The 109,516-nt window shown below is 51.7% G+C and carries 126 protein-coding genes, 1 tRNA gene and 4 pseudogenes (1 of these 131 cut by a window edge); 45 read left to right on the top strand and 86 right to left on the bottom strand.

Features of this window, described 5'->3' with window-relative positions; genetic code table 11:
* From bfr to RDY34_RS05355, 4 genes are all read right to left on the bottom strand, one after another.
* Positions 1–322, bottom strand: the 5' portion of a protein-coding gene (bfr, locus tag RDY34_RS05370; protein WP_002219259.1) for a bacterioferritin. Its footprint begins 143 nt before the window's first position; only the first 322 of its 465 coding nucleotides appear in the window; its start codon is at positions 320–322; the stop codon falls past the left edge of the window.
* 467 nt (positions 323–789) lie between these two features.
* Complete coding sequence (gene lipA / locus RDY34_RS05365; protein ID WP_003752416.1) at positions 790–1,773, bottom strand: lipoyl synthase; 984 nt, start codon at positions 1,771–1,773, stop codon at positions 790–792.
* On the bottom strand, positions 1,766–2,389 hold the full coding sequence (gene lipB / locus RDY34_RS05360; RefSeq protein WP_308074658.1) for a lipoyl(octanoyl) transferase LipB: 624 nt from the start codon (positions 2,387–2,389) through the stop codon (positions 1,766–1,768). The genes lipA and lipB overlap by 8 nt, the downstream gene beginning before the upstream one ends.
* 1 nt (position 2,390) lies before the next feature.
* A complete protein-coding gene (locus RDY34_RS05355; RefSeq protein ID WP_196428065.1) occupies positions 2,391–2,666 on the bottom strand; it encodes an HP0495 family protein in 276 nt (91 codons plus the stop codon).
* A 184-nt stretch (positions 2,667–2,850) separates the two neighbouring features.
* Between RDY34_RS05355 and RDY34_RS05350 the strand changes: the two genes are divergently transcribed.
* Positions 2,851–3,921 carry an AI-2E family transporter gene (locus tag RDY34_RS05350; protein WP_308074657.1) on the top strand — a complete coding sequence of 357 codons (1,071 nt, stop codon included), beginning with the start codon at positions 2,851–2,853 and terminating at the stop codon, positions 3,919–3,921.
* A 200-nt stretch (positions 3,922–4,121) separates the two neighbouring features.
* Here the strand turns inward: RDY34_RS05350 and RDY34_RS05345 are convergent, their stop codons facing one another.
* Together RDY34_RS05345 and RDY34_RS05340 are read right to left on the bottom strand one after the other, a co-directional pair.
* Positions 4,122–5,069, bottom strand: coding sequence for an SPFH domain-containing protein (locus tag RDY34_RS05345; RefSeq protein ID WP_115177828.1), 948 nt, complete (start codon positions 5,067–5,069; stop codon positions 4,122–4,124).
* A 14-nt stretch (positions 5,070–5,083) separates the two neighbouring features.
* Complete coding sequence (locus tag RDY34_RS05340) at positions 5,084–5,491, bottom strand: NfeD family protein (RefSeq protein ID WP_308073557.1); 408 nt, start codon at positions 5,489–5,491, stop codon at positions 5,084–5,086.
* An 81-nt stretch (positions 5,492–5,572) separates the two neighbouring features.
* Between RDY34_RS05340 and ung the strand changes: the two genes are divergently transcribed.
* Positions 5,573–6,232 (top strand): uracil-DNA glycosylase, encoded by a 660-nt coding sequence (ung, locus tag RDY34_RS05335; protein WP_308073558.1) that lies wholly within the window; start codon positions 5,573–5,575, stop codon positions 6,230–6,232.
* Between the two features lie 150 nt (positions 6,233–6,382).
* Here the strand turns inward: ung and RDY34_RS05330 are convergent, their stop codons facing one another.
* Positions 6,383–7,369 (bottom strand): GlxA family transcriptional regulator, encoded by a 987-nt coding sequence (locus tag RDY34_RS05330; RefSeq protein ID WP_308073559.1) that lies wholly within the window; start codon positions 7,367–7,369, stop codon positions 6,383–6,385.
* A gap of 97 nt (positions 7,370–7,466) precedes the next feature.
* Here RDY34_RS05330 and RDY34_RS05325 point away from each other — a divergent pair, with 97 nt between their 5' ends.
* Positions 7,467–8,318: an MBL fold metallo-hydrolase gene (locus RDY34_RS05325; RefSeq protein WP_308073561.1), complete on the top strand. Its 852-nt coding sequence runs from the start codon at positions 7,467–7,469 to the stop codon at positions 8,316–8,318.
* Positions 8,319–8,431: 113 nt separating this feature from the next.
* On the opposite strand, the gene RDY34_RS05320 is transcribed toward RDY34_RS05325, so the two are convergent.
* Positions 8,432–8,896, bottom strand: coding sequence for a MarR family winged helix-turn-helix transcriptional regulator (locus tag RDY34_RS05320; RefSeq protein ID WP_003752402.1), 465 nt, complete (start codon positions 8,894–8,896; stop codon positions 8,432–8,434).
* Between the two features lie 216 nt (positions 8,897–9,112).
* Between RDY34_RS05320 and RDY34_RS05315 the strand changes: the two genes are divergently transcribed.
* Complete coding sequence (locus RDY34_RS05315) at positions 9,113–9,550, top strand: cytochrome b (RefSeq protein ID WP_042742399.1); 438 nt, start codon at positions 9,113–9,115, stop codon at positions 9,548–9,550.
* Between the two features lie 28 nt (positions 9,551–9,578).
* Positions 9,579–10,019: an antibiotic biosynthesis monooxygenase family protein gene (locus RDY34_RS05310; protein ID WP_003752398.1), complete on the top strand. Its 441-nt coding sequence runs from the start codon at positions 9,579–9,581 to the stop codon at positions 10,017–10,019.
* A 457-nt stretch (positions 10,020–10,476) separates the two neighbouring features.
* Here RDY34_RS05310 and RDY34_RS05305 read toward each other — a convergent pair whose 3' ends face one another.
* From RDY34_RS05305 to RDY34_RS05290, 4 genes are all read right to left on the bottom strand, one after another.
* On the bottom strand, positions 10,477–10,992 hold the full coding sequence (locus RDY34_RS05305) for a hypothetical protein (RefSeq protein WP_003752396.1): 516 nt from the start codon (positions 10,990–10,992) through the stop codon (positions 10,477–10,479).
* A 66-nt stretch (positions 10,993–11,058) separates the two neighbouring features.
* Positions 11,059–11,502, bottom strand: a complete 444-nt coding sequence (locus RDY34_RS05300; protein WP_304677794.1) for a DUF4124 domain-containing protein — start codon at positions 11,500–11,502, stop codon at positions 11,059–11,061.
* Positions 11,465–13,387 carry an ATP-binding cassette domain-containing protein gene (locus RDY34_RS05295; protein ID WP_308073562.1) on the bottom strand — a complete coding sequence of 641 codons (1,923 nt, stop codon included), beginning with the start codon at positions 13,385–13,387 and terminating at the stop codon, positions 11,465–11,467. Before RDY34_RS05295 ends, RDY34_RS05300 begins: the two co-directional genes overlap by 38 nt.
* A gap of 76 nt (positions 13,388–13,463) precedes the next feature.
* Positions 13,464–13,835, bottom strand: coding sequence for an Mth938-like domain-containing protein (locus tag RDY34_RS05290; protein WP_025456652.1), 372 nt, complete (start codon positions 13,833–13,835; stop codon positions 13,464–13,466).
* Positions 13,836–14,032: 197 nt separating this feature from the next.
* Between RDY34_RS05290 and RDY34_RS05285 the strand changes: the two genes are divergently transcribed.
* Together RDY34_RS05285 and RDY34_RS05280 are read left to right on the top strand one after the other, a co-directional pair.
* Positions 14,033–15,340 (top strand): homoserine dehydrogenase, encoded by a 1,308-nt coding sequence (locus tag RDY34_RS05285; protein ID WP_003750405.1) that lies wholly within the window; start codon positions 14,033–14,035, stop codon positions 15,338–15,340.
* The gene (locus tag RDY34_RS05280) at positions 15,333–15,767 is read left to right on the top strand and encodes a hypothetical protein (protein ID WP_003750403.1); all 435 of its coding nucleotides are present in this window, start codon (positions 15,333–15,335) and stop codon (positions 15,765–15,767) included. Before RDY34_RS05285 ends, RDY34_RS05280 begins: the two co-directional genes overlap by 8 nt.
* A 150-nt stretch (positions 15,768–15,917) precedes the next feature.
* Here RDY34_RS05280 and RDY34_RS05275 read toward each other — a convergent pair whose 3' ends face one another.
* Both RDY34_RS05275 and lon read right to left on the bottom strand, forming a co-directional pair.
* The gene (locus RDY34_RS05275) at positions 15,918–16,187 is read right to left on the bottom strand and encodes an HU family DNA-binding protein (protein ID WP_003750397.1); all 270 of its coding nucleotides are present in this window, start codon (positions 16,185–16,187) and stop codon (positions 15,918–15,920) included.
* Between the two features lie 181 nt (positions 16,188–16,368).
* Positions 16,369–18,831 carry an endopeptidase La gene (lon, locus tag RDY34_RS05270; protein ID WP_308073564.1) on the bottom strand — a complete coding sequence of 821 codons (2,463 nt, stop codon included), beginning with the start codon at positions 18,829–18,831 and terminating at the stop codon, positions 16,369–16,371.
* Positions 18,832–18,930: 99 nt separating this feature from the next.
* On the opposite strand from lon, the gene RDY34_RS05265 reads away from it, so the two are divergent.
* Positions 18,931–19,107, top strand: a complete 177-nt coding sequence (locus RDY34_RS05265; RefSeq protein ID WP_239991675.1) for a nitric oxide synthase — start codon at positions 18,931–18,933, stop codon at positions 19,105–19,107.
* Complete coding sequence (locus tag RDY34_RS05260) at positions 19,082–20,185, top strand: methyltransferase (protein ID WP_308074655.1); 1,104 nt, start codon at positions 19,082–19,084, stop codon at positions 20,183–20,185. Before RDY34_RS05265 ends, RDY34_RS05260 begins: the two co-directional genes overlap by 26 nt.
* Before the next feature lie 79 nt (positions 20,186–20,264).
* Here RDY34_RS05260 and recD read toward each other — a convergent pair whose 3' ends face one another.
* From recD to RDY34_RS05245, 3 genes are all read right to left on the bottom strand, one after another.
* Complete coding sequence (gene recD / locus RDY34_RS05255) at positions 20,265–22,010, bottom strand: exodeoxyribonuclease V subunit alpha (protein ID WP_308074654.1); 1,746 nt, start codon at positions 22,008–22,010, stop codon at positions 20,265–20,267.
* Positions 22,011–22,076: 66 nt separating this feature from the next.
* Positions 22,077–22,772 (bottom strand): lipoprotein-releasing ABC transporter ATP-binding protein LolD, encoded by a 696-nt coding sequence (gene lolD / locus RDY34_RS05250; RefSeq protein ID WP_308074653.1) that lies wholly within the window; start codon positions 22,770–22,772, stop codon positions 22,077–22,079.
* Positions 22,765–24,012 (bottom strand): lipoprotein-releasing ABC transporter permease subunit, encoded by a 1,248-nt coding sequence (locus tag RDY34_RS05245; RefSeq protein WP_308073568.1) that lies wholly within the window; start codon positions 24,010–24,012, stop codon positions 22,765–22,767. The genes lolD and RDY34_RS05245 overlap by 8 nt, the downstream gene beginning before the upstream one ends.
* 204 nt (positions 24,013–24,216) lie before the next feature.
* Here RDY34_RS05245 and RDY34_RS05240 point away from each other — a divergent pair, with 204 nt between their 5' ends.
* On the top strand, positions 24,217–24,495 hold the full coding sequence (locus RDY34_RS05240; RefSeq protein WP_002213502.1) for a hypothetical protein: 279 nt from the start codon (positions 24,217–24,219) through the stop codon (positions 24,493–24,495).
* Positions 24,496–24,550: 55 nt separating this feature from the next.
* On the opposite strand, the gene recR is transcribed toward RDY34_RS05240, so the two are convergent.
* From recR to RDY34_RS05225, 3 genes are all read right to left on the bottom strand, one after another.
* Positions 24,551–25,168, bottom strand: a complete 618-nt coding sequence (gene recR, locus RDY34_RS05235) for a recombination mediator RecR (RefSeq protein WP_002237005.1) — start codon at positions 25,166–25,168, stop codon at positions 24,551–24,553.
* Positions 25,169–25,234: 66 nt separating this feature from the next.
* Complete coding sequence (locus RDY34_RS05230) at positions 25,235–26,773, bottom strand: SurA N-terminal domain-containing protein (protein WP_308074652.1); 1,539 nt, start codon at positions 26,771–26,773, stop codon at positions 25,235–25,237.
* 86 nt (positions 26,774–26,859) lie between these two features.
* The gene (locus RDY34_RS05225; protein ID WP_003750380.1) at positions 26,860–27,213 is read right to left on the bottom strand and encodes an arsenate reductase; all 354 of its coding nucleotides are present in this window, start codon (positions 27,211–27,213) and stop codon (positions 26,860–26,862) included.
* 148 nt (positions 27,214–27,361) lie between these two features.
* Between RDY34_RS05225 and RDY34_RS05220 the strand changes: the two genes are divergently transcribed.
* From RDY34_RS05220 to RDY34_RS05200, 5 genes are all read left to right on the top strand, one after another.
* Complete coding sequence (locus RDY34_RS05220) at positions 27,362–28,990, top strand: ABC-F family ATPase (protein ID WP_002242611.1); 1,629 nt, start codon at positions 27,362–27,364, stop codon at positions 28,988–28,990.
* Between the two features lie 84 nt (positions 28,991–29,074).
* Complete coding sequence (locus RDY34_RS05215; protein ID WP_003750374.1) at positions 29,075–30,328, top strand: multifunctional CCA addition/repair protein; 1,254 nt, start codon at positions 29,075–29,077, stop codon at positions 30,326–30,328.
* Positions 30,329–30,447: 119 nt separating this feature from the next.
* On the top strand, positions 30,448–30,756 hold the full coding sequence (locus tag RDY34_RS05210; RefSeq protein ID WP_003750373.1) for a hypothetical protein: 309 nt from the start codon (positions 30,448–30,450) through the stop codon (positions 30,754–30,756).
* Between the two features lie 71 nt (positions 30,757–30,827).
* A complete protein-coding gene (gene ruvB / locus RDY34_RS05205) occupies positions 30,828–31,859 on the top strand; it encodes a Holliday junction branch migration DNA helicase RuvB (RefSeq protein WP_003750371.1) in 1,032 nt (343 codons plus the stop codon).
* Positions 31,860–31,862: 3 nt separating this feature from the next.
* Positions 31,863–32,036, top strand: coding sequence for a hypothetical protein (locus RDY34_RS05200; RefSeq protein WP_003750369.1), 174 nt, complete (start codon positions 31,863–31,865; stop codon positions 32,034–32,036).
* Positions 32,037–32,485: 449 nt separating this feature from the next.
* On the opposite strand, the gene RDY34_RS05195 is transcribed toward RDY34_RS05200, so the two are convergent.
* Together RDY34_RS05195 and RDY34_RS05190 are read right to left on the bottom strand one after the other, a co-directional pair.
* A complete protein-coding gene (locus RDY34_RS05195) occupies positions 32,486–32,683 on the bottom strand; it encodes a hypothetical protein (RefSeq protein ID WP_003750366.1) in 198 nt (65 codons plus the stop codon).
* A gap of 620 nt (positions 32,684–33,303) precedes the next feature.
* Positions 33,304–33,388 (bottom strand) — tRNA-Leu (locus RDY34_RS05190).
* A 150-nt stretch (positions 33,389–33,538) separates the two neighbouring features.
* On the opposite strand from RDY34_RS05190, the gene RDY34_RS05185 reads away from it, so the two are divergent.
* Positions 33,539–34,216: a hypothetical protein gene (locus RDY34_RS05185; protein ID WP_003750363.1), complete on the top strand. Its 678-nt coding sequence runs from the start codon at positions 33,539–33,541 to the stop codon at positions 34,214–34,216.
* Positions 34,209–34,802 carry a GTP cyclohydrolase II gene (gene ribA / locus RDY34_RS05180; RefSeq protein WP_025456648.1) on the top strand — a complete coding sequence of 198 codons (594 nt, stop codon included), beginning with the start codon at positions 34,209–34,211 and terminating at the stop codon, positions 34,800–34,802. Before RDY34_RS05185 ends, ribA begins: the two co-directional genes overlap by 8 nt.
* 215 nt (positions 34,803–35,017) lie before the next feature.
* Here ribA and RDY34_RS05175 read toward each other — a convergent pair whose 3' ends face one another.
* The 28 genes and pseudogenes from RDY34_RS05175 to terL form a co-directional block, all read right to left on the bottom strand.
* Complete coding sequence (locus RDY34_RS05175; RefSeq protein WP_003750358.1) at positions 35,018–35,845, bottom strand: DNA adenine methylase; 828 nt, start codon at positions 35,843–35,845, stop codon at positions 35,018–35,020.
* Positions 35,846–36,163: 318 nt separating this feature from the next.
* The gene (locus RDY34_RS05165; protein ID WP_003750356.1) at positions 36,164–36,658 is read right to left on the bottom strand and encodes a hypothetical protein; all 495 of its coding nucleotides are present in this window, start codon (positions 36,656–36,658) and stop codon (positions 36,164–36,166) included.
* Complete coding sequence (locus tag RDY34_RS05160) at positions 36,655–37,431, bottom strand: DUF4376 domain-containing protein (RefSeq protein WP_003750354.1); 777 nt, start codon at positions 37,429–37,431, stop codon at positions 36,655–36,657. Before RDY34_RS05160 ends, RDY34_RS05165 begins: the two co-directional genes overlap by 4 nt.
* Before the next feature lie 21 nt (positions 37,432–37,452).
* Entirely contained in the window at positions 37,453–37,923 is a 471-nt protein-coding gene (locus RDY34_RS05155) for a phage tail protein (RefSeq protein WP_211206608.1), read from the bottom strand.
* Between the two features lie 221 nt (positions 37,924–38,144).
* A pseudogene (locus tag RDY34_RS05150) lies at positions 38,145–38,382 on the bottom strand (phage tail protein); the annotation flags it as partial.
* 10 nt (positions 38,383–38,392) lie between these two features.
* Positions 38,393–38,953, bottom strand: a complete 561-nt coding sequence (locus RDY34_RS05145) for a YmfQ family protein (RefSeq protein WP_003750352.1) — start codon at positions 38,951–38,953, stop codon at positions 38,393–38,395.
* Positions 38,950–40,005, bottom strand: a complete 1,056-nt coding sequence (locus RDY34_RS05140; RefSeq protein ID WP_042742362.1) for a baseplate J/gp47 family protein — start codon at positions 40,003–40,005, stop codon at positions 38,950–38,952. Before RDY34_RS05140 ends, RDY34_RS05145 begins: the two co-directional genes overlap by 4 nt.
* Positions 40,006–40,018: 13 nt before the next feature.
* Positions 40,019–40,366: a phage GP46 family protein gene (locus RDY34_RS05135; protein WP_003750349.1), complete on the bottom strand. Its 348-nt coding sequence runs from the start codon at positions 40,364–40,366 to the stop codon at positions 40,019–40,021.
* A gap of 111 nt (positions 40,367–40,477) precedes the next feature.
* A complete protein-coding gene (locus RDY34_RS05130; protein ID WP_003750348.1) occupies positions 40,478–41,140 on the bottom strand; it encodes a phage baseplate assembly protein V in 663 nt (220 codons plus the stop codon).
* Positions 41,137–42,282, bottom strand: a complete 1,146-nt coding sequence (locus RDY34_RS05125; RefSeq protein WP_003750347.1) for a phage baseplate assembly protein — start codon at positions 42,280–42,282, stop codon at positions 41,137–41,139. The genes RDY34_RS05130 and RDY34_RS05125 overlap by 4 nt, the downstream gene beginning before the upstream one ends.
* On the bottom strand, positions 42,272–43,603 hold the full coding sequence (locus tag RDY34_RS05120; RefSeq protein WP_304716872.1) for a DNA circularization protein: 1,332 nt from the start codon (positions 43,601–43,603) through the stop codon (positions 42,272–42,274). Before RDY34_RS05120 ends, RDY34_RS05125 begins: the two co-directional genes overlap by 11 nt.
* On the bottom strand, positions 43,603–45,801 hold the full coding sequence (locus RDY34_RS05115; RefSeq protein ID WP_308073579.1) for a phage tail tape measure protein: 2,199 nt from the start codon (positions 45,799–45,801) through the stop codon (positions 43,603–43,605). Before RDY34_RS05115 ends, RDY34_RS05120 begins: the two co-directional genes overlap by 1 nt.
* 77 nt (positions 45,802–45,878) lie before the next feature.
* The gene (locus RDY34_RS05110) at positions 45,879–46,094 is read right to left on the bottom strand and encodes a hypothetical protein (protein ID WP_003750344.1); all 216 of its coding nucleotides are present in this window, start codon (positions 46,092–46,094) and stop codon (positions 45,879–45,881) included.
* A gap of 3 nt (positions 46,095–46,097) precedes the next feature.
* A complete protein-coding gene (locus RDY34_RS05105) occupies positions 46,098–46,727 on the bottom strand; it encodes a helix-turn-helix domain-containing protein (RefSeq protein ID WP_301005481.1) in 630 nt (209 codons plus the stop codon).
* Between the two features lie 152 nt (positions 46,728–46,879).
* On the bottom strand, positions 46,880–47,134 hold the full coding sequence (locus RDY34_RS05100; RefSeq protein WP_155811398.1) for a hypothetical protein: 255 nt from the start codon (positions 47,132–47,134) through the stop codon (positions 46,880–46,882).
* 453 nt (positions 47,135–47,587) lie between these two features.
* Positions 47,588–48,013, bottom strand: a complete 426-nt coding sequence (locus tag RDY34_RS05095) for a hypothetical protein (RefSeq protein WP_003750338.1) — start codon at positions 48,011–48,013, stop codon at positions 47,588–47,590.
* Positions 48,014–48,019: 6 nt separating this feature from the next.
* The gene (locus RDY34_RS05090) at positions 48,020–48,397 is read right to left on the bottom strand and encodes a hypothetical protein (RefSeq protein ID WP_003750337.1); all 378 of its coding nucleotides are present in this window, start codon (positions 48,395–48,397) and stop codon (positions 48,020–48,022) included.
* A gap of 64 nt (positions 48,398–48,461) precedes the next feature.
* Positions 48,462–49,870: pseudogene (locus RDY34_RS05085) on the bottom strand (phage tail sheath subtilisin-like domain-containing protein).
* A 2-nt stretch (positions 49,871–49,872) separates the two neighbouring features.
* Positions 49,873–50,070, bottom strand: a complete 198-nt coding sequence (locus RDY34_RS05080; protein ID WP_002225238.1) for a DUF2635 domain-containing protein — start codon at positions 50,068–50,070, stop codon at positions 49,873–49,875.
* Complete coding sequence (locus RDY34_RS05075; RefSeq protein WP_002229450.1) at positions 50,067–50,717, bottom strand: DUF1834 family protein; 651 nt, start codon at positions 50,715–50,717, stop codon at positions 50,067–50,069. The genes RDY34_RS05080 and RDY34_RS05075 overlap by 4 nt, the downstream gene beginning before the upstream one ends.
* On the bottom strand, positions 50,707–51,129 hold the full coding sequence (locus RDY34_RS05070; protein WP_308073580.1) for a gp436 family protein: 423 nt from the start codon (positions 51,127–51,129) through the stop codon (positions 50,707–50,709). The genes RDY34_RS05075 and RDY34_RS05070 overlap by 11 nt, the downstream gene beginning before the upstream one ends.
* Positions 51,129–51,527: a hypothetical protein gene (locus RDY34_RS05065; protein WP_308073581.1), complete on the bottom strand. Its 399-nt coding sequence runs from the start codon at positions 51,525–51,527 to the stop codon at positions 51,129–51,131. Before RDY34_RS05065 ends, RDY34_RS05070 begins: the two co-directional genes overlap by 1 nt.
* A gap of 64 nt (positions 51,528–51,591) precedes the next feature.
* Positions 51,592–52,500 (bottom strand): Mu-like prophage major head subunit gpT family protein, encoded by a 909-nt coding sequence (locus RDY34_RS05060; protein WP_203026545.1) that lies wholly within the window; start codon positions 52,498–52,500, stop codon positions 51,592–51,594.
* Positions 52,500–53,561 carry a phage protease gene (locus RDY34_RS05055; RefSeq protein WP_308073582.1) on the bottom strand — a complete coding sequence of 354 codons (1,062 nt, stop codon included), beginning with the start codon at positions 53,559–53,561 and terminating at the stop codon, positions 52,500–52,502. The genes RDY34_RS05060 and RDY34_RS05055 overlap by 1 nt, the downstream gene beginning before the upstream one ends.
* A gap of 230 nt (positions 53,562–53,791) precedes the next feature.
* A complete protein-coding gene (locus RDY34_RS05050) occupies positions 53,792–54,208 on the bottom strand; it encodes a phage virion morphogenesis protein (protein WP_308073583.1) in 417 nt (138 codons plus the stop codon).
* A gap of 109 nt (positions 54,209–54,317) precedes the next feature.
* Positions 54,318–55,613, bottom strand: a complete 1,296-nt coding sequence (locus RDY34_RS05045; RefSeq protein WP_308073584.1) for a phage minor head protein — start codon at positions 55,611–55,613, stop codon at positions 54,318–54,320.
* Positions 55,600–57,168, bottom strand: a complete 1,569-nt coding sequence (locus tag RDY34_RS05040; RefSeq protein ID WP_308074646.1) for a DUF935 domain-containing protein — start codon at positions 57,166–57,168, stop codon at positions 55,600–55,602. The genes RDY34_RS05045 and RDY34_RS05040 overlap by 14 nt, the downstream gene beginning before the upstream one ends.
* On the bottom strand, positions 57,168–58,790 hold the full coding sequence (terL, locus tag RDY34_RS05035; protein ID WP_308074645.1) for a phage terminase large subunit: 1,623 nt from the start codon (positions 58,788–58,790) through the stop codon (positions 57,168–57,170). Before terL ends, RDY34_RS05040 begins: the two co-directional genes overlap by 1 nt.
* A 13-nt stretch (positions 58,791–58,803) precedes the next feature.
* Here terL and RDY34_RS05030 point away from each other — a divergent pair, with 13 nt between their 5' ends.
* Positions 58,804–59,052 (top strand): hypothetical protein, encoded by a 249-nt coding sequence (locus tag RDY34_RS05030; RefSeq protein ID WP_107818627.1) that lies wholly within the window; start codon positions 58,804–58,806, stop codon positions 59,050–59,052.
* A 10-nt stretch (positions 59,053–59,062) separates the two neighbouring features.
* On the opposite strand, the gene RDY34_RS05025 is transcribed toward RDY34_RS05030, so the two are convergent.
* The 12 genes from RDY34_RS05025 to RDY34_RS04970 all read right to left on the bottom strand — a co-directional run bounded on the left by RDY34_RS05025 (position 59,063) and on the right by RDY34_RS04970 (position 63,048).
* Positions 59,063–59,569, bottom strand: coding sequence for a DUF1804 family protein (locus RDY34_RS05025; protein ID WP_002241531.1), 507 nt, complete (start codon positions 59,567–59,569; stop codon positions 59,063–59,065).
* Positions 59,570–59,571: 2 nt separating this feature from the next.
* Positions 59,572–59,769 (bottom strand): hypothetical protein, encoded by a 198-nt coding sequence (locus RDY34_RS05020; RefSeq protein ID WP_049343850.1) that lies wholly within the window; start codon positions 59,767–59,769, stop codon positions 59,572–59,574.
* Positions 59,766–60,032, bottom strand: a complete 267-nt coding sequence (locus RDY34_RS05015) for a hypothetical protein (RefSeq protein ID WP_308028528.1) — start codon at positions 60,030–60,032, stop codon at positions 59,766–59,768. The genes RDY34_RS05020 and RDY34_RS05015 overlap by 4 nt, the downstream gene beginning before the upstream one ends.
* Before the next feature lie 11 nt (positions 60,033–60,043).
* Positions 60,044–60,385: a hypothetical protein gene (locus RDY34_RS05010; protein WP_107818626.1), complete on the bottom strand. Its 342-nt coding sequence runs from the start codon at positions 60,383–60,385 to the stop codon at positions 60,044–60,046.
* The gene (locus RDY34_RS05005; protein WP_308075254.1) at positions 60,382–60,699 is read right to left on the bottom strand and encodes a hypothetical protein; all 318 of its coding nucleotides are present in this window, start codon (positions 60,697–60,699) and stop codon (positions 60,382–60,384) included. Before RDY34_RS05005 ends, RDY34_RS05010 begins: the two co-directional genes overlap by 4 nt.
* Positions 60,596–61,015: a hypothetical protein gene (locus RDY34_RS05000; protein WP_308074643.1), complete on the bottom strand. Its 420-nt coding sequence runs from the start codon at positions 61,013–61,015 to the stop codon at positions 60,596–60,598. Before RDY34_RS05000 ends, RDY34_RS05005 begins: the two co-directional genes overlap by 104 nt.
* Entirely contained in the window at positions 60,987–61,223 is a 237-nt protein-coding gene (locus tag RDY34_RS04995; protein WP_304672756.1) for a hypothetical protein, read from the bottom strand. The genes RDY34_RS05000 and RDY34_RS04995 overlap by 29 nt, the downstream gene beginning before the upstream one ends.
* A gap of 2 nt (positions 61,224–61,225) precedes the next feature.
* Entirely contained in the window at positions 61,226–61,390 is a 165-nt protein-coding gene (locus RDY34_RS04990; protein ID WP_308074642.1) for a hypothetical protein, read from the bottom strand.
* A 2-nt stretch (positions 61,391–61,392) separates the two neighbouring features.
* Complete coding sequence (locus RDY34_RS04985; RefSeq protein WP_308074641.1) at positions 61,393–61,566, bottom strand: hypothetical protein; 174 nt, start codon at positions 61,564–61,566, stop codon at positions 61,393–61,395.
* Positions 61,563–62,108: an N-acetylmuramoyl-L-alanine amidase gene (locus tag RDY34_RS04980; RefSeq protein ID WP_308074640.1), complete on the bottom strand. Its 546-nt coding sequence runs from the start codon at positions 62,106–62,108 to the stop codon at positions 61,563–61,565. The genes RDY34_RS04985 and RDY34_RS04980 overlap by 4 nt, the downstream gene beginning before the upstream one ends.
* Before the next feature lie 154 nt (positions 62,109–62,262).
* Positions 62,263–62,691, bottom strand: coding sequence for a Mor transcription activator family protein (locus RDY34_RS04975; RefSeq protein WP_304716874.1), 429 nt, complete (start codon positions 62,689–62,691; stop codon positions 62,263–62,265).
* Positions 62,692–62,694: 3 nt separating this feature from the next.
* A complete protein-coding gene (locus RDY34_RS04970; protein ID WP_304716875.1) occupies positions 62,695–63,048 on the bottom strand; it encodes a gp16 family protein in 354 nt (117 codons plus the stop codon).
* A gap of 428 nt (positions 63,049–63,476) precedes the next feature.
* Here RDY34_RS04970 and RDY34_RS04965 point away from each other — a divergent pair, with 428 nt between their 5' ends.
* From RDY34_RS04965 to RDY34_RS04945, 5 genes are all read left to right on the top strand, one after another.
* Positions 63,477–63,971 carry a DUF4760 domain-containing protein gene (locus tag RDY34_RS04965; RefSeq protein WP_304716876.1) on the top strand — a complete coding sequence of 165 codons (495 nt, stop codon included), beginning with the start codon at positions 63,477–63,479 and terminating at the stop codon, positions 63,969–63,971.
* 312 nt (positions 63,972–64,283) lie between these two features.
* Positions 64,284–64,469, top strand: a complete 186-nt coding sequence (locus RDY34_RS04960) for a hypothetical protein (RefSeq protein WP_101174511.1) — start codon at positions 64,284–64,286, stop codon at positions 64,467–64,469.
* Between the two features lie 251 nt (positions 64,470–64,720).
* On the top strand, positions 64,721–64,921 hold the full coding sequence (locus RDY34_RS04955; protein WP_002213622.1) for a hypothetical protein: 201 nt from the start codon (positions 64,721–64,723) through the stop codon (positions 64,919–64,921).
* Between the two features lie 149 nt (positions 64,922–65,070).
* Positions 65,071–65,661 (top strand): antA/AntB antirepressor family protein, encoded by a 591-nt coding sequence (locus RDY34_RS04950; protein ID WP_304716877.1) that lies wholly within the window; start codon positions 65,071–65,073, stop codon positions 65,659–65,661.
* Positions 65,662–65,664: 3 nt separating this feature from the next.
* Positions 65,665–65,880, top strand: coding sequence for a hypothetical protein (locus tag RDY34_RS04945; protein ID WP_002213624.1), 216 nt, complete (start codon positions 65,665–65,667; stop codon positions 65,878–65,880).
* Positions 65,881–66,040: 160 nt separating this feature from the next.
* On the opposite strand, the gene RDY34_RS04940 is transcribed toward RDY34_RS04945, so the two are convergent.
* From RDY34_RS04940 to RDY34_RS04905, 8 genes are all read right to left on the bottom strand, one after another.
* Positions 66,041–66,559 (bottom strand): host-nuclease inhibitor Gam family protein, encoded by a 519-nt coding sequence (locus RDY34_RS04940; protein WP_304716878.1) that lies wholly within the window; start codon positions 66,557–66,559, stop codon positions 66,041–66,043.
* A gap of 109 nt (positions 66,560–66,668) precedes the next feature.
* A complete protein-coding gene (locus tag RDY34_RS04935; protein WP_308074639.1) occupies positions 66,669–66,836 on the bottom strand; it encodes a hypothetical protein in 168 nt (55 codons plus the stop codon).
* Positions 66,837–66,915: 79 nt separating this feature from the next.
* Entirely contained in the window at positions 66,916–67,038 is a 123-nt protein-coding gene (locus RDY34_RS04930; protein ID WP_308074637.1) for a hypothetical protein, read from the bottom strand.
* Positions 67,035–67,190 (bottom strand): hypothetical protein, encoded by a 156-nt coding sequence (locus RDY34_RS04925; protein ID WP_308074636.1) that lies wholly within the window; start codon positions 67,188–67,190, stop codon positions 67,035–67,037. The genes RDY34_RS04930 and RDY34_RS04925 overlap by 4 nt, the downstream gene beginning before the upstream one ends.
* A gap of 108 nt (positions 67,191–67,298) precedes the next feature.
* Positions 67,299–67,565 carry a hypothetical protein gene (locus RDY34_RS04920; RefSeq protein ID WP_308074635.1) on the bottom strand — a complete coding sequence of 89 codons (267 nt, stop codon included), beginning with the start codon at positions 67,563–67,565 and terminating at the stop codon, positions 67,299–67,301.
* A 90-nt stretch (positions 67,566–67,655) separates the two neighbouring features.
* Entirely contained in the window at positions 67,656–68,570 is a 915-nt protein-coding gene (locus RDY34_RS04915) for an AAA family ATPase (protein WP_308184478.1), read from the bottom strand.
* A gap of 35 nt (positions 68,571–68,605) precedes the next feature.
* On the bottom strand, positions 68,606–70,582 hold the full coding sequence (locus RDY34_RS04910) for a Mu transposase C-terminal domain-containing protein (protein WP_308075251.1): 1,977 nt from the start codon (positions 70,580–70,582) through the stop codon (positions 68,606–68,608).
* A 1-nt stretch (position 70,583) separates the two neighbouring features.
* Positions 70,584–70,835: a helix-turn-helix domain-containing protein gene (locus RDY34_RS04905; RefSeq protein ID WP_308074632.1), complete on the bottom strand. Its 252-nt coding sequence runs from the start codon at positions 70,833–70,835 to the stop codon at positions 70,584–70,586.
* A 130-nt stretch (positions 70,836–70,965) separates the two neighbouring features.
* On the opposite strand from RDY34_RS04905, the gene RDY34_RS04900 reads away from it, so the two are divergent.
* The 3 genes and pseudogenes from RDY34_RS04900 to RDY34_RS04890 form a co-directional block, all read left to right on the top strand.
* Complete coding sequence (locus tag RDY34_RS04900) at positions 70,966–71,781, top strand: transcriptional regulator (RefSeq protein WP_257618664.1); 816 nt, start codon at positions 70,966–70,968, stop codon at positions 71,779–71,781.
* Positions 71,782–71,939: 158 nt separating this feature from the next.
* Positions 71,940–72,161 (top strand): annotated as a pseudogene (locus RDY34_RS04895) (S24 family peptidase); the annotation flags it as partial.
* 210 nt (positions 72,162–72,371) lie between these two features.
* A pseudogene (locus tag RDY34_RS04890) lies at positions 72,372–72,860 on the top strand (glycosyltransferase); the annotation flags it as partial.
* Here RDY34_RS04890 and RDY34_RS04885 read toward each other — a convergent pair.
* Positions 72,839–72,967: a hypothetical protein gene (locus RDY34_RS04885; protein ID WP_017628988.1), complete on the bottom strand. Its 129-nt coding sequence runs from the start codon at positions 72,965–72,967 to the stop codon at positions 72,839–72,841. The pseudogene RDY34_RS04890 and the gene RDY34_RS04885 overlap by 22 nt on opposite strands.
* 108 nt (positions 72,968–73,075) lie before the next feature.
* On the opposite strand from RDY34_RS04885, the gene ribBA reads away from it, so the two are divergent.
* Positions 73,076–74,416 (top strand): bifunctional 3,4-dihydroxy-2-butanone-4-phosphate synthase/GTP cyclohydrolase II, encoded by a 1,341-nt coding sequence (gene ribBA, locus RDY34_RS04880; protein WP_308074631.1) that lies wholly within the window; start codon positions 73,076–73,078, stop codon positions 74,414–74,416.
* Positions 74,417–74,685: 269 nt separating this feature from the next.
* Positions 74,686–75,309, top strand: a complete 624-nt coding sequence (locus RDY34_RS04875) for a hypothetical protein (RefSeq protein WP_025458424.1) — start codon at positions 74,686–74,688, stop codon at positions 75,307–75,309.
* A 165-nt stretch (positions 75,310–75,474) separates the two neighbouring features.
* On the opposite strand, the gene RDY34_RS04870 is transcribed toward RDY34_RS04875, so the two are convergent.
* Entirely contained in the window at positions 75,475–77,949 is a 2,475-nt protein-coding gene (locus RDY34_RS04870; protein ID WP_308074630.1) for a glycogen/starch/alpha-glucan phosphorylase, read from the bottom strand.
* Between the two features lie 113 nt (positions 77,950–78,062).
* Positions 78,063–80,054, bottom strand: coding sequence for a glycogen debranching protein GlgX (gene glgX, locus RDY34_RS04865; RefSeq protein ID WP_308074629.1), 1,992 nt, complete (start codon positions 80,052–80,054; stop codon positions 78,063–78,065).
* Positions 80,055–80,092: 38 nt separating this feature from the next.
* Here glgX and RDY34_RS04860 point away from each other — a divergent pair, with 38 nt between their 5' ends.
* A complete protein-coding gene (locus tag RDY34_RS04860; protein ID WP_308074628.1) occupies positions 80,093–80,437 on the top strand; it encodes a hypothetical protein in 345 nt (114 codons plus the stop codon).
* On the opposite strand, the gene RDY34_RS04855 is transcribed toward RDY34_RS04860, so the two are convergent.
* Positions 80,344–81,654 carry a replication-associated recombination protein A gene (locus tag RDY34_RS04855; RefSeq protein ID WP_308075250.1) on the bottom strand — a complete coding sequence of 437 codons (1,311 nt, stop codon included), beginning with the start codon at positions 81,652–81,654 and terminating at the stop codon, positions 80,344–80,346. The genes RDY34_RS04860 and RDY34_RS04855 overlap by 94 nt on opposite strands.
* Before the next feature lie 115 nt (positions 81,655–81,769).
* Here RDY34_RS04855 and RDY34_RS04850 point away from each other — a divergent pair, with 115 nt between their 5' ends.
* From RDY34_RS04850 to RDY34_RS04835, 4 genes are all read left to right on the top strand, one after another.
* A complete protein-coding gene (locus tag RDY34_RS04850; RefSeq protein ID WP_114935380.1) occupies positions 81,770–82,141 on the top strand; it encodes a hypothetical protein in 372 nt (123 codons plus the stop codon).
* 72 nt (positions 82,142–82,213) lie between these two features.
* The gene (gene thrC, locus RDY34_RS04845; protein WP_308075256.1) at positions 82,214–83,623 is read left to right on the top strand and encodes a threonine synthase; all 1,410 of its coding nucleotides are present in this window, start codon (positions 82,214–82,216) and stop codon (positions 83,621–83,623) included.
* Positions 83,624–83,669: 46 nt separating this feature from the next.
* Positions 83,670–84,464, top strand: coding sequence for a BUD32 family EKC/KEOPS complex subunit (locus RDY34_RS04840; RefSeq protein WP_308075249.1), 795 nt, complete (start codon positions 83,670–83,672; stop codon positions 84,462–84,464).
* Positions 84,465–84,651: 187 nt separating this feature from the next.
* Positions 84,652–85,428, top strand: coding sequence for a ferredoxin--NADP reductase (locus RDY34_RS04835; protein ID WP_002239100.1), 777 nt, complete (start codon positions 84,652–84,654; stop codon positions 85,426–85,428).
* 629 nt (positions 85,429–86,057) lie between these two features.
* Here the strand turns inward: RDY34_RS04835 and RDY34_RS04825 are convergent.
* The 7 genes from RDY34_RS04825 to gshA all read right to left on the bottom strand — a co-directional run bounded on the left by RDY34_RS04825 (position 86,058) and on the right by gshA (position 95,075).
* Positions 86,058–86,348, bottom strand: a complete 291-nt coding sequence (locus RDY34_RS04825) for a hypothetical protein (RefSeq protein ID WP_308074623.1) — start codon at positions 86,346–86,348, stop codon at positions 86,058–86,060.
* A 676-nt stretch (positions 86,349–87,024) separates the two neighbouring features.
* The gene (locus RDY34_RS04820) at positions 87,025–89,505 is read right to left on the bottom strand and encodes a heavy metal translocating P-type ATPase (protein WP_308075248.1); all 2,481 of its coding nucleotides are present in this window, start codon (positions 89,503–89,505) and stop codon (positions 87,025–87,027) included.
* Complete coding sequence (gene hflX / locus RDY34_RS04815) at positions 89,502–90,689, bottom strand: GTPase HflX (RefSeq protein WP_308075247.1); 1,188 nt, start codon at positions 90,687–90,689, stop codon at positions 89,502–89,504. Before hflX ends, RDY34_RS04820 begins: the two co-directional genes overlap by 4 nt.
* Positions 90,690–90,693: 4 nt before the next feature.
* Positions 90,694–91,974 (bottom strand): CAP domain-containing protein, encoded by a 1,281-nt coding sequence (locus RDY34_RS04810; protein WP_003750442.1) that lies wholly within the window; start codon positions 91,972–91,974, stop codon positions 90,694–90,696.
* Positions 91,975–92,126: 152 nt separating this feature from the next.
* Positions 92,127–92,852 carry an epoxyqueuosine reductase QueH gene (locus tag RDY34_RS04805; RefSeq protein ID WP_002233924.1) on the bottom strand — a complete coding sequence of 242 codons (726 nt, stop codon included), beginning with the start codon at positions 92,850–92,852 and terminating at the stop codon, positions 92,127–92,129.
* 72 nt (positions 92,853–92,924) lie between these two features.
* Positions 92,925–93,602: a RadC family protein gene (radC, locus tag RDY34_RS04800; protein WP_308073610.1), complete on the bottom strand. Its 678-nt coding sequence runs from the start codon at positions 93,600–93,602 to the stop codon at positions 92,925–92,927.
* Between the two features lie 123 nt (positions 93,603–93,725).
* The gene (gene gshA, locus RDY34_RS04795) at positions 93,726–95,075 is read right to left on the bottom strand and encodes a glutamate--cysteine ligase (RefSeq protein ID WP_308073611.1); all 1,350 of its coding nucleotides are present in this window, start codon (positions 95,073–95,075) and stop codon (positions 93,726–93,728) included.
* A gap of 252 nt (positions 95,076–95,327) precedes the next feature.
* Between gshA and leuC the strand changes: the two genes are divergently transcribed.
* The 8 genes from leuC to RDY34_RS04755 all read left to right on the top strand — a co-directional run bounded on the left by leuC (position 95,328) and on the right by RDY34_RS04755 (position 102,091).
* A complete protein-coding gene (gene leuC / locus RDY34_RS04790; RefSeq protein ID WP_308073612.1) occupies positions 95,328–96,737 on the top strand; it encodes a 3-isopropylmalate dehydratase large subunit in 1,410 nt (469 codons plus the stop codon).
* A 96-nt stretch (positions 96,738–96,833) separates the two neighbouring features.
* Positions 96,834–97,088, top strand: a complete 255-nt coding sequence (locus RDY34_RS04785; protein WP_219242087.1) for a hypothetical protein — start codon at positions 96,834–96,836, stop codon at positions 97,086–97,088.
* Between the two features lie 61 nt (positions 97,089–97,149).
* Positions 97,150–97,791 (top strand): 3-isopropylmalate dehydratase small subunit, encoded by a 642-nt coding sequence (gene leuD, locus RDY34_RS04780; protein ID WP_003677355.1) that lies wholly within the window; start codon positions 97,150–97,152, stop codon positions 97,789–97,791.
* A 168-nt stretch (positions 97,792–97,959) separates the two neighbouring features.
* Positions 97,960–99,231 (top strand): DNA cytosine methyltransferase, encoded by a 1,272-nt coding sequence (locus RDY34_RS04775; protein WP_003750427.1) that lies wholly within the window; start codon positions 97,960–97,962, stop codon positions 99,229–99,231.
* A 15-nt stretch (positions 99,232–99,246) separates the two neighbouring features.
* The gene (locus RDY34_RS04770) at positions 99,247–99,978 is read left to right on the top strand and encodes an NgoBV family restriction endonuclease (protein WP_003750425.1); all 732 of its coding nucleotides are present in this window, start codon (positions 99,247–99,249) and stop codon (positions 99,976–99,978) included.
* A gap of 32 nt (positions 99,979–100,010) precedes the next feature.
* Positions 100,011–101,081, top strand: coding sequence for a 3-isopropylmalate dehydrogenase (gene leuB / locus RDY34_RS04765; RefSeq protein WP_014582037.1), 1,071 nt, complete (start codon positions 100,011–100,013; stop codon positions 101,079–101,081).
* A gap of 146 nt (positions 101,082–101,227) precedes the next feature.
* Positions 101,228–101,791, top strand: a complete 564-nt coding sequence (locus RDY34_RS04760) for a YceI family protein (RefSeq protein WP_301911299.1) — start codon at positions 101,228–101,230, stop codon at positions 101,789–101,791.
* A 72-nt stretch (positions 101,792–101,863) separates the two neighbouring features.
* On the top strand, positions 101,864–102,091 hold the full coding sequence (locus tag RDY34_RS04755) for a TonB-dependent receptor (protein ID WP_304670515.1): 228 nt from the start codon (positions 101,864–101,866) through the stop codon (positions 102,089–102,091).
* A gap of 82 nt (positions 102,092–102,173) precedes the next feature.
* Here RDY34_RS04755 and rpe read toward each other — a convergent pair whose 3' ends face one another.
* The gene (gene rpe / locus RDY34_RS04750) at positions 102,174–102,857 is read right to left on the bottom strand and encodes a ribulose-phosphate 3-epimerase (RefSeq protein WP_003751863.1); all 684 of its coding nucleotides are present in this window, start codon (positions 102,855–102,857) and stop codon (positions 102,174–102,176) included.
* A 310-nt stretch (positions 102,858–103,167) separates the two neighbouring features.
* Between rpe and RDY34_RS04745 the strand changes: the two genes are divergently transcribed.
* Positions 103,168–103,602, top strand: a complete 435-nt coding sequence (locus RDY34_RS04745) for a Spy/CpxP family protein refolding chaperone (RefSeq protein ID WP_003751867.1) — start codon at positions 103,168–103,170, stop codon at positions 103,600–103,602.
* Positions 103,603–103,614: 12 nt separating this feature from the next.
* On the opposite strand, the gene RDY34_RS04740 is transcribed toward RDY34_RS04745, so the two are convergent.
* The 3 genes from RDY34_RS04740 to RDY34_RS04730 all read right to left on the bottom strand — a co-directional run bounded on the left by RDY34_RS04740 (position 103,615) and on the right by RDY34_RS04730 (position 105,879).
* Positions 103,615–104,478, bottom strand: a complete 864-nt coding sequence (locus RDY34_RS04740; RefSeq protein WP_308073623.1) for an ATP-binding protein — start codon at positions 104,476–104,478, stop codon at positions 103,615–103,617.
* Between the two features lie 7 nt (positions 104,479–104,485).
* Positions 104,486–105,103, bottom strand: a complete 618-nt coding sequence (locus tag RDY34_RS04735; RefSeq protein ID WP_308073616.1) for a riboflavin synthase subunit alpha — start codon at positions 105,101–105,103, stop codon at positions 104,486–104,488.
* 161 nt (positions 105,104–105,264) lie between these two features.
* On the bottom strand, positions 105,265–105,879 hold the full coding sequence (locus RDY34_RS04730; RefSeq protein ID WP_003751871.1) for a molybdenum cofactor guanylyltransferase: 615 nt from the start codon (positions 105,877–105,879) through the stop codon (positions 105,265–105,267).
* Between the two features lie 206 nt (positions 105,880–106,085).
* Between RDY34_RS04730 and RDY34_RS04725 the strand changes: the two genes are divergently transcribed.
* The 3 genes from RDY34_RS04725 to RDY34_RS10640 all read left to right on the top strand — a co-directional run bounded on the left by RDY34_RS04725 (position 106,086) and on the right by RDY34_RS10640 (position 108,958).
* The gene (locus RDY34_RS04725) at positions 106,086–107,858 is read left to right on the top strand and encodes a histidine kinase (RefSeq protein ID WP_003751875.1); all 1,773 of its coding nucleotides are present in this window, start codon (positions 106,086–106,088) and stop codon (positions 107,856–107,858) included.
* The gene (locus RDY34_RS04720) at positions 107,855–108,511 is read left to right on the top strand and encodes a response regulator (protein ID WP_308074615.1); all 657 of its coding nucleotides are present in this window, start codon (positions 107,855–107,857) and stop codon (positions 108,509–108,511) included. The genes RDY34_RS04725 and RDY34_RS04720 overlap by 4 nt, the downstream gene beginning before the upstream one ends.
* 81 nt (positions 108,512–108,592) lie before the next feature.
* The gene (locus RDY34_RS10640; RefSeq protein ID WP_372338037.1) at positions 108,593–108,958 is read left to right on the top strand and encodes a glutamate ligase domain-containing protein; all 366 of its coding nucleotides are present in this window, start codon (positions 108,593–108,595) and stop codon (positions 108,956–108,958) included.
* Positions 108,959–109,022: 64 nt separating this feature from the next.
* On the opposite strand, the gene RDY34_RS04715 is transcribed toward RDY34_RS10640, so the two are convergent.
* Positions 109,023–109,516: YadA C-terminal domain-containing protein (locus RDY34_RS04715; protein ID WP_308184477.1), on the bottom strand; the 494-nt coding region annotated here is incomplete at its 5' end.

The raw sequence follows: 109,516 nt of genomic DNA, 5'->3' as shown, positions 1-109,516 counted from the left end.
CGCACAGTTTGATGCCTTTTTTCAACGCATCACGTACTTCATATTCGGTTTGCAGGTCGGCTTTGAGGCAGGAAACCACGTCCGTGCCGATATTCAGTTCGGCGCGCGCCATTTTCGGCGTACCGCCCAGCATCAGGATGCGGCGGATAAAGTCTTCGGCGTGTGTGGTTTCTTCTTCCATCTCGTGATTGAGACGTTCAAAAAGTTTGGTGTAGCCCCATTCGGAGTAGAGGCGGGAGTGGATGAAGTATTGGTCGCGCGCCGCCAGCTCGCCGGACAGCAATTCGTTCATATAATCTAAAACTGCTTGATTGCCTTGCATAATATTTCTCTTTTCTTAATTTGGGTTTCGTGTGGTTAAACAGTGGATGTAGCACTGTTCGGGATGCGTGCATTGTATGCAAAAGCTGTTGGCATGACAAATTTTCTATTTAAAATACAAACAATTATCAAAAGAGATAGGGTGGATTTGCTGATGCTTTCCAAATCAATGCTCTGTTTCTTATCGGTTTTTTTTGCTGCTAAAACTAAGAATCCATCTCATCCATAAAGAACATTTACACTTATTAACCATAGCAAAAAACAAATAGAGCACGGTTTTTTATCAAAATTTATAATGAATCGTTCTCATTAACTGACAGATTCTTTTGAGATTATCGGATTCGGAGAATAAATCATGCCGTCTGAAGGGCTTTCAGACGGCATAGGCGGCTAACGCGGGTGCGGCTTGCGCCAAACGGCGCGGCAGGCGTAGGGAATCGTTTTTTACTTTGGCGCGGTGTTCCGAGTTTAATGATGCCCGCAACCGCCGTGGCTTTCGCGTAAGGCTTCGGCAGCCTGTTCGTCGGCATGGTAACTTGAACGTACCATCGCACCGATGGCGGCATTGGTAAAGCCCAGTTCGTATGCTTCTTTTTCAAAGATTTTGAACTGCTCGGGCGTAACGTAGCGCAAGACAGGCAAGTGGCCGTCTGAAGGCTGGAGGTACTGTCCGATGGTAATCATCTCGATATTGTGCGCCCGCATATCGCGCATAATTTCGCGCACGTCTTCGTCTGTTTCGCCCAAGCCGACCATGATGCCGGATTTTGTGGGAATATGCGGCATCATTTCTTTATAACGTTTTAATAAGTCTAAAGAATGTTGATAATTGGCACCAGGACGGGCTTTTTTGTACAGGCTGGGATGGGTTTCCAAGTTGTGGTTCATCACGTCGGGCGGGGTTTCGGCAAGGATTTTCAGTGCGATGTCCAGACGGCCGCGGAAGTCGGGGACGAGGATTTCGATTTTGGTGTTCGGGCTGGTTTCGCGGATGGCTTTGATGCAGTCGGCGAAGTGTTGGGCGCCGCCGTCGCGCAAGTCGTCACGGTCAACCGAGGTGATGACGACGTAACGCAGGTTCATGGCTTTAACGGATTCTGCGAGGTTTTTCGGTTCGTCAGGGTCGAGCATATTGGGGCGGCCGTGTCCCACGTCGCAGAACGGGCAGCGGCGGGTGCAGATGTCGCCCATAATCATGAAGGTCGCTGTGCCTTTGCTGAAGCATTCGCCGATGTTGGGGCAGGAGGCTTCCTCGCAAACGGTGTGCATTTTTTGTTCGCGCAAAATGTCTTTGATTTCAAAGAATTTGCGCGATGGGAGTTTGGCGCGTATCCATTCGGGCTTTTTCAGTTTTTCCTGAAGGGGGACGACTTTGATGGGGATGCGGGCGGTTTTGTCCGCGCCTTTGAGTTTGATGCCGCGTTTGGGGTCGTCGGTTTTGATTTCACTCATTGTTATCTGCTTTCGGTGTGAGTTGTGTTTTAAGATGTGTGGTCAGCTTGGCGGCGACTTCGTCCAGCGTGGGGCAGGGGTGGACGAGGTCGGCAATTTGCGTCATTTCCATACCGGCATAACCGCAGGGGTTGATATGGGTAAACGGCGAGAGGTCCATATTGACGTTGAGCGCAAGGCCGTGATAAACGGAGCCGTTTTTGATACGCAGCCCCAGCGAGGCGATTTTGCGTTCTCCGACATAAACGCCGGGGCGTTTCGGATCAGCCGCCGCTTCAATGCCGTATTCCGCCAATGTGGCGATAATGCTGTTTTCAAGCTCGGAAACGATGTTTCTAACACTGGTTTTGCGCCGTTTGAAATCAATCATCGTATAAACGACCAATTGCCCGGGCCCGTGATAGGTAATCTGCCCGCCCCGGTCAATCTGGATAACGGGGATGTCGTCCCTAATCAGCAGGTGCTCGGGTTTTCCCGCCAGCCCTTGTGTGAACACGGGGGGATGCTCGACAACCCAGAGTTCGTCTTCGGTGTCGGCATTACGTCCGGCATTAAAGGTTTTCATTGCCTCAAAAATCGGCAGATATTCAACCAAACCTTTATGTATGATTTTCATCTCAAAGTACCACTTTGACCAGTTCGTGCGAAGTCAGCGCGCGGTAGATATTGTCAAGTTGTTCTTGGTTTTCAACCTTTACTTGTACGGTGGCGCCGGTATAGTTGCCTTTGCTGCTCGGACGCGTGGTGATGTGGTGCGCCTGCGTGTCGGGGGCGTGGAGGCGGACGGTTTCTAAAACCGCTTGCTCGAACTCGGGATGAACCGCCCCCATTACTTTTAATGGGAAGGTGCAGGGAAATTCAATGAGGGATTTTTTGTTTTCTTGTTCGGTCATGATGTGCTGCCTTGTTGTGTACGGTATGCCGTCTGAACAGGGGTTTTGTTTATCAGACTGCATCAGATAATGCAGTATTTTAGCCCAAACCGTGATAACAGGCTATCGAAACGGCACGGGCTTTATCTGCGATATAACCCATTCTGCTATAATAATGATGAAAATGGTTTCCGGACGGGTCGTTATGTATCAGAAAAAAAAGCAGAGTATCAAACCCTGGGTTGGTGCGGTGGTGTTCCTTGCGGTCTTGATATGGCTGGCTTTCGCACTTGGCGATACACTGGCTCCCTTTGCGGTTGCGGCAGTGTTGGCGTATGTGTTGGATCCTTTGGTTGAATGGTTGCAGAAAAAAGGTTTCAACCGTGCCGTTGCTTCAATGACTGTAATGGTTTTTGCCTTGCTGCTGCTTGCGGCGCTGCTTTTGATTATTGTCCCTATGCTGGTCGGACAGTTCAACAGCATGGTATCCCGTTTGCCCCAACTTGCAGGTTTTATGCAAAATACGCTGTTGCCGCTGTTGAAAGACACTGTGGGCAATTATGTGGAAATCGATCAGGCATCCGTTATCGCATGGCTTCAGGCGCATACGGGTGAGCTGAGCAACACGCTTAAGGCGTGGTTTCCCGTTTTGATGAGGCAGAGCAGCAATATCGTCAGCAGTATCGGCAATTTGATGCTGCTGCCGTTGCTGCTTTACTATTTTCTGCTGGATTGGCAGCGGTGGTCGTGCGGCATAAGTAAACTGGTTCCGAGGCGTTTTGCCGATACTTATACCCGTATCACAGGTAATTTGAACGAGGTATTGGGCGAATTTTTACGCGGTCAGCTCCTAGTAATGCTGATTATGGGCTTGGTTTACGGTTTGGGATTGATGCTAGTCGGGCTGGATTCGGGATTTGCCATCGGTATGGTTGCCGGTATTTTGGTGTTTGTCCCTTATCTCGGTGCGTTTACGGGATTACTGCTTGCCACCGTTGCCGCCTTGCTCCAATTTGCTTCGTGGAACGGCATCTTGGCTGTCTGGGCGGTTTTTGCCGTCGGTCAGTTTCTCGAAAGTTTTTTCATTACGCCGAAAATCGTGGGAGACCGTATCGGCCTGTCGCCGTTTTGGGTTATCTTTTCCCTGATGGCATTTGGACAACTGATGGGCTTTGTCGGAATGTTGGCAGGATTGCCTTTGGCTGCCGTAACATTGGTATTGCTGCGTGAGGGTGTGCAGAAATATTTTGCCAGCAATTTTTATCTGAACAGGTAAGGCATTGACGAAGTATAAAGTTTCCGAAGGGGATGTTTTGTTTTATCCGAAAATGCAGTATGGATACCTGCAGTCCACGTCCGTTATCAAATAAGGGTACGGGGATAAATATATTTTTGAGTTTGGATTTGATAAAAATGCCGTCTGAACCTTTCCGACAAAGTTCAGACGGCATTTTTCATACCTATTGATTGGGATATTTATTGGGAAGTTTTACCCTTGTCGAGGATTTTCATACCGGCAGAAATCAGGCTGCCGATGTCGGCAACATTGGCGGGCATAATCAGCGTATTACTTTCTTTGGCAAGATTGTTGAACGCGGCGACGTATTGTTCCGCAATCTTCAGATTGACCGCATCCGCGCCGCCTTGGGTTTGAAGGGCGGCGGCAATTTGACGGATGGCTTCGGCATTGGCTTCGGCAACAAGGCGCAAGGATTCCGCTTCACCTTTGGCACGGTTGATGCGGGCGATTTTCTCGGCATTTGACGCATTGACCGCAGCCTGAGCCTCGCCTTCGGATTGTTGGATTTCGGCTTCGCGCTGACCACTGGCAAGGTTGATTTGTTCGATTTTACGGCCTTCGGATTCGGCGATACGGGCGCGTTTTTCGCGTTCGGCAGTAATTTGCGCCTGCATTGCGCGGAGGATTTCTTGCGGCGGGACCAAGTCTTTAATTTCATAACGCAAAACCTTCACACCCCAAGCCCCGGCCGCCTCGTCCAAAGCCGCAACAACAGTGCTGTTGATTTCGTCGCGTTCTTCAAACGTTTTGTCCAACTCCATACGCCCGATAACGGAACGCAGCGTCGTTTGGGCAAGCTGGGTAATCGCCATAATGTAGTTGCTCGAACCGTATGAGGCGAGTTTGGGATCGGTTACTTGGAAATAGATGATGCCGTCAACCGTAAGCTGGGTGTTGTCGCGCGTGATGCAGACCTGGCTGGGGACATCCAAGGGAATTTCTTTCAGCGAATGACGGTAGGCGACGCGGTCGATAAAGGGAATCAAAATATTCAAACCGGCCGTCAGGGCGCGATGGAAACGCCCGAGCCTTTCGACAACGTGGACTTCCTGCTGTGGGATGACGACAAAGGATTTGAAGCCGAAAACGGCAACGGCTGCCAACAAGATAATGAAAAATTCCATAATTCCTCCGAGTGTTAAGGGTTTGCGATGATAAGAAGGTTGCCTTCCTTGCGGACGATGAGGGCGCGCGTTCCCGGTTCAAACACATCCTGCCCCGTATTTTGCGCCTGCCAGTGCGTACCGCGATAAAAAACTTCGTAACGGTTGCCGCCTGCGTGCCGGAGAATTTCGGCATATTGCCCGGCATCCAAATCCTGATATGAATCCGTTTCAACTTTTCCCACGGCGGTTTTGGCGTGTACGAACCAAATGCCCAGCGCGGAAAGCAAGGCAGCGGCCAAGGTGGCTGCAGGCGTGCTGCCGGTCAGTCCGTAGATAATGCCCGAACCCGCCAAAGCCGCGCTGACAACCAGAAGATAAACCGTTCCCGTCAATAATTCGATGATTAAGACGGCAACAGCAGCAACAAACCATACAGTCATACATTTTCCCCACAAAGCGCGTCGTTTGACAAAATAACGCAATATCAGCAGTATAGCCGAATTTGAAAGGATAGGGCAGATATGGACACTTGGCACGATGCACTGGGCAACGAAAAACGGCAACCGTATTTTCAGAAAATTTTAAATGCAGTCAGGCAGGAACGTTTGTCGGGACAAATCATCTATCCGCCGTCGGCAGATGTGTTCAACGCATTCCGGCTGACAGCGTTCGACCGGGTCAAAGTCGTCATTCTCGGACAAGATCCGTATCACGGGGCAGGGCAGGCGCACGGTTTGGCATTTTCCGTCCGGCAGGGTGTCCGCATACCGCCGTCTTTACTCAATATCTACAAAGAATTGGAAACCGACATCAACGGTTTTTCCATTCCCGATCACGGCTGCCTGACGGCTTGGGCGGAGCAGGGCGTATTGCTTCTGAACACGGTTTTGACGGTGCGTGCAGGACAGGCGCATTCGCACGCCCTTTTAGGCTGGGAACGCTTTACCGATACCGTCATCAGGCAGCTTGCGATACACCGCAAGCACCTTGTCTTCATGTTGTGGGGTGGGTATGCACAACAAAAAGGAAGGCTGATAGACAGTCAAAATCATTTGATACTGACCGCACCGCATCCGTCCCCTCTGTCGGCATATCGCGGTTTTTTCGGCTGCCGCCATTTTTCACAGGCAAACAGCTATTTGAGTCAACACGGTATCGAACCGATAAACTGGAAGCTATGAATGCCGTCTGAATGCCAAGTTGCTTAAACCGCACTTATGGAACCAGTCAATCTGTTGAGTGGAAGATTGTTTGGCTAATTCTTTAAACCTTGCAAGAAACGGTGTAAAACCAATAACGTTGCTCAAGTGTTTTGGACTGACTAACGCGAGCTATCTGCCAAATACTTTCCGCCAGGCGTTCGGATTGATTTTAAACTTGGCTTTGAACTGCAAACGTAGGTTTGCCGCGCTGCCGAAGCCGCTTTGTTCGGCGATGCGTTCTATCGGCAAATCCGTATTTTCCAATAAATCCTGTACCTGCCATAGCCGCTCTGTTGTCAGCCACTCACTGAAATTCATGCCTGTAGCTTGAGAAAAATGGCGGATAAAGGTTCGGCGGGAAACGGCTAATTTTTTTGCCAAATCGTCCAAGCGGTACGGGGTCGCAAGGTTTTGGCGCAGTTCGTCCAATAAGTGATTGATTTTGTCATCGGCGGTACGACGTTCGACAGGTCGGTGGATAAACTGTGCCTGCCCACCTTCGCGGTGTGGTGCCGCAACCAAGGTACGGGCAAGGTCGTTGGCAACGGTTGCACCGTGGATTTTGCGGATGAGGTAAAGGCAGCAATCCAGCCCGCCCGCCGCACCTGCCGATGTTAAAAAGTTGCCGTCTTCCGCATATAGGCGGTTGGTATCCAGATGAATTTTAGGGAAACGGCGGACAAAGTCGTCTTCGGCAAGCCAGTGGGTGGCGGCGGTTCTGCCGTCTAAAAGTCCTGTGTAGGCAAGGGCGTAAGTGCCGTAACATAGGGCGGTGATATGTGCACCACGTTGTACTGCTTTCTGTAAATGTGCGCTCAACTCAGGTGTCGGGACTTCTTCAATATTGCGCCAGCCTGCGATGACGATGATGTCGGCTTCTTCCATCAAATCCAAGCCGCCGTGTACGGGAATGCTTGCGCCCAGTGCCGTGATGACGTCTTTGCTGTCATCGGAACAGATTTTCAAGTCAAAGAGCGGATTGTCCCGATAGGTCGTCTGAAAAACAGAAAAGGGAATGTTGAAGACAAAATCATTCATACCCGATTGAGCATATAGCACGATTTTTGGGACAGCTTGATTTTGGCGAAACTCGTTACGCTCGTTTTCAGACGACATTTTGTCACTATCCTTACGTTTATTGGCAATATTGCCTATTTTAGCCGATGCACCTGCTGCTTAAAATACGCTCCATGATTTTTTAAGGAGCAACATCATGAAATCCAAGCAATTTATTCTTGCCACTGTTTTGGGCGCGACAGCCTTTTCCGCTTGGGCAGACGATTCATACCAACATATCCGTAACGCTACCGCCAAGGTCGAATATGCGGGGCAGACGTTTTTGATTGACCCGTTTTTCGCCCCCAAGCATTCCATGAACGGCTTTGCCGGTACGTTCAATAACCAAGCCAAAATGCCGCTGGTCGGGCTGCCGATGAGCGTGAATAAAATTTTGGACGGTGTGGATGCAGTTATCGTTACCCATACTCACGAAGACCATTGGGACGAAACCGCCGCACGTTCTATTCCGAAAAACCTGCCCGTATATGTGCAGCACCAAGCCGACGCGGCAAAAATCCGCAGCCAAGGTTTTACTGATGTACGCGTGTTGAACGGTAGCACTGTCTTCAACGGCGTAACTATCAGCAAAACCGGCGGCGTACATGGTACAGAAGCCATGTATGCCAATCCTCAGCTAGCCGAAATCTTAGGTGATGCAATGGGTGTGGTATTCCAAAGCAGCGGACACAAAACCGCTTATATTATGGGTGATACTGTGTGGACGGCAGATGTAAACAAAGCATTGAACCGCTACAAACCCGATTATCTGATTATGAACACGGGCTACGCGCTGATTTCAGGCATTTCAGACGGCATTATTATGGGGACGGCTGATGTATTAAAAGCCAGCCAAGTCATGCCTAAAGCCAAAATCATCACCGTACACATGGATACCGTGAATCATACCGCCGTCAGCCGCGCCGACATGCGTAAATTTATACGCGGTCAAGGCATTGAAAGCCGTGTGAACGTTCCGGAAGACGGAGAAATCCTGAAACTGGATTGATAAACGACACATTACCCTAAGCAGCCTGCACCTTGTTTTTTTAAGTGCAGGCTGCTTTCAGACGACCTCAAAAGCAGCCTGCACTTTAAAATTCCGAGTTGCGCCATCTGCCCTCACTTCGCGCCTGCAATCATCTCTTGCTGTCGCGCCACAATTTTTGCCGCCATTTCCAAAAACAACTTTTGTTCGCCTGCCGACAAATCCGACAAAGCCGTTTGGTTGAGGGCTTTGGCAATTTCCGTGGACTGCTGTTGCAAGGCACGAGCTTGCTCCGTCAGCATAATCAGGCGGCTGCGCGCATCGTCGGGATTCGGTTCGCGCGTAATCAGGCCGTCGCGCTCCATTCGCGCCAACGTGTTGGCAATCGTTGCCTGCTTCAAATCAGCGCGTTCCACCAATTCCTGTTGGCTCAAACCGTCTTTCTGCCACAGTTCCAGCAATATCGGAAATTGCGCGGGGGCGATGCCCAAAGGCTTTAAACCTTCGCCCAATAAAATGGCAAATTGGCGGGCAATGTGGTTCATCAAATAGCCTGCCGATTTAGTTTTGAAAACCTCGTCCACTTTGTTTCCTTTCAAATCAAATTGTTGCGGATTATATCACAAATATAGCTTGCTATCTTAATACATAGCACGCTATGCTTATTACAACTTAATAGCTTGCTATCTAAATACTTTCAGACGACCTATCTTAAATGTTCAAGAACGCTTATGAACTGCAATACTTTAAAGAAGGTTTTCCTATCTGCAAGCCATACCGAAATCCGACTAACCCTTTATTCAAGAGAAAGCATCATGAAACCCGACACTTTGCAAAGCTACGGCTCAACAACCCGCTTCCTGCATTGGACAATGGCAGCTTGCTACCTGTTTATGTTCGCTACCGCCATTGCGTGGAATATCGACGAAAACCTGAAATTTCTAATCAATCCGCACAAAGCAGTCGGAATCCTGCTGCTGATATTGTCTGTTTGGCGCGTAGGGTGGGGAATCCGCCAACGTAAAAACCGCCCCGCCAACACCGCCGTCACCAAATTGGGGCATTGGGCGATGTATGCCCTGATGCTCGCTGTTCCCGCCGCAGGCATTGCCCGTAAAATCGGCAATGGCGGAGAAATTCACGGCACGCTGGCATTTTCATTGCTGTTTTTGTCGCTGGGACACATTGGAATGGTTGCCTACCACCACATCAAAGGCGAATCCGTGCTGCCTCGAATGCTCGGAAAATCTTAATATCCTATACAAACAAGGAGCTACTGATATGAATACTCGTAAAAAAACCATCATCGCCGCTGTTACTGCTGCTGTTTTCCTTTGCCTTGCAGGCTGCACCGCCAAAGCGGAACAATGGCGCGCACAACGCGAAGCCATGCATAACAGCGTTGTACTCATCAACACTTTTGAAGTGCCGCAGGGCAAAGAGGCCGAAACTTTGGCTGCTTGGCAGAAATCACGCGATTTCCTGAAAACCCAGCCGGGCTACATCGGCACACGTCTGCATCAAAATATTGACCCGAACGGCAAATACCATTTCGTCAATGTTGCCCGTTGGCGCAGTGCGGAAGAATTTAAAGCCGCTACCGCCCAAATGCGCCAAGCCCTGCCGGACAACATGCCGGAAGGCGTAACTGCTAGCCCGGATTTGTTTAAAGTGATTGAAAGTGATATGCAGCGGGGCTTCGGCAGACGCGGCGGCAAGTGAGGCGAGTAAGCGGCGGAACCGCGCGCCGAAATAAAAAGCAGCCTACACTTTGAAAAACAAGGTGCAGGCTGCTTTTGGGCTTTCAGACGGCCTGAAACCGTGTGCGTAACCATGCCTGTTCTGTAACACCTTTAAGCCGCACTGCATTTGCTGAAAATTCAAGTACCTAGTATTAAGGCAAGGCAGGTAGTTTGTTGCAAGGTAAAAAACAAATTAATCCATTATAAATTTAACATAATCTATATTATGCGAACTATCGGAAACAGTTATACGTGTCCCTGTGGACTATCCAAGTAGGAAAATTAAAGTATGGGCAATGCGGCTGAATGTATAGCCCAGCGCATCCGCATATTAACGGGTGCAAATAGTAAATCGCCCAACTTATCCCAAAAATTCTCCTGCTTTTTCATCATTTCTTCTGTCAAATCCTTGGAACGGTCGATTTGAAAACACGGCCTTACATACGTCCCAATTCTCTTTGCAGTGCTTGGATGTTTTGCTGCCTGTCCAATACATTGCTTTGTAATGCATTTATTTCTTGGTGGTTGATGTTGCCGCCTTTTGCCAAACGTGCTTGCGATAACATTTTTTGGGCTTCGGTTAGGGCTTTGCGTTCATTGCTTAATTCTGCTTCGAGAATGGAGCGTCTGCTGTTGTTTACAGGTGCTTGTTGAGGCGGCGGTGTATTGGATTTTGCCGGCTTGGATACTGTTTTGACCGGGGCTTTATATTTGACAGCCTGTCCGCCGTTTGACGGTGATGGTGCCGGTTCGGGAGTTTGGGGTGGGATATAGCGTTCGCTGCTGTAGTTGCCGATTGGGGGCAAATCGGTTGAGTGGCAGCTTTTAGACGGCTTGGTGGTGTAAACGGTTTCTCCGTTGATTGTGCAGGTATAGATTTTGGCCGCATTCGCACCCAATGGGCTTGAAATCAGGGAAAGGTTGATTAGGATTAAGGGGAGTTTTGATTTCATAATGTGTTTGATACTCGGATAATAATTTGATTTTTGGGGGATTTTTTGTAAGGTTTTCTTGGCGTTTTATGGACTTTTCTTTTCGGTTGTTTGTTTTTGATTTTCCTTCGGGGCTTTGGCAGCCTGTCTGTTCTTTTTCCCGGCAGGTTTTTTGTTTTTCTTTTTGTTTCCTGTGTGTATTTTGGCTTCTTGACTAAGTTTTTTAATTTTCAGACGATATTCGCCTCCCTGGTGGCTGCTGATTTTAGGTAAATCCGCATCGGCACACGATCCTGACGGGTCTGATGTATATACGCTTTTGCCATTTGAGTTGCAATGGTATATGGAGGCTTGCGCCGCCGCGCCGGAAAGGGACAGGAGAACCAAGGCGGCAAAAAGTCTGATGTTCATACCGGTAAAGTAAAAAGGCGGTGGTAACGTCCGAATTATACCGTTATTGGCAGGCAAAGATAAGCACCCTGCCCGCGCTTCTTTATCGCTCGGCAAACTGTTTCTCGATTTCAGTTTCAATCCGTTCCAATTCTTCTTGGCAAGCCAGCCAAACCTCTTCGATTTGGGCAAGCTGTGTTTTGACTTTTGCCAGCTCGGATAAGGTGTCCTGCAATTTTTCTTTGTTTTCCTCAAAGTAAGCTTCTTCTTGTGCTAAAAATGCTTCACATGCCGTCTGAACGTCGGAAAGCTGCGCCATTTCTTTTTCGGCACGGTCGATTTTCTGCTGTATCGGCTTACTGCGTCGGGCTTTTTCTTGACGGATTTGTGCTTCGATACGCTTGGTATCCTTGCGGTTTTGGCTTTGAGCGGATGCTGCGGGCGCGACGGCGGCGTTTTCCTGTGCCAAACGCCATTGCCGGTAGTCGTTCAAATCGCCGTCGAAGTTCTTCAGACGGCCTTTATCGATCAGGAGGAAGCTGTCGGTCGTGGCTTCAAGCAGGCTGCGGTCGTGGGACACGACGATTAAGGCACCTTGGAAACTTTGCAGCGCAAGCGTCAAGGCATGGCGCATATCCAAGTCCAAATGGTTGGTCGGCTCGTCAAGCAGCAGCAGATTCGGCTTTTGCCAGATAATCATAGCAAGGGCGAGGCGGGCTTTTTCTCCACCCGAAAACGGCTCGGTTTTCTGCAACGCCATGTCGCCGACAAAGTTGAAGCTGCCGAGGAAATTCCGGATTTCTTGTTCGCGTACTTCGGGAGAAAGCTGCTGAATATGCCAAACAGGGTTTTGGTCGGCGCGGATGGTGTCGAGTTGGTGTTGGGCAAAATAGCCGATATTGAGTTTTTCGGAACGGACGATGCTGCCGGAAAGCAAATCGATTTTGCCCGCCAAGGCTTTGATAAATGTAGATTTACCGCTGCCGTTGACACCCAACAGCCCGTAGCGTGCTCCGCTTTCCAGCGACAGGGTAATGTCATGCAGAACGGTTTTACCTTCATAACCCAAATCAGCGTGCTCCAGCTTCAGTAAGGGATTGGGCAGATGCTCGGGATTGTAAAACTCGAAGGAAAACTCGCTGTCCAGATGCGCGGGCGCAACGCGTTCTAGCTTTGCCAAAGCCTTCATGCGGCTTTGCGCTTGAACGGCTTTGGTGGCTTTGGCTTTGAAACGGTCAATAAAGGATTGCAGATGTTTGATTTGCGCCTGCTGTTTGACATAGGCGGCTTGTTGTTGCGCCAAATGTTGCGCGCGTTCGTTTTGGTAAAAATCGTAATTGCCGCCGTATTGCGTGAGCTTTTGCTGCGACAATTCAATGGTTTGGGTAGTTGCCGCATTGAGGAAATCACGGTCGTGGGAAATGATGATTTGCGTGCAGGGTAAAGAGGCAAGGTGGTTTTCCAACCACAAAACGGTTTCCAAATCCAAGTGGTTGGTCGGCTCGTCAAGCAAGAGCAAATCGGCGCGGCAAATCAGGGCTTGTGCAAGATTCAGGCGCATACGCCAGCCGCCGGAAAAGGATTTGACGGGACGGCTGTGCTCTTCTTGCGAAAAACCCAGCCCGTTCAACAATTTTGCCGCACGGGCCGGCTCGGTATAAGCGTCGATTTCTTCCAATTTGGCATGATATTCCGCCTGCTTCATGCCGTCATTTTGCGCTTCCGCCTGCCTCAATGCCGTCTGAAAAGCCTGCAACTCGGCATCACCCTGCAAAACGTAGTCCAACGCGGAGATGTCCAAGTCGGGCGTTTCTTGGGAAACGGAAGCAATCCGCCAATTTTTCGGAATCGAGATATCGCCGCCGTCTTGAGTGATTTCACCCTTGATTAAGGCAAACAGGCTGGATTTTCCCGTACCGTTTTTACCGATCAAACCGACGCGCTGACCGGGATTGACGGTAGCGTTGGCTTTGTCGAGCAGGATTTTCAAACCGCGTTGCAGGGTGAGGTTTTTGATTTCAATCATGACGGAAATATTATTGGACGGAAAAGAGCCGTATTTTACCTGAAAGAAAGTGCTGATGCCGTCTGAAACGGGAAATTTACGGTTGAAGCCACGCCCAGGCTTTACGCCCTTCCGAGTGCAAAAAGGTCAATGTCCTGCATGCCGATTCTGTGTTCATACATTCCACACCGATTCCGATCTGAGAGAAATCCGCCATGATTTTGGGATGGATAAACTTCTGTACCGCCCCAGTCCCGATAATTAATATTTCCGGATAGTCAACAGGTTCGATGTCGGACAACAGGTTTTCCGGAGTCAGGTCGGACAAGGTTCGGCATTGCGACAGGCAGACCGAATCCTTATGTACAAGCACGGGTTTATGGAAACTTTGACCCGCCAATCGGATTTCGCCTGACCGGTGGCCATACTCTGCAAAATGTCCGCCTATCGGATTTTCTTCAAACAGCATATTTTCGTCCTTTTGCCGCTTTAGTCGTGTCGGAAAAGGTGCAAAATCAGACAAATTCATGTAGGATTAGCGGATTTCATCTGACCTCTCCTGCTGATTTCAGACGGCATTTGATTTAAAGTGCGGCATAATTATATCGGCAGCGGATATTTTCGTCTTTCAATATTTACATTTCAGTCGGCTTACAAGGAGACACAATGAAGCCAGTAAACATCGGTCTTTTAGGTTTGGGTACGGTCGGCGGCGGTACGGCTGCCGTATTGCAGGACAACGCGGAGGAAATCAGCCGCCGTTTGGGATGCGAAGTGCGCATCAGTGCCGTATGCGACTTAAGCGAAGAAAAAGCCCGCCAAATCTGCCCGTCCGCAGCCTTTGTCAAAGATCCGTTCGAACTGGTCGCGCGTAAAGACGTCGATATTGTCGTCGAATTGTTCGGCGGTACCGGCATTGCCAAAGATGCGGTGTTGAAAGCCATTGAAAACGGCAAACACATCGTTACCGCCAACAAAAAACTGCTCGCCGAATACGGCAACGAAATCTTCCCGCTGGCGGAAGAAAAAAATGTCATGGTGCAATTTGAAGCCGCAGTAGCGGGAGGTATCCCAATCATCAAAGCCCTGCGCGAAGGTTTGGCGGCAAACCGAATCAAATCCATCGCTGGCATTATTAACGGCACAAGCAACTTCATCCTCTCCGAAATGCGCGAAAAAGGCAGCGCGTTTGCCGACGTATTAAAAGAAGCACAGGCGTTGGGCTACGCCGAAGCCGACCCGACCTTCGACATCGAAGGCAACGACGCAGGCCATAAAATCACCATCATGAGCGCGCTGGCATTCGGTACGCCGATGAACTTTTCCGCCTGCTACCTCGAAGGCATCAGCAAACTCGACAGCCGCGACATCAAATACGCCGAAGAACTCGGCTACCGCATCAAACTTTTGGGCATCACCCGCAAAACCGGCAAAGGTATCGAATTGCGCGTCCACCCTACCCTGATTCCCGAAAGCCGCCTCTTGGCAAACGTCAACGGCGTGATGAACGCCGTGCGCGTCAACGCCGATATGGTCGGCGAAACCTTATATTACGGCGCGGGCGCGGGCGCATTGCCGACCGCTTCCGCCGTGGTTGCCGATATCATCGACATCGCCCGCCTGATCGAAGCCGATACAGGCCACCGCGTACCGCATCTGGCGTTCCAACCCGCCCAAGTCCAAGCGCAAACCATCCTGCCTATGGACGAAATTACCAGCAGCTACTACCTGCGCGTCCAAGCCAAAGATGAACCGGGCACGCTGGGGCAAATCGCCGCGCTTTTGGCACAAGAAAACGTGTCTATCGAAGCCTTAATCCAAAAAGGCGTGATTGATCAGAGCACTGCCGAAATCGTGATTCTGACCCACAGCACGGTCGAAAAATACATCAAGTCGGCAATCGCAGCCATCGAAGCACTGGATTGCGTGGAAAAACCGATTACCATGATCCGTATGGAAAGCCTGCATGACTGAGCCGAAACACGAAATGCCGACGGAAGAGCAGGTTGCCGCGCGCAAAAAAGCAAAAGCCAAAATCCGCACCATCCGCATTTGGGCGTGGGTTATTTTGGCGTTGCTCGCTTCAACCGCCCTGCTCTCCCAATGCGCGATGTCCAAACCGCAGGCAAAACAGAAAATTGTCGAGTCTTGCATGAAGAATATTCCGTTTGCTGAAAAATGGCAGAACGATTTGAAAGCGCGCGGCTTGGATGCGGACAATACCCGCCTTGCCACCGATTACTGCAAATGTATGTGGGAGCAGCCTTTGGACAGATTGAGCGAGAAACAGGTCAGCTCCTTCAGCAAACTCGGTGCACAAGAACAGCTTGACCTGCTCGGCGGCGCAAATGCCTTTGAAACGCGAGACAAACAATGTGTCGCGGATTTGAAAGCTGATTGAACCGCCGAACCGGAATGCCGTCTGAACGCGGGAAAAGCGTTTCAGACGGCATTTTTTCATCCGGATTTGACGGGCAAACCCCTATCCTGATTCGGCGGGGCAAACAAAAAGCCGATTCTTCAAGGAATCGGCTTTTTACTGAAAAACAGTTTACAGTGCATCTTTCAATGCTTTACCTGCACGGAATTTAGGCGTTTTGGCGGCGGCAATGGTCAGAGGCTCGCCGGTTTTGGGGTTGCGGCCTTGGCGTTCTGCACGTTCGCCGACGTAGAAAGTACCGAAACCGACCAAAGTAACGGTGTCGCCTTGTTTCAGGGCGTTGGTTACTGCATTGGTAGTGGCATCCAAAGCTTTTTGTGCGGCGACCTTGGAAATGCCGGCTTCTTGAGCAATCGCTTCGATCAATTCAGACTTGTTCACAATCAGTCCCTTCCTGTCTTAAAAAATGATGAAATGCCCGAATATTCGGGGTTTGTACTGCTTGAGTAACTTTCGCTTTATAGCAATTCTGAAATTGCCGTGTCAAGAAAAAAATACGGAATCGCCCTATTTTACAGGCTTTCAGGACGAAACCGCATTTTTACAACACATTTCCTGCGTTTCAATGTTTGATTGCCCTGCTGCGGGGTTTCGGTTTTGAAGCGGGTTCCACCGCCGCTTCTGCGGCAGAAGGTTCTGCCCAAGGCTCAGGCCGGCTTTCCAAACCCAAAGCCAATACCTCGTCTATCCATTTGACCGGATGGATGGTCAGGCCGGTTTTAACGTTTCCAGGGATTTCTTCCAAGTCTTTAACATTGTCTTTCGGAATTAAAACGTGTTTGATGCCGCCGCGAAGCGCAGCCAACAGTTTTTCCTTCAGACCGCCAATCGGCAGGACTTCGCCGCGTAGGGTAATTTCGCCCGTCATGGCAACATCCGCACGCACAGGGATTTTGGTGAATGCGGACACCATCGCCAAAGTCATGGCAATGCCCGCACTCGGACCGTCTTTCGGTGTCGCACCTTCGGGAACGTGAACATGGATGTCTTTTTTCTCGTAAAAATCAGGAGCCAAACCCACTGATTCTGCACGGGAGCGGACAACAGACCATGCTGCGGACACGGATTCCTTCATCACATCGCCCAACTGGCCGGTACACTGGATCACGCCTTTACCCGGTAATGCCACGGCTTCGACAGTCAGCAATTCACCGCCGACTTCCGTCCACGCCAAACCGGTTACTTGTCCGATACGGTTTTCGCTTTCGGCAACGCCGTAATCGAAGCGGCGCACACCCAAGTAGTCATGCAGATTTTTCTCGTTGACTTTAACCGCTTTAGGTTTGACCTTACTTGCTTTTTTGATTTCAGACGACCTTCTCTTGTCTTGTTCCAAAGTAAGCTGCATGACGACTTTGCGGCAGATTTTGGCAATTTCGCGGTCGAGCGAACGCACACCCGCCTCACGGGTGTAGTAACGGATAATATCGCGCACCGCGCTTTCTTCGATTGCCAACTCCCCTTCTTTCACGCTGTTGCGCTTCATTTGCTTCGGCACGAGATACTGCATCGCAATATTGATTTTCTCGTCTTCCGTATAGCCGGACAAACGGATGATTTCCATACGGTCGAGCAACGGAGTCGGAATATTCAGACTATTGGATGTGGCGATAAACATCACATCACTCAAATCGTAATCCACTTCCGCATAATGATCGGCAAACTTGTTGTTTTGTTCGGGATCGAGCACTTCGAGCAACGCGCTGGCGGGATCGCCTCGGAAGTCGTTACCCAATTTGTCGATTTCGTCGAGCAGGAACAAGGGATTTTTTACGCCGGCTTTTGCCATATTCTGCAGAATCTTACCGGGCATGGAGCCGATATAGGTGCGGCGGTGTCCCCGGATTTCGCTTTCGTCGCGCACGCCGCCCAAGGCCATGCGGACATATTTCCGCCCCGTTGCTTTGGCGATGGATTCGCCCAAAGAGGTTTTACCCACGCCAGGAGGGCCGACCAGGCACAGAATCGGGCCTTTGAGTTTGTCCATACGTTTTTGGACGGCGAGGTATTCCAAAATCCGTTCTTTGACTTTTTCCAGGCCGTAGTGGTCGGCATCCAGCACCAGTCCGGCTTTGGCGATGTCTTTGCTGACGCGGGATTTTTTCTTCCACGGCAGTTCGAGCAGGGTATCGATGTAGTTGCGTACGACGGTGGATTCGGCAGACATCGGCGGCATCATTTTGAGTTTTTTCAGTTCGGACAGGCATTTTTCTTCCGCTTCTTTGCTCATCCCCGCCTTTTTGATGCCTGCTTCCAAGGCATCCAGTTCGCCGTTTTCGTCTTCTTCGCCCAATTCTTTGTGTATCGCTTTAATCTGTTCGTTCAGATAATATTCGCGCTGGGATTTTTCCATTTGGCGTTTGACGCGTCCGCGTATGCGTTTTTCGGCCTGCATAATGTCGAGTTCGGATTCCAGCTGTGCCAGCAGGAATTCCATCCGTTTGCCGATTTCGGGAATTTCCAAAATCTGTTGGCGTTGCGCCAGTTTCAACTGCAAATGCGCTGCGACCGTATCGGTTAGCCGGCTGTTTTCGGCAATGCCGTTGATGCTGCCGATGATTTCGGCGGGGATTTTTTTATTGAGTTTGGCGTATTGTTCAAACTGCGCCAACAGGGTGCGGCGCACGGCTTCGAGGTCGGTATTGCCTCCCGTGTCTTCTTCCACGACCGCCTCTATATGGGAAACGAACAGCCCGCCCGTGTCTTCAATGGTCAGAACACGTCCGCGATACAGCCCTTCGACCAGCACTTTTACCGTGCCGTCGGGTAGTTTCAACACTTGCAGGACTTGTGCGACCGTACCGGTCTGATACAGGTCGGCGGCAACCGGTTCTTCTACCGCCGCATCGGTTTGCGCCAACAGGAAAACCGGCTCCTCGCGGGTAATGGCGTTTTCCAGTGCGGCGATGGATTTCGGCCTGCCGACAAACAGCGGCAGAACCATATGCGGGTAAACGACGACATCCCGCAAAGGAAGGGTTGCCAAGGCGGCATATTCCTCAAAATGCTTTTCTTTTTGTGTCATGGATACTCTCTTGTGTCTGACAGAATACGGATTGCCGCGTAAATTGGGGTTGAAAGCATTATTTCAAGCATACGCGGTTTATTTATGGAGTTTGATGCGATGCCGTCTGAAACATTCCGGCTTCAGACGGCATGGGCTTGGAAAGACAAAGCAGGAACAAAAAACAGTTCTGTGTTGCCGCTCCTTGCTGTACCATCCGTATGGTTTACGGTTCTGCCGCCCTATTTTCAAAACATGACGCAGGTATCCCATGTCTTCTTTTATTTTTCCCGATGACGGGTTCGAATGGCGCAACGAAAGTCTGCAAAAGCCGCCCAAAGGTTGGCATTATGTCCGCGAAAGCGGTGCAGACGGCATTTTGAAGGCTGCCTATCAAAATATTGCAACTGTCTGGCAGGGCGATTTCCACAATGCCAAACAGGTGCTTTCTGCAATGAAGAAGAGGGTTCGCAAACCTGCCGCCGTCCGTTCCGATGCGGATATCGCCGCCCTTTTCCATGCCCACCGTATGAAGCAGGCGCAGCAGAGCCGTATTCTGAATATGCTTGCCGTTGAAATCCGCCCCGGTTTTGTGTTGGACAACAAACGCGCGCCCGATATACGCTCCGCTTTGCTCGACGTGTACGGAGAGGCGGACGGCAAACCGTTTTTCCTACCGCTCAATCTGCTGCTGGGGTTTATGGGTGCGCACGAGTGGCATAAGAAAGGGGTTGCCGTTCCGCAGCTGGGCGGCAGCATACACGTTCCTTTCGGCGTATTCTCGCCGTTGCGCGGCGAATACCTCGACCTGCTTGCCCATGCGCCGTCAACGGGTTTTCAGACGGCATTCGACATCGGGACGGGCTCGGGCGTGCTTGCCGCCATTTTGGCGAAACAGGGCATTCCTTCCGTCATCGGCACGGATACCAATCCGAAAGCCGTCGCCTGTGCCCGTGCCAATATTGCCCGTTTGGGCTTTGAAAAACAGGTTGAGATACGGGAAACCGATATGTTCCCCGATATGCGTGCCGATTTGATTGTCTGCAACCCGCCGTGGCTTCCTGCCAAGCCTACTTCTGCCATCGAGTCTGCATTATATGACCCTGATTCTGCGATGTTGACCGCATTTTTAAGGGATGCGCCGGGACATTTGAACCCGGGCGGCGAAATCCGCCTGATTATTTCCGACCTTGCAGAGCATCTGCACCTGCGCCCGTCCGGTTTTTTGGAGAAGGCCTTTGCAGAGGCGGGGCTGCGTATTACCGATATTATGAAAACCAAGCCAAACCACAAGAAAGCCGCAAATCCGGACGATCCGCTGGCTTTTGCCCGAAACAGGGAAACTACTTTCCTGTACCGTTTGAAAAAGGCATGAAAAAGACCGCACATTTGTGCGGTCTTTCCCTTCGATATCCATAAAAGGGCTTGCAGAACCGACACGGCGTTTGGACGGATTATCCTTGTGAAAATACCCGTTTGAGCATATTGCCCAATGCCGTCTGACGAACTTTGACAGTAGCCGCCGCTTGCCGGAAGGCTTCTTCCCCGCCGAAGAATACGAATTTTTCCTTTGCCCTGGTAATGGCGGTGTAAAGCAGCTCCCTGCTCAAGCCGGAAAGCGCATCATCTTCTTCGTTCGAAGGTGCAGCAGAGGGCGGCAGCAGCCAGACTTCCCGATATTCCGAACCTTGGCTTTTATGGACAGTCATGGCGAAAGCAGGTTCAAAATCCGGAAGGCAGCTGACTGCAACCTTTTTAAACCCGTCCGTATCGGGAAAATAGGCGGACAGGCTGCCCGGTCTTTGGACGTCATCCATAATCAGTCCGACGTCTCCGTTGAACAGCCCGAGTGCGTAGTCGTTTTGCCTGATCATAATCGGCTCTCCGGCGAAATAGGCCTGATGTTCCGGTATGTTCATTTTGCGGCGTACATGGCTGCAATAGGCTTCGTTGAAGTCTTCCGCATCCTGCCGCCAAGCTGCCAGAACCACGATATCCGAGATGCCCGCATAGGCGGATTCGATGTTACCTTCGTCTACCGCCTGCCAATAGGCTTTGTGCGCCCGGTACAACCTTTCGACTCGAGCGTTCGGACTGCATTCCGAATGTTCCAGTTCGTCCGGAAACCGGTCAAACAATGCCCACGCCCCCTCATCGCCCGATACGGCGGCACGGGCAAGGCAGCCAATGCCGCTGTTGTCGCCGAAGCGGTGGCTGAACGACAGATGGGCAGTGTTTTGCGCCAACACGGGCGGATTTGCGCTGACGCTGAAACCGTGTTCCGGAAGGAAGCCGGCCAGCCTTTGGTGCGTTTCTCCGTCCAAAATGGTTTTTTGCGACAAAACGGACAGCACCGCCCCGATTCCGACGGACGGGAGCTGGTTTTCATCGCCCAGCAGAATCACGCGCGCGCCGGTTTTGACCGCTTTTAAAAGTTGCAACATCAATACCGTATCCAGCATAGAGGCTTCATCGATAACCAATACGTCAAACGGCAGCGGGTAAACAGGGTTGAACGCCGGCTGCATTTTAGGCGGGCGCAGTTTCAGCAGGCGGTGGACGGTTTGCCCTTCCAATTTAAGCAGATGGCGGCGGACGTTGTCCGGAGCGTCAAAACTGTTGATTGCACGGTGCAGCGCACGCGCCATATGCGCGGCAGCTTTACCCGTAGGGGCGGCAAGCGCGATATGGGGAAGGCTTCCGTCTCCGCTGCAAATCAGTGCCAACAGTTTGGCAACCGTCGTCGTCTTACCCGTACCGGGGCCGCCGGTAATCACCATAAAAGACTGCAGCAATGCTAAGGCGGCCGCATCGCGCTGTCCTTCGCTGCCCGTGCCTTGAAACCATTTTGCGAGGTTTTGCCGCACACCTGCCGCGTCGGGGGCGGATGTACCGGCTGCCGCCAAGCGTTTTATCTCGACCGCCAAATCGTATTCCAACTGCCACATTCTGCCCAAAAACAGTTTTTCCCCTTCCAAAATCAGAGGGGAGGCAGATTCCCCGACCACGGGCTTGAGTGTCGAAAGGAAGGACGCCTCCCCTTTTTTCAAGCGGATAAACGAATGACCGTTCTGCAATGCTTGAAACAGCCGTTCGATATAGGAAGAAAGAGCTTCAGCACCGGAGTCGGTATAGCGTTCCAAAAAACGGATTGCCACCTGTGCAGCCGCTTGGGCAAATTCATCTGTCTGCCGTTCCATCGTATTCCTTGTCGAAATGCCGTCTGAAGGCGCGAGGCTTCAGACGGCGCGTGTTGTTTCGGCTGTTTAGGCGTTTGCGCCATGTTTGGGGTGCAGGCTGCCGTCCTTCATGACCATCACGCGCCCGAAGCGGCCGGCGAGTTCGTCGTCGTGTGTTACGACCACCAGCCCCGTTCCCAATTCCGTTTTCAGTTCCAGCATCATATCCAAAACATTCCTGGCGTTCGCACGGTCGAGATTGCCGGTCGGTTCGTCGGCAAGCAGGCATTTGGGTTGCGTAACCAAGGCGCGCGCAATGGCGGCACGCTGGCGTTCGCCGCCGGACAGTTCGCCTGCGCGGTGCGTCGAACGGTGTTTCAGTCCGACCTTTTCCAGCATCGCCATTGCCGCCTCCGCAGCCTCTTCCCGGCTTTTTTTGCCGATTAGCAAAGGCATCATCACGTTTTCCAGTGCCGAGAATTCAGGTAGAAGATGGTGGAACTGGTACACGAAACCGAGATGGCGGTTGCGCAGGATGCCCAGTTGCCGCTGGCTTAATGTACGCAAATCCTCGCCCATCAGCAGCACCCTGCCTTCAGACGGCATATCCAGCCCGCCCAAAATATGCAGCAGCGTCGATTTGCCGCTGCCCGAAGAGCCGATGATGCCGGTGCTTTCCCCCGCACGGATTTCCAAATCCAAGCCATGCAGCACCCGAACGTCCAAACCGCCGTCCCGATAGCGTTTGCCCACGCCTTCGCATTTCAAAATCAACTCACTCATAACGCAAAGCCTCCGCCGGTTGGGTTTTTGAGGCACGCCAGCTCGGGTAGAGCGTGGCAACGAAAGACAGTCCCAAGGAAATGCAGGCAATCAGGGCAACGTCGCCCATATCGACATCACTGGGCAGGTAGTCGATAAAATAAACCTGCGAATTGATGAGGTGGACACCGAGCAGGTTTTCAAAAAACGCCACGACCCTGCCGACGTTCCAACCCAAAAGCACGCCGCAGACCACACCCGCCAGCGTGCCGAAAAAGCCTGAAAACGCGCCCTGCACCATAAAAATCTTCATCACGCCGCCAGGGGAAAGACCCAAAGTCCGTAAAATCGCAATGTCCGCCTGCTTTTCCGTAACCGCCATCACTAACGAAGAGACAAGGTTGAACGCCGCCACGGCGATAATCAGCGTCAGGATGATGAACATCATCCGTTTTTCCAACTCGACCGCCTCAAAATAGCTTCGATTGCTGAACGTCCAATCACGTACCCAGACCGTGTCCCTTTGCGCCTCCGGAATCAGCTTTGCCGTCAAGGCGGGGGCGTTTTGCGGGTCGGCGAGTTTCAGCCGCAGCCCCGCAACTTCCTTATCCAAGCGGTACAGTACGCGCGCGTCTTGGATATGCGTCATCGCCAATGAGTTGTCCACTTCGTAAACACCCGTTTTAACCAGACCGACCACGGTAAACTGTTTCAACCTCGGTACGACTCCGGCGGGGGTAACGTTACCCTCCGGCGTGATGACGGTAACTTTATTGCCGACTTCCGCACCCAAAGCCTCCGCCAAACCGATACCGAGGATAATGTCAAACTCGCCCGGAATCAGGTCTTCAAACTTGCCTGCCGGCATTTTGTCGCCGTATTCCACCACTTTGCGCTCTTCAGACGGCAAAATGCCGCGCATCTGCACGCCCCTGATTTCGCCCGCATGGGCCAGCAATGCCTGATTGGAAACATAGGGCGCGACAGCCAAAATACCTTTGCGGTTTTCGGTAAACCGAAGCAGGTTGCGCCAATCCGTATCCGTATTGTCGATATAGCCGATTTCGGCGTGCGGAGCGACATTCAGGAGCTGCCCGCGTATTTCTTTCTGAAAGCCGTTCATAACCGACAAGACGACAATCAGCGCGGTTACGCCCAAGGCGATTCCGGCAATCGAAACCATCGTGATAAACGACATAAAGCCGTTGCGCTTTTTCGCCCTGAGATACCTCAAGCCTATCCAAGCCTCTAGAGAAAACATAACGCTACCTTAAAAATGTCTGCAAACGTGCCGCCCCGGACGGCGGTTTGAGGGCGGCGGCAAAAGTTTATTGTACCGTAAAACCCCGGCAGCGTCCGAACGCCCGAGTGCGGGGGACGGGGCGGCAGAGCGGGCGGAAAACTTGCACAACGCGTCAAACTGCCCTATCCTTTCCTTCAGAAAAACCGTTTCTTGAGGAAAACAATGAATATCCGAACTGCTTTTGCTTTGTGCGCCATCGCCTTATCCGCCGCTGCGGCTGCCTACGCCAAAGAAATCAAAATCGATGCCAACAACACGCCTTATTCCGAAGCCGACGCGCAAAAGCTGGCGGCAACGGCAGTCGGTATGGGTGTTAAGGAACCTATCAGCCTGAACGGCGGCAGCGGCAGCATTACCGTGTCCGGCAGCAGCGCGACGCAGTGCGTGTTCAAAGTCGGCAACGGAGGCGCATTGCAGATTCAAGGGCTCAACTGCAAGTAAACCGCCCGGAAAAATGCCGTCTGAAGCCTTCAGACGGCATTTTGCATTGGCGGCGTTACGCCCCGCCTTCTTTAATCAGGCGGCGTTCGTACACCGCCTGCGCCAGCGTTCCCGCATCGACATATTCCAATTCGCCGCCCAAGGGGATGCCCTGCGACAGCCTGCTGACTTTGTAAGGCAGGTTTTTGAAAAACTCGGACAGGACATACGCCGTCGCATTGCCTTCTGCGGTAAAAGCGGTTGCAATAATGATTTCTTCGACTTCCCCGCCGCCCAGCCGTTGCGCCAGCCTGTCCAATGCGATGGCGGATACGTCCATTCCCAGTGCCGTATTGATTTGCCCCATCAGGACGAAATACAGCCCGTCGTGGCAGTTTGCCGCTTCCATATTCGACACGTCGGCAGGCATATGCACCACCATCAGCCGCCGCCCGTCGCGTGTTTCATCGGCACAAATATCGCACAATCCGCCTTCGCAAAACGTGTTGCACCTCGCGCAATGATCAACCTGTTTCAATGCCGTCTGCAAGGCATCCACCAGTTTTTCAGCCTCTTTGCGCTTGTGTTGGAGCAAATGATACGCTATCCGCTGTGCCGATTTCGGCCCGACGTTGGGTAAAACCTTCAGCGCGTCGATCAATCCTTGGAAGGCATCTTGTTTTTTGTGGCTCATCATATTCCGCCGTATGGGAAAACGGCCGGAATATTCCGACCGTTATGTTGTCAACAAAAGTGTCAATTACTGACCGTCGCCGTTGTCGACCGATTGCGCTCCTTTGGTCTGTTTGATTTTGCCGTTGAAATAGCGGATCAGCAGGTCGAAGGTATTGGCAGACTGCTGTTGCGCCAAAGCCTGTTTTGCAAGCGGGATGCGCGCGGCGGCATCATCGGGCAGCGTGACTGCCTGCACCTCGACAATCACGGGTGCCGGCAGGCCGGTCAGCCTGACATAGGCGGGTTTGCCGTTTGCCGGTTTTGCTTTCAGCAGTTCCGCATAAGCCTCGGGCGGCATAGACTGCCTTGCCTGCTGCGCGCCCAAAACGGACACTTCCGACCATTTCACGTCAACTGCCTTGCCGCCGTTCAGTTGTGTAAGCACTTCTTTTGCCTTGTTTTCGGCAAGTTTGGCGGCTTCGGCGCGGATATAAGCCTGACGCACCGCGTCTTTGGCTTCGGCAAACGGCAGGGTTTTCTCTTCGCGGACTTCTTTGGCGCGGACGACCCACGCGATTTCATTATTGATAGACAACACTTCGGAATTGTGTTTTTTCTTCAATACGTCGTCGCTGAATACGGCATTAATTACATTTTCAGGTAGTCCGGACATTTGCGCGTCCTGCCTGCTCAGCCAAGTTTCTTGGGTTTCGACTTTCAAACCGCTGTTTTTGGCGGCTTCGTCAAGCGAGGAAGGATGGTTGAACGCGTCATCGCCCAGTTTTTCTTTTACCTTATTGAAGTCGGCAACCGCCTTTTTCATTTTCAATTCGTTTTCGACGGCGGCTTTTTCCTGCTCGAAAGAAGGTTTGGCTTCATTTGCCGGCAAACGCGCCACGCGCTCTTCAAATGCATTTTTCACTTCCGTTTCACTGACGGTCCGCTTGTCTGCAAAATCCTTCAGATTCAAGGCGACATATTCCAATTTGACTGCCTGCGGCAGCAGATAGTCTTTTTTGTTCGCATTATAAAATTTCTGCAAATCGGCTTCAGACACTTTGACTTGGGCGATGAACTCGTCGGGGTTGAAAGTGTGCGAACGGATGGTGCGGTTGACCTGGGTCAGTTTGACCAGTTGCTCCGCCTGGGTATCGCTGACTAAGACACCGTTTTGAACAAGGTTTACCAAATTCTGCAATGCGAATTGGTCACGGATTTCCTCGACGAACTGGTCTTCCGACATATGGCGTTGCGAAAGGTACTGGCTCAAAAGGGCATGGCTGAATTTGCCGCCTGCATCGTGAAAATTAGGATCGTCTACAATAATCTGTTTGATTTGTTCCTGAGAAACGGAAATACCCATCAGTTTTGCACCTTGTTTCAGATAGGCGCGTTGCAGCAGGGATTGGAATACGGCATCGCGTGACGGGCTGCCGCCGGCAGCCTGTTCATTTTGCATGGTGACATTAATCGAATGATCGCTGATTTTTTCGTCCCCAACTTGGACGATGTAATCGGAACCGGGGTGTGAAACCGTGCTGACGCCGAAGCCGACAAAAGTTAATGCAATCAGGCCTAATAAGACTTGGGCGGGTGTTCTGTATTTTTCGATGGAATGGAACATATTTTCAGATCGGAATATGGAATGGAGTTGGGAAATATAGATTCCGTATTGTAACGGTTTTTATACGCGTCTGCACGAAGGCTTAATTAACGTTTGAATATCTCTCGATAAGATTCATCGCTGAAACCGACATGAACCTTTCCGCCGTATTCCAGTACGGGACGTTTGATAAGGCTTGGCATTTCGGACATTATCCTGACCGCACTTTCCCTTGAAGACAGGGCTTCCTCCTGCATCAGTGCATCAAGTCTGCGCCATGTGGTCCCCCGTTTGTTGAGCAGTATCTCCAAAGGCACCTGCTCCAGCCACAGGCGGATTTCCGCTTCGGAAGGCGCCTGTTTTTTAAAATCCCGAAATTCAAATTCCATACCATATTTGGCAAGCCAGCTTTTAGCTTTTTTGACCGTATCGCAATTTGGGATGCCATGAAGGACTATCATTTGGAAACCTTTTGCCTGAAATAATAAAACCGATATTTTACTATAAGTGTCTGAAAATTTGCCCGTCTGTTTCAGACGGCAGTGCGCTTATGTTACAATCCGAAAATTTGAAAAATTAATCTCTTTCCAATATAAGGTTTTACCAGTAATGATTTCTACCAACGGCATTACCATGCAGTTCGGCGCAAAGCCGCTGTTTGAAAACGTATCCGTCAAATTCGGTGAAGGCAACCGCTACGGCTTGATCGGCGCGAACGGTTCGGGCAAATCCACCTTCATGAAAATCCTCGGCGGCGATTTGGAACAGACGGCCGGTGAAGTCGCAATTGAAAACGGCGTGCGTTTGGGTAAATTGCGCCAAGACCAGTTTGCCTACGAAGACATGCGCGTGCTGGACGTGGTGATGATGGGGCATACCGAAATGTGGGCGGCGATGACCGAGCGTGATGCGATTTACGCCAATCCCGAAGCCACCGAAGACGATTACATGAAAGCCGCCGAACTGGAAGCCAAGTTCGCCGAATACGACGGCTACACCGCCGAAGCGCGCGCTGCCGAATTGTTGAGCGGCGTGGGTATTTCTGAAGATTTGCACAATGCGACCATGGCGGAAGTCGCCCCGGGCTTCAAACTGCGCGTATTGCTGGCGCAAGCCCTGTTCTCCAAACCGGATGTATTGCTCTTGGACGAACCGACCAATAACTTGGACATTAATACCATCCGCTGGTTGGAAGGCGTATTGAACCAATACGACTCCACCATGATCATCATCTCGCACGACCGTCACTTTTTGAACGAAGTCTGCACCCACATGGCGGATTTGGACTACAACACCATCACCATCTATCCGGGCAACTACGACGACTATATGCTCGCTTCCGCCCAATCGCGCGAACGCGCCCTGAAAGACAACGCCAAAGCCAAAGAGAAACTGCAAGAGCTGCAAGAGTTCGTCGCCCGCTTCTCTGCCAACAAATCCAAAGCCCGTCAGGCAACCAGCCGTCTGAAACAGGCCGACAAAATCAAATCGGAAATGGTCGAAGTCAAACCTTCCACCCGTCAAAACCCGTATATCCGTTTTGAAGCCGATGAAAAAGCCAAGTTGCACCGTCAGGCAGTGGAAGTTGAAAAACTGGCCAAACGTTTTGAAACCCAGTTGTTTAAAAACCTGAACTTCATCCTTGAAGCAGGCCAACGCCTTGCCATCATCGGCCCGAACGGCGCAGGTAAATCTACCTTGCTGAAACTCTTGGCCGGCGCGTACAACCCTGAATATTCAGACGGCCTGTTGCCGGACGAAGGCACCATCAAATGGGCGGAAAAAGCCAGTGTCGGCTACTATCCGCAAGACCATGAAAACGACTTCGACGTCGATATGGACCTGAGTGAATGGATGCGCCAATGGGGTCAGGAAGGCGATGACGAGCAAGTCATCCGCGGCACTTTGGGCCGCTTGCTTTTTGGTAGCAACGATGTCGTGAAAAAAGTGAAGGTTCTCTCCGGTGGCGAAAAAGGCCGTATGCTTTACGGCAAACTATTGCTTTTGAAACCCAATGTCTTGGTCATGGACGAACCGACCAACCACATGGACATGGAAAGCATCGAATCCTTGAACATGGCGCTGGAAAAATACAACGGCACGCTGATTTTCGTCTCGCATGACCGTCAGTTTGTATCTTCATTGGCTACCCAAATCATCGAATTGGATGGCAAAGGCGGATATGAACACTACTTGGGCGATTACGAAAGTTACTTAGAGAAAAAAGGCGTAGCATAAGCGCACAAAATACCCGTCAGTTGAAACAATGCCGTCTGAAGCCGCTTCAGACGGCATTATTGATAACTTTAAAATAGGAAGCATATGCAGACTTATCTCGTCGGCGGTGCCGTCCGCGATTATCTTTTGGGCTTGCCCGTCAAAGACCGCGATTGGGTGGTCGTCGGCGCAGACGCACAAACCATGCTGGCGCAAGGCTTCCAGCCTGTTGGCAAAGACTTTCCCGTATTCCTTCATCCCAAAACCTACGAAGAATACGCCCTCGCCCGCACCGAACGCAAAACCGCCAAGGGCTATGCCGGTTTCAGTTTCCACGCCGACAAAGACGTTACGCTGGAGCAGGACTTGATGCGCCGTGACCTGACCATCAACGCAATGGCTCAGGATTCAGACGGCCTCATCATCGACCCTTTCGGCGGACAACAGGATTTAAAGGCAGGCATTTTGCGCCACGTTTCCCCTGCCTTCGTCGAAGACCCCGTCCGCATCCTGCGCACTGCCCGCTTTGCCGCGCGCTACGGATTTGAAATCGACGAAGAAACCATGAAGCTGATGCGGAAAATGGTGGAAAACGGCGAAGCGGACGCTTTAGTCGCCGAACGCGTCTGGCAGGAATTGGCGAAAGGTTTGATGGAAAACAATCCCCGCAGGATGATTGAAGTGTTGCGCGAATGCGGCGCGCTCAAAGTCTTGCTGCCCGAAGTCGATGCCCTCTTCGGCGTGCCGCAACGCACCGACTATCATCCCGAAATCGACAGCGGCATCCATACCCTGATGACGCTGCAACGCGCCGCCGATATGGGTTTGAGCCTGCCCGAACGCTACGCCGCCCTGCTGCACGATTTGGGCAAAGCCAAAACGCCGCCCGACATCCTGCCGCGCCACCACGGACACGACCTCGCCGGCGTAGAACCCGTGCGCGAAGTCAATCAAAGGTTGCGCGCGCCGAAACATTGCGCCGAGCTTGCCGAATTGGTTTGCCGTTGGCACATCATCTTCCATCAGGTTGAAAAACTCCGCAGCAAAACCGTTATCGACGTTTTGAAAAAAACCGATGCCTTCCGCCGTCCCGAGCGTTTTCAGACGGCATTGAACGTCTGCATTGCCGATACGCAAGGCCGTCTGAACCGCGAACACACGCCCTACCCGCAACGCGCGCACTGGCTCGCTCTGCTCGAAGCCGCCAATCAGGCGGATTCGGGCAAAATCGCCGCCGAATGCCGCGCGCAAGGAAAAGCGCACCTTATCGCCGAACAAATCGACCAGGCGCGGCTGGCACAAATCGCCCCGTTGCAAAAAGCGTTCCGGGCGGCGCAAGACAAAACAGAAAAACATTAAAACGCCCAATGCAGCCACTTTTAAAGTTTTGAGGACGATACCCGATCCAAGCTTTAAAACAGCCGCCGCCATATCCGCTATAATTCACGCTTCAGCCATCCCGCCCCCAACATAAAATCATGACCCTGAAAACCGATTTATTGCCTAAAATCAACAACGAAGATTACCAACGCCTCATCCTCAAACACAGTGCGGAATTTAGCGGTGGCGAAATCCGCCTGTTGAACGAAATCCTCGAAAAATTCACCTTCGACGTCGTTCAGGCGCAGGCGTTGGCGCAGGCGGTGATGCAGCAAGTCCGCTTCGACCCCAACGCCTACCACATCGACAGCGACGACGAAGACACCACTGGTATCTGCCCACACTGCATCAACCCGCCTATGCCGCCCCTGCGCGACTATCTTGTTTGGCGCGAAACGCGCGGCTGACCCTTTTTCAAAAAGGCCGTCTGAAACCGGCAAACTGCTTTTCAGACGGCTCCGAACCCACCGGAAAACCCATGCTGCAAACCGACAACCTAACCGCTGCACAGCCCCAGCGCATCATCACCGCCCAAAGCATCTCCTCACAAGAAGAGTTGCTCGAACGCGCCCTGCGTCCTAAAACGCTGGACGACTATATCGGGCAAGACAAAGCCAAAGAACAGCTCGCCATCTTCATCCAAGCCGCCAAGAAACGCGGCGAAGCCCTAGACCACACCCTGCTCTTCGGCCCGCCCGGACTGGGCAAAACCACATTGGCCCACATCATCGCCAAAGAATTGGGCGTCAACCTGCGCCAAACCAGCGGTCCCGTCCTCGAACGCGCAGGCGACCTTGCCGCCCTTCTGACTAATCTCGAGCCGCACGACGTATTGTTCATCGACGAAATCCACCGCCTCAGCCCTGTTGTCGAAGAAATCCTCTACCCCGCGCTCGAAGACTACCAGCTCGACATCATGATAGGCGAAGGCCCTGCCGCACGTTCCGTCAAAATCGACCTTCCGCCCTTCACGCTCGTCGGCGCGACCACTCGTGCAGGTATGTTGACTAACCCTCTGCGCGACCGCTTCGGTATCGTTGCCCGCTTGGAGTTTTATCAAAATCAAGACCTTGCCACCATCGTCAGCCGTTCCGCACAATTACTGCAACTCGACATGGGCGAAGAAGGCGCGATGGAAGTCGCCAAACGTAGCCGCGGTACGCCCCGCATCGCCAACCGCCTGCTGCGCCGTGTCCGCGATTTTGCCGATGTGAAAAACAACGGCGTAATCGATGCCGCCGTCGCCGATGCCGCTTTAAGCATGCTGGATGTGGATGCGCAAGGTTTGGATGTTATGGACAGAAAATTCCTCGAAGCCATCCTGCATAAATTCGGCGGCGGCCCCGTCGGTTTGGACAACGTTGCCGCCGCCATTGGCGAATCTACGGACACCATCGAAGACGTTATCGAACCCTACCTCATCCAACAAGGCTTTTTGCAACGCACCCCGCGCGGCAGGATGGCGACCGAACGCGCCTACCTGCATTTCGGGCTGCCCGTCGAAAAATAAACCATGCCGTCTGAAACCGAACCACCGACCAAAGTCGGACATCATCCCCTTTGTCTGCAACAGCTTCAGACGGCATGTATTTTTTATCAGGTTTTGTACCCTATCCGTTGCAGAATGCAGGATTCGCAAAATTCCGTACTGCTCGGACTTGATACTGACAACTGCAGTGCCGACTGATGCGCCGATAGTAACGCCTGAAGAAAAACCGTTTGCCATATACTGATATACATCCATTGAAATAAGGTTGTTTGCATGTTTATCGTCGGTATGCTTATGCGTCGCCACATTCGGCGTATAAGCATTAGTATCCACTAAAGCGACCTTGACCGTATCGTCCGCCCAGTTCAACTGCCCCTCCAAGAACATCTGTCTCGAAGTATCGTAAAGCGTATTAGCCATAACTGCTCCAACAAGTTAAAAACACACCCATTAAACCAACCGTATCGGCAGCATTCAACCGCCTAAAAAAGCCCGAACCATTTTCAGATTCGGGACTTTCTCAATGCCCGAAGGCAAATCCGCCGTCCGTCCGCGCATCCGAGTGCTTGTCCGACAGATAAATACCGTCTTTCGCCCCCGCAACGCGCCGTTGCCGGTTTCTCATGCTTGACATAATATTTTTCGACTTAATGGCGCGCTCCGAATGCTTCCTGTTCCACTGCGCCACCACGCCGCGCAACGCGCGCAAAGCCGCCGCGTGCCGCACCGCCCAATCCGCCCTTGACGGACTCCTTAGCCGCCAAAGCCGCAAATTCAGGCGTTCCCTTAGTCGCCGCAACGCCCATTTTCTTCAATACAGCCTTCTCGGCGGCTTTCCTGCCCATATTCAAAATACCGCCGCCAAGCCCGTATTCGGGTCGGTAATCTCATAACTGGTTGTTTTAAACACATTCGGGTCAAAGCCCTTCTCCTCTTTCCACTCAAACTTCCCATTAAGCGCATCAATCTGCCACGCAATCTCCCCGCGCTAAGTTACACAAAAAACACACCGACAAACCATTTCTCGGGGCAAATAAAAAGCCGCCTGAAGCAAATTTGCTTACAGACGGCATCATTCCGATGTTATTCAAACAAAACCGATTTAAAGATTCCCCAAATATTCCAACAAAACCAACCAACGCGTGTGCGGCATATCGCAATGCGCTTTCAAACCCATTGCCGCCTCCTATTTTTGTTCCGTCACCAAAGTTACGCCCGTAATCTCGGCAACCCACTTTTGCGTCAAGCCGTATTTATGGCGCAATTCCTTCAGGTTGTTTGGCGTGTAATCAATGTTTTAACGGTAATGCAAGAGGTTTTTGAATATATTGCAAGATTCTGATTTATATGATTTTAAATTTATCCAAGCCCGATAAAAAAGCCACCTGATTAAATCAGATGGCCTGTATTTTGCGTCCCTAAATTGTCCCAATGTATTTTAAGTAATTGATTTATTTATTGTTAATGGTGCGGACGGAGAGACTCGAACTCTCACACCTCTCGGCGCCAGAACCTAAATCTGGTGCGTCTACCAATTTCGCCACGTCCGCATAAGGGTGGAGATTATACAGATTTTGTCCGATTGCGCAAGGCTTTGGGCGTAATAGTTGAGGCTTATGCTTTGCAGCGGTAAAATCCACTATTCGTCCGCCTGGCATCGGAATCCGGCGGTTTTTTGTTTTTATTGACGGAATTTGGGTATGCCTGCTGCTTTGATTAAAGATTTTCTGCTGACCCAAGGTTTAAAGCTGTCGCTTGACGAGGTTCGGGCGGCGTATCTGACGACTCAGACGGTAATGGATATGGGGACGGCTTCGATTGAGCGTTCGGTTTTGTGGCTTGAGCATGAGGATTGGAGGCTTGCCGATTATTTGGAGCAAAACAGCGGGAATGAGGAAGGTCTGAAACGGCTTTTCATGGCTTTGGATTCGGTGTTTTCGCGCTCGACAGGCGTGCGGAGTGCGGCGGTTTATGCCCTGATGCCGTCTGAAAACCAGGCTTTCCAACTGATATGCCTGTCCCGACAGGGCGAGGTTTTGGAAAACCTGTGGGATTTGGATGAAGCGGCAGGCAAGGTTTCGCTGGCTTGCCGTTCGGCGCAAAGCGGCTGGATGAATGTTGCCTCGGATGTACGCCGTTGGTTGGATTTGGGTGAGCTTTCGGGAGAACGCAATCATGCTTCGGCGGCGCAAATTTCCATTCCGGTCTGCACGGAAAGTGGCGGTGTGTTGGGCGTGGTTCATGTGGAATTTGAATGCGCAGAGTGTGCGGATGAGGCAGCACAGGCGGAATGGGTGGCTCTTGCCTTGGCTTTGTCCAAACCTTTGAAACTGCTGTTGGGTATGTCTGCCGAAAAAGATGGGAGTGAAGATGTCTGAAATGTTGAACCATGTGGCTTCCTGCCGCCTGCCGACCGAATGGGGCGTATTTACGATGCACGGTTTTGAAGAAGCAGGCGGGCAGGAACACGTCGCGCTGACCGTCGGTGATTGTTCAGACGGCAATCCGGTTCTGACGCGCATCCACTCCGAATGCCTGACGGGAGACGCGCTGTTCTCGAGAAAATGCGACTGCGGGCCTCAACTTGAAGCGGCCATGAGGGCGGTACAGACAGAGGGGCGCGGCATCATCGTCTATCTGCGTCAGGAAGGACGCGGCATCGGGCTGATTAACAAAATCCGCGCCTATCATCTGCAAGACCAAGGTATGGATACTGTTGAAGCCAATTTGGCACTCGGGCTGCCCGTCGATGCCCGCGATTTCCGTCTGGCGCAATCTATCTACGAATATCTGGGCATCCGCTCGGTCAAACTGCTGACCAACAACCCCGAAAAAATCCAAACCCTGAAAGATGCGGGGATTAACGTGGTCGAACGCATCCCCCTGCACGTCGGGGAAAATCTGGAAAACGAGCGTTATCTCCAAACCAAGGCGGACAAGTTGGGGCATTTGATGTCGGAATAAGGCAAAGTTGCAGGGAACGGGCATCCTGCGCCGCCTTTCGGGAAACAGGTTTCCATACCTTGTAAGGCGGCGGCAGCTTTTGCACAAATTGGCAGCAGCTTTTGCACCGCCGCAGCGTAGAAAATTGTATAAGCTTTTGCACAAATTTATCCCCGTTTAATGGCCTGTTAAACGGGGATTATCTTATGTCTTTAAAAGTAGTATGCTGCCCGCTGTCAGAACTTATAAATCAGGTGGTCGTCGTAGCTTGAATTGCGGTTGATGGTGCTGCTCACTGTCAGGGTTTGGCTGCCTGTAAAACGCTCCCATCCGGGCAGGCGCAGTTCGGCCACGAGGTCGAGATAAGCGGGCAGTTCGCTGCGGGTGCTGCTGAAAAAGATAAAGGGTGGGCGCACCATTGCCATCAGGCGCAGGAACTCTACCATGCCGAAGTAGGCTGCCTTGCGGTAGTTGCCCTGCTGGGTGCAGACGTAGGGCGGGTCGAGTACCAATAACGTGCGCGGGTTGCCGATATGTTGCGGTAGCAGCTCGCGGTAGGATTGGTCGACTATCTCCACTCCTTGCAGGTAGTCTTGTACCTCGGGGTAGTCGCTGAGGCTGATACAGTTGTACATGGTTTTGCGGCCTAGCTCGTCCAAATCGGCGGCGGTGTTGCCGCTGAATAGCAACCATGAAACCAAGCAGTCGAGGTCGATATAGCCGCCGAAGCTGCGGATGGCAGCCACGATGGCGGCCTTAATTGCCGGTGGCACCGGTTTGCTGCGTGGAACGGGGGTCAGCAGCCCGGCAAGCAGGCGGCGCAAATGGTTGATGTCGGGAATGTGTTGCAGGCGCTCGCTGTAGCCGTCGTAGTCGTTATAAATAACGCGGGCGGCCGGTTTGCATTGTTTGGCGGTATGCGATAAGAGGCCGAAACCCCCGAAAGCGTCTAAGATTGTCCAATCCTCCCCGTCACCGGGGATATGGTCGTTTAACACCTGTTTAAACAGCTTTAAAAAGTTACGTTTTTGGCCGGTGAACGGCAGGGGTGCTTTGCGGTACATAAGTGCCTTTCTGCGTAGTGTTCGCAATTTCGGCACTCGGGGCGTTCCGGGTTGTTAAAGAACTGAATTGGTTTACTGTTTTGCAGCGTTGGCACTTGATTTGCACGGTGCCGCTGCCAATGGTCAGTAATTTGCCGCAGCTTTTGCATCGGTATTGCATTATTTTTCCTACATTGCGTGATACAATCCGCGCACCCTCGAGGGTGGCGGCCTTGGGTCAATGCAGGCTATCTCTGCTTGGCTGTCGCGGCGGGTGTTACCGCACCTACCGCGTCGCCGTCTCATCTTTCGTGTTCCCCGCCCATGTGGCGGGATTTTTCATGCCTGCCTTTTTAAAGCGGGCACGATGGCGGCAAGGTCGTTGGGCGACCAGCGCCAGCCGTCGGGCAGCCCTAGGGCAGTCGCACACCATTCGGAGCAAAACCAGCGGCTGCGGTTTTGCGGCAGCCCGAAGGCGATACCCAATGCGCCCATCAGGTCGTAGCCTTGGTCTCGGGTTTCCGCCCATACCCTTTGCAGACGTTCGTGTGCTTCGGAGGTTGACTCCATTTGGATCAAGTCCCACTTGGCCGCAGGCAGCGGCATGGTTTTCACGCGCACGCCGCCGTCCCGGATGGAGGCGGAATAGCATTGATACGCTGCCTGTCCGCCATTGTTTTTTTCTGTCAGCCTCACTGCAATCTCGCAGTGGCTGTATTGTCCTCGTGTGAGGGCACGGGTCAGCCAGTCGGTCGCCCTTGCACACCATACGCGCCAGCCGCTGCCGTCGCGGCGGCCTTTGTAGAGGGCTAGATAAATTTTCCGTTCGCTCATCTGTTGGTCTCCCCGTCTTCAATTTGCTCATAGTTGGCCGTCCAGCCGCCGCTGTAGTCATATTCCAGAGGATTTTCGGCTTTGAGCATGGCCGCTTTGTGTTTTTCGGCATTGGCAAAGTCGGCTTGTTCGTTATCGTGCATGGTCTGCATGATTTCGCGCAGCAGCTCGGGAGTTAGCTGTAAAAAGCTGTTATCCATCGTCTTCCAGTTGATGGGCTTTTTAAAACCGCCCGTTACACTTTCCAGCGCCAGTGCCAAATATTGCAGGCGGGTGGCGTCATCGGTTTGAAACCACTTGCCTACGGACTTGATATAAACTCCATGCCGCAGGTTGTCGTAACGCTTGTCCTTGATGCGCTTCCACATCTCATCCTGCTGTTCGGCTTTGAGCCGGGCGGCAACGTCCGGAGGCAATATCCAAGCCTTCGCTTTGGCATCCCACGTCTGATATTCGTTCTCTCGCGGCAGCAGGGTCAGCTCGGCGGGCAGCTCGCCCACCTGTTCAACCTGCACCTCCGCGCCGTCGTCGGTGCGGTAGGCGGTTTTGCCGCGATGGTCGGGCAGGTATTGCCATTCGACCCTTTCGGGTAGCCAACGGGCGGCGAAGCCTGCACGGGTTTCGGGCGGCTGGGTGTCCACGCAGCCGGCCGGCAATAGGTAGCCGCCGTCTGCGGCCAGCGGGTCGAGGTCGGCCACGGTTTGGTGCAGGTAGAGGTTGTCGGCATCCAACTGGCAGACGGGCTTGGTTGGCGGGTATTGGTTTTCGCTCATGATTTATCCTTTCAGACGGCCTTAAATTTTGATACAGGCCAACAATGCGATGTTGCGTGGGCGGTTTTCGTTGGCCGTGGGAACAACGCGGGAGGCGTCGAATGTGATGGCGCGCGGAATATTGTCATTTCCGCCGCTGCCTTCGCTTGTCCACTGTTTCCATGATTTTTCCACGCCAAACGCGCCCGTCGGCTCGATGTAGTCGAACAGTTGCAGTGCGCTGTTTTTTCCGCTGTCAATTTTGCCGGTAATATTCCGGATGGCATCGCTTTGCGCGCTACCCAGTGCCCGCCTGCTATCTATGCCGCGGCCGTCGTCCCAGCCGCGCACGAATTCACCGCGCAGGTCGGGTAAATTAAAGGTGCTGTGCCCGTCACCCGCGCCGTAGGTAGTACCGATGGATTGGAAAAGGGCGGCGTAGAGGGTGCGCGATACGACCGCGCCGTTGGCTTTGAGCCAGCCTGCGGGGGCGGTCTGCCCGGCGAAGTACATCACGGCGCCGCTGGGTATCATGCCGGCGAGGTCGTCCACATTGAGCAGGCGCTTGCCGTCATAGCGCAGCTCGCCGTCGTTGCGCATGGACAGGTATTTGCCGCTGCGCTTGTTGTAAAAATAAGCGTTTACGTTGTTTGCGCCGATTTGCAGGTATTGGTTGGCATTAAAGTCGCCCACGCTGTCGGCCACAATCGCGCCTTTTTTCAGGGTGGCGAGGCCGGTAAGGGTTTTGTCGCCGGCAATTTCTTGGTTGCCGGTGGTAACTACAGCCAGCTTATTCAGTGCTGCCAGTAATTGATTAGGCTGCGACTTATCCGGCTGGATACCGGCCGCAGTCAGCACGGCCAGCAGCTCGGATTGCACTTGGTTGAGCCACCACGCGGGCAGGATGGTGCCCAATTCGGACACGCCGTCGCCGTCGTGGAAGGTCTTGTCGGGGGTTTCGATGGGGTGCATGGTTTAGTCCTTATCGGTAGGTAAATCGGATAGCGGTGTGGGCGGGCTTGAGGCGGTTGAACAGGCTCTCGATCACGGCATCGCTGTAATCGGTCAGCCTGTCGCCCGCCGCCGAGATACCGGCGCGGAATCGGGTAATGCGGTTGTTGCCGCCGCGCACGTTAACGTGCCACACCCACATGATTTCCTGCGGCGCAAGACGGTCGCCCGCACGGTTGACACCGGCGCGGAACGGCTGCGGTTCGTCGATTTGGATTTGATAGCCCGCCGCCTCGGCCAAACGCACAAAATAAGGAATACTCAAGCCGCCTGTTTCGTTTAGCTTGGCCATGACGGCCAACACACGGTGCTGGCGGTTTTTGCCCGTACCGTCCAAACCTAATACGCGCTCCCAATCGGCCAGCATTTGGCCGGCGCTGCGCGGGTCGACGGTATCGGCAACGCTTTGAGCCGATTCCGCCACCGCATCCAGCGCTGCGCCGTCTATTTCTGCCTGCGCCCGCACACGCGGGGCATTGCGGGCATACGACACGGGGGGCAACAGGCCCCGCAAGATGTCTTGATAGCTCATGACGGCATCTCCGTTACATTAATCGCGCCCGCTTTAAACCACTCGATGCGGTTAACCGTATCGGCGGCACGGTTGGCCGTCGGCGCAGTCAGACGGCGGTCGATCACACCATCCACATTGCTGATAGCAGCCTCGATTTGCGACACAGTCAGGCCGTCGCCAGGGATCAGGGTGTCGAAATATTCTTTTAGGGCCGTCCGTATGCGGCGCTTGGCCTCGTCCAAGTCGATGCCGTCGAGCTTGACTTGCACGGTAACAGGCACCGCCGTTACGGTTGGCTTGAGTACCAGCGCATTTTTTGCCGTTACCGGGCGCATATCGTCGATATAAGCCTGTACGCGGCGCACAGTTTCTTCCGACGGCACACCGTCGGCAGAGGTAATGGCAATATCCACCGTACCCAAGCCGCGGCGCAGCGGATAAACATATGCGCTGGTTACGCCGTCAACACTCAACGCCCAGTTTTTATAGTCGTAACGGTTGCCGCCTGCGGGCGGTAGGCGGATGATTTCCAACAGACGCGCCAGCAGTGAGGCATCGCTTTCTCGGTCGGTGCCGCCTTGTACGGTAAGGCGGCATTCGGTGGCCACACCGGCGGGGGCGGCCATCAGTTGCGCCTCGCCGTCGCGCACATTGGCGGCCGCGCCCGGCTCGTCGGCGATTGCCGGTATTTCCGCCGTGCCGCCGCTGCCGATAACGGCGCGGGCGGTAGTGCGGTAAAAACGCTGGCCGATACGCACTTGCAGGCCGTCTGAAAGCATGGATTGCGCAATACCGCTTACGGTCAGCGTGCCGCTGGCCGTGGTAGGATTGCGGCGGCGCAAGCCGCGCATGGAGGCATGCCGCTCCAAATACTCGCGGTCGGCGGTATCAGGGAAAATCTGCCGCACAATCCAGCTTTGATGCGCATATTGCCCTTCGGCGCAGCTGGCCAAACGGCTGGCGTGCACATAATGGTCGCTGTCGGGGCTGATATCGGCATCCGGCCACAGGCTTTTGGTATCGCGCAGGATACGCTCGCGGATTTGCTCAAATGTCGGCGTTTCAAACACGTTTAAAACCTCTTTAAATCACGGGCACTTCGTGGCGGTAATCAAACCCGCCCGCCGCCGTATCCACCCGGATACGCAGGATCAGGCGGCCGTCGTGCGGCTGCTCTGCGCGCACGGTAATCTTGTCGGCACGCCCGCTCTTAACAATCGGTTGCAGTGCCTCATCGGCATATTGCTCGGCTAACAGGCTGACCCGTTGCAGGTCTTTTTCGCGCTGCAACAAATGCAGCAGCGAGCCGAGCGTTTTATCCGCCCACCAGCTGCCCAACGGTGTCATCAAGCGGATATACACGGCATTTTGCAGCGTATCGACGGTGCGGCCGGTATAGTCGCCGGTGCCGGGGTTTAGCTCTTTGTCCATGTTGGCATTTTCTCTTTTTTGACTGCATTTAAAGAGCGTAAGTGTTTCAAACCCTTAAACAAAAAGGTCGTCTGAAAATGTTTCAGACGACCTTTTGAATGCCGTAAAGATTTAAATCGGGTCGGATGTCGTGCCGTTGCTGTCGCCACGGTGTTTGTGGTCTGAGCCGATGTTTTTGCCGTTATTGGTAACCTTACCTGTACTCTCAAAGTCTCCCACAAGGTCGATATTGCATTTAAACCGTGTTCCGCTGCCGCCCTCGACCGCCATCCCGCCGTTGCCGTTGATTTTGCCTTGCGCCGTCAACACTGCACTGGTCTCCACCAACGGAGCGTTAAATTTGGCATCCGTGGCCGCATTAACCTCGTATTGTTTGCAGTTAACCCGGTACACGTCGCAATCGGCCTCAATGATTTTGCCTTGCTTAATCACGATTTTTGCACCCTCATGATTAAAAATCGCCGTCTCGCCGGGCTTAAGGTTTTTGATGCGGTAGCTGCCGTGCTGGCTGCACACAATCACACCGTGCGAAGTATTGCCGCCCAGTGGTATCACTACCGCTTCGCTGCCGTCGGGCGGATGGCTGGCAAAGCCGTATTCCTGCAAATGTTCAAGGTCTTGCAGGGTTTCGTCGGCCAAGCCGCTCAACTGCACGCGCTGTATCGGCTCGGACGACACCACCAGCGTGATTTTTCCCCGAAAGGCCGCGCGCAGGGTTTCGCCGATATTTTTAGCAGTTTGTGCCGTTTTTTTCGCCAATTTACTCAAACTCATTCAAATACCGCCGTTTCTGCTTGTTTTTTGCCGCCTTTTTTGCCCTTATGGCTCACGCCTTTGCGTTTGCCTTTGCGCTTGCGCGCCGCCTCGGCCTTTTTGGGGTAAGCGTCGGGTGTCCAAATACCGTCCTCTTTGAGCCGCAGCTCGGTTTGCGTGCCATCCATGCGGGATAGCATAAACCGCCGCCCCATCAGAAAAAACACCGCATCGATACCGTGCTCGTCGTCGATCACATGCACACGCTGGCCAGGTTGCCACAATACGCCGTCGCGGGTTTTATGGCCGCCTACGGTTATCGTGAGTGTAAATCCCTCCAGCCGCCAGTCGGCCAGCTGCTTTTTAGCCTGCTTTTGCAATGCGGCCAAATTGTCGGCATCGGACACCACCACCGTTTTAGGGCGGTGCAGCGTCATCGTCGGGTCTTTGTACACCCACTTTAAATCGTGTTTGGCGCTGTCGCCGCTGCGGCCGTGCGATTGCGCCAAAAAAGTAACCTCGGAAAAGCGGTTGTCGGTATCCCACTCAATGTCCATGCGCTCGATATTGCAGCGGCTGTCAGTGCGGCTCCAACACAATGTCGCCACCGGCGGGCTGCTGTAATCCGCACCGCCTACCACCAACGTGCCGTCCGGCTCCAGCCACGGATGCAGCCCGACCGAGTTGGCAATATGGGTTAATGCCTGCCATACGGTTTCGCCCGGCTCGATGTCGATTTTGTCCAAAGCGGGGTTGTTTTCGGCCTTAAGCACCACCGCTTTAATCTGCGGCCACGGCGCGGCCAGCTTTTTGGCTGCATCCAATACCGTCATGCCCTTTACATTGAGCTGCGGCGCGGAGCAATCCACCAAAAAACCGGCCAAATCACGCCCGCTCAAGCTCAACTCGCGGCTGCCCTTGCTTTTGCCGTGGCGCTGGCTGCCGATGATGCCCGTCATCACGATTTGCCCGTCTATCACTACCTCGCAGTTCTCTCCGCTTAAATCGGGTATGGCCGCCTCCGGCCCCGACCTGCCGATGACAAAATCGAAGCTGTCGGCAGGGATTAAAAAGTCGCTGTCGATGTCGTAGCGCTCCCAGTGGCGGTGCTCTTTACCGCCAACACGCACCGACACGGCATAGCCGTATGAATTATTTTGCATAGCTGTTAACCAAAGTGCCGCGCTTGATAAACGCGGGGTGGTGGATATGAGGATTGAGCCGCACCAGCTCTGCTGCGCGGGCTATATCGCCGTAAAACTCGTAGGCGATTTGGTGTATCGTGCCGTCGATTGGGGCTTGGCGCACAATCAGCGGCGGCTTTTGGTTGATGGCCGCCGCGACCAACGCATTCAGACGGCCTGCCGCCGCGCGCAGGGATTCTGCCGTTTGGTAAGCCTCGGTATACACGGCGTTGGCCGTCAGCCCACCAGACTCGGCAGCAGCCGTCTGCACCGCCCGCAAGGCGGCAATCTCGGCCTGCATACGGCGGCGCATGGCGCGGTTAACCTCAATCAAATCGGGTGCGGTCATCTCTTCGCCATGCGCCTCGATTAATGCCGTTGCCACCGACAACAGCGATGACGTGGATAACAGGCGCACCGCCTGCGCTACCGGCTGCACCTGTTTGGCGGTTAAACGGTTCAGGCGGTTTTGCAGGCCGTCTGAAAAGCGGCCGGTCAGCAAATTATCAGGGATAGCGGCGGCACGGTCGGCAACAGCCGCAGCCCCGTCAAACCGCTGTCGCGGCGACCAACCGGCATGGTGCATGGCATTATCGGCCAAACCCGCCTCACGGCGTATGCCAGTATCTACCATGACCGAAATATCCGCAAACAGCTTGGCCGAGCTGTTTTTAAACGCCGCTGCGCTGTATCCGCCCCGATCGGGAAAGGCAATTTTGTCCAAATCAAACAAACGGCGCACCGCGCCAAACGTACCCGATGCCGCACTCCAAATGCCCAGCGCGCTGCCCCATAAAGCCGATACGCCCGCATCCACTGCCAACACCGCATCAACAAAGCCGATAGCCGCCTCGCGGTAGGTGTCGATATTAGCAATCAACGCCTCAAGCTCGACCAAAAAGGCGTTTTCAAAAACAAAGATTTCCTGCGCTTCGGCCGCCTCGCGGAAAGTAATATCGATGCCCGCATAATCCACATAATCGGCCTCATGTCGGTAACTCCATGATGCCGCAATCATGTTGTGCATCCGCCCCCAAACAGGGTGCACCAGCACGCCGCCGCCCGGCTGCTCCAGCGCATCCAGCAGCTTTTTCAGACGGCCTGCATAGCCCTTGCCCCAAAACACCGCATTAATCTGCACCTGCCGCCCGGTCGTGCCCATGTCTTCAAGGTCGATACCCTGCACAAACGGCCGCGCATGCTCGGCCAATGCCTTGCCGTTGCTCTCGTCCACCGCCTCAATATCAAAGCCGACGCCCTTGTAAGATGCGTCCTGCAATAAGGTATGCCATCCGCTCATTATTGACCCGCTCCACGGCCGAACATGGCCACTTGATACCGCGATACCTCTTGGGCGATCACGCGCCCGTCAAGCGTTACCGTCATATTATTGTTGATGGTTTGGTTGGCCGCCGCCAGCGTGCTGTTAATTTGATTCAGCCCGCCCGTTACCGCCGCCGTATCCTCATTCAGCGCGGCTTGGTAAGCGGCGGTTTGCTGGGTAATCGCGGCTTGATAAGCGGCGGTTTGCTGGGTGATAACGGGCACAAGCGGTTCGGCGGGTTTAAGTGGTTCGAGCGGGCGCAATGGTTGCAAGGGTTCGGCAGCCATGCCCGCAGGTTTGGGCGGCGGGTTTTCTTTCCACGCATCGGTAATGGCCGCTGTCAACAAGCCGCCGCCCGCCCCAATTGCGGCACCGATGGCCGTGCCGATACCGGGGATAATCGAGCCGACGGCCGCACCCAAAGCCGCGCCGCTTAAAGCAGACTCGGCATATCCCGCCGCGCGGCTGTTTAGGCCTCCCTCTGTAAATCCCTTACCCTCATTGCGGTTGATGCGGCTGTTGGCATCCCATAAACCCAAACCGCCCGCAGCAGCACCGATACCGACAAGGCCGAAGCGTGCGGCTGTGCCAACCGCCGCCGCACCGCCGCCCAAACCGCCACCACCCAACACACCCATCAAGCCTTGAGCCGCAACAGCAGCCATCGCGGCAGCGGCAAGCGTTTGCAGGGCTAAGGTTGCATTGGGAAATTCGGCAGCCAAAGATTTCAAGCCTGTTTCAGCCTTGATTAAAGGTTCCGTAAGCGCATCTTGGTCAAGTAATGCTTTTGCTTCATCCTGCTCTTGCTTGTAGGCGGCACTACTCTCCATAACTGCCAATTTTTTATCCACTAAACTGTTTTGCGGATTCAGGCCGAGCAAGCCTTGCATATATTCCTGAACCTGTTGCGTATCGGCTGCCGCCAGCAAACCGCCTTTGGCTTGAATATCCGGTAAGATCGACGACAACACAAAACCCTTCATAATATTCATTTGGCTTTTAGCTGTTTCGTCGCCTGCATCCGCTTTTTTCTTAAAAGCTTGGTATTCGCTGTCTTTTTCCAGCATGGAATCTGCCAATCGCGCCAACACCTGCACCGCACTCTCGCCATTTTCCTTACCCTTTAAAACCGATGCCCGCCAATCAATACCTTTGCCCGGCTGTTGCGGATTAACCATTTTCGACAAACGTTTGGTAGTATCGGCAGATAAGGTTTTTTCCAGCAGATTGCGCACATTATTGGCCGCCTCGCTGTTTGACCCGGCTTTATTGGCCGCCGATTGCAAAGTAGAAAGAAGAAAGCCGAAACCTTGCAGCCCGTCCATACCCGCCGCTTTCGCGGCAGGCAGCAAGGCAGGTAGCTCGCGTACCATGTCGGCAATTTCAAAATTGCCCTGCATACCCGATTTCATCGCATACTCAAAGGCTTTGGATAATTCATCGCCTTTAAAGCCGAAGTCGGAAAGCACTTTAAAAAGTTTGGCCGTATCTTGCGGATTATATTGTCCGACTCCTTCGGCGGAAGCCAGCATAGCCCTATGAGAGGACTGGGCATTAGCGCGCGCTTGCTCAAAGCTCATACCGTTGGCCATCATGCTGTTAATCAGCTGTAAAGCTGCGTCCGCCGTTCCACCGTTGGTATCCACCAATTCCTTAACCAATGCTCGGATTTCGCCTTTACCTTCTTTGGCAATCCAGTCTGCCGACTTACTGTTATCCTCTCCATAAGCCTGCCAAGCTACTTGAGTGATATTGGCATCCAATTGTTTTTGGTTATCCATTGCAGGTTTTAAAACGCCATACGCCGCCGCCCCCCCGGCAAACACTGCCGCGCCCGCAGCCATGCCTTTTTGCAGACCGGCACCTCGCCCCAACTCTGCATTTAGCTCTTTCAATTTTTGCTTATGTGCTTGTGCTGCGCGCGCCAAATCGTTTTGCGAAGCCGTGCCACTGCGTTTAAGGCGGTTGTATGCCGCCTCGGTCAGTTTAATTTCGCGCTGTATCGCTTTTTCCGATCGAATACCCACTATTTCATAAGGTTTGTGCGCGCGCGCCATCTGCATACGCGATGTAGCCGTGCGTTGCAATTGCCGCTCGGTTTCGGCCAATAGCCGCTTTGCACCGTCATCCCGACCGGTCAGCGACAACACCAATTTCATCAATCCGCTTGCCATAAAAACAGCCTTTAAACTCACATTAACTCACGGTTAATTATGGTTTAAAGGCTGTTTTAATCGGGATTTAAGGGGTTTCAAGCCCTAATCTTGTCCGAGGAAAACGCCGCATCGCCGATCACTTCTTTCAAACCATCGGTAGGGAAAGAAACCAAAGCGGCCATGTCAACGGCTTGCAGTGCGGCCTTGCTGTTTTCCGTTTCATACAGCAGCGTAGCCAGCATATTCAATGCGGAATGCGCTCTAACCAGCGTGTCGAAAGCGTCTTCACTTATCCAATATCCCGTTTTCATCGCTTAACCCTCCAAGCCTAAAGATTGTTGGCCGTTTGCCGCCGCCAGCGCGTGGCGGTTGCGGTATTTCGGGTCGGGGCGGTAATCGGCCAAGCCCAAATCGGCCAGCTGCTTCAGGCGGCGGCGCACATTGGACGGTGCAATGCCCAGCAGCTTGGCGGCTTCCGCCTGATTCAAGCCCATTTCCAAATAGCGCAGCAGACGCGCCATATCGGGACACACGGCCAGATAAGCCGCTTCCAAACGTTGGGCGCGGTCGAAAGCGTATTGCAGCGTATCGCGGTCTACTTGCAGCATATCGGCGGCAGGTTCGGCCAGCTTTTCCTTTGCCCATGCGCGGAAGGCTTTGGCGTTGGGCGTGTTGGCGAAAAAGCTCGCCAAAATACAGCCTGATTGAGAGAAAATCCTTAATTCTCTTAACTTTCCATCAATGGCGGTCAATTTGACCTCGGTTGAATCATGTTCAGAGAACTCTTCGATATGACGATTATAGAGACGATTAATGCTGGTTCGGGCATTTTCAGGCAAATAGCCCAAAGCCAAGCCTAATTGCTCTGAAGTCAGCCATTTGCCGCCGTTGTGGTCGATAATGGCGATTTGGGACGGGTTGAATTGTGATACAAGTGCGTTCATGGTAAAATTACCTTTCATTTATGAGTGTAGATGACACGAGAAAGAATATTCGCGTATTGCTTTCTCACTGTTCCGCCCAAGTTCGCGCTTGGGCGGAATTTCATTTACAGCGGTGTTTTGCTGTTGGATTAATATTATATGTTCCCACATAATTAATCAAGCTGATTTTTTAGCCTTTCTCGGAGTTTTTCTTTAACCCATTGAGAAAAATCAAGATTATTTGCAATTTCTAAAATATCTTTCTCTGTCTCAAGATTAAAGGATACTTTTTTCGTAGTTCGTTTAGCTTCCGCTCTCTTCCGATACTCAACCAGCTTTTTATCAACCATAGGCACTCCTTGATTTTTAAAACGGTTGGCGGTATATTGTTTAAAAGTTTGGAGGAAGGGGCAGCGGTGTTCTGCCACCCCTTTTTGCTGCTATCTGATTATTCTACTTAATAAGCTGGCAGGCTGATAAGCATCATAATCAGGAAGATTAGGAACTTCATCATTTTCATCACCTCCTTTCTTTTTCGATTCCCGCCGCCTCCAACGGCGGGTTTCTTATTTCCTAATCCATGAAATGAATTATATATGTGGGAACATAAAAAGTCAACCTCTTTATGCCAAAAATCCCGCAAAAAAAGCACAAAAAAGGCCGTCTGAACAGCATTGAAACTGTTTTCGACGGCCTTGTGCTATGCCGGTTACCCGTTTAACTTGATTCCTTGCTTTGCTTAGGCAACCGCCTTGAGATAATCACTCCGTCATCCGTGGGCTTTTTAACGCCTAAGCTGTCCAAGATGTCTCCAAACCAAGCCACCAGCTCGGCGTGGCACATACCTGCCACGGCATCGGCGGATATACCCGCTTTGGCCATCAAGATGACGGATTGGCGGTAATTGCGGTGGCAGTTGCGGTAGTTTCGGGACTCGGTCTTTCGGCGGCCGCCGTGGTGTTCCCGGGGTTTGCCCCAGCGGCGGTGTATTTTGCCCGCAGGTCGTCCTGTGCGGCCAAGATGATGCCGTAGTCTTCGCCGGTCAGGTTTTCCGCTAGGTACTCGGCGGTTAGCTGCTCGGGGGCGATGCCCTCAACGGTAAGCTGCTGCGCCCAATAAGCCAAGGTTTCGAGCATCAGGGCGCGGGCTTTGCCGCTTTCGCTTTGCGCTTCGCCCAAATCCATATCTTCCAACGCAGCCTGCATGCGCAGTTCGCCGCCGATGGTTAATGGCCGCAGTGCGGCACGTTTGGCCACCCCGCCACCCGGCAAGGGCAGGCCCCACACCAAATCAAACTCGTGCTTCATTCTTGATTACTCCTTGATTTTGTGCAAAGCAATCATCTCAATGTCGATGCGTGCCTCGTTATCGACTTCATATTGCTCGCTGGTATCGACGGTAAAGCAGTCGAGGTAGGAAGTGCGGCAACCTTCGTCGTTGATGGGGTAAATCGTGATTTTCGCCTTGGTGATGTTGTCCCAGTCGATTTCCGTACCGTCGATCGGAATGGCGGCGGTAACGCTTAATTTGTGTTCGGTTACGCCGTCACAATAACCGTTGACTCGGCCGTTGCGGTTCATCGTTTTGACCGGCTTGCGGCCTGTAGTGGTTTGCGGCTTGATGCTCACAATCTCGATATCGCGGCCGTTCACCTCCATAATCACCGCGCCGGTATAGGTAGCGTCGCTCATGCTTTATCCTTTTTTAAGGTTTCAGACGGCCTTTAAACCTGTTTTAAACGCCGTCTGAAAAGGGTTACAAAATCAAATCAATGAGCCCGGCAAAGACGTGCAGGCCGTTGACCACATCGGCGGGGATAATGGCATTAACACGGTTGGGGTCGTTTTGCGCACGCGCCACCACCAGCTTGCCTTTGTTGGCCTCGGCGTTTTCGATGATTTCGGCTTGGTCGAGCTTAATCAGCACGTCCAAAATCTCGCTCTTAACCTTGGGCAGCAGGCGGTCGCTCAATTTGTCGCGCGGAAAACGCAGGGCAATGCGCTCTTTAACGCTGCGGCGCACATAATCCAGCGTGCGGATGGTGGTAATGTCGAGTAGTGCCGGGTCGTCGGTGTTGTTGGCCGACTTGGTATAGGTGGATACGGCACGCATAATCTGCACGCGGTTGTTGACCACTGTGAGCGGGGTCAAGCCGTTGTACAGCGCATTGTTGCATTCTGCAAACAGCGGCCATTGCGCATCAGGTGTAACGGCAGCCCTTTGATTTCCAGCGTGTTCAGCGGCTTGGCAGGGTCTTCTTCAAAGGCCAACACCGCCGCATAACCTGCGGCGATGATGCCGTTTGGCTCTACCGCACCTTTGTACCAAGCACAGGTAATGCGGCCGTCGTTGATTTCGCCGGTAGCGGTGGTGGCCGTGCTCAAGGCCGCACTCATACCCAATACGCCGATACAGCCGCGCTGCTCGATGGCGTTGGATACGTTGGTAATATGGTTGCTCAAGGCTTTGGCGTTGGCGTCATCGCTAAACGGGCTGCAAATAATGTGATAATGCTTGCCCGCCACTTTGGACAAGGCCGTGGCAATGTCCGCATTTTTGGCACCGCCGGTAAAGGCATTGGCTTGATAAGTTAGGCCGGTATTGCCGGTGCTCACGGTTAAGCCGCTCTCGTTGCCGATCTCGCCTTTGTGTTTGGCCGTCAGCGTAACGGCTGCGCCGCTGCCGGATGCGGTAACGGTTACATCGGCGGCAGTGATGGCGGTTTTCAGACGGCCTGCCACTGTGGCGGCGGTCTCGCCGGTGTTAACGGCCGTGCTTACCTGCTTGCCGCCAATCGTGATTTCCACCACGCCCGGCGCGGTGGCCGTGCCGGAAAGGGTAACGGTTGCGGTTGCCTGCACGCCTGCGCTGTGGTCGGCAATACCGATAACGGTCAAATCCAAATAAGGGTTGTTGGCAAATGCTTGGCGCACCATCAAATGCGCCAGCGAGCCTTGTCCGAACAAATCGGCCGCCTCGGCATCGCTAAATAGTTGCACCGGCTCTAAGGCGGGCTGTATGCCCGCGGTCAGCATGGGTGCAACCATCAATACCTTTTGCGGATTTTGCGGCAAACCTTGTACGGCATTGCGGGTGTTAAATTCAATATACTGCCCGGGCACGCGGATGCTGCCCGGAATCGCGTCAAAATCAATATGGGGCATCATTACTCTCCCTTAGTATTGCGGGTTTTGGTATTTGGGGCGGCATCCTCAACCACCACCAAATCGCCGTCATCAATCATGCGGCGGTAATACAGGCTGTTGCCGTCCACCTCCACCGGCTCTTGGCCGATATATTCGTGCGGGTTGTGTTCGGTCGGCACACGCAGGCCGTCTGCCGCCGTTACTTTGATTTTGCTCATTGCTTATCCTTAAGGGTTAGGTTTACAGGTATTTCATCGGCGGATTGCGGGTCGTAAATTTTGCCGTCCAACCCCTCGAAATCAGGCCACGGCTCGCTCAATGTACCCTGATACTTGGTAAAGATATGGTTGGGGTCGTCGGGATTGTCGGTGCGTTCGGGGTAGCGGTCATTTTCCAACCCGCAGGTGTTAAAGCGGATGGCATACTCAACCGCATATATGCTTACTGCGGCGTTTTGCACCAGCACATGATTGGCAATCGCGCGCACCGCTTTGGGCACCAAGCCGCGGCTATCGGCAAAACCGAGCCGCTGGCCGTCAAGCAGGCGGCGAACAGCGCGGATTAAATCGTTGCTGCCGATTTCGCGGCTGTCGATGCCGCCTTGCCGCTGCGCCTGCTCGTTGCGCAGATTGCGGGCCGCCACCATCACCACAAATTCGGCGGTATCCTGATAACGTCCGCATACGCCGCCGGTGCTGGCAGGCTCAACTTTGCTGCCGCCATACGTTACCCAAACCGCAGGCAGCGTATGGATTTGCCCCGCCAAATCGTCGGCCTCGCCGTTGTAGCTTTTAACCGTGCGCACCATGCGACCCAAGCCCCGTTTCAGACGGTCTGTTATCGCTTGCTCAATATCAGTGATCACGCCCGAACACCTTATTTTTACCGTTTAGAAACACAATACCGTCTTCGCCCGCGGCCACTTCTTCGCCGCTATCATCCACGCCCAGCTGCACTTCGCCTTTGGCCATAGCACGCAGCAGGTCGAGCACGTCGATTTTGTAGCGGTTGCGGATTTCGTCGGTAATCAGCACGCCGTTGGCGGCGGTAAGGCGGTAGCGGGCAATATCGCAACACAAGCGCTTGAGGATGGGCGGCACATCGGTAAACGGACGTTTAAACCGACCCAGATAAGCGTCTATTTCTGCGGTGGCATCGGCCAGTGCCACTGCCGCCACATCCTCGTCAATCAAGCCGTCTTGGTTGCGGTCGGTCAGCTGGATAACCTCCAGCTCGCTGAAACGCGCAACCATATCCTCAACCGTCGCGTATGCCATTACTCGACCGCCTTGCGTTGCAGCATAGGCTCGGCGCAGATTGCCTTCCACACCGCTTCGCCGACTTCGGCGCGCTTCACTTCACGCCAGCCGCCGTCAAACAGCAGGCCGCCGCGCCAAAATTCTTTGCCGTCTGCGCCGGTACTGACGAGCATCACATCGCGGCTGTCCGCCAAAGAGTCGGCGGCGCGTTGCGTATGCTGCGCTTTGAGTTCGGCAAGTTCGGCGGACAGTGCCTTTTTGTCGTCTTCGGCTTTTGCCAAGTCTGTGGTCAGCATTTCAACATCGTTTCGGGCGGCGGCAAGCTCTGCCTGCACGGCGTCCAATTCGGCTTTGATGTCTTCAAACGACGGGGCGGCGGTTTCGGCGGTTTCTGGTTTGTTGTTGGTTTTTGCCATGATGACTCCTTGTTTCAGACGGCCTTTAAATAGGTGTTAAAGGTCGTCTGAAAACGGTTCGGGGTTACAGGTGGACGCAGACGTGCAGTTTCAGACGGCCTTTGAAGGTATTGGTCGTGCCGTTGATTTTGTCGGCTTCCAAGAGTTCGCGGGCTTTGTCTTCCAACTCGGGCGGGACGACCAAGAGGCTGGGTTTCACGTTCAGCACATAGCCGCCGTCGGCTTTGATTTTTTGCATTTTGACGATAATGGCGGCAAGGTTTTCGCGGGTCAGCGCGGTTTTTTCCGCCATGTGCATCAGTTGCCACAAACCGAAACCGGCATTGCAGCGGCGGCGCGATCCGTACAGGTATTCGTCTTCCATAAACACGCGGTCAGATTTGGACGGGTCGAATTTGGTTTCAAACTCGGGGTCGGTGCGGTTTTGGAAAATCAGCGGCTTCAGGGTCTTGGTGTCATCGACGACGTAGAAGGTCGGCGCGTCGTTGTCCGTACCGGTCGTCAGATTGGAGTGCGGCGTATTCTGACCCGTGCCGTCCGATTTCTCGTAAACGGGGTGGTCGGTATCGAAGAAATATTGGCCGTCATAACCGACAGTGGTTTTACCTTTTTTGAGCAGACCCCACACCAGCGTATCGGGCAGGGCGGCGGCGGACTCGCCCATTGCCGCCATCATCGGGCGGTACATGCCGACTTGGTCGTCTTCGATGTCCGTACGCGCTACGCCGACGGTTGCTTCAAACTTTTTGTTGTCGAGGCTCATCGCCTGCTTGTTCATTTTTTCGATTTGGCGCGAGCCGACCCATTCGCGCATTTGGGGGAATTTGCCGAGCCACGCATAAGTATTGGTTGCCGTATTGGACGGAATGGTCATCGCAACGGCGGTATAGTCGGGCTTGACGGATTCCAAACCCGTTTGAAATTCTTTGCGGAATGCTGCCGTGATTGCGGTCAAAATCGCTGATTTGTCCATTACTTACCTTCGCTTTCTTTGATTTTTACAAATTCTTCGCCGGACATGCCCAGCATTTTTGCTGCGGCTGCCTCTTCCGCAGTCAGTGCGGCGACGCGTTCGTCGGGTGCTTTGCCGCCCGTTTGCGAGCCTGCCAGTGCAGCGACCGGCTGGGCGTTTTCAATAAAGCCGCTCAAAAAGGCAAAGCCGCCCGGCTGTTTCAATACGCCTTCTGCCCACTCCTTCTGAGCAGGCAGCAATTTGCCTGAAGTCAGCGCGGCGGTAATCAATTCGTTGCCTTTGTCTGCTTCCTGCTTGGCAGTCAGCGCGGCGACTTTGCTTTGCAGCTCTTGAACCACTGAGATAGGCGCGTATTTAGTCAAATCAGGCTTGGCGGTTTGCGCCGTCAATGCCGTGATGCGGCTGTCTTTTTCCGCCAGCTGCGCGAACACGTCGGCAGACAATGCCACGTCTTTCGGCTTGGCTTCCACGAGCGCGGACAATGCCGCCTTCAGTTCTTCTTCGCCCGCATCAGGCAGACCGAACAGTTGCTGTAACAACTCTTTCATAGGGTTTTGCTCCGTTTCCGGTTTTAAAATTTGCGCCGACGCTGCCGCCAGCACCTCGTCCATACCGTCCAACGCGGGGAAATTTGTCAGCGCGGCGTGAAAAATTTTGCTTACATATCCCTTTGTGTCATAGGAAAACACAGCAGAGATGTAGCGATACTCTTTTGCGGCAATTGCCGCAGCCGCCTTGTCCGTCCACTCCACTTCGGCAAACATGCCTTTAGGCGTGAACTCCAGCCAACGCATCCAACCGGCGGCAGGTGCAGGTTGTCCGTTTTTCTCTTTGTAGAGCGTCTGGTGTTCATAATCGACAACCAACTGATTGCGCGAGCTGTTGGCCAACAACGCGACATCATGACCGTTTTCTTCGGTCAGATACCACGCAGGGACATCAGTCGGACGACCGTCTACTGCGCGAAATTCGCCATATGGCAGCAGTTGGATTCGCCCGTCTTTTGGCTGCACCTCGAAACTGCACACGGCAAGTAGGGTTTTTTGTGCATTTTTGGACATGTGTACCTCTCTCAATACTGTCATTTTGCCTATTTGAAAAAACAACAAAGAGTAGGCGTGCTTCAAACCCTCCCGCCATTTTTTTAAAACCTGTCCGCGCGATACACAATTAATCGTTTTCAGGGGCTTTTTAGAAGCGTCTAGGATTGATTTTTATATCTTGGGCAGGGGTTTGTATTACCCGCATAAAAAAACGCGCTAAAAAGCGCGTTTTTGAGGGTTTTATAAATTCACGGTATCAGACCCGAAAAATAATCCTGCACATCGTCCATCAAAGCCTGTTTGTCGTCGTCCGTCAGCGTCAAAAATTCCCGTTGCGGAATCCGAACTTTGCGGTTGCGCCCCGCCATACCGCCGAAGTTGTGGATGGCGGTATAGACGATATTCGTACCGACAAGGGCGGTATCGTTGTCTGACAGTGTGGAAAAACTGTCTTTCAGACGACCCGAATCCGAAAGCGGCTTGCCGTCGCGGTATTTTAGCCCCAACCATTTCGGACGGCCTGCGTAGCGGAAATTGAGCTTGACCGCCGTGTGCATGGTTTCGGACAGTCGGCGCATCAGCAGGTAGCGGTTTTCGATCCCGTTGCCAAGCCGCTCGATTTGGTTTAGGACGACAAAGATATTGTCTATTTTGACATCAATCATGGTATGATTCCTTATAGGCGTTGGAAAAGCGGTGATAACCTCGATACCGCAGCCTGCCCGTTAGGGCGTCCGAGAGCGTGTGCAAGTGATTTCGAGCCTTGCCCAACGTCTATTTCAATACTTCCTTCTTCGCCATAAATTTGGCAATCTCTTTGTCGTTACTGATTCGGTACGACTGTAGATAAATCTCATCCACCTCCTTAATATATTTTAAAACTGCCCACAATGCCGAGCCTTTATAGCGAGCTGTGAAAATCAATTCACGATTGTCGCGGATGACATGTTCAGGGTTTTGCAGCATATCCGGCAAAAAAGCATAGTAGGAGTCATCGAAATTCTGCCCCTCACGGCTGTCTACCTGTTTAACCAACGTATCATCAGACAGCCACACCGTCGCTCGTGTCATACCTGCCAATTCTTGCGTTTCCTTGCTCAATACACCCGCAGCAAATTTAAGCTGTCTTGATAGCGCGTTTCGGATTTTGATTTTCTGCTCTTTATCGGGCTTGCCATCAATATTCAAACGTTGCTTGACTTCATAAAACTCTTTTTCAAGCTGTTTAAAGCTGGTTTTAAAATCCGCACCACCCATTTCCGCTTTGGCAAATTGATGCGCCAACGCACGGTCGTACTTGTCTAAATCGGGGCGGTAGTTCATTCGTCCGGCGTTGTAATCAAATCCTCGATCGGTCGTGTACAGACTGCCATCCGGTGCTTTATAGGCAAGGGTCAGATAAGTATCGCCTTTTTTGTTGTAGATTTTATGGGTCTCGACCAGATTGTCCGCCGTGCTTTGCCCGACAATCCGCCCCTGGCGTTCCACATCCCGCTCCGACAGCGCGATGACCGAGCAGCGGCAGTTGTAGCCGTTGGGCGGGTAAAACGTTGCCCAAAACGGGTCGTCGTAGCGGTACACCAGCCCGTCTATTGCCGAATGCGCCGGACGGGTGCGGCTGTCGCCTACCGCGTCATACATCCAATAAGGTCGTGCATCAATATTTGCCATATATCCTTGATATTGACCGGCGTTGTAGGCAGTTTGCATGTTGGTACGGTAAATCGTCTCCAACCTCCGCGGCGAACCGAATACCTCGCCGGTGGCTGGGTCGATGATATCCTTACCGTTATGCCCGTTCGGATGCAGCCAGCCCTTGTTGCTGAGCAGATTCAAGATACCTTTTCGCCAATCGTCAAACGACTGTCCACTTTTTGCCGATTCAACCATCGAAGTTTTGATGTCGTTGAGCATATCCAAGTCGGTCATGCGGGCAATCGTATAGACTTTGGCAATTTCGGAGGCTGTCAGATTGCGGTAGCTCTCCGCCGTAACCTTTTTACTTTCCAGCCACTCGATTGCCTTTTTTGGCGGCAGACTTAAGGCAAATCCCAAATCAGGCGCGGGCATGGTCTTGTCCCAAAATATCGCTGATAAACAAGGCCTGCTGCATATAGGTACGCAGTTTCGCGTTGTCCAAATTCGGATAAAGCGCATTCAGTGCGGCATCTGCCTCCTCGTAGCTGTTGCAAGCATTAAGTGCGGCAACCGCCTGACGCACCATCGGGTTGAGCTGAGAATTGAAATCGGGCTCAACCAGCGCGTCATCCAACGCGCCGTCCAATATTTCCTGATGCCTGCCCGTAGCCTTAGATGGTACGGTGTGGGCGGATAAAGCCGCCAATGCAGTTCTGTTTACCGGATTGTCCGGTATCTGTCGCACCAACACAGCCTCACCCTCCTGCACATCTGGAATGACCAGTTTGTCGCGCACCCAGCTTTCGGGGATTTGTACGCCGACATCCACCAGTTTCGGGATAGCGTCGGCAAAGACCGCGATGTCTTTCGGCTCGCGCGTGTCAAATTCAAATTTCGGCACGCGGTTTGGGTTGGCATTGGGATAGTTGATTTGCAGGAACGGTCCGATGATTTGGCTTGTGATGGTTTGCGCCACCTGTTTTGCGTCCGATACCAGCAAATCGCGGCGTACCTCGTTGTGGATATTGCCCAGCGCGTTGGTGCTGGATTTTCCGTCCGCACCGCTGGTTAGCGTTTGCCCCAAAATCAGCCGCGCCGCCGATTTTTCGCACCAGTCGGCCATCTGCAAAAACGGATTACTGGTTGCCATCGTACCGCTTGCAGCGTTGTGCAGCTCGATTTCCATACCTTCTGGCATGATGCCTGCCGCGTTGTGACCTATTTCCGCCACCGCTCGAAGCAGGGTGTTTTTTTCCTCCTTGCTTGCACCCGCGCCGTATTTGCCGATGCGGATGGGCATGCCGTATAGCTCCAAAAACTCGGCAAAATCGTGGACGGCGTAGTGTTTGAACATATACAGCCAGGAAAGCGTGCGGAAAAGCCCGTTGCGCGCCTGCTGGACGCTGCGCGATTTTTGGGTATGGATGACCCAGCCCAGCGGCCACAACGCTTCGCCTTCCGGATTTTCGCGGGTACGCAGCAGCAGCCCGTCGTCTTTGTCCCATTTGAACCAGCTTTGCGTGCGGTGGATAAAGTTTCGGGGTAGGTAAAGGCCGTCTGAAAATACCCACTCGACCTCCAACGCAGAAAATCCGTGCCCAACCGCGTCCATCAAATCCATAATCAGGTCTTCGAGGGTAGGCAGGCTGTCCATCATTTCGTAGGCTTGGTCGGACAGCTTTTCTTCTTCGGGCGTCGCATTTCGCGGCGGGGCGACGCGCCAGTTGAGCGTCAGCAGCGCGCGTTTGCGCGTCCCCATATTTGCCGCGATGTCGCTGTCGCGCTCCTCAATGTCCGCGAAAAGCTCGTGTTGGGCTCGGATGTCGCCGTTTTCCGCGTCCTCGAAGAGGGCGCGCATTTTTTGAGGCGTAATAAAATTGGACGGATGTTCGGCGATAACTCGACCGGTCGCCGTAATTTGAGCCACGTCCGTCTGCAATGCAGCTTCGGGCTTTTGGATTTTAGTTTTATTGTCCTTTTTTGCCATTATCGGCTCCATTTACTTTTTATCTCGTCATCAAAATCCTTATCGGTAGGGCTTTGCCATTCTATCGGCACACAATTCGCCACCGCCCCCGACCAGAGCATATGCACGGCATCAGGACCATCATCATGATCAGCCTTTGGAAAATGGCGGAACTGCTGTATCAGCGTCTGTTGGCTCTCATTCAACAGAATCAAACCGTTCGCCATGTGAGGCTGCAAAGTCTCAATCCGCAAGAGCTTGTCCGATACCGGCTTGACCGCCCGCGCCGGGACAGGTATTCCACGCGCCGCGCTGCGCTTGACCAGCTCGTCTTTCAAAAATTCCTGAAACTGAACCGTCTCAATAAACCACAGTTTGCAACGATATTGACGGTGCAATCTGATAACGTCCTCAATAATCAAATCAGGGAGACGTTTTTTAATCTGAGCTTCCACGACATACAGTTTGCCGGTTTCACGTTGATAACCGCCAATGATAATCGCCGACGGGTCACGGCTCGCCCCCGCTTTACCCAGCGACGGGTCGAGCGCACCGAAATACACCAAATCGGACGGCAGGTCGTTCCAAAACTTCATCGACTTGGCAAACGGCGCATCTTCGCCGCTGACCGGGTCGTTTTGATATTCGCTGTCAAACGTCGCATGACCGTCACGGGCGCGGATTTTCATCAGCGCGAGTACGCCACGCGCCGCCCAAGAAGTGACTGCGCCGCGCTCCATCTCGTCTTTGTTTGCCTGATAAAACGCCTCGGCCACAGTCTCGCCGTCGTTTCGGAAAAGTTCTTCCCATCTGTCCCACAAATCCATGCGATCAGGCCAGCGTTTCATCGCCTTAAACTTAACACCCCGCCAAAACGGGTTATTCAAAGTGCGGTTCAGCACACTGTCGTAATGCAAAATCGTGCCGATATAGATCACATCGTATTTCTGGCCGACACCTCCGAGTGGCAATACCGTTTTAGTCAGCCACGCATTGAGCTTGTCGCGCTGTTCGGGGTTGCGGACTTGCTCGTCATTCTCGATATCGTCCAAAACAGTTAAGTCAGGACGGTATGGGCCGTGACGCAAACCGCGCAGCTTTTTACCGCTACCGGCCACTTGGACTTTAACGTCATTGGCCGTCACAATCGTACCGGCCTGCCATACACGGCCTTGCCCGCATACTTCAGGAAAGTCGGTTTTCAGGCGCGGATTAAATTCCAATTCCGCCTTGATGGCCTCCAGCATCGGATACGCTTGGTCGATACTGTCCATCACAATAACGGCATAATGTTTTTGGCCGGTCACGATACACCACAGCGTAAACAGCTGGGTAACCTGCGTCGATTTACCCTCGCCACGCGGCGCACCCACCGCCTCATTTTCCCCTTTGGGGGAGCGGATAATCTCCGGCAGACGGCTGAATAAAAACGCATGCAGTTCGGATTTTTCGGGGGAGCGGATATAATGGGGGAAGTAGGTATTCACGAAATATTCGTAACCTCCAACCGGGTCAAATACCTTGGTACGGCGTGCAGCAACAGCCTTGGGCGACGCATCGAAGCCGTCCACTTCCGCTTCGATGACTTGGCGCAAACTGGCGGCAAGGGTGGCAAGGGATTTGAGGAATTCTTTATTTTTCATAAGGGTGCAATGTATGTTTGAATTATCCGAACCAATTAAAAAAGAAGCCCTTAGGCTCCAAGCCTTGGGTCTAAGCATTCCAGAAATTATTCAGGAACTAAGAAAAACTTTTGAAAATGAACTGGTAGGCATATCCGATTTAGAGTTGCAAGAATTGATTGAAGATTTATTTGCATCTCATGAAAATAAGCCTAAGGAAGTCGAACAATCAGAAGAAATCAAACAATCAGAAAAAGGTAAACGCAAACGACGCAAGCCTTAGTTTCACCCAACTAACCAAACTTCTTCTCCACTTCCACCCCAAACGGCTCCAATACCTCCACAAAGGCAGGCAAATGTTTGGGGTGTTTTTCTTGCACAAACGCCATCAAGAACTCAATCAATTCCAAAGCCGTCGCCAGTTTTGACGTTTCCGGCATCACGCGGGCATTGGCCGATACGGTTTTGGTAAACGCATCGGCCAGGCTGGCCAACAGCTTGGCGCGGTCGGACGGCGGCAAATCTTCGGTACTCGAATCCTGCAGCATCGTCATCGTGCTGTTGTACTGCACCATAAAACCGGCCAACATCGCACGGCTCAAGTCCTCAATACCGCCGCCGGCCAAAGTGTAGGCGGCGCGCATCTTATCCCAGTCGTCGCCTTTTTCCTTATCCGCACGTTTCCACGCACGCGCAGTGGCCTGCGGGATTTCGCACATCAAGGCCGCCGTTTCCAAAGTTTGCTCGCCGCTCACATAGAGCCGGCGTAACTTTTCACGGATTTCTTGCGGGTGAGCCATAATTACAGTCCCATTTTCGCTTTAAGCAATTCCCAGCCGACCGTAATCACGCCGCCGCCGATCGCGCCGAATGTAATGGCCGTGCGTTTCGTGTCTTGGCGGATTTGTGCAATTTCCGCCTGCATTTCCTTCTGATTTTTCAGCGTCTGATCAGTCTTGTTTTCGATACGCGCCAAGGCTTCCAAAATCGGGTCGCTCATGATTTGTCCGCTTTCCTGTCCAGTTTTTCGTTTACTTTTTCCAACTTGTTTTCGATGCGCTCCAAAGACGCTGCGATATTTTTGCGGTCGGCTTGGGCATCCTGCTTGGTGTGGTACGAGAGCTTGACCGCGTGCAGCTCCTCTTTAAGGTCGTCGATACGCTTGTCCGCCTCTTTCAGACGGCCTGAAATGCCGTTGACCCAAAACCAAAACGCCGCCGTCGCAACCGGCCACAGGGTTTTAAACCCAAATTCAAAGTCCATTTAAAACCCCTTTAAACCGGCACATCGCCGAATACGATACGGACGGAGTAGCAGTCAGGGCGATTGCCGGAAATTTCGAGTCCATCTCCATCATTACAAACGCAGTAATACGCCGAAATCATCTGCCTAACTACACGCTTAAAGGTGTCGTAGTTTGTATTTGGATATTCAAGGTTAAAGGTCGTCTGAAAATCCTTATCCATACGCACTGCGTACTCAATGCCTGCCTTATCCAGCAGGTCGGAAACATGAATGACAAACGGCTCTTGCTCGCGTGCGCGGCTCAATCCCAGCTCTAAATCCGCATGGCGGCAGGCGACCGTGCGTTGTACCAACTCACGATAAGTCGTCATCGCGCACCCTCCGAACCGTCAACTGCCGCTTGACTGTTGACCCAATCGCGCCAAGCCTGATTTTGGTTTTCCAGCTCCGAAACATAGCCGCCAAACTCGACGGCATGTTCCAACAGCGTGGCCGTCTTGCCGTCTTTCGGCGGATTCGGGCGCACCGGCGCGACCATCAACGCGGCAGGCGGTGTCGGCATGACCGCCTTTTCGACAACCTTAATTTCCGTAACCGAGGGCGCGGTTGTAGAGCTGCAGGCCGTGATGGCCAAAGCCGTCAATACAACCGCCGCCTGCATTTTTACGGTCTTGAGTAAGGACATTTTCGATTTCCTTTTTGTTTTCCGTTTTCAGACGGCTGACTTCCGCCTGTTTTTTCGCCAAAGCCATGCCGACGGCGTGCGCCTTGACTTCATATTTTTTCGCTTCCGCGCGTGCCTGTTCCAGTTCGCGGGCGTAGTTTTGAGCCGACAACAGCAGGGCTTGCGCTTTGTCTTTTTCCATCTTGTCAATGACCGCCTGCTGCTTCGCAAAAGCCGACTTGTAGCCTTGATGGTGCGACACAGCCAAGAGCGTGCCGACAAGCGCGATGATGGCAATCGGCTGCAGGTTATTCACCGGCAGTTTCACGAGATTCATTCCCGACCTCCTGACGTTTGACGCTGACCAACGAACGCGCCACGGCATAGCCGCCGACAATGCCCAAATACACCGCCCAAATCTCCGCCGATGGGTCGGGCAACATCACAAATTTAAACGTCCCCGCCGCGCAGGCAACGTTTGCCCACAGCTTCGAATGCGACACATTGCCTGTCGCCGGGTTTTTAAAAATATCCAAAATACGCATTGCTATTCCACACTTTTGGTTTGCAGGTGCCGTTTCAGCATTTCCTGATAATTGGCCAGTTCGCCCTCCGCAAATTCAAACGCCGCCAAATCAGCCCGTTCGCTTGCCTCACGGCTTTTGCTCGACCACAGCCCAATCATCTTTTCGTAAAACTCAACCTGTCCCATGATTAACGACGATTCTTGCGTTTACGCGCCGCACGTTTCGCAGCCGCCACGCCCGACTTGCCCGGGCGCACAGACGGATGTTGTTTCAAATAGCCGATACCGGCAGGCTTAATCTCAAATTCAGGCATCTGCGGTTTCAAGACAGACAGAGCCAAAGCAATCAAAGACTTTTTCATACCTTCGACGCTCCCAATTCCATCGCAATCGCGTCCGCAATCGCGCGGCAGATACCCCATTTAGTCGCCTTAAACAAGGCCAAATCAGTGTCGTTGCTGATGAAAAACGGCTCAAACACAATGCCGCCGGCCTGCGCATAAGCCAGGCGCGAATGCTGGCCCGAATTGTCGGGTTTAAAGCCGTCTTCGCCGCGCAGTTTCCAGCCGGTTTTCTTGGCAACGGCTTTGCCCAATACCTGACACCAGCGTTTGTTTTTCGGCGTGGACAAGGCTTCGATGCCTGTCGCCGCTTTACTGACGGCAGCATTAGTGTGAAACTCAATCGCCACATCCGAGCCGCGAATCAGCTTGACCGCATCGCGCAAGGGCATATTGCCTTTGCCTTCGCCGTCGGTGCGTACGGTCAGGCCGTAATCGTTACGCAGGATAGATGCCGTGATGTTGCGCATATCCTGCGCCAAGTCCGCCTCGCGGTCGCTTCCGTTGACCGCGCCCGGGTCGGTGTTGCTGTGTCCGGCGGTTAAGGTTACGGTTTTGCCCATTCATCATCTCCAAAAAAGGTTGATTGCATAACATTTGAAAACCCCATTAAACCGTCTTTAACCCATCGTCCCGAACGGTAGATGTTTCACCCCTGCAAACCAAAAAAAAGACCGTCTGAATACAGACGGCCAAAGCCTGGTCACACATCACTGCCTAAAATAAAGCTGCCTGCTGTGCCGCAGGTCGGCTCATTTCATTGATAATCGTATATCCCGTTCGTGAAGAGATGCCATATTTAGGGCATAGCTTCGTCATTGCCATAAGCCCGCTCTCCTTATCAATATCGCGCAATTTGATAAACTCCTGATAGAACCTATGGTTTCTCAACTGTATTAAAGCCTTGCCGCACCGTGGGACATACAATTCCTCGCCACCATATACCCGCAATAGCTCATGCGTTTTCACTTCGCCGATGGCTTCGACCAAAATTCCTAAACGCTCGGTGTCCACTTTGCCCTTACCAAATTTAAACCGCGCCCCGCCAATCGCCTTGACCAGCTGCTCGGTTGCAGCCAATCCGATGACATCTACAATTTCCAGTACCGTGTCCGGCAATAAATGTTCAACTTTTTCGAACCCCATCTTCTACTTTCCCCATTTCCTGTTTTCTGCAATCTGCAATGCAGCAACCAATTTATGCAATTGCGCATCGTCCAAATACTCAACCTTATCCTTGCCAAACATCCGCCGCGCCATTGCGTGTGCATAGTTCCAATGTTTGCCGCCGACGGTCAGCAGGGCTTCGACTTTGTCCAACATTGCCGCTGATGATGTCCGACGCAGATGTGGTTTACCGTGTGGGTTACCTTTTGCTTTAGGCTTAAATCCGTGCGACCGCATATCAGCGACAACAGACTCAAGTTCAGAAACATCCATATCCGCACACGACCGCTTGCCCGTCACACGCTCCAACACCGCGCGATAGGTACCGTCGTCCAAGCCCAGCTCCTTTTGAGCAATCTTAATTTTCGCAATCAACGCCCGGCGCACTTCAAACCATTAAAACACAATATATTGACTAATTAATGCATATTATACAGATAAAATACTATATGTTGTATTAAGCTGCTGTTTTTTGCGAAACGGACAGACATAAAAAAGGCCGTCTGAAAAATCAGACATGCCTTTAAATGCCGATTAATTTTACATTACTAAATATGGTTATTTTATCTAGATATTTACCAGAAAAGCACAATATATTCGATAAATCTGTATTCGGTTCAAATTGAAAGCGTTTAACAGCATTTGAAAAGGATCCTCAGATTTACTATAATTTTAACCATATGCTTATGCATACGCATTAGAAAGGAAAAAATATGACTATGATTTATTTGGAAGGCTGGGACTTCTGATTTTAGGGGAAACATATGTTTTTAGGTCAACCGATTGGCTACTGGATTCAAACAGTAGCCATTATTGCATCTGCGGTCTTTGCAGGCTGGCAGCTTAAAGCATTACGGAAACAAAATAACAGCCACGATACACAATGGCGGCAAAGGGCAACAATTGATGCCGTTATGGCAGACAGAAAGGATGCCAACCTGATACAGTCCCGTCGTGCTTATGCACGCATGAAGCAAGATTGTGTCAATTTCGATTCTATCGGAGGCGCACCTCTTTTGGAAAATGAAGACGCCAATCATGCAATATTGGATATTCTGAACAATTATGAGTTTATGGCCTCGGGAATTCGAGAAGGCGCATTTGACGAAGATATTTACCGCCGTATGAAGCGTTCTTTGATTATTGCCGACTGGCAAATGTTGAATGTCTATATTTACGCACTAAGAAAACGTGAGAACCGCCCGAAACTGTTTTGCGAGTTTGAATGGCTGGCGAAAAAATGGGAAGAAGAAAAATAAAAAATGCCGTCTGAACAAGGCTTCAGACGGCATTTTTCTTTGATTTTGTTGGAGAAAGGGTTGACTTTTTATCGTGTTACGATATAATTCAATTCATCGGCGCATCGGGTGCCGATACGGGAAAAGCCCCACCGAAGCGGGGCCTGTACAGGGAGTAGGAAAATGAAGCTTGCCCTTCAAATTCTCATCCTGGTTTTAATCTTAATGCTGGCAGGCGATACGCCTATTAGCGGATAAAACCGGCTGGGGCGGTAGCCGCCGCCCCAGTCCCTATCTTACAAAAGGCAGTTTAAAAAATCAAGGAGTTTGCCTATGGATGACGAAAAAGCCAAAAAGGCAGCCGAGTATCGGAAAAAATACGAGCAAAAAAGGCTTGTCAAGCACGTTTCATTCAATCTGGAAAAAGAGAAAGAGCTTGTAGAGTTTGTTCAAAACGAAGCAGAAGACTTCTCAAATTGGGTTAAAGAGGTAATCAAGGAAAAAATACATAAAAAATAGTTGCAATATTTTTCGTAACACGATATTATTTATTCACTGCTTAGGCAGTAATGAAATTCCCCCGATGGTGGAACATCGGCGGAACAGGTGGAAAGCAGAGCAGCAACTCTCTTTATGTAGGGCATGAAAAAAGGCCGTCTGAAACAGGTTTTAAACCCCATTTCAGACGGCTTTTTGTTGTAATACATCTTGATTAAAATGGTTTTTAGTATTACCATAATCGTGTTTTAAAACCTATTTAAAGGAAGATTATGGACTCGATTAAAAAGGCTCAAGAAAAATACGCACTCAAGCGAGTAGTGAAAACAGTATCGTTCAATTCCGAAAAAGAACTTGATTTAATTAAATTTTCTGAAAATTTAGATTTTTCAAACTGGGTAAAATCGAAAATTAGAGGAGATATGGAATCGGAAAAATTCAAAAAGAAAGCAAAAAAGAATATTGACAAATAGAATTACCATAATTTAAAATTTCCATATCTTGTGCAACACAAGATATGGAAATCCCCGATAAGTGACAGCTTATCGGGGATAGTGGAAAAGCAACGTTAGAGCGTTCTTTTCCTTGTCATCTCAACCTTGAAATGAAAGATAATTTTACCATGAATACCCAACTCATCCCAACTGTTTCAGGTCAATTGGACAATCAAACACAAGCACTGGTTGATGCTCATGACCTGCATAAGTTCTTAGGTGTGGAAACACCATTTCATAAATGGATTCAGCGTCGCATTGAAGAATACGGATTTACACAAGCCCTTGATTTTATCGGCGTGGACAAAATTGTCCGCACCGAAGCAGGTTTCTTTGGACAGCGTGATAAAACTGTTCAGGGGTATTATTTATCCCTCGATATGGCAAAAGAGCTGTGCATGGTTGAACGCAACGACAAAGGACGCCAAGCCCGCCGATATTTTATCGAAATGGAGAAACAGGCAAAAGCCCTGCCCGATGCCGTGCTATACCGCATCGATGCATTGGAAGACGCCTATTTCCAAGCCGCGCCCGAAATGCTCGCGCTGCTGCGCTACCGCAGTATGGGCTTGAACCTGACCGAAATAGGCAAACTCTTGGACATGAACCCCGGCGCGGTTTCCTACCGTCTCAAAAAACTCAACGATTTGGGTTTCTTGGAATATGTCCCTAAGCCCAAAATGGTGGCACAACAACAGTCTTTGGGATTGGAGGGTTGAGCCATGAATACCACCTATACTCTGACTTTCGACCAAGACAGCCTCAAAGCCCTGAATCTGCTGGTGTTCACGCTCAACCATCTGAAAGTTTTGGATATGGACATGGAAGGAATTGAAGACGGTTTGTCTGCCGTGATTGAAACCGCCTCCGAGAAAGCCGACAAGCTGTCCGCCGCTTTCTACAACGCCGTGTACGAGCAGGAAGAGAAGGCAGCCTGAATGTAGGGCATTAAAAAAAGGCCGTCTGAAACAGGTTTTAAACCCCGTTTCAGACGGCCTTTAATCATGGGTTAAAGCCTATTTGAACCGGCTAGGCAAGCTCCTGCTCCGTAGGCTCAATCACGTTTCAACACACTGAATTGAAATCAGGCTGTTTATTTTATAGAATTTGTTCGCTCGGCTCAATTACAAAATCCTCCACGCCGCTCACAATCTTAATCCCCGGCACTTGGCCGTCTGAAAAACGCTCTTTTTGATTCAGGATGGCGTCTTTGTCGATTTCCTTTTTAGTGCGGACAAACTCGGCAAAGGCGGATTTCTCCGAGAGCCACGCCAAGACGGCGGCCACGCCCGTTACCTTGACGGATGGCGGACGGATGCGCCATTTAATCAGGCCGGTAGTAAAGTCCACGGTTTTGGTTTTACCGTTTTCCGTCAGCTCGTCCTTATGTGCCTCGCAGTATGCGGCCACACGTTCGGTCAGGCTCATGATTTCGGCACACATCGGCGCGGCTTGGGCGGCATATTCTTCTTCGATGGCCGCTTTTTTGTCTCCGGCTTCGGTTTCCAGGCGTTTGACTTCGCGCTGCAAGTCGCCGATTTGGCGGATAAATGCGGTAACTTCCGCTTTGTCTTGTGCCGCTTCGATGGCGGGTTGTTTGATTCGGGTTTTAGCCATTTTCTTTTCCTTTCAGGTTGGGTTTAACATTTCGGCTTACTCAAGCCTTGTTCGCGTTCGCGCTTGGCAAGTGCTTCAACTTTCGCGCGGTTTCTCAAAAACTTAAACATCACACTTCCTCCCATAAAGTTATCGCCCGGACCAAAGTTTCCGCCTCGGCAGTTTTCCACATCCCGTCCGGCGCACGCGCTGCAATCACAAAGCCTTCGCCGTCCTTTGTCATAATCATCAGCTCGCCACGGTCTTCGAGCCATTCTGCAATTTCTTTTGCATTCATTTCCTAAATCCTTTTAAATCAATACCTTATATTTTCAATAAGGCAAAAAAATATAGAGCAACATCAACGGCTTACCGTTTTAATTGTCGTCATACCTGTCATGGCCTTCGCCTATCATGTGCAACACGACGATTCTGGCCGGCATTTCAAGCCAAATCCCCAGCAGCACCAACACCGCCAATCCGACAACAAACCAAATCATTTTTTCTCCTCCTTCTTCTCGGCAGGCCGTCTGAAATGCGCCTGATATTCCTCAATTTCACGCTCCCGGCTTTTTTGCGCCATTCGCGCCGTCGCACGCCTGCGGTGTTGTCCCCAAGCCTGCCAATCCGTATTACGTCGTCCGAAACTCATTTCACACATCCTTTCACAATCGCCTTATCGCCATATTTCGCGCGGATTTCCTTTACCGCCCGATCCAAAGCCTCTTTTTTCGCCGCAGGGTTCAATAAAATTGGCTTATCACTCATAAACAATCCCTTTCATTTTTTCCTCGACGCTCATTGACTCGTATTGCTCTTCCCATACCTTGACCTCCAAATCCGCCTGTCTTTCCATCGCCTCAACCTTCGTCGGCTCTTTCGCAACCGGTTCGGGTTCTTTCGCGCAGGAATGCAACGCCATCCCCGCCACAAAACACCACACGCCCACCGTCAAACCAACCGGCGCCCAACGCCAAAAAGAGCGCGCCACAAACATCTTCCAATCAACTTTCTTCAAAACTTGCATTTTGCGTTTTCCTTTGGAAAACAATAACTTATTAAAATCATAGGGTAAAAAAATATATAGCCCTGTCAGAGACTTACCGTTTCAGACGGCCTATCGGATAATCAGGGAGCTGTATTTCTTAACGATACCGGCCTGCATCTTGATACCGTTCTTGTTCGCCGTGCGTACCGCGCCGCGCATCAATTTGCTCATCCGGCGCGTATTGCCGTTGCTATGTTTAACCAGTTCCAAGAGCGTTTCTTCGTCCGCATCAGGCAAAGCCGCTTTCGCAATCTCAAAGAGCTCGTCATCCGGCAAAGATTCGCCCAAATTCAGCGCAACAGACACGCGGCTGTAAAGCTGTACCAGCTCGCCATGCTTACCGCGCAGGTTGGCCACCAGTCGGGGCATACCGCTCAACACCAAGCCGCAGCCCGTCTCATCGTGCAGACGGCGCACAATTTCAAGGGCGCGTAACGGCAGGTTTTCCGCTTCATCGACCACAATCAGACGGCCCGAATCGCGCAGGCGGTCAGATACAGACTCAAACAAATCATTCAGGCTGCCCATCGCCGATACCTTCGCCGCAGTCGCCAACTTGCGCATCAGGACAAGTGCCGTGAAGCTCGGATTAGCCTCAATCAAGATAGCCGCAGGGTTTTTCTCGCAGTAGTTTTTGACCGCCTGCGTCTTGCCCAAACCTGCCTGACCGTAGATCACCACTATTTCGCCGCCTTCGTGCGCATCACGCATCGCTTCCGCAATACGGCGTGTCGTCTTAGTCGATACAAAACCCAACACCAGCTCTTCACGCTGCGCCTTACTATCCTGTACTTCCAAAAACGCCTCGATTTTCGGCTCGATGGTTTCATAATTGCCGCCTTTTTCCGCATAAGTACCATTGAGATACATACTGATGGATGCCGGCGAAGTACCGATACCGCGTGCCAGTTGGGTTTGGTTCATGCCTGATTTGGCTTTAAAATCAGCCAGTTTTTGTTGCAATGTATGATTGATTTGTTTCATTTTTTTAGTCCTTTTAAAAGAGGTTTAAAACCGTTTTAACTTCTATCCGCCTCAAACAGCACAAAATCGTCCGTGCCCGTTTTCGGCAATACCGCATACTCCGCCTCGATGACGTTTCCGCCCAAATGTCCCAGCTCGTCCCAAACCGCAGCCTGTTCCAGTGCCGGATTGACTTCCGCATTTGCGAGCTTGATTGCATTTTCCGCCCGCTTGATTTTGCCTTTTCGGCGTTTTTCCGCCAGTTGGTCGATACGAGCCGTCGGGAAAGCCTCGCGGCTATTGCCGTTGGCCTGCGCCTTCGTGATGAACTTGCCGTCCATATCAAACACATTGACCGCCGACGCATCGCTCAAATCGTAGCTGACCCGTACCTCGTCCTTGTGATACTCCGCCAGCTCGGTTGAGAAATAGGAGTTGCCGAACAAATCCAGCCAACCGCGCTGTACCTTTCGCACCTCTTGCGGCATAAACATCGTCGCCAGCTCTTCCGCCGACAACATATCCGGCGCAATCCCGTCCTGTTCCAGCCTCATTTCCCGATATTCCTTCGGCGTATAATGCCCGCCGTCAGGATGTCGGGGCAGCTCGCCGTGCGGACGGTTGTTGTATTCGTCGATACACTTGACCACATCCGCGATAAAACGCGACCAGCTCGGCAGTTTTTTCAAATATTTCTGTTGTTCCTCCGTCAAATCCTTGCCTTTTTCCAAAGCATTAAAAGCACTTTCCATCTTGCGGTACATCAGGTTCTTCGTGCTGCTGTCCATCCCCGCGCCCGCAAACGTCTCATACTGCCGCGCCATCTCAATCAGATTGTCTTTCCACCATCGCTCGATGATGCCGCGCCCTTGCGGGTTGCCCGCGATACCCGTTTCATGCCGGATACCCAGTCGGGACGTAATACCCGTGATTTCATGGTCTATCGTCTTGCCGGTTTGGCCACTGCCGATATCCGAGTAATAGATAATCGGCGAACCATAGTACTTGACCCCGATACGCAGCGCGTCCGACACTGCTACGCAACTTTCAGCCAGCGACACCGAAAACCCGACCACAAACCGCGTACAACCATCAATAATCACCGTTACTTCCGGCTTAAACGGCCTGCCGTGTACCGGATGCGCCACCTTCGCCTTAAAGCTGTGGCCGTCGCCGATCCAAACATCGTTCGGCTTCAAAGCCCCCCAATCACGTTTCACATAAGGCAGCAGCGATTTATAAGCCGCCCCCGTTTTCCTGCCGCGCTCCTGCATAATCAGCGGCAGCTTGTCCCAAACGCGCCGCACCATACTCAAGTTAGGCACATCGTTTACCGGCATATTTTCCGCTTCCGCCCACTGCACAAACCGGCGGTAGCTGTGTGCCAGTTTTGGCGCGGACGGGATATTGTGAAACTGCATAAACATCGGCAACCAACCGTAGCTCTCAATCGGCTTAACCGCCTTCGTCGTCTTCGGAGCCAAAGCCACCAACCGCTCTGTCGCGTTTTCCGCCTTAAGGTAGGCAGATATCCAGCCGTCTAAAGTACGCTCACCGACCTTCGCCAACCGGCTGCGGTCATTGGCCTTTTCCAAATTCCCAAGCGTAACCGCGTCCAATTTGCCTTCTGCCAGCAAGCCCAAAAACTGAGCCACCGCAGCCTTGGCAGAGCAACCGTATTGGTATTTGATCCCCAACACCGCCGCCACCACCGCACATCGCGCATCCGCCACCGACCGTTGTTTCTCGTTCAACAGCTTGGCCGCTTCAGCCAGTGCCTGAGCCGACATCGCCGTACCCGGTCTGACTTGGGGCAGCATTTTCGGCATCTTCTCCGCTAGCTCGTCCGATTGCCGTTTCATGATGGCTGCTCGGATTTCAATAGGTAGGGCATATTCAACACCACCACCCTTACCTTGACGCCTTCTCGTTTGCCAACCATCCCTTTGCGCTTTTTTTCTCAGCCCTATTACTGTTCTTGGCATATTTGGCAACCCAAAATTAAGCAGGCTTTTGAGATCCATATATTCCATTTCAACCCACTCCGAGCATCTCTTTCAATTCAGCTATCTTTTTGTCTCGACAATCTGTTTTCTTGTAATGCGGAAAAACTTCAACTAAATCTTTTTGAATCACTTTCACGATTGCTTCCGCAATTCTTTTGCTTCCTCGTCCATTTCTTATGACCTCAGAAACAGATTGGTTAGTTACCCCTAAAGCCGAAGCCAACATTCTTGCCGATATATTTTTTTCTTCTAAGGATTTATAGATTTCGTTCGCTTGCATAATGCCTCCATGATAGAATCCATTACTTACTTACCTTACAGGCTTTAATGCCTGCCTTAACTGTTACCTGGATGATATACCCAAAATATTTGGTATACCAAATATATTTGGTACTATTTTGCGGTGTTTTATGGAACGCATTGATTTAGCATTGAATTTAGTTGAAGAGAGAAGCCGACTTGGATACTCTCGAAAGAATTTTGCTGAGCAAACTGGATGCAGTGCAGAAAGTTTGAGACTGTATGAAAGCGGGCAGGTCAACATTCCTGCGGACTTTTTACTTGCTGCTGTCCAATTAGGGGTGGATATTCAATTTGTCTTTACAGGCATTCATTCGGCAAATTTAAATGCTGTTTCAGACGACCTTAATAAAAAATTGGACGACGCTATTGGCAAATCAAACGTTGAGAATCAGATTAACGGCAACGTCAGTAACGCTGTTATCGCCTCATCTGGTTCGGTTGTTCATCAAATTAATACCCAAAATCACGTCATCAGAACCCGTGTCGATTCAAAACCCGGCAAGGAACATATAACGCTTGAGCAAGCTTCAAAGCTGCAACAACTTGTTAAACAAGTTGCCGCAGCAGAAGAGATTGCCAAACGGTCGCCAAAATCAATCCGTGCAATTTGGGCTAGTCTGAATGCTCACTGTAAAGTTCCAAGTTACAAACTAATCGCATTGAGCGATTACGACAAAGCAGAAACTTATCTCAGAAAATGGCTGGGTAGGTTGAGCAATACAGCAACATCAAAGAACAACGATCCCGACTGGCGAAAAAAGAAATACGCTTATATCAAATTAAATGTAAAACAACTTGAGCTTGAAGATTGGTTGAAAAGTTACCTCGAAAAAAATTTCGCAGTAGAAAGCCTGACTGAATTAAGTAATGACGATTTGCAAAAAACATATGCAGCAGTATCGACTAAAAAACGGAAAAAATAGGCTTAAACATGAAACTCCGCCTTTAAATTCAAGTTTCATGTTTAGCTTATAGTCTTCAGATGCTTTGTTTTTTTAGATGTATGATATTAAAAGATTTTTTTCAAACATGGAACTATTATACAAGTTCCATGTTCAGTTTCTAGTTAAAGCCTTTTATCAACATCCTAATCAACCACGCCGAAACTGACCCGCGTGACGGCCTATATGTCTTGCGTATAGGCAATGACCTCTTTGTCAAACGTGTGCAACGTATACCGGGCAAACTGCTTGTAACGTCTGAAAATCCACGTTACGCACCGTTTGAAATAGATTTGAGCAATGCCCAAGACGACATCGCCATCATAGGCCGTGTTGAGTGGTATGGCCGGAGTATTGATTAAATCCATTTTAAAAACCTCTTAAAACAGTTTTAAAAATTCCCTAATCTCGTCAGCTTTAAACAGAAAACCGTGCATTCCGGCGCAGTTCTGTGAAAAAGCTGGCGTAACTTTTCCGGATACAAAAAAAACGCTGAAATCCACGTCTTTCCGAGATTTCAGCGTTTTTTTACTCTATTTGTTCCTTGTGCAAAAACTAACAGTCCCCCACAGTTTTTCCCAAAAGGATACATTCACGAGGATTTCCCGTACAGTTTGCAATTGGCGCGTTTTATCAAGACTTTTGCCTTTTACGATAACCCTTTTTACCAGTACCGCGTTCTCGGCGGCTCTATCAGCCACAACATCAAATACAAAAATTTCAGCGATATGCTGACGCATCTCAACCGGGGTGTGGATTTTTTAGTCGAAAACAAAAATTCCCCCATCTACGGCGGTTTGCAAAAATTTGTCTTCGACAATATCGGCTATCTGAGGTCTATATTGGTAAGGCTTTATTTTTCCAAAAACATTATCCTCATCTACCGGAAATATTTTTCATTTAAAGAAAAATGCAGAAAGATATTCGGCGCGAAGACGATGCATCCGATTTTTATCGGGAAGACCGCATTCATCATAGGATTGCCGATATTGCGCCTGCTCGTACCGCCTATGCTGTACCCGGCAATCAAGGCCGTTTATCAGAAATTTTTTTCGGAATAAGCTTCCGGCAAACCCCGAATCGGAAGCGGGCGGGAAGAAACAGCCGCCCCGCCGGCGGGGATTGCGGCAATGCCGTCTGAAGCCACGAATCCGGCTTCAGACGGCATCTGTTTACCAAAAAGCAAATAATTCGGTTTGGCGAAAAAAACAGATTTGCTTTTTGGTAAATACGCGATTACAATCCGCTACATCCGATTTCTACAAAGGATGAAACGATGACCGACACAGCCGGTCTGCGCCGCCGCAACCTGCGGCAATGGATAGCAGAACACTACGGCGGTTTGCAAACCCGTTTTGCCGAAGCCGTTGCCCTCAACACAGGCGAACTCTCCGCCCTTTTGAAAAACAAATCCTTCGGCGAGAAAAAAGCCAGAAAAATCGAACAGGCGGCGAACATGCCTGCCATGTGGCTGGATCAGGAAAACCCTGCCGCCCAAACCGACCATCAAGAAAGGCGCACCATGTCCCATATCTCCACCATCCCCGAAATCCTAGCAGACATCAAAGCCGGCAAAATGGTCATCATTACCGATGCCGAAGACCGCGAAAACGAAGGCGACCTGCTGATGGCGGCGCAATTCGTTACCCCCGAAGCCATCAACTTTATGATTAAAAACGCGCGCGGCTTGGTCTGCCTGCCGATGGCTGGCGAAATGGTCGAAAAACTCGGGCTACCGATGATGACCCAGAAAAACGGCGCGCAATACGGCACCAACTTTACCGTCTCCATCGAAGCCGCACACGGCATTACCACCGGCATTTCCGCCGCTGACCGCGCACTGACTATTCAAACCGCCGTTTCACCGACCGCCAAACCTGAAGACATCGTCCAACCCGGTCATATCTTCCCGCTTCGCGCCCAAAAAGGTGGCGTACTCGTCCGTGCCGGACACACCGAAGCCGGTGTCGATCTGGCGCAAATGAACGGGCTTATCCCTGCCGCCGTCATCTGCGAAATCATCAACGACGACGGCACCATGGCGCGTATGCCCGAGCTGATGAAGTTTGCCGAAGAACACAAGCTCAAAATTGGCACGATTGCCGACCTCATCGAATACCGCAGCCGTACCGAAAGCCTGCTTGAAGACATGGGCAACGCACCCGTACAAACCCCGTGGGGCGAGTTCCAACAACACGTTTACGTCGACAAGCTCTCCGGCGAAACCCACCTCGCCCTCGTCAAAGGTACGCCCTCCGCCGACACCGAAACCCTCGTCCGCGTCCACGAACCCTTCAGCGTGATGGACTTCATCCAAGCCAACCCGCGCCATTCGTGGTCATTGCCCAAAGCACTCGAGCGCGTCCAACAGGCAGAAAGCGGCGTAGTCATCCTCCTACACCGCACCGAAGACGGTGCCACCCTGCTCGACCGCACCCTGCCCAAAGGCGCAAACCAAGCCTACAAATGGGACAGCAAAAGCTACGGCATCGGCGCACAAATCCTCGCCGGCCTCAACGTCGGCAAACTGCGTGTGTTAGGACAGCCCTCCGCCTTCACCGGACTTACCGGCTTCGGCTTGGAAGTCGTCGGCTTTGAAGAAGCAGAAAACAAATAAACCGCCCGTCTGATCACAAGGTCGTCTGAAACCCGAATTCCGGTTTTCAGACGACCTTTTACTATAAATTACCTGATTCAGCCAGAACCTCCCATAAAAGTCATTATTATAGTTTATTCTAAATAAAAATAATAATATAATAAATTAAGAATAATTTAAGAGTAATTTTTATTGCATTAAAAAATAGAAATGTAATATAATACTCACCATCAAGAATGAATCCTCTCCTCCTGATATTTTATTTAACCCTAAAACAAAAGGATATAATTATGCCTAATAGCTTTATCGACCGCCGCACAGAAATATACAACCAACGAAATCAAAATAAGATTACGTTGAGTTTACGTTTATCCATTAAAGATGATTTGATTTTGCAAGAGCTTGCCGATGCTTGGGAAACAACCCGCCAAGATATCATCAATGATTTAATTCAAGAATTTATTATTCAAGACTGGGAGAACAAACGAATGATTGACAAACAAAAAGAAGAAGAATTTGATAATTCAACTACAACACGATATTTCTTATTAAATACTAATAGTGCCAACGACCTGGAAGACCATAATTTTATGATGACAAACCAAGTAGCTGCTGCATTTGAAGATGGCTACAAAGAAAAAATCTGTCGGATTAAAAAAGGAGACTATGTATTCCTATACGCCTCTGGACAAGGAATTGTTGCATATGGTCAAGCAACAGGAATCATAGAGAAAACTCATCATTACGGCGTTGATAATAAAACATTTTTTCAGAAACTAGAACATTTTATCGATTTAAGTCAGAATCCAATCAAAGCAAAACAGGTTAAATCCATTTTGGGACGTTCTTTTCCTTTTGCCCAAACATTATCTCAGATTACTGATGGGGAAAAACTGTTGGAGAATCTCAAATAAGACAAAGTAAGGCTACAAGTATCCTGTAAAATGGCAGTTAAATTTTAAAAGGTCGTCTGAAAATTTTCAGACGGCCTTTTAAGTTTGTTATCCAATTCAAAAACAGCAAATATAAAAAAGCCGATAACCTTTCCGATGTATCGGCTTTCGCTATCTGCCCAACGCTTAATTTTTGCCGGGTAATTCTTTTTCGCTCAATGGTTTGATGTACCAAATATCGCGGCAGTAGTCCGCAATGGAGCGGTCGGATGAGAAGAAGCCCATATTGGCGATGTTGATCAAGGCTGATTTGCGCCACGCGGAGGTGTTGCGGTAGTGTCCGTCCGCTTTGTATTGCGTGTCGATATAGCTGCGGAAATCCGCCATCAGTTGATAAAAATCGCCGTACGGCTGCAACACGTCCTTGTAGCGGCCCGGCTCTTCCGGCGAGAACGCGCCTTGGCTGATTTGGTTGACGACGCGGCGCAGGTCGCTGTCGCGCTCGATATAGCTCAAGGGGTCGTAACCGTTGCGGCGGATTTCTTCGACTTGTTCGACGGTATTGCCGAAGATATAGCAGTTGTCCGCGCCGACTTTTTCCAAAATTTCGACGTTCGCGCCGTCCAGCGTACCCATACAGATTGCGCCGTTGAGGGCGAATTTCATATTGCCGGTGCCGGATGCTTCCGTCCCCGCCAGTGAGATTTGTTCGTGCAAATCGGCGGCAGGAATGATGATTTGGGCGAGGCTGACGCTGTAATTTGGGATGAACACGACTTTAATCAGGTCGCGGATGCGCTCGTCGTTGTTGATGACTTTGGCAACGTCGTTAATCAGGCGGATGATTTTCTTCGCCATATAGTAGGCAGATGCGGCTTTGCCGGCAAAGATGAACACGCGCGGCTGCCAATCGTAATCCGGGTTTTCCAAGATTTTGTTGTAGCGGTCAACAATATGCATCACGTTCAAGGCTTGGCGTTTGTATTCGTGGATGCGTTTGATTTGGATGTCGAAAAGCGCGTCGGTGCTGACTTTGATACCCAACTCGGTTTCGATGTATCGGGCGAGGCGTTCTTTGGCGGCTTTTTTGACTGCGCCGAACTCCGCCTGCACGGCGGCATCGTCCGCCCTGCCGTTGAGCTTGGTCAGCTTGTCCAAATGCAAACGCCAGTCGTCTCCGCCCAAATGTTTGTCGAGGAAGCGGGTCAGTTCGGAATTGGCGATGTTGATCCAGCGGCGCGGGGTTACGCCGTTGGTAACGTTGGTAAAGCGTTCGGGGAATACTTTGGCGAAGTCCGCAAAAATAGTGTTGACCATCAGGTCGGAGTGGATTTTCGCCACGCCGTTGACCTTGTGCGAACCGATGACGGCAAGCCAGCCCATACGCACGCGGCGGCCGTGGGTTTCGTCGATGATGGAGACGCGGCGGACAAAGTCTTCATCAAAACCCTGTTCCTGTACGCTGTTGAGGAAGTGAGCGTTGATTTCAAAGATGATGTCCAGATGTCGGGGCAGCAGGCGCGCCATCAGCTCGACCGGCCAGGTTTCCAAAGCTTCGCTCATCAGCGTGTGGTTGGTGTAGGAGAAGATTTTGCAGCACATTTCCCATGCTTTTGTCCATTCGAAGCCTTCTTCGTCAATCAGGATACGCATCAACTCCGGAATGGCGAGTACGGGGTGGGTGTCGTTCAGGTGGATGGCGGCTTTGTCGGCAAGATTTTCAACGCTCGGGAAACGGCATTTGTGGCGTGCGACGATGTCTTGAACCGAGGCGGAAACAAGGAAATATTCCTGTTTCAGGCGCAGCTCTCTGCCGCTGTCGGTAGAATCGTTCGGATAGAGGACGCGGGAGATGTTTTCGTCGCTGTTTTGCGCGCGGACGGCAGAGGCATAGTCGCCCTTGTTGAAGTCGGCAAGGTTGAACAGTTTGCCGGCGTGCGCCGTCCACAAGCGCAACGGGTTGGCACATTCGCCGCCGTAGCCCGGGATGATTTCGTCGTATGCCATCGCGGAGATTTCTTCTTCGGGCAACCATTCTTTTTTGCCGCCCATGTTCAGAAGCTGACCGCCGAAACGGACGGAATACTGTTTGTTCGGACGGGCAAACTGCCAAGCCAAATCCTGATCCAGCCACAAATCGGGTTTTTCGACCTGCTGTCCGTCCGCGATTTCCTGTTTGAACATACCGTATTGGTAGCGGATGCCGTAGCCCATTGCCGGAATCCGCAAAGTCGCCAGCGAATCGAGGAAGCAGGCGGCAAGGCGGCCCAGTCCGCCGTTGCCCAGGCCGGGATCCTGTTCTTGTTCGCACACGTCGGCGAACGCTTTGCCCAGTTGGCGGAACGCCTCTTCAAATTCGGCGTAAACGCCTTCGTTAATCAAGGCGTTGACAAATGCACGGCCGAGCAGGAATTCCATAGACAGGTAGTAAACCATACGCTTACCGTTTTCGATGTGGGCGCGGCGGGTTTTCAGGAAGTCTTCGGCAATCAGGTCGCGTGCGGCAAGCATGGCGGCGTTGAGCCATTGGTGTTCGTTGGCATCTTTGGGGTCTGCGCCCAAGATGAAAATCAGTTTGTAGACAATCGCTTTGCGGATGGTCTCGGCATCCGGCTTGGGCATGACGTAGTCGAAACCGGAAATGGGAAGTTTTTGAGCCATGTGAAACAGCCTTTCTCTGCGGGGTGATTGAAAAATAGGTTTCCGTATGCCGTCTGAAGGGTCGCCGGTTCAGACGGCATTTCTTTTATTTGTGTTCTTTATGTTCGGACGGGTCATGCTTCCTGCTTCAAAACCCAAATGCCCATATGTCCGGCGGCAAACCGATTTTCAGAAGCATTGTAATTAAATTTCTCCGATGGTACGCAAGAAACCTGCCACCGTCCTTGAGGCAGGTTAAAAAACTGCCGATTACGCGCACCGTTGACCAACAGCAGCCACTGCCCGTCCAGCAGAACCTGCATCGATTTCGCCGTCCTGTCGTGCCAGTTTTCATGATTCATCGGCACTCCGTCGGCATTCAGCCAGCACACCCTGCCCTCCGTCCACCAGACGTTTTCGTTCAAAATGCCGATTTCCCGACGCAGGGCAATCAGCGATTTCGTGTAATCCTGCAACATTTCGTCCGCGTCCTGCCAGTCCAGCCACGCAATCGGGTTGTCTTGGCAATAGGCATTGTTGTTGCCCTGCTGGCTGTTGCCGAACTCGTCGCCGCCGAGCAGCATCGGGATGCCGTTGGAAAGGAACAGCGAGGAGAGCAGTGCTTTAGCGGTGTATTCGCGGCTTTGCCGTATGTCCGCGTCGCCGGTCGCGCCTTCGATACCATGGTTGTAGCTGATGTTGCCGTTGTGTCCGTCGCGGTTGCCTTCGCCGTTGGCATCGTTGTGTTTTTCGTTGTAGCTGACCAGGTCGCGCAGGGTGAAGCCGTCGTGTGCGGTAATGAAGTTGAGGCTTGCCGAGGGCTTGCGTCCGCCGTGGCGGAACAGGTCGGATGAACCTGCCAGACGTTCGGCAAACGCACCCAAATTGCCGTTTTCCCATACCCAAAACGCGCGCATATCGTCGCGGAAACGTCCGTTCCATTCGGCAAACGGCGGCGGAAACTGCCCCAAACGGTAGCCGTCGCCGCCGATGTCCCACGCTTCGGCAATCAGTTTCACATCTGCCAGCACGGGGTCTTGGTAAAGCGTTTGGAAAAAATGCCCGTCCGTTCGGAAATCCGGCCCGCGTCCCAAAACCGTTCCCAAGTCGAAGCGGAAACCGTCTATATGGAAGTGTTCCGCCCAATAGCGCAGACTGTCCGAAGCCCAACGCGCCACATCGCGGTCGGCAATACGCAGCGTGTTGCCGCAGCCCGACCAGTTTTCATAACCGCTGTGCGGCTTGTGCCAATACCAGCGCGCATTGTCGATACCGCGCTGGCACAGCATCGCACCTGCTTCGTCCTGTTCGGCGGTATGGTTGTACACCACGTCCAAAATCACTTCCAAACCTGCCGCGTGCAGCGATTTGACCGCCTGTTTCAGCTCCGCCGCAGCCTGTTCCGCCTCCGCCGCATAGGACGGCTCAACCGCGAAATGGGCGCAAGTGTTGTAACCCCAATAGTTCGACAGCCCCGCCTGCTGCAAATGGTATTCGTCAAGATGCTGCTGAACCGGCAGCAGCTCGATCGTGGTAACGCCCAAATCCTTCAAATAGGCAATCACGCGCGCATCGGAAAGGGCGCGGTATGTGCCGGCGTGTGCCAAATCGGGAAACTGTTTGGTCAGCCCCTTGACGTGCGCCTCGTAAATCACGGTTTGCGCCAAGGGGATGCGCGGACGGCGGTCGCCGCCCCAGTCGAAACCGTCATCGCCCCGCACCACGCTTTTGGGCGCAAACGCCGCGTTGTCGCGCCCGTCCTCCGGTCTGAACCATGCCATCTCTTCCGCATTGCGGAAACCCGGTTTGCCGTCGGTTTGCCGCGCATACGGATCGAGCAGCAGCTTTTGCGGATTGAAACAGGATTCCACCTCCGCGTCCGCCCTGCCGTACACGCGGTAGCCGTAACGCTGCCCTGCGCCGATTCCGCGCACAAAGCCGTAAAACACCGTGCCTTCATGCGAAGGCAGCTCCAGCCGCGTTTCCCTGCCTTCGCCGTCAAACAGGCACAGCTCCACTTTTTCGGCATTACCTGAAAACAGGGTGAAATTGACCCCTCCGTCCATCGGTGTCGCCCCCATCGGATAATGAAAGCCGCTTTCGATAACATATTTTTCGGCAACCATAAAACCGTTCCAAAAATAAAATAATCAAATGATTCAGCATGATACGATCAGATAAAGCCCTGATGCCGTCTGAAGTAGGCTTTCCCGCCTTCAGACGGCATCTCAAACTTCAAAACCCGATTCACAGGGCGACGCTTTATGTACCGTCCTGTGTGTTGAAACATCGGTTAAACATCGTTTACAAAAACGCCGACGCGCCCCACCGCATTCAGACGGCATCCCAAGGCTCGGAATGCCGTCTGAACGCCTTTGCGGCAGGTAGTCAAAGCCGCCCTGCCCCCAATCCGCCCTATCCCCTAGGCAATGCCTCTTCATCCAGCGATTTCAACCACGCCAGCTTTTCGCCGATTTTGATTTCCAGCCCGCGCGGGACGGGTTGGTAGAAATCGGGTTCGTCCAGGCCGTCGGGCATATAGCTTTCGCCGGCGGCGTAGGCGTTCGGTTCGTCGTGGGCGTAGCGGTATTCGCGTCCGTAGCCCAATTCCTTCATCAGCTTGGTCGGGGCGTTGCGCAGGTGGACGGGCACTTCGTCGCTGGCGTTTTCTTTGACGAAACGGCGCATTTGGTTGTATGCCTTGTAGCCCGCGTTGGATTTCGCAGCGGCAGCAAGGTACAGCACGGCTTGCGCCAGCGCGAGTTCGCCTTCGGGCGAGCCTAAGCGTTCGAAGGTGGCGGCGGCATCGTTGGCGATTTGGAAGGCGCGCGGGTCGGCAAGTCCGATGTCCTCCCACGCCATGCGTACGATGCGGCGGGCGAGGTAGCGCGGGTCGGTGCCGCCGTCGAGCATACGGCAAAACCAATACAGCGCGGCATTGGGATGCGAACCGCGCACGGATTTGTGCAGGGCGGAGATTTGGTTGTAGAAACTCTCGCCGCCTTTGTCGAAACGGCGGATTTGCGCCCCGAGACTGTCGGCGAGGAATTCGGCGGTTAAGGTTTTCAGACGGCATGTATCGGCGGCGCGTAACAGTTGTTCCAACAAATTCAACAATCTGCGCGCATCGCCGTCGGCGGTATTGACGAGTAGATCCTGCGCGTCGGCTTCAATCGTAAAATCTTGGTATTCAGGCAAAGCCAAAACTTTGGCAATCAGCTTTTTTAGGCCGTCTGAAGACAAGGGCTGCAAAACATACACCTGCGCGCGGCTCAACAGCGCGGGATTGACTTCGAACGACGGATTTTCCGTCGTCGCGCCGATAAAGGTCAGCAAACCGTTTTCCACATAAGGCAAAAACGCGTCCTGCTGCGCCTTGTTGAAGCGGTGGACTTCATCGACAAACAAAATCGTCGCCCGCCCCTGCTGCAAAGCGATTTCTGCCTTGTCGATTGCCCCGCGTATGTCCTTCACGCCGGAAAACACGGCGGAAACAGGCAGAAACTGGGCATTGAAACTCTGCGCCAAAATCCGCGCCAAGGTCGTCTTGCCCACGCCTGGCGGCCCCCACAGCAGCATAGAATGCGGCTTGCCGCCCTTCACCGCCACGCGCAGCGGTTTGCCTTCGCCGATGAGGTGTTCCTGCCCCACCACGTCGTCAAGCGTATGCGGACGCAATCGTTCGGCAAGCGGCGCGTCGGGTTCTCGGGCAAACAAATCGGTCATAAAGGCTCCGTCAACAGGTTTTCAGACGGCGCGGATTATACGTCAGTTGCGCGGGACGCACACACCGTTCCGCTTACGGTATAATGCGCAAATTTCAAACAAGGGCACAATCGTTATGAAGAAAACCTTTTCTGCCGCCCTGCTTGCGGTTTTACTCGGCGGGTGCGCCGTCGGGGGCGGCGGCACATTCGGCAGCTTAGACGGCGGCACGGGTATGGGAGGCAGCATCGTCAAAATGGCGGTCGGGAGCCAATGCCGTGCGGAATTGGACAAACGCAGTGAATGGCGTTTGACCGCGCTGGCGATGAGTGCCGAAAAACAGGCGGAGTGGGAAAACAAGATTTGCGGCTGCGTCGCCCAAGAAGCACCGGAACGGATGACCGGCAACGATGTGATGCAGATGCTGGATCCGTCCACGCGCAATCAGGCACTTGCCGCCCTGACCGTCAAAACGGTTTCCGCCTGCTTCAAACGCCTGTACCGCTAACCTTCTTCAGACGGCATAAGACAGATGCCGTCTGAAGCCGTTTTCCTGCAATTTCGACAGACGAGAAAAATCATGAAATATATCAGCACGCGCGGCGAAACCGCACACAAACCGTTCAGCGAAGTTTTATTGATGGGGCTTGCACCCGACGGCGGCCTGATGCTGCCGGAACATTATCCGCAAATCGGGCGGGAAGCCTTGGACAAATGGCGCGGTTTGAGCTATCCGGAGCTGGCGTTTGAGGTAATGAGCCTGTTCGTTACGGATATTCCGGAGGACGATTTGCGCGACATTCTGAACCGTACTTACACGGAAGCGGCGTTCGGTACTAAGGAAATCACCCCCGTCCGCACGCTTTCAGACGGCATCAAAATCCAAGCCTTGTCCAACGGCCCGACGCTGGCGTTCAAAGATATGGCGATGCAGTTTTTGGGCAATGCGTTTGAATATGTTTTAAGCAAAGAAGGCAAAAAACTCAATATCTTGGGTGCAACCAGCGGCGATACGGGTTCGGCTGCGGAATATGCCTTGCGCGGCAAAAAAGGCGTGAACGTATTTATGTTGTCGCCCGACGGTAGGATGAGCGCGTTCCAACGCGCGCAGATGTACAGCCTGCAAGACGGAAATATCCACAATATCGCCGTGAAGGGGATGTTTGACGACTGTCAGGACATTGTGAAGGCGGTGCAAAACGATGCCGCGTTCAAGGAAAAATACCATATCGGTACGGTCAACTCGATTAACTGGGGACGCATCGTCGCGCAAGTGGTTTATTACTTTGCGGGCTATTTCAAAGCGACGCAAAGCAATGACGAGCAGGTCAGCTTCTGCGTACCGAGCGGCAACTTCGGCAATGTTTGCGCGGGACACATTGCCAAACAGATGGGTTTGCCTATCCGCCGCCTGATTGTCGCGACCAATGAAAACGATGTGTTGGACGAGTTTTTCAAAACCGGCGCGTACCGCCCGCGCAACAGCGCGCATACTTATGTAACCTCCAGCCCGTCTATGGACATTTCCAAAGCGTCCAACTTCGAGCGTTTCGTGTTCGACCTGATGGATCGCGATCCTCAGGAAATCAATACGCTTTGGGCGGAAGTAGCTGCAGGCAAAGGCTTTGACCTGCGGTTTGCCTTGGACAAAGTCGGCGGCAAATACGGCTTTACTTCCGGCAAATCCACCCACGCCGACCGCCTCGCCACCATCAAACAGGTTTACGAGCAAGACCAAGAACTCATCGACCCGCACACTGCCGACGGCGTAAAAGTCGCCCGCGAAGTGCGCGAAGAAGGTGAAACGGTGGTTTGTTTAGAAACTGCGTTGGCAGCGAAATTCGATGCAACCATACGCGAAGCCGTCGGCGATGTCGCCATTCCGCGTCCCGCCGCGCTGGAAGGTTTGGAAAAATTGCCGCAGCGCGTGCAAACCGTGCCGAACAGTGCGGATGCGGTAAAAGGCATCATCGAACAAACCCTTGCCTGATGTTCCGTATGGGCGGCATTCCGTCCGAACTTAAGATTGAAAGAAAATGACCTTACCTATGCAGGAAACCCGTTTTTCCATACTGCTGGACGAATTGGCGGCAAAACAGGAGGCAGCCATCGCTCCCCACCTGCTTGCCGACGGAAGCAAGGTATGGATACGCAAAGCAGGCAGGCACAATGCGCGATGGCGTTACGCGCTGCTCGGTATGGTTGCCCGGTATTTGAAACTGGGGGTGCTGAAGCCGGTTCCCAGCCTCGGCGGCGAGCCTGCCATTGCAACCGAATCAAAACGCCTGTACGAATTGCGCTCGGCGAGGATAGCCGTTCCCGAATTGCTCGCCGTCCGGAAAAATGCCCTTATGTTCGGCAATTTGGAAGGCATCCCGCTCGATACGCAAATCCGCCAAGAAGCCGAAGCCGGAAAGGCGGACGCTTGGCTTGCCGGTTTGGAAGCCGTTGCACGCGTGCATAAAAAACAGCAGTTCCTCAGTCAGGCGTTTGCACGAAATATGATGTGGGACGGAAAAAACATCAGCTTTTTGGATTTTGAAGACGACCCTTCCGAAGTCCTGACCATAGCGCAATGCCAAGCCCGCGATTGGCTCTGCTACATCCATTCGACCGCGCTGATATTGAAAAACGGCGGACTGCTGGAAGCGGCTGCGGAAAAATGGGGCGGCGTATTGTCGGATCAGCCTGCCGAAATACAAAAGCTGATTGCCGCCACCGTCAAACCGATCCTCCCGATACGCAGGCTGGAACACCCACGCTGGGGACGGGACGCACTCAGGCTGGCAGCCTCGATTTCCCTGATTTCCCTTGCCGATATGCCGCCGTAAGCCGCCGCCCGCCCCGCGATGCCGTCTGAAGCTCTTCAGACGACATATAACCAACGCGCATCAAGCATTGTCGCAACCATCCGTTTCGTTTAGAATTTTGGCTTTATCCCGAATCGGGCAGACATTTTCACTCTGCCGCACGTCCCGAACAAGCACTATCCATTTCTTTTACTGACAGGAAACCCAAATGGCAGCATTTAATACCCAAAAAGTATTGTCCGTACACCACTGGACAGACGCATATTTTACCTTTACCTGCACCCGCGACGAATCGTTGCGCTTTGAAAACGGACAGTTCGTCATGGTCGGATTGATGGTGGACGGCAAGCCGCTGATGCGCGCATACAGCGTCGCCTCCGCCAACTGGGAAGAACACCTCGAATTTTTCAGCATTAAAGTCCAAGACGGACCTCTGACCAGCCGCCTGCAACACCTCAAAGTCGGCGACGACGTGTTAATCAGCAAAAAACCGACCGGAACTCTGGTTGCCGGCGACCTGAATCCAGGCAAACACCTTTACCTGTTGAGCACCGGTACCGGCATCGCTCCTTTCTTGAGCATCACCAAAGACCCCGAGATTTACGAGCAATTTGAAAAAATCATCCTCGTACACGGCGTGCGCTACAAAAAAGATTTGGCGTACTACGACCGCTTTACCAAAGAATTGCCCGAACACGAATACCTCGGTGACTTGGTTAAAGAAAAACTGATTTACTACCCGATTGTTTCCCGAGAAGACTTTGAACACCACGGCCGCCTGACCGACCTGATGGTAAGCGGCAAGCTGTTTGAAGACATCGGCCTGCCCAAAATCAACCCGCAAGACGACCGCGCGATGCTGTGCGGCAGCCCCGCGATGCTGAAAGATACCTGCAAAGTTTTGGACGACTTCGGACTGACCGTCTCTCCGAAAACCGGCGTGCGCGGCGACTATCTGATCGAGCGCGCGTTTGTGGATCAATAAGCTGCTTGAAAATGCCGTCTGAACGGCATCAGCAATCAAAAACCCCGAATCTTGCCAATCAGGATTCGGGGTTTTTTATAGTGGGTAGAAATTTAGAAATACACATTTCCGTCATTTCCGCGCAAGCTAGGATCCAAACTTATCCGTTTCATTATAGTGGATTAAATTTAAACCAGTACGGCGTTGCTTCGCCTTGCCGTACTATTTGTACTGTCTGCGGCTTCGTTGCCTTGTCCTGATTTAAATTTAATCCACTATAGTATCTGAAAATAAAAGAGAAACCAAACATATAGATTCTCGCCTGCGTGGGAATGACGACGGTGTTTTGCCGTAGCCAAAGCAGGAAAACATCCTTATTGTCATTTCATCATGACAGTAAGGATGTTAAAAATTAATTATCATTATATGATTGATATATAAGAAAAATTGTCCCAATAAGAAATGTTATGCAGAAAATAAAATGAAAAGGATGGTTTTCATTGAAAATGGTTGTTCTGCCACCGTCATACACAGAGCCAGTATTTGGAAAAAAAATAATCCATATTGACATAATTATTCCATTTATCGCATAAATCCACTTTTTAATTTTTTTCCACATTAATATAATCTCTTATTTAATAAAATCAAAATCAAATACCTAGCAATTCGATCTCAAATTTTGAACGCCAACGTGTTTGAGCGGTAACAATGCATACTTTAAGTTTACGATCCTTCATCGTCTCATTTTTGTTTTCATCAACTTTTCCTAAACTTTCCTGTTTGGCTGCATAATTGGTAGAATCGGTTGACATTTGTGTATAAAAATTTTTACGAAAATTTTCGTAACTCAGATTAATTACACCCGTACTTGCAGTTATAAAATCTTGTATAAATTCAATAGAAACTGAATTATCATCAGATTTGACTTTGTTATTTTCCATATTGAGCTTCTCTTAATTTGAAAAAATTAACATAAACATTTAAAAATAAAACAAAATTATATAATAAAAAAAATAATGAGGATATAAAGGATAAAAAGAGAGTTAAGTTATTTAATCGGACTTGTTCTCTATAAATCATAAGACACCAAATAAGCCATAATAAATTTAGTAAATAAAAACTGCTTATACCCAACTTTCTTTTCTTGGAACCTATTATTATTTCAACTCCGGATGAAAAAATAGAATTTAAAAATTTTTTTCTTTGATATATCGTTAATATCTCCCTAGTTTTTCTTAAAAAAAATATAATCATATATATACTACACAACATTGGTAATAAATAAATTAAAAGCGAAAGGTAATTAAATTGATAATTGTAAATTATATAATAAACAACATACGAAGAAAAAATTATTATAGATGATTTGCTATACGAATAAAAAAATATCCTACCTAGCCCGAACCTTCTTATAATTTGTACTATGTGATTATCCATTTCAATATCCATTTAAGCTTTCAATTAATTTTCTATATTTTTCAATGGCATGTATCATGCTGTGCTTGGGAAATATCATCTTGGTTGATGATCAAGCCATGTATGCAAAGATTGGAATATGGTATCTGTCGTGCTAATAATGCCCCCGTTACTGTTATACGTCTAAAGCAACGCTGTCCATCATTTTTCGGACGGCATTTTTTCAGACGGCATGTCCACCTGCTTGTGAAGCCGCATAGCATTGCCCAATACGACCAGCGAACTGAAGCTCATACCCAGTGCGGCAATCCACGGTTGGACATAGCCCAAAACGGCAAGCGGTACGGCAATGATGTTGTAAGCACTCGCCCACGACAGGTTCTGACGGATAATCTGCCGCGTCCTTCCCGCCTGTGCCAGCATATGCGGAACGGTATTCAAATCTTCGTTTAAAAGGACGATATCCGCGCCGTCCCTTGCAATATCGGTTCCTCCCGCCACCGCTGCAGAAGTATCGGCCTGTGCCAAAACAGGGGCATCGTTGATGCCGTCGCCTATCATCAACACTCTTTTCCTTTCTTTCTGCAAAGCCTTGACATATTCCAACTTGTCTTCCGGCATGGCTTGGGAACGGTAGTGTCCGATACCCAAGGCGCGTGCGGTTTCGGCAACGGCGGTTTCACGGTCTCCGCTGAGCAGATGCAGGGTCAGGTTTTGCCGCTTCAACTTGCGGACAACTTCCTCCGCCCCCTCCTTCAACGGGTCTTGAAGATAAAACACAGCTTGGAAACCGAGCTGGTTGCCGAGATAGACCGCGCTGCCGCTTTCTGAAGCCTGTTCATCCTGCGGAGGTTCTCCGGCGATTTTGGCAACATAAGCCGCCCTGCCCAATGCCCACACCTGCGTTTCCCCGTTGACGGTCAGTTGCGCGCCTACGCCTTCACCGACGTGATTGAGGCGTTGTCCGACCCGTATATCAGGAATCATGCCGTCTGAAACACGGTGGTTGAGGATGGCGCGGGCAAGGGGATGTTCGGACTGTTGTTCCAACGCCTGCGCCACCGCGAGAACAAAGGCTACGTCTGTGCCGCTCAACAAGGAGATACGGCTGACGGTGGGATTTCCCCGGGTCAGCGTTCCTGTTTTATCGAAGATGATGTCGGTGGTTTGGGCAAGCGTTTCCAGGGTTTTCTTACCGCTAATTAAAATGCCTTCGCGCGCCAGCGCACCGGTAGAAGCTGCCAGTGCGGTCGGCGTGGCAAGCGATAAGGCGCACGGACAGGTAATGACAAGCAGGGCAACGGTAATCCAAAGCGCGGTATGCGCGTCGGCGTACAGCGTCCAGCCGATAAATACGGGAACAGCAAGCAGCAGCTCTCCGAAAACGAATGTAGAGGCGTATTGTTCCGCCAACTCAGCGGTGCGCGGTTTTTGGGCCAGTGCGCGGTCGAGCAGGCGGACGATATGGGACAGACGCGTACTGCTGCCGGTACGGTCTGTGCGTATGATTAGGGGGCTTTGCGTATTGAGTGTGCCGGCGGTTACTTTTTCAGACGGCATCTTGGCAACGGGCAGGCTTTCACCCGTCAACATAGCTTCGTTGACCGCACTGCTGCCTTCCAGCACCGTGCCGTCAACGGGGATGGTTTCGCCCGGTTTGACCATCACGATATCGCCCGCCTTCAATTTGACGACGGCTGCCTCGCAGGTTTCCTGCGTATCGGGGTAATCGGGCATATGATGGCAAAACGCAGGAATCAGCTTGACCAGCCTCTCGGCGGCATCGCCTGCCTTACGTCGGGCGATTTGTTCCATAAAACGTCCGCCCAGCAGGAAAAACAGCAGCATGGCGATGGATTCGAAATACATCCCCTGCCCCGCATTGGTCGCAAGGCTGTAAACGCCGGCGATAAAGGTCATAATGATGGCGACGGTAATCGGCGTGTCCATACCGACGCGGCGGTTTTTCAAGTCGCGCAGCGTGCCTTGATAAAACGGAACGGCGCAATAGAATACGACGGGCAACACCATCAGGAAGCCGCCCCAATGGAGGATTTTCAAAAAATCGGGTTCGATGTCGCCGCCGTAAAGGTAGGTCGGCAGCGCGAACATCATCGTCTGCATCATACCCAGTCCGGCAACGGCAAGACGGACGATGTATTGTTTGCGTTCTTTTTGGTTGGCGGCTTCGATTTTTTGCGCGTCATAGGGTGCGGCGGTGTAGCCTGTCTGCCGGATTTTCAACAGAATGTCGGAAAGGCGGATTTTTTTGTCGTCCCAGACGACGCGGCAGCGGTGCGTGCTGTAATTGAGGTCGATGCGGACGATGCCGTCCGTACGCAGCAAACGCTGCTCGATGAGCCAGACGCAGGCGGCGCAGGTGATGCCGCCCAGCATTAAAACCGCCTCGCGCGTGCCGCCGTGGGTTTCCACAAAGTCGGACTGGACTTCGGGCAGGTCGTACAGGCGGATTTGGTCGAGGATTTCTTGGGGCGGCAGTTCGGTTTTTTGCGCATCGGCGGTGCGCTGTTTGTAATAACTGCCCAAGCCCGCGTCAATAATGCTTTGCGCCACCGCCTGACAGCCGGCGCAGCAGGTTTCGCGGTCTTCGTTTTCGTAACGGACGGTCAGATGCAGGTTTTCGGGAACGTCCAGCCCGCAGTGGAAACAGGTTTTTTTCATAGTGTTTCGGTTTCGGTTTCGTTGTCGGTTGCGGGCATCGCGGCACAATACTCGGCAATGGCTTCGCGCAGTGCGCCGATACCGGTATTTTCCGCAGCGGAAAGGTAAACGGCGGTGATTTTACCCGTGCTGTCGCGTTTAATGCCGTTTTGACGGGCTTCAGACGGCAGCAGGTCGGTTTTGTTGTACACCTTGATGCACGGAATATCGCCGGCATGGATTTCTTGCAGTACGTTTTCCACGTCTTCAATCTGCTGCCCGCTGTTCGGGGCGGCGGCATCGACGACGTGCAGCAGCACATCGGCTTGCGCGGTTTCTTCCAAGGTGGCGGAAAATGCCGAAATCAGTTTGTGCGGCAGATCGCTGACAAAGCCCACGGTATCGGTCAGGATGATGCTGCATTCCGGATGGATATAAAGCCGCCGCGCCGTCGTGTCGAGTGTGGCAAACAACTGGTTTTCGGCATACGCACCCGCCTTGGTCAGGCGGTTGAACAACGTGGATTTGCCGGCATTGGTATAGCCGACCAGCGCAAACGTTTTGATTCTGCCTGATTCGCGGGACTTGCGGCGCAGCGCGCGCTGTTTTTTGAGGTTGGCAAGCTGTTTTTTCAAGACATTAATCCGATGGGCGATCAATCGGCGGTCGGTTTCCAGTTTGGTTTCGCCCGGCCCTTTCATGCCGATGCCGCCCCGCTGGCTTTGCAGATGGCTGTAACCGCGTATCAAGCGTCCCGCCAAATGGCTTAATTGTGCCAACTCGACTTGCAGCCTGCCTTCCTGCGTGCGGGCGCGGCGGGCAAAAATCGCCAGAATCAGCCCCACCCTGTCCAATACGCGGCACTTCAGCTCCTTTTCGAGGTTGCGCTCTTGCGTCGGCGTCAGTTCGTGGTTGAATACGACCAAATCGATGCCGTCTGCGGCAACTGCTTCCGACAGCTCCGCCGCCTTGCCCGTGCCGACAAACAGCGCGGTGTGCGGGCGGTCGCGTTTGGCAGTCTCCACGCGTACGGAATCGCCGCCCGCCGCTTTGACCAGCTCGACGGCTTCCGCCAATGCCGTCTGAAAGCCGTTCAGACGGGCGGTGCTGCTGCCCGTACCGTCTTTGTCCAACATTACGCCCACCAGCATGACGCGTTCGGGTTGCGCTTGGGTACTGCCGTTGCGGCCTGTTCTGCCTGTCATGTATTCAATCCTGTAAATAAAGGGTAACGCCTCGTTCCGGGCTGTCTTCCGGTGCAAGCGTGATGCGGCTGCCCGTCATTCCGCCAACGCTGAAGACGATGCCGCCCGCCTCGTGCCTTCCTATGGACAGGCGGCTGCCGAGCCGCTGCCGGTAGGTATAACGGGTACACGCGTCCAAACACCAGCGTCCGCGCCAGTGGATGAAATATTTTTCGCCTTTTCTAACCGCAAGCGTCTCGCCGCCGTTTACCTCAAAATAAGGGTAATCGGGTTTTCGGGTTTTAAACTGCCATTTCGCCTGCCCACGCCGTCCGTTGCGGACATAGTCGAATACCGCCGTATAGAGCGTGCCGTATTCCAAAGGCTTGAGCGGGAAAAGCGCGAATTGGTGCGCGGTCAGCCTGCCGTTGGGATCGTTGCCGGCGGTTAAAACCCTGACGGGGCGGATTTCGTTTTTACCCTGATACAGCTTGAAACTTTTCATCGTAATTTTGCCTGCCGCCTCGGAAAAATCAATGCTGGCAGGATTTCCCGTCATTTCATATTCCGGCACGGGGTCGGGACGTTCCCCGTAAAAATAAGGCAGCGCGCCGCTTCCGACCGGATAGACGGTATAAAGCAATTCCGTTGCGGGCATGGCTTCGTCGGCATAAACGGCCGCACCGTTATGGCAAGCATTACGGTAATATTTCCGTCCTGCTTCCGGCTGCTGCATTCCCCGGGCACAGGCGCGCTCAAAGCTGCTGTTGCCCTGATTGAATACGACGATGGTTTTGCCGTTTTCGCGCACAAATGCCGCACCTGCTTCGTCGGTATGGCGGTCAAGCAGGGAAAGGCGGTGGTAGATTGCGCTCATCAATCCGTCAACCTGGCGTTGCTGCGTGCGGATGTCGCTGTCGGACGATTCGGCGGCTTCTTCTTCCGTGCTGATGTTTTCATGCACGCCGTTGTAGAGATACCCGGCAAGGCGTGTGCGTTCGGTCAGCTTTTGTGCGGTGTAGTGCGGATTGTCGGGATGGTGTTCGCCGTGTCCGTCTTCGGGATTGAGCGTGAGATAGCGTGCGTGCCTGCGGGCGGAGTTTTCCAAAACCGGCGCGTGTGCCAGCACGTGCAAACCGATTTGTGCGCGGATGAGGTTGAGGTAGTGCAACGCATCGTCCTGCCCCCTGATTTGCGGTGCAGACGGATAGACAAGTTCTCCCACAGGCAGGGATTGGTTTTGGGTATGGTAGAAAACGCCTGCTGCCGAACCCAACAGAAGCAGCCAGATAACAAGGGATTTCATGATGTCGCCCTTTCACCCTGGCAACGGGATATTTCATGAAAACGGCAAACTTGAAAATCACGTTTCTGCTTGCCGATTGCCAAACCGGCAAACCTTTCACCGTGCCGATACCGAACCCGATGCCGTCTGAACCTTCAGACGGCATCGGGTGCTTATTTGTCCACCCGGATGGGTGCAGGTTCGTATTGTGTCGATTCGTCCCCGTAATACAGCACGCCGAGTTTGATGGGGATGCGTCCCTGTGATTTGCGGTGGGCGTTGGAATCCCTCAGGGAATAGGCACAACCGCAATATTCCTGCTGGTAGAAGTTTTCACGTTTGCTGATTTCAATCATGCGCGCGCTGCCGCCGCCTTTTCGCCAGTTGAAATCCCAATACACCACATCATCGTAAGGCGCGGCGGCGCGGCGGCCGCAGTCGTTAATCTGGTTCATGTTTTTCCAACGGGAAATGCCCAGCGAGCTAGTGAAGACAGGGAACCCGTGTTCGTGCGCGTATTGCGCCGCTTTTTCGAAACGCATATCGAAACACATGGTGCATCGGATGCCGCGCTCAGGTTCGAATTCCATCCCTTTGGCTTTGGCAAACCATTCTTTGCGGTCGTTTTCGTAATCGTCGTCTTTGTCGATGAAGGGGATGCCGAACTTTTCCGCAAAGCGTACGTTTTCCTCTTTTCGGAGCATATACTCTTTATGCGGATGGATATTAGGATTGTAAAAATAAATGGTGTAGTCGATGCCGGAGGCGAGCATCGCCTCCATCACTTCGCCGCTGCACGGGGCGCAGCAGGAATGCAGCAAGACTTTTTTATGTCCGCCGGGCGGGACGAGTATGGGGCGGTCAATGTCGGTAACGGTAGGTTTGTTTTGTGTTTCCATTAACTTAACAATATCTGTCGAATACGGTTGAAGCGGCTATTTTATCAGAGCCGCCGAATGTAAAACAGGGTGTCAGGGCATCAGCCCGAGCTGCCTGAACGAACAGACGCTTTGCGAGGTAACGATAAAATGGTCGAGCAGAGACACATCAACCAGCGACATGGCCTGTGCCAGCCGCCTTGTGAACATGATGTCTTCCTGCGAAGGTTCGGGCGAGCCGCCCGGATGGTTGTGCGCGATAATCAGGCTGTCCGCATACTCGTCCAAAGCCAGTTTGACGATTTCGCGGATGTAGAGCGTATTCTCGGCGACCGTTCCGCGCGACAGCTCCCTGACCGCAATCAGTTGGTTTTGGCGGTTCAACAGCAGCGCGACACTGACTTCGACTTTTTCCTGCCCCAAATGAAAGCGTAAATAATCGGCAACGGTATCGGGATCGGATAAGGTGATTTCTTCCTGCAATTCTTCCGCCAATATCCGCCGCCCGATTTCCCTGACTACGGCAAACTGTGTGAAACTTGCCGTCCCCATGCCCTTGTATGCCGAAAGTTTGCCGACCTCCGCGCTCATCAGCCTCCCCAAACTGCCGAACTCCTGCAACAGGTAGCGCGCCAAATCGACCGCGCTCATTCCGCGCGTCCCGACGCGTAAAAGGATTGCCAAAAGCTCGGCATCACTCAAAGCCGCCGCCCCGCGTTCCAACAGTTTTTCCCTCGGCCTTTCCCCCTCCGGCCATTGCTTGATGCTCATGTTTTCCCTTTTTTAAAATAGTCTGAGATGCCGTCTGAAACAAATGTTCCCACATGCCAAATATCCGAAATGCCGTCTGAACCGGATTTCCGCTTCAGACGGCATCTGTATTTCAAAACAGTCTTACGCCGTTTCTTCCAACTCGATGGACGCCGCAAGAAGCGACAGGCGTGCCATCACGCCGTACACATAGAGGCGGTTGTGGACATTATCGACATCGCAGTCTTTTTCGGATCGCGGCATACCCAGCGCATCCCATTGCTCGAATACGCGCTTGCAGGCTTCGGGAGCTTCTTGCGAATTGTCGCCGTTGCCGGTGGGAATGCTGTTGGACAGCGGCACAAACACCATACCGCCGGCGTTGAGGTTTTCATCCGCACCGCGCCCTTCGTGTACGCGGAAAAAGCCGCCGATGACGAAGCGGTCCATCATATAGACGACGGGTTCGCACACCGCGCCGTTTAAAGTTTCATAAGTATAAATCCCTTCTTGGACAATGACTTCACTGACTTCCAAGCCTTCTTTGACTTTCGCCATTTTGTTGCGGTTTTTGCGGTTCAAGCCGCGCACTTCATCGGCGGACTTGACGCTCATCACGCCCATGCCGTAAGTGCCTGCGTCTGCTTTCACAATAACGAAAGGCTGGTCAGTAATACCCAGTTCGTCGTATTTGGCTTGAATTTTCGCCAATACACGTTCTACCGCTTCTGCCAACGCATCTTCGCCTTCCCGCTCTTGGAAGTCCAAACCGCCGATTTTTTCAAAATACGGGTTGATCTGCCACTCGTCGATGTCGATCAGCTTGGCAAATTCGGCGGCAACTTGGTTATACGCGCCGAAATGATCTGTTTTGCGGCGCGTCGTCCAACCGCCGTGCAACGGAGGCAATACGGTTTGGCTGATGTCTTTGAGAATGTCGGGAACACCTGCGGACAAGTCGTTGTTCAACAAGACGACACAAGGAGAGAAACCGTCTGCAAGATGGACACGCTCGCGGGTGCGCAATAAAGGTTCCAACAGGATTTTGTCGCCCAAGGCGGTTTCAAACTCGGTCGGCTCAGTTACCTCAGGATTCAAGCTGCCCAAGCGCACTTCATACCCTGCCGAACGCAAAATCTCGCTGAGGGCGTAAACGTTTTGCAGGTAAAACGTATTGCGCGTGTGGTTTTCAGGAATAATCAATACGGACTTTGCCGTTTCGCAGGCACGCTGCACCGCATCTTGCGCAGCAACCGCCGCCAGCGGGATAAAGTTGTGATTCAAATTATTGAAGCCGCCCGGGAACAGGTTCATATCGATAGACGAAATTTTGTAACCGGCGTTGCGTATATCGACCGAACCGTAAAACGGCGGGCGGTGCGCGTTCCACTGCGAACGGAACCATGCTTCGATTTTTGCATGGTTACACAGGATTTTCGCTTCAAATGCCTGCAGTTGAGCCAAATGCTCAGACGATATAACCGGTAATTTCATCTTTCCTCTGCCTGACGTGGTTTTAACAAGGTACAAATAATAATGCCTTTAAAAGAATCCCGACAAGTATTCTTTCATATCAAATTTTTCTTTGAATATAACTGTTCTTTCAAATAGACAATATGTCTAATTTTTAGATACAAATTGTTTTCAATTTTCTATTTCTTCAAAAATTAGACAAATTTTGTTGCATGACATGTAAAATCCGTCTAAAATTTTCATCCAATATTACCCACACAAAAGAACAACACCATGACAGCACAAACCCTCTACGACAAACTCTGGAACAGCCACGTCGTCCGCGAAGAAGAAGACGGCACTGTCCTGCTTTACATCGACCGCCACCTGGTGCACGAAGTAACCAGCCCACAAGCATTTGAAGGCTTGAAAATGGCGGGGCGCAAACTCTGGCGTATCGACAGCGTGGTCTCCACCGCCGACCACAACACCCCGACCGGCGATTGGGACAAAGGTATCCAAGACCCGATTTCCAAACTGCAAGTCGATACTTTGGACAAAAACATCAAAGAGTTTGGCGCACTCGCCTACTTCCCGTTTATGGATAAAGGCCAAGGCATCGTACACGTTATGGGCCCGGAACAAGGTGCTACCCTGCCCGGCATGACCGTTGTCTGCGGCGACTCGCACACTTCTACCCACGGTGCATTCGGTGCGTTGGCACACGGCATCGGCACTTCCGAAGTCGAGCACACCATGGCGACCCAATGTATTACCGCGAAAAAATCCAAATCCATGCTGATTGCCGTTGACGGCAAATTAAAAGCGGGCGTTACCGCCAAAGACGTGGCACTTTACATCATCGGGCAAATCGGCACGGCAGGCGGTACGGGCTACGCCATCGAGTTCGGCGGCGAAGCCATCCGCAGCCTTTCGATGGAAGGCCGCATGACCCTGTGCAATATGGCGATTGAAGCAGGTGCGCGCTCCGGCATGGTTGCCGTCGATCAAACCACCATCAACTATGTTAAAGACAAAGCCTTCGCACCCAAAGGCGAAGCGTGGGACAAAGCTGTCGAATACTGGCGCACGCTGGTTTCCGACGAGGGTGCCGTATTCGATAAAGAATACCACTTCAAAGCCGAAGACATCGAACCGCAAGTTACTTGGGGCACGTCGCCCGAAATGGTTTTGGACATCAGCGGCAAAGTGCCGAACCCTGCCGAAGAAACCGATCCCGTCAAACGCAGCGGCATGGAACGCGCCCTCGAATACATGGGCTTGGAAGCCGGTACACCATTAAACGAAATCCCCGTCGACATCGTCTTTATCGGCTCTTGCACCAACAGCCGTATTGAAGACTTGCGCGAAGCCGCCGCCATCGCCAAAGACCGCAAAAAAGCCGCCAACGTACAGCGCGTGTTAATCGTCCCCGGCTCCGGTTTGGTCAAAGAACAAGCCGAAAAAGAAGGCTTGGACAAAATTTTCATCGAAGCCGGTTTTGAATGGCGCGAACCAGGCTGCTCTATGTGCCTCGCCATGAATGCCGACCGCCTGACCCCGGGACAACGTTGCGCCTCCACTTCCAACCGTAACTTTGAAGGCCGTCAAGGCAACGGCGGACGCACCCACCTCGTCAGCCCCGCTATGGCCGCCGCCGCCGCCGTTACCGGACACTTTACCGACATCCGCACGATGGCGTAAGTATTTTCAGACGGCCTTCAAAAATTTGACGAGGCCGTCTGAAATATGTCCCGTAAGGCAGAAACACCTTTAATATTCAAACCAAGGAGTTTAAGCATGAACAAACTTTTCGTTACCGCCCTGTCCGCCCTTGCCTTGTCCGCCTGCGCCAGCACTTGGCAGGGCGCGAAACAAGACACCGCCCGCAATCTTGACAAAACACAGGCCGCCGCCGAACGCGCCGCCGAACAAACAGGCAACGCCGTCGAAAAAGGCTGGGACAAAACCAAAGAAGCCGTCAAAAAAGGCGGCAATGCCGTCGGACGCGGTATTTCCCATCTCGGCGAAAAAATCGAAAACGCCACCGAATAACCGATTCGCGATGCCGTCTGAAACCGTTTCAGACGGCATCGTCAGCACAAGACACAAACCCATGAAAGCCTTTACCAAAATCACCGCCATCGTCGCCCCGCTCGACCGCAGCAACGTCGATACCGACGCCATCATCCCCAAACAATTTTTGAAATCAATCAAACGCAGCGGCTTCGGCCCCAATGCCTTTGATGAATGGCGTTACCTCGACCACGGCGAACCGGGCATGGACAACAGCAAACGCCCGTTGAACCCCGATTTCTCGCTGAACCAGCCACGCTATCAAGGCGCGCAAATCCTGTTGACGCGTAAAAACTTCGGTTGCGGCTCCTCGCGCGAACACGCCCCTTGGGCATTGGACGACTACGGCTTCCGCGCCGTCATCGCCCCCAGCTTCGCCGACATCTTCTTCAACAACTGCTACAAAAACGGCCTTTTGCCTATCGTTTTGACAGAAGAACAGGTTGACCAGCTTTTCAAAGAAGTTGAAGCTAACGAAGGCTATCAGCTCTCCATCGACCTTGCCGAGCAAACCCTGACCACCCCTAGCGGCGAAACATTCACATTCGACATTACCGAACACCGCAAACACTGCCTCTTAAACGGCTTGGACGAAATCGGCCTGACCCTGCAACACGCTGACGAAATTCACGCCTTTGAAGAAAAACGCCGCCAAAGCCAGCCTTGGCTGTTTAACGGTTAAACCTATGCCGTCTGAAGACCGTTCAGACGGCATTCCTGATAACATATAATTGCTGCAACTAATGTAAACAGAGGGGCTATAAATTGCTTTCATCTTTCAAGCGGGCTTAGCAACGCTCTAAATTAATGCAATACAGCTCTATTTCAAATAAATTTTTAGATTTTTAATATGCAACAGATTAAATTTATTGACTTATTTTCCGGGATGAGCGGTATCAGGAAAGGATTTGAACAAGCCTGTCGGAAACAGTCGGTTGCTTGCGAATGTGTTTTTACCTCAGAAATCAAACCGGCAGCTTTGGAAGTATTGAAGCAAAACTATCCTGATGAAGTGCCGTATGGAGATATAACGAAAATTGAAACGGGAGATATTCCCGATTTTGACATCCTGTTGGCAGGCTTCCCTTGCCAGGCTTTTTCTTTCGCCGGAAAAAGATTGGGCTTTGAAGATACGCGGGGAACGCTTTTCTTTGATGTAGCAAGGATTTTAAAGGCAAAAAAACCAAAAGGTTTTATTTTGGAAAATGTGGAAGGATTGGTAACGCACGATAGAAAAGATCCGACACAAAAAATAGGGCGCACCCTGACCGTTATTTTGGAAACCTTGGAAGCATTGGGTTACTATGTTTCTTGGAAAGTTTTAAATGCAAAAGATTTCGGCATTCCCCAAAACAGGAAGCGCATTTATCTGACAGGCAGTTTGAAATCCAAACCCGACTTATCTTTTGAAACAACTCTAAGTCCGAAATTAAAAAATATTTTGGAATCGGGACTGCCTACCGAAAGCAGTCCTTTCATCAAAAAATTGCTAAAAAAATTTCCCCCGTCCGAACTGTACGGAAAATCAGTAAAGGACAAACGGGGAGGGAAAAACAATATCCACAGTTGGGATATTGAATTAAAAGGCACAGTAACCGAAGAAGAGAAGCAATTATTAAATATGCTTCTAAAAGAACGGAGGAAGAAAAAATGGGCTTCAGAAATCGGCATCGATTGGATGGATGGGATGCCTTTGACAAAAGCGCAAATTTCAACTTTCTATAAACACCCCAATCTTCAAAATATTTTGGACAGCCTGACAGATAAAGGCTATTTGGTTTTGGAGCATCCGAAACAAAAAATTGGCGGGCGAAGAATCAAAGATGAATCCCTGCCTAAGGGCTACAATATCGTTTCAGGTAAAAAATCATTTGAAATCAATAAAATATTAGACCCAAATGATGTCGCGCCAACCTTAGTTGCAATGGATATGGAGCACCTTTTCGTCGTTGACAACGGCGGTTTGCGTACACTTACCGGAAAAGAAGGTTTACGCTTATTTGGCTATCCGGACGATTATTCGTTTGATATTCCTAAAAAAGACAAATACGATTTATTGGGCAATACCGTTGCCGTTCCTGTGATTAAGGCGGTATCTGAAAGGCTTCTGCATACTTTATAAACCGATAGGGATAAAATGGTAAAACTTACTGCACAACAAATATTTGATAAGTTGCTGAATGAGGAAAGAATCTTATCGGCTAATGGTCAAATTAGATTTTTCTTGGGCGATGTGGATATTATCGTCAAACAAAAAGATGTTGTCGGCAACATCATTCAGGAATGGCTCGGCGGATGGTTGAGAAAAAGGGAAATTGAATTTGATGTTTCAACCAATACCCAAATGCCCCCCGATTTCTTTTTAAATAAAAAAGACCGCAGTAGGGAATTGTTGGAAGTAAAGGCGTTCAACCGAAATGCCAGCCCAGGTTTTGATATTGCAGATTTTAAAATGTATTCTGATGAAATCATTCATAAACCCTATATGCTGGATGTAGATTATTTAATATTCGGTTACGATATGGACGACAACGGCAATGTAACCATCAAGGATTTATGGCTTAAAAAAGTATGGCAAATTACCAGAAGTATGGATGGATGGGCAATTAATCTTCAAGTCAAAAAAGGCGTGGTGCATAAAATCCGCCCGGGTGTTTGGTACAGCATAAATAAAAAGAATATGCCTATGTTTGAATGCTTGGAAGATTTTGTTTCCGCAATTGAAGAAACCGTTTATCAAAACCCGGCAACACGGCATAACGCATCCTTATGGAAAAGGAAATTTGAGGAAGCCTATAAAAAACACTACAACCGATCGATTTCCATACCCCGTTGGCACGAAATTGCACATAAATACCAAAAGAAATAACCCTTCAACATCAACCCATAAGGAAACCCGAAATGACCAAACATATCGCCATCCTCCGAGGCGACGGCATCGGCCCCGAAATCGTCGCCGAAACCGTCCGCGTACTCGACAAACTCATCGCACAAGGCTTGGATGCCGGCTACGAATACGCCCCATTGGGCGGCGAAGCCTACGACGAATACGGCCATCCCTATCCCGAATTCACGCAAAACCTCTGCCGCAAAGCCGATGCCGTCCTGCTCGGCGCGGTCGGCAGCCCGCAATACGACAATCTTGACCGCCCGCTGCGCCCCGAGCGCGGTTTGTTGGCGATTCGTAAGGATTTGAACCTGTTTGCCAATTTGCGCCCCGCTATCCTCTATCCCGAATTAGCCAACGCCTCCACGCTCAAGCCTGAAATCGTTGCCGGTTTGGATATTTTGATTGTGCGCGAACTCACCGGCGATATTTATTTCGGCGAACCGCGCGGCATCCGCGTTTTGGAAAACGGCGAACGCGAAGGCTACAACACCATGAAATACAGCGAAAGCGAAATCCGCCGTATTGCCCACGTCGCCTTCCAATCCGCCCAAAAACGCAGCAAAAAAGTCTGCTCCGTCGGCAAAGCCAACGTTTTGGAAACCACCGAACTGTGGCGCGAAATCTTTGAAGAAATCGGCAAACAATACCCCGATGTCGAACTCTCCCACATGTATGTGGACAACGCCGCCATGCAGTTGGTACGCGCGCCCAAACAATTCGACGTGATTGCCACCGGCAACATCTTCGGCGATATTTTATCGGACGAAGCCTCTATGCTGACCGGCTCCATCGGTATGCTGCCCTCCGCCTCGCTGGACGAAAACGGCAAAGGTCTGTACGAACCGTCACACGGCTCCGCTCCCGACATCGCCGGACAAAACAAAGCCAACCCGCTGGCCACCATCCTCTCGCTTGCCATGCTGCTGCGTTACAGCCTGAACGACGAAGCCCGCGCGCAACAAGTCGAAAACGCCGTCCAAAAAGTGCTGCAACAAGGCTTGCGCACCGGCGATATTTACGAAGAAGGCACGAAACTCGTTTCCTGCTCCGAAATGGGCGACGCGGTACTCGCCGCCTTGTAAAAAACAAAGCGCGGTGTTATCCGCGCTTTTTCATCTGCCCGTTCGTCAACCGCCTGCAAACCCACCGTTTACCGGCAGGAAATGCCATCAATCCCCGCCTATGTTAGGATAAACGCCTTTACCGGCCCACACAAAGGATTATCATCATGAAAAAAATCATCATCGCCGCACTCGCAGCCGCCGCCGTCGGTACTGCCTCCGCCGCCACCTACAAAGTGGACGAATATCACGCCAACGCCCGTTTCGCCATCGACCACTTCAACACCAGCACCAACGTCGGCGGTTTTTACGGTCTGAGCGGTTCCGTTGAGTTCGACCAAGCAAAACGCGACGGCAAAATCGACATCACAATCCCCGTTGCCAACCTGCAAAGCGGTTCGCAACACTTCACCGACCACCTGAAATCCGCCGACATCTTCGATGCCGCCCAATATCCGAACATCCGCTTCGTTTCCACCAAATTCAATTTCAACGGCAAAAAACTTGTTTCCGTTGACGGCAACCTGACTATGCACGGCAAAACCGCCCCCGTCAAACTCAAAGCCGAAAAATTCAACTGCTACCCAAGCCCGATGTTGAAAACCGAAGTTTGCGGCGGCGACTTCAGCACCACCATCGACCGCACCAAATGGGGCGTGGACTACCTCGTTAACGCCGGTATGACCAAAAACGTCCGCATCGACATCCAAATCGAGGCAGCCAAACAATAAATCTTGATACGAATCAATAAAAATGCCGTCTGAAATATTTCAGACGGCATTTTTATTTTCATCATAACGAATTTGTTATATCATAAAAAGGCTAAATACAAAGAACCCTCACTCGGCTCCTACGCCCTGCTCGATGCCTATGTCAGCCATACACAAAAACACGGCAGATACAGCACAGAATGGTTCTTGGACGGTCGAAACCTGACCAACCGTACCGCGCGCGCGCAAAACTCCATACTCAAATACATTGCGCCGCTGCCCGGACGTTCTATCCGCGCCAGTGTGAAAATTTCGCTATAAACATCAAATACCGCCTGTAAACGAAATGCCGTCTGAACATTCTTCAGACAGCATTGATTTATTTCAAACGCCGATACAGCGTTCAATCTGCCACTTTTTTCAATTCCGCACGCATAGCATCAATTACCGCCTTGTAATCCGGTTTGCCGAAAATTGCCGAACCTGCCACAAAGGTATCCGCGCCGGCTCGGGCAACGGCGGCGATATTGTCGGTTTTGATGCCGCCGTCCACTTCAATGGCAATACGTCTGCCGCTTTTCTCTTCATAGCAGTCAAGCATGGCGCGAACCTGTCTGATTTTTTCCAAAGTGTGCGGAATGAAGCTCTGACCGCCGAACCCGGGGTTGACCGACATCAGCAAAACCATATCCAGCCTGTCCAATACGTTTTCCAACAGATATACGGGCGTTGCCGGATTCAACACCAGCCCCGCCTGACAGCCCATGTCCCGAATCAGGCTCAAGCTGCGGTCAATATGGCGGCTCGCTTCGGGATGGAACGTGATGATTGATGCTCCTGCTTTGGCAAACGACTGAATCAGGTCGTCAACGGGTTCGACCATCAGATGCACATCAATCGGCACGCTTGCATAAGGCTTCAACGCCGCGCAAACCATAGGCCCGAAAGTCAGATTCGGCACATAATGGTTGTCCATCACGTCAAAATGGATCAGATCTGCACCTGCCGCAATGACGCTTTCCACCTCTTCGCCAAGCCGTGCAAAATCTGCCGATAAAATGCTGGGTGCGATACGGTAAGTAGTCATGTTTTTTTCCTTCAATATCCTTTTATAGTGGATTAACAAAAATCAGGACAAGGCGACGAAGCCGCAGACAGTACAGATAGTACGGAACCGATTCACTTGGTGCTTCAGCACCTTAGAGAATCGTTCTCTTTGAGCTAAGGCGAGGCAACGCTGTACTGGTTTTTGTTAATCCACTATACGTTCCGATTCCGCCGTTATGTCTGCCTGCCGGACATACGTACGCATTATTAACAAAAGTTAACCGCGATAATACCATCTTTCACACGTCAATCTAGTATATTTCCTAAAATTTCCAACAAGAGGAAAAGCCGTGCCACTGCCTGCTCCCTGCCGTTTTGCCAAACCTGCCGCCTCTTTTTTAAGTATGGCTTTGCTTTCCTGCCAGCTTTCCCACGCCGCCACGGCTTATATCCCCCCGAACGATTTTCAACCGAACTGCGACATACGCCGGCTCGGGCTGACACAGGGTCAGCACAATGAGCTGCGTAAAATCCGCACCGCCTTCAAAATGGCGGGCGACAGGGCGCGTTTGAAGGTTATGCATTCCGAACACAGCCGCCGCCGCTCTGTCGTCGAAATCATTTCCTCGGATGTTTTTAATCGGAACGAGGCGCGCGATTATGTCGAAAGCCGCTACCACTCCAGCATGGATTTTGCGGTGGACGAATTGGAAATCCAACACCGCTTCTTCCATATCCTCACACCGCAACAGCAGCAAATGTGGCTTTCTTCCTGTCTCAAATAACTCCTAAAAAACTTACAGCATCCGTTGTTCCGGCAGCCTGCCCGCCCAGTCGCAGGCAAACTGCCAAGCGGAACGTCCCGAGCGGTTGCCCCGCATCTGCGCCCACTGCAACGCCGCCGTCCGAGCTGCTTCGTCATATGACACATCAAAATCTTCCAACCAGCTTTGCACTGCCGACAGATAATCGTTTTGATCGAACGGATAAAAGCTGAGCCACAATCCAAATCGGTCGGACAAAGATACTTTTTCTTCCACCGCTTCTTTCTGATGGATTTCTCCGCGCACGCCTGTCGTACCTGCATTTTCATCCAAATATTCGGGCATCAGGTGCCGTCTGTTGGAAGTCGCGTACACCAGCACGTTGGCGCAACGTTGGGACAGACCGCCATCCAATGCCGTTTTCAATGCCTTATAGGTTTCGTCGCCGCTTTCAAATGACAAATCGTCGCAAAATACAATGAATTTTTCCGAACGTTCCTTCAAAAGCGTCAACAGATACGGCAGGCCGATCAAATCGCTTTTATCGACTTCGATCAGGCGCAATCCCTTATCCGCATATTCGTGCAGCAGGGCTTTGACCAGCGAGGATTTGCCTGTTCCGCGCGCGCCGCTCATCAATACGTTATTCGCGGGTCTGCCGGCTATGAATTGTTCGGTATTACGCACCAGCAATTCGGTTTGCCTGCCAACTCCCGCCAGCCTTGCCAAGTGGAAGGTGTGCGGATCGGGCAAGTGTTCCAAAAAACCTTTTTTGCCCGCACTCTGCCAGCGGAAGGCAAGCGCGTTCCAATCGGTATGCCCGGGTTCGGGCGGAAGCACGGCATCCAAACGCCGCAAAATGGCATAGGCTTTATCGAGAAATTCGTTCAACTCCATCTCTACCTCACTTTGCATATCTTTGCGCCATCAGCCGTTCGACTGTGTCGACGATTGCCTGCGTATTCGGATCGATTTCGATGTTGATCCTGTCGCCGACTTTTCTGCTGCCGAACAGCGTCCGTTCCAAAGTTTCGGGAATCAGATGGACATTGAAACGGCTGTCTTCGACTTTGCCTATGGTCAGGCTGCAACCGTCCAAGCCGACGAACCCTTTGGTCAGGATATAGGGTTTGAGTTCGTGCGGGAGCGCAAACCAAACCGTGCGGTTGTACCCGTCCCGTTCGATTTCGACAATGGACACGGTTGCCATAATGTGTCCGCTCATGACGTGTCCGCCGATTTCGTCGCCAAAACGTGCTGCCCGTTCGATGTTGACGCAATCGCCTTCCTTCAGCAGCCCCAGATTGGTTTTTGCCAATGTTTCTGCCATTAAATCGAAGCTGACGCGGTTTCCTTCGATTTCGGTAATCGTCAGGCAGCAGCCGTTATTGGCAACCGATGCGCCGCGTTGCAGATTGTCCGCCGCCTCTTGCGGAAGCTCGACGACATAAGTGTGAAATGCCTCCGACGGGCGGTGGATTGCCGTCAGTTTTCCCAATCCTTGAACAATGCCTGTAAACATAATCCTGTTTTCCTGTGTCGGTAAAATGGTGCAAATTGTAGCATTTCCCCACGAAAAATGCCGTCTGAAACGCCTTCAGACGGCATTGTGCCTCCGATTCGGGCAAAAACCGCCCGGTACGGCCTGACCTTTCCTTTCCACGCCGGTCGGCGGTCTTGCCCTTATCCCTCCTGCAAATCGGTTTGCGTGTTCAAGTCGGCAAAATGCCCGTCAAACTCGAATCTGACCGGCCGCGCCCTTTGCTGCTGCAACCAGCTTCTTAATGTTTTCATCCCGGAAAACAGATAAGGAATCGCGCTTTGAAGAATCTGCGGACGGATATACATAATGTTGTAGTGCATCGTTACCGGTGTTTCTACATAAAACGCATTGCACAACGGTGTGCGTTTCGACACAGTTTCAAACCTAGCCACCAAATCATCCGGAAGATACGGCATATCGCATGGCACAACCAGAAGCCAGTCGGCCGTTGCCAGCTGTAAATCGTTCGCGGCAGTACACAAAGCCGAAAGCGGGCCGAAATGCTGCCACTGCCGTGCGTCCGGAAAAATATGCGGGCTCCTTCGAGCATACTCTTCCAAATTCCGGTTGGTGCTGATGGCGATATGGCTGACTTGGGGCCTGATTTTGTCGATAACATGGTCAATCAGTGCTTTGCCATCCAAAAGTACGAGCCCTTTGTCTTCTCCCCCCATGCGGCTTGCCTGACCGCCTGCCAATATCAGTGCAAAAGTTTTTACCGCTGGCGTCCTTTTGGAAAAATTGAAGGTTTTCATGATTACAGCTTGTTGTTCCCAATATTTTTAGAATAAATCTGATATAGACATTTAATAAATTCATATTATTTGAATTTTATCATAACCTGATTTAACACTGGAAGCGATGACGATTAAGTTTTTCTTAACCAATTCTTTCTGAGCAGTTGTATCTAATCCGAAAGAATGATATTGTTGACATAATTTTAAAATAATTTTCTCAAAGCATGATACTGTCATCCAGATTTTCAGACGGCATCAGCCTTTCCCTGCGCCTGAAACTTCTGACCGGTTTATGGGTCGGATTGGCGGCATTGTCCGTCGTATTAACGTTGATGCTCTCTTTACGCTTGGAAAATGCCGCCTCCGTCATTGAAGAAGCCGGAAACTTAAGGATGCAGGCATACCGTCTGGCCTACATGGCCGACGAAGGATCTCCCCGCTCACAAATAGACAATCAGGTTGCCGAATTTGAAAAAAGCCTGAAGCGTATTTCGCAAAGCGATGCAATCCACCCGCTGATTCCTTCGGACACCCCTCTTGCTTATGATTTGATACAATCCATGCTGATTATAGATTGGCAGGCACACATTCTCCCCCCGCTCCAGTCCTATCGGCGACCTACTCAGGTCGATCTCTACCGCTTTGCCGGAAACATCGAACTATTTTTGCAGGCATTGGAAAATGCCAACGAAAAAAACACATGGTGGCTCAGGCGTTTTCAATGGGCAATTATGCTGATGACGCTGGTGTCGTCTGTACTGATGCTGTTTTGGCACCAAATTTGGGTTATCCGGCCGCTGCAGGCGTTAAGGGAAGGTGCGGAACGCATCGGGCGGAGGTGTTTCGATATTCCCGTTCCCGAAGGCGGTACGCCGGAATTCAAACAGGTCGGGCGTTGTTTCAATCAAATGGGCGGCAGGCTGAAAATTTTATATGATGACTTGGAAGGACAGGTCGCCGAGCAGACACGCAGTCTCGAAAAACAAAATCAAAACCTGACCCTGCTATATCAAACTACGCGGGACCTGCACCAATCCTACATACCGCAACAGGCTGCAGAACATTTTCTAAACCGCATCCTGCCCGCCGTGGGAGCCGACTCCGGCAGAGTTTGTTTGGACGGCGGATCCGATGTTTATGTCTCCATTCATCATGCGGATTGCGGCACAGCAGCTTCGGATTTGGGGAAGTACCATGAGGAAACCTTCCCCATCGAGTACCAGAACGAAACATTGGGCAGGCTGTTGCTCAGCTTTCCAAACGGCATTTCTCTTGATGAAGACGACCGCATCCTGCTTCAAACACTAGGCAGGCAATTGGGCGTATCGCTCGCCAGCGCGAAGCAGGAAGAAGAAAAACGCCTGCTTGCGGTATTGCAGGAACGTAACCTGATTGCGCAAGGATTACATGACAGCATCGCACAAGCATTAACGTTCCTGAACCTGCAGGTACAGATGTTGGAAAGTGCCTTTGCCGAAGGAAAAAAAGAAGAAGCTGCGGAAAACATCAGTTTTATCAAAACAGGTGTACAAGAATGTTATGAAGATGTCCGCGAACTACTGCTCAACTTCCGTACCAAAATCAGTAATAAAGAATTTCCCGAAGCCGTTTCCGACCTATTCGCCCGCTTTACACAACAAACCGGGATAACGGTCGAAACCGTTTGGGAAAACGGTCCGTTCCTGCCTCCTCAGGAAGAGCAGCTCCAAATGATTTTTATCCTGCAAGAAAGCCTTTCCAATATCCGAAAACACGCCCGTGCCACACATGTCAAATTCAGACTGATTAAACAGGATGAAAGGTTTACAATGACCATTCAAGACAACGGACAGGGTTTCGACACGGAAAACATTGGAGAGCCTTCGGGCAGCCATGTCGGACTGCATATCATGCAGGAGCGTGCCAAACGTATCCGCGCCGTATTGAAAATCCATTCCCAACCCCAACAAGGAACTACCGTCTCATTGACGGGTGCATCTGAAGAAAGCTTAAAATGACCATTAAAATTATTCTGATAGACGACCATACCCTTTTCCGCAGCGGCATCAAGGCACTTTTGTTGCGCCAACATGATTTTGAGGTCATTGGCGAAGCTTCCAACGGACTTTCCGGCATTAAAATGATCAGCCAGCTTCAACCCGATGTCGTCCTGCTTGACCTTGATATGCCCGGTATGAACGGACGCGAGGCACTCTCCCAAATCATCAGCATCAATCCGCAACAGGCAGTCATCATGCTGACCGTTTCCGAAGACAGCGACGACCTTACCGAATGTATGCGTATCGGCGCACGCGGTTACCTGCTGAAAAGCATCAACGCCGATTTCTTGCTTGAAAGCATACGCAAAGCCGCCGATGGCGATAATGTATTCTCTCCCGAAATGACTGCCAAACTCGTCCGCAGCCTGATTTCCCCCCAACCCGCACAAGGAACTCAGGCACTTTCCTCCCTTACCCCCCGAGAGATGGAAATTCTAGGTTACCTTGCAGCAGGACACAGTAATAAAATCATTGCACGCCACCTCAACCTTGCCGAATCCACCGTCAAAGTCCACGTTCAAAACCTGCTCCGCAAACTCAACCTCAGCAGCCGGGTTCAAGCCGCCGTTTATGCCATCCATCATAATGTCCCCCAGCCTGTATTGGAGTAAGGCAGGTTCAGACGGCATCGAGCAAGGAATAAAAGTAATGCGCCCCTTTGACGGGGTGCATTATATAAGGGACGGCATCCGGTGTGCTGTCCCTTTAAGTACGCCATTACCGCCGTAACCCGGACGGAATGGCTTAGGCGGTTTATTTCCAAGAATATTTCACACCCACGGTGCGTACCAGTTGAAACCTTGCCAATAATCATCGTTGATGTAGGGCATAATCCTCATGCTGCTAAATATCTATCTGAAAAATTGACCGCACTTAAACGTAACATAGAGGGAAAAATGATTGCCGTATGTGGGATGCTCAAAGATAAAGATGCAAATGGGGTATTTGCGCATTTAACGTCTATTATTGATGAATGGCGATGTTGTTTTAGTCTTTGGATCTTTCTACACCGTAGCCGAATTTTGGGCTGTGGTGGAATAAAATTTACCATAAAATAAAGGGCTGACATTTAAAATCAGCCCTTTGTCTTTTTAAAAGGGGATTATCTCCCCAGATTAATGATTACCAATGATAGCCAACACCGACACCCGCTGAATAATCCTTACTGGTATTTGCCGTACCGACAAATTTTACAACAGTTTTCCCATTATCAGACATTCTTGAATAGCTAACTGCCACAGCTGAAGTGCCTGCAGAAAAACCACTACTCGCAGCAAACATTGATTTACCTGGAATAGTCGATTGTGGTAATGCAGCCGCAGCAGCGATTGTTGCACTTAATCCATTTACGCGTTTATCAAGTTTATTAACACGATTTTCAAGATGATGAATGCGTTGGTCCATAATACGGATTTCTTGTGGTTTCATTCCAGTTGGACCTTGAGGACCGATTGGACCTATATCGCCTTTATCACCTTTGTCGCCCTTATCACCTTTGGTGTCTTTATCGCCTTGGATACCTTGAATCCCTTGTTCTCCTTTATCACCTTTAGGACCTGTTTCTCCAGTATCACCTTTATCGCCTTTAGGACCTGTTGCTCCAGTATCACCTTTAT

It is taken from the genome of Neisseria polysaccharea (assembly GCF_963392925.1).
GTDB lineage: Bacteria > Pseudomonadota > Gammaproteobacteria > Burkholderiales > Neisseriaceae > Neisseria > Neisseria polysaccharea.
The sequence above is the reverse complement of the archived record's forward strand: the minus strand, read 5'-3'. Positions and strand labels throughout refer to the sequence as shown.

Excerpts from the sequence above, each read along its gene's own strand:
- lipA (WP_003752416.1), bottom strand. The coding sequence starts at position 1,773 with ATGAGTGAAATCAAAACCGACGACCCCAAACGCGGCATCAAACTCAAA.
- lipB (WP_308074658.1), bottom strand. The coding sequence starts at position 2,389 with ATGAAAATCATACATAAAGGTTTGGTTGAATATCTGCCGATTTTTGAG.
- RDY34_RS05355 (WP_196428065.1), bottom strand. The coding sequence starts at position 2,666 with ATGACCGAACAAGAAAACAAAAAATCCCTCATTGAATTTCCCTGCACC.
- RDY34_RS05350 (WP_308074657.1), top strand. The coding sequence starts at position 2,851 with ATGTATCAGAAAAAAAAGCAGAGTATCAAACCCTGGGTTGGTGCGGTG.
- RDY34_RS05345 (WP_115177828.1), bottom strand. The coding sequence starts at position 5,069 with ATGGAATTTTTCATTATCTTGTTGGCAGCCGTTGCCGTTTTCGGCTTC.
- RDY34_RS05340 (WP_308073557.1), bottom strand. The coding sequence starts at position 5,491 with ATGACTGTATGGTTTGTTGCTGCTGTTGCCGTCTTAATCATCGAATTA.
- ung (WP_308073558.1), top strand. The coding sequence starts at position 5,573 with ATGGACACTTGGCACGATGCACTGGGCAACGAAAAACGGCAACCGTAT.
- RDY34_RS05330 (WP_308073559.1), bottom strand. The coding sequence starts at position 7,369 with ATGTCGTCTGAAAACGAGCGTAACGAGTTTCGCCAAAATCAAGCTGTC.
- RDY34_RS05325 (WP_308073561.1), top strand. The coding sequence starts at position 7,467 with ATGAAATCCAAGCAATTTATTCTTGCCACTGTTTTGGGCGCGACAGCC.
- RDY34_RS05315 (WP_042742399.1), top strand. The coding sequence starts at position 9,113 with ATGAAACCCGACACTTTGCAAAGCTACGGCTCAACAACCCGCTTCCTG.
- RDY34_RS05310 (WP_003752398.1), top strand. The coding sequence starts at position 9,579 with ATGAATACTCGTAAAAAAACCATCATCGCCGCTGTTACTGCTGCTGTT.
- RDY34_RS05305 (WP_003752396.1), bottom strand. The coding sequence starts at position 10,992 with ATGAAATCAAAACTCCCCTTAATCCTAATCAACCTTTCCCTGATTTCA.
- RDY34_RS05295 (WP_308073562.1), bottom strand. The coding sequence starts at position 13,387 with ATGATTGAAATCAAAAACCTCACCCTGCAACGCGGTTTGAAAATCCTG.
- RDY34_RS05290 (WP_025456652.1), bottom strand. The coding sequence starts at position 13,835 with ATGCTGTTTGAAGAAAATCCGATAGGCGGACATTTTGCAGAGTATGGC.
- RDY34_RS05285 (WP_003750405.1), top strand. The coding sequence starts at position 14,033 with ATGAAGCCAGTAAACATCGGTCTTTTAGGTTTGGGTACGGTCGGCGGC.
- RDY34_RS05280 (WP_003750403.1), top strand. The coding sequence starts at position 15,333 with ATGACTGAGCCGAAACACGAAATGCCGACGGAAGAGCAGGTTGCCGCG.
- lon (WP_308073564.1), bottom strand. The coding sequence starts at position 18,831 with ATGACACAAAAAGAAAAGCATTTTGAGGAATATGCCGCCTTGGCAACC.
- RDY34_RS05265 (WP_239991675.1), top strand. The coding sequence starts at position 18,931 with ATGCCGTCTGAAACATTCCGGCTTCAGACGGCATGGGCTTGGAAAGAC.
- RDY34_RS05260 (WP_308074655.1), top strand. The coding sequence starts at position 19,082 with ATGTCTTCTTTTATTTTTCCCGATGACGGGTTCGAATGGCGCAACGAA.
- recD (WP_308074654.1), bottom strand. The coding sequence starts at position 22,010 with ATGGAACGGCAGACAGATGAATTTGCCCAAGCGGCTGCACAGGTGGCA.
- lolD (WP_308074653.1), bottom strand. The coding sequence starts at position 22,772 with ATGAGTGAGTTGATTTTGAAATGCGAAGGCGTGGGCAAACGCTATCGG.
- RDY34_RS05245 (WP_308073568.1), bottom strand. The coding sequence starts at position 24,012 with ATGTTTTCTCTAGAGGCTTGGATAGGCTTGAGGTATCTCAGGGCGAAA.
- RDY34_RS05240 (WP_002213502.1), top strand. The coding sequence starts at position 24,217 with ATGAATATCCGAACTGCTTTTGCTTTGTGCGCCATCGCCTTATCCGCC.
- recR (WP_002237005.1), bottom strand. The coding sequence starts at position 25,168 with ATGAGCCACAAAAAACAAGATGCCTTCCAAGGATTGATCGACGCGCTG.
- RDY34_RS05230 (WP_308074652.1), bottom strand. The coding sequence starts at position 26,773 with ATGTTCCATTCCATCGAAAAATACAGAACACCCGCCCAAGTCTTATTA.
- RDY34_RS05225 (WP_003750380.1), bottom strand. The coding sequence starts at position 27,213 with ATGATAGTCCTTCATGGCATCCCAAATTGCGATACGGTCAAAAAAGCT.
- RDY34_RS05220 (WP_002242611.1), top strand. The coding sequence starts at position 27,362 with ATGATTTCTACCAACGGCATTACCATGCAGTTCGGCGCAAAGCCGCTG.
- RDY34_RS05215 (WP_003750374.1), top strand. The coding sequence starts at position 29,075 with ATGCAGACTTATCTCGTCGGCGGTGCCGTCCGCGATTATCTTTTGGGC.
- RDY34_RS05210 (WP_003750373.1), top strand. The coding sequence starts at position 30,448 with ATGACCCTGAAAACCGATTTATTGCCTAAAATCAACAACGAAGATTAC.
- ruvB (WP_003750371.1), top strand. The coding sequence starts at position 30,828 with ATGCTGCAAACCGACAACCTAACCGCTGCACAGCCCCAGCGCATCATC.
- RDY34_RS05200 (WP_003750369.1), top strand. The coding sequence starts at position 31,863 with ATGCCGTCTGAAACCGAACCACCGACCAAAGTCGGACATCATCCCCTT.
- RDY34_RS05195 (WP_003750366.1), bottom strand. The coding sequence starts at position 32,683 with ATGGGCAGGAAAGCCGCCGAGAAGGCTGTATTGAAGAAAATGGGCGTT.
- RDY34_RS05185 (WP_003750363.1), top strand. The coding sequence starts at position 33,539 with ATGCCTGCTGCTTTGATTAAAGATTTTCTGCTGACCCAAGGTTTAAAG.
- ribA (WP_025456648.1), top strand. The coding sequence starts at position 34,209 with ATGTCTGAAATGTTGAACCATGTGGCTTCCTGCCGCCTGCCGACCGAA.
- RDY34_RS05175 (WP_003750358.1), bottom strand. The coding sequence starts at position 35,845 with ATGTACCGCAAAGCACCCCTGCCGTTCACCGGCCAAAAACGTAACTTT.
- RDY34_RS05165 (WP_003750356.1), bottom strand. The coding sequence starts at position 36,658 with ATGAGCGAACGGAAAATTTATCTAGCCCTCTACAAAGGCCGCCGCGAC.
- RDY34_RS05160 (WP_003750354.1), bottom strand. The coding sequence starts at position 37,431 with ATGAGCGAAAACCAATACCCGCCAACCAAGCCCGTCTGCCAGTTGGAT.
- RDY34_RS05155 (WP_211206608.1), bottom strand. The coding sequence starts at position 37,923 with ATGTACTTCGCCGGGCAGACCGCCCCCGCAGGCTGGCTCAAAGCCAAC.
- RDY34_RS05145 (WP_003750352.1), bottom strand. The coding sequence starts at position 38,953 with ATGAGCTATCAAGACATCTTGCGGGGCCTGTTGCCCCCCGTGTCGTAT.
- RDY34_RS05135 (WP_003750349.1), bottom strand. The coding sequence starts at position 40,366 with ATGGACAAAGAGCTAAACCCCGGCACCGGCGACTATACCGGCCGCACC.
- RDY34_RS05130 (WP_003750348.1), bottom strand. The coding sequence starts at position 41,140 with ATGAGTTTGAGTAAATTGGCGAAAAAAACGGCACAAACTGCTAAAAAT.
- RDY34_RS05125 (WP_003750347.1), bottom strand. The coding sequence starts at position 42,282 with ATGCAAAATAATTCATACGGCTATGCCGTGTCGGTGCGTGTTGGCGGT.
- RDY34_RS05120 (WP_304716872.1), bottom strand. The coding sequence starts at position 43,603 with ATGAGCGGATGGCATACCTTATTGCAGGACGCATCTTACAAGGGCGTC.
- RDY34_RS05115 (WP_308073579.1), bottom strand. The coding sequence starts at position 45,801 with ATGGCAAGCGGATTGATGAAATTGGTGTTGTCGCTGACCGGTCGGGAT.
- RDY34_RS05110 (WP_003750344.1), bottom strand. The coding sequence starts at position 46,094 with ATGAAAACGGGATATTGGATAAGTGAAGACGCTTTCGACACGCTGGTT.
- RDY34_RS05105 (WP_301005481.1), bottom strand. The coding sequence starts at position 46,727 with ATGAACGCACTTGTATCACAATTCAACCCGTCCCAAATCGCCATTATC.
- RDY34_RS05095 (WP_003750338.1), bottom strand. The coding sequence starts at position 48,013 with ATGAAGCACGAGTTTGATTTGGTGTGGGGCCTGCCCTTGCCGGGTGGC.
- RDY34_RS05090 (WP_003750337.1), bottom strand. The coding sequence starts at position 48,397 with ATGAGCGACGCTACCTATACCGGCGCGGTGATTATGGAGGTGAACGGC.
- RDY34_RS05080 (WP_002225238.1), bottom strand. The coding sequence starts at position 50,070 with ATGAGCAAAATCAAAGTAACGGCGGCAGACGGCCTGCGTGTGCCGACC.
- RDY34_RS05070 (WP_308073580.1), bottom strand. The coding sequence starts at position 51,129 with ATGGCATACGCGACGGTTGAGGATATGGTTGCGCGTTTCAGCGAGCTG.
- RDY34_RS05065 (WP_308073581.1), bottom strand. The coding sequence starts at position 51,527 with ATGGCAAAAACCAACAACAAACCAGAAACCGCCGAAACCGCCGCCCCG.
- RDY34_RS05060 (WP_203026545.1), bottom strand. The coding sequence starts at position 52,500 with ATGGACAAATCAGCGATTTTGACCGCAATCACGGCAGCATTCCGCAAA.
- RDY34_RS05055 (WP_308073582.1), bottom strand. The coding sequence starts at position 53,561 with ATGTCCAAAAATGCACAAAAAACCCTACTTGCCGTGTGCAGTTTCGAG.
- RDY34_RS05050 (WP_308073583.1), bottom strand. The coding sequence starts at position 54,208 with ATGATTGATGTCAAAATAGACAATATCTTTGTCGTCCTAAACCAAATC.
- RDY34_RS05045 (WP_308073584.1), bottom strand. The coding sequence starts at position 55,613 with ATGCCCGCGCCTGATTTGGGATTTGCCTTAAGTCTGCCGCCAAAAAAG.
- RDY34_RS05040 (WP_308074646.1), bottom strand. The coding sequence starts at position 57,168 with ATGGCAAAAAAGGACAATAAAACTAAAATCCAAAAGCCCGAAGCTGCA.
- terL (WP_308074645.1), bottom strand. The coding sequence starts at position 58,790 with ATGAAAAATAAAGAATTCCTCAAATCCCTTGCCACCCTTGCCGCCAGT.
- RDY34_RS05030 (WP_107818627.1), top strand. The coding sequence starts at position 58,804 with ATGTTTGAATTATCCGAACCAATTAAAAAAGAAGCCCTTAGGCTCCAA.
- RDY34_RS05025 (WP_002241531.1), bottom strand. The coding sequence starts at position 59,569 with ATGGCTCACCCGCAAGAAATCCGTGAAAAGTTACGCCGGCTCTATGTG.
- RDY34_RS05020 (WP_049343850.1), bottom strand. The coding sequence starts at position 59,769 with ATGAGCGACCCGATTTTGGAAGCCTTGGCGCGTATCGAAAACAAGACT.
- RDY34_RS05015 (WP_308028528.1), bottom strand. The coding sequence starts at position 60,032 with ATGGACTTTGAATTTGGGTTTAAAACCCTGTGGCCGGTTGCGACGGCG.
- RDY34_RS05010 (WP_107818626.1), bottom strand. The coding sequence starts at position 60,385 with ATGACGACTTATCGTGAGTTGGTACAACGCACGGTCGCCTGCCGCCAT.
- RDY34_RS05005 (WP_308075254.1), bottom strand. The coding sequence starts at position 60,699 with ATGTCCTTACTCAAGACCGTAAAAATGCAGGCGGCGGTTGTATTGACG.
- RDY34_RS05000 (WP_308074643.1), bottom strand. The coding sequence starts at position 61,015 with ATGAATCTCGTGAAACTGCCGGTGAATAACCTGCAGCCGATTGCCATC.
- RDY34_RS04995 (WP_304672756.1), bottom strand. The coding sequence starts at position 61,223 with ATGCGTATTTTGGATATTTTTAAAAACCCGGCGACAGGCAATGTGTCG.
- RDY34_RS04990 (WP_308074642.1), bottom strand. The coding sequence starts at position 61,390 with ATGGGACAGGTTGAGTTTTACGAAAAGATGATTGGGCTGTGGTCGAGC.
- RDY34_RS04985 (WP_308074641.1), bottom strand. The coding sequence starts at position 61,566 with ATGAAAAAGTCTTTGATTGCTTTGGCTCTGTCTGTCTTGAAACCGCAG.
- RDY34_RS04980 (WP_308074640.1), bottom strand. The coding sequence starts at position 62,108 with ATGGGCAAAACCGTAACCTTAACCGCCGGACACAGCAACACCGACCCG.
- RDY34_RS04975 (WP_304716874.1), bottom strand. The coding sequence starts at position 62,691 with ATGGGGTTCGAAAAAGTTGAACATTTATTGCCGGACACGGTACTGGAA.
- RDY34_RS04965 (WP_304716876.1), top strand. The coding sequence starts at position 63,477 with ATGTTTTTAGGTCAACCGATTGGCTACTGGATTCAAACAGTAGCCATT.
- RDY34_RS04960 (WP_101174511.1), top strand. The coding sequence starts at position 64,284 with ATGGATGACGAAAAAGCCAAAAAGGCAGCCGAGTATCGGAAAAAATAC.
- RDY34_RS04955 (WP_002213622.1), top strand. The coding sequence starts at position 64,721 with ATGGACTCGATTAAAAAGGCTCAAGAAAAATACGCACTCAAGCGAGTA.
- RDY34_RS04950 (WP_304716877.1), top strand. The coding sequence starts at position 65,071 with ATGAATACCCAACTCATCCCAACTGTTTCAGGTCAATTGGACAATCAA.
- RDY34_RS04945 (WP_002213624.1), top strand. The coding sequence starts at position 65,665 with ATGAATACCACCTATACTCTGACTTTCGACCAAGACAGCCTCAAAGCC.
- RDY34_RS04940 (WP_304716878.1), bottom strand. The coding sequence starts at position 66,559 with ATGGCTAAAACCCGAATCAAACAACCCGCCATCGAAGCGGCACAAGAC.
- RDY34_RS04935 (WP_308074639.1), bottom strand. The coding sequence starts at position 66,836 with ATGAATGCAAAAGAAATTGCAGAATGGCTCGAAGACCGTGGCGAGCTG.
- RDY34_RS04930 (WP_308074637.1), bottom strand. The coding sequence starts at position 67,038 with ATGATTTGGTTTGTTGTCGGATTGGCGGTGTTGGTGCTGCTGGGGATT.
- RDY34_RS04925 (WP_308074636.1), bottom strand. The coding sequence starts at position 67,190 with ATGAGTTTCGGACGACGTAATACGGATTGGCAGGCTTGGGGACAACAC.
- RDY34_RS04920 (WP_308074635.1), bottom strand. The coding sequence starts at position 67,565 with ATGCAAGTTTTGAAGAAAGTTGATTGGAAGATGTTTGTGGCGCGCTCT.
- RDY34_RS04915 (WP_308184478.1), bottom strand. The coding sequence starts at position 68,570 with ATGAAACAAATCAATCATACATTGCAACAAAAACTGGCTGATTTTAAA.
- RDY34_RS04910 (WP_308075251.1), bottom strand. The coding sequence starts at position 70,582 with ATGGAATATATGGATCTCAAAAGCCTGCTTAATTTTGGGTTGCCAAAT.
- RDY34_RS04905 (WP_308074632.1), bottom strand. The coding sequence starts at position 70,835 with ATGCAAGCGAACGAAATCTATAAATCCTTAGAAGAAAAAAATATATCG.
- RDY34_RS04900 (WP_257618664.1), top strand. The coding sequence starts at position 70,966 with ATGGAACGCATTGATTTAGCATTGAATTTAGTTGAAGAGAGAAGCCGA.
- RDY34_RS04885 (WP_017628988.1), bottom strand. The coding sequence starts at position 72,967 with ATGCCGTCTGAAGCCGGATTCGTGGCTTCAGACGGCATTGCCGCAATC.
- ribBA (WP_308074631.1), top strand. The coding sequence starts at position 73,076 with ATGACCGACACAGCCGGTCTGCGCCGCCGCAACCTGCGGCAATGGATA.
- RDY34_RS04875 (WP_025458424.1), top strand. The coding sequence starts at position 74,686 with ATGCCTAATAGCTTTATCGACCGCCGCACAGAAATATACAACCAACGA.
- RDY34_RS04870 (WP_308074630.1), bottom strand. The coding sequence starts at position 77,949 with ATGGCTCAAAAACTTCCCATTTCCGGTTTCGACTACGTCATGCCCAAG.
- glgX (WP_308074629.1), bottom strand. The coding sequence starts at position 80,054 with ATGGTTGCCGAAAAATATGTTATCGAAAGCGGCTTTCATTATCCGATG.
- RDY34_RS04860 (WP_308074628.1), top strand. The coding sequence starts at position 80,093 with ATGATACGATCAGATAAAGCCCTGATGCCGTCTGAAGTAGGCTTTCCC.
- RDY34_RS04855 (WP_308075250.1), bottom strand. The coding sequence starts at position 81,654 with ATGACCGATTTGTTTGCCCGAGAACCCGACGCGCCGCTTGCCGAACGA.
- RDY34_RS04850 (WP_114935380.1), top strand. The coding sequence starts at position 81,770 with ATGAAGAAAACCTTTTCTGCCGCCCTGCTTGCGGTTTTACTCGGCGGG.
- thrC (WP_308075256.1), top strand. The coding sequence starts at position 82,214 with ATGAAATATATCAGCACGCGCGGCGAAACCGCACACAAACCGTTCAGC.
- RDY34_RS04840 (WP_308075249.1), top strand. The coding sequence starts at position 83,670 with ATGACCTTACCTATGCAGGAAACCCGTTTTTCCATACTGCTGGACGAA.
- RDY34_RS04835 (WP_002239100.1), top strand. The coding sequence starts at position 84,652 with ATGGCAGCATTTAATACCCAAAAAGTATTGTCCGTACACCACTGGACA.
- RDY34_RS04825 (WP_308074623.1), bottom strand. The coding sequence starts at position 86,348 with ATGGAAAATAACAAAGTCAAATCTGATGATAATTCAGTTTCTATTGAA.
- RDY34_RS04820 (WP_308075248.1), bottom strand. The coding sequence starts at position 89,505 with ATGAAAAAAACCTGTTTCCACTGCGGGCTGGACGTTCCCGAAAACCTG.
- hflX (WP_308075247.1), bottom strand. The coding sequence starts at position 90,689 with ATGACAGGCAGAACAGGCCGCAACGGCAGTACCCAAGCGCAACCCGAA.
- RDY34_RS04810 (WP_003750442.1), bottom strand. The coding sequence starts at position 91,974 with ATGAAATCCCTTGTTATCTGGCTGCTTCTGTTGGGTTCGGCAGCAGGC.
- RDY34_RS04805 (WP_002233924.1), bottom strand. The coding sequence starts at position 92,852 with ATGGAAACACAAAACAAACCTACCGTTACCGACATTGACCGCCCCATA.
- radC (WP_308073610.1), bottom strand. The coding sequence starts at position 93,602 with ATGAGCATCAAGCAATGGCCGGAGGGGGAAAGGCCGAGGGAAAAACTG.
- gshA (WP_308073611.1), bottom strand. The coding sequence starts at position 95,075 with ATGAAATTACCGGTTATATCGTCTGAGCATTTGGCTCAACTGCAGGCA.
- leuC (WP_308073612.1), top strand. The coding sequence starts at position 95,328 with ATGACAGCACAAACCCTCTACGACAAACTCTGGAACAGCCACGTCGTC.
- RDY34_RS04785 (WP_219242087.1), top strand. The coding sequence starts at position 96,834 with ATGAACAAACTTTTCGTTACCGCCCTGTCCGCCCTTGCCTTGTCCGCC.
- leuD (WP_003677355.1), top strand. The coding sequence starts at position 97,150 with ATGAAAGCCTTTACCAAAATCACCGCCATCGTCGCCCCGCTCGACCGC.
- RDY34_RS04775 (WP_003750427.1), top strand. The coding sequence starts at position 97,960 with ATGCAACAGATTAAATTTATTGACTTATTTTCCGGGATGAGCGGTATC.
- RDY34_RS04770 (WP_003750425.1), top strand. The coding sequence starts at position 99,247 with ATGGTAAAACTTACTGCACAACAAATATTTGATAAGTTGCTGAATGAG.
- leuB (WP_014582037.1), top strand. The coding sequence starts at position 100,011 with ATGACCAAACATATCGCCATCCTCCGAGGCGACGGCATCGGCCCCGAA.
- RDY34_RS04760 (WP_301911299.1), top strand. The coding sequence starts at position 101,228 with ATGAAAAAAATCATCATCGCCGCACTCGCAGCCGCCGCCGTCGGTACT.
- rpe (WP_003751863.1), bottom strand. The coding sequence starts at position 102,857 with ATGACTACTTACCGTATCGCACCCAGCATTTTATCGGCAGATTTTGCA.
- RDY34_RS04740 (WP_308073623.1), bottom strand. The coding sequence starts at position 104,478 with ATGGAGTTGAACGAATTTCTCGATAAAGCCTATGCCATTTTGCGGCGT.
- RDY34_RS04735 (WP_308073616.1), bottom strand. The coding sequence starts at position 105,103 with ATGTTTACAGGCATTGTTCAAGGATTGGGAAAACTGACGGCAATCCAC.
- RDY34_RS04730 (WP_003751871.1), bottom strand. The coding sequence starts at position 105,879 with ATGAAAACCTTCAATTTTTCCAAAAGGACGCCAGCGGTAAAAACTTTT.
- RDY34_RS04725 (WP_003751875.1), top strand. The coding sequence starts at position 106,086 with ATGATACTGTCATCCAGATTTTCAGACGGCATCAGCCTTTCCCTGCGC.
- RDY34_RS04720 (WP_308074615.1), top strand. The coding sequence starts at position 107,855 with ATGACCATTAAAATTATTCTGATAGACGACCATACCCTTTTCCGCAGC.